General features: G+C 52.2%; 82 protein-coding genes, 2 tRNA genes and 3 rRNA genes. 31 read left to right on the top strand and 56 right to left on the bottom strand.

Annotated elements, in window-relative coordinates; genetic code table 11:
* Nucleotides 1–1191 precede the first annotated feature (1191 nt).
* The 6 genes from FE839_RS22335 to FE839_RS22310 form a co-directional block, all read right to left on the bottom strand.
* The gene (locus tag FE839_RS22335) at nucleotides 1192–2649 is read right to left on the bottom strand and encodes a metal-dependent hydrolase family protein (RefSeq protein WP_138362950.1); all 1458 of its coding nucleotides are present in this window, start codon (nucleotides 2647–2649) and stop codon (nucleotides 1192–1194) included.
* Between the two features lie 411 nt (nucleotides 2650–3060).
* A complete protein-coding gene (locus FE839_RS22330; RefSeq protein WP_138362949.1) occupies nucleotides 3061–4350 on the bottom strand; it encodes an anaerobic C4-dicarboxylate transporter family protein in 1290 nt (429 codons plus the stop codon).
* 51 nt (nucleotides 4351–4401) lie between these two features.
* On the bottom strand, nucleotides 4402–5283 hold the full coding sequence (locus FE839_RS22325; RefSeq protein WP_138362948.1) for a fumarylacetoacetate hydrolase family protein: 882 nt from the start codon (nucleotides 5281–5283) through the stop codon (nucleotides 4402–4404).
* Nucleotides 5284–5377: 94 nt separating this feature from the next.
* Nucleotides 5378–6772: an MFS transporter gene (locus FE839_RS22320; protein WP_138362947.1), complete on the bottom strand. Its 1395-nt coding sequence runs from the start codon at nucleotides 6770–6772 to the stop codon at nucleotides 5378–5380.
* 240 nt (nucleotides 6773–7012) lie between these two features.
* On the bottom strand, nucleotides 7013–7945 hold the full coding sequence (locus tag FE839_RS22315) for a dihydrodipicolinate synthase family protein (RefSeq protein WP_206665981.1): 933 nt from the start codon (nucleotides 7943–7945) through the stop codon (nucleotides 7013–7015).
* 241 nt (nucleotides 7946–8186) lie between these two features.
* Entirely contained in the window at nucleotides 8187–9215 is a 1029-nt protein-coding gene (locus FE839_RS22310) for a LacI family DNA-binding transcriptional regulator (RefSeq protein ID WP_138362946.1), read from the bottom strand.
* Nucleotides 9216–9685: 470 nt separating this feature from the next.
* Here FE839_RS22310 and FE839_RS22305 point away from each other — a divergent pair, with 470 nt between their 5' ends.
* Both FE839_RS22305 and FE839_RS22300 read left to right on the top strand, forming a co-directional pair.
* Nucleotides 9686–11083, top strand: a complete 1398-nt coding sequence (locus FE839_RS22305; RefSeq protein ID WP_138362955.1) for an MFS transporter — start codon at nucleotides 9686–9688, stop codon at nucleotides 11081–11083.
* Nucleotides 11084–11291: 208 nt separating this feature from the next.
* Entirely contained in the window at nucleotides 11292–12599 is a 1308-nt protein-coding gene (locus FE839_RS22300) for a carbohydrate porin (protein WP_138362954.1), read from the top strand.
* A gap of 499 nt (nucleotides 12600–13098) precedes the next feature.
* Here FE839_RS22300 and FE839_RS22295 read toward each other — a convergent pair.
* The 6 genes from FE839_RS22295 to rlmE all read right to left on the bottom strand — a co-directional run bounded on the left by FE839_RS22295 (nucleotide 13099) and on the right by rlmE (nucleotide 18699).
* A tRNA-Leu gene (locus FE839_RS22295) sits at nucleotides 13099–13185 on the bottom strand.
* Between the two features lie 14 nt (nucleotides 13186–13199).
* On the bottom strand, nucleotides 13200–13529 hold the full coding sequence (gene secG, locus FE839_RS22290; RefSeq protein WP_004106103.1) for a preprotein translocase subunit SecG: 330 nt from the start codon (nucleotides 13527–13529) through the stop codon (nucleotides 13200–13202).
* Nucleotides 13530–13758: 229 nt separating this feature from the next.
* Nucleotides 13759–15096, bottom strand: coding sequence for a phosphoglucosamine mutase (glmM, locus tag FE839_RS22285; protein ID WP_138362945.1), 1338 nt, complete (start codon nucleotides 15094–15096; stop codon nucleotides 13759–13761).
* The gene (gene folP / locus FE839_RS22280) at nucleotides 15089–15937 is read right to left on the bottom strand and encodes a dihydropteroate synthase (RefSeq protein ID WP_138362944.1); all 849 of its coding nucleotides are present in this window, start codon (nucleotides 15935–15937) and stop codon (nucleotides 15089–15091) included. The genes glmM and folP overlap by 8 nt, the downstream gene beginning before the upstream one ends.
* A gap of 98 nt (nucleotides 15938–16035) precedes the next feature.
* Nucleotides 16036–17970, bottom strand: a complete 1935-nt coding sequence (ftsH, locus tag FE839_RS22275; protein ID WP_138362943.1) for an ATP-dependent zinc metalloprotease FtsH — start codon at nucleotides 17968–17970, stop codon at nucleotides 16036–16038.
* Between the two features lie 99 nt (nucleotides 17971–18069).
* Nucleotides 18070–18699 carry a 23S rRNA (uridine(2552)-2'-O)-methyltransferase RlmE gene (rlmE, locus tag FE839_RS22270; protein ID WP_138362942.1) on the bottom strand — a complete coding sequence of 210 codons (630 nt, stop codon included), beginning with the start codon at nucleotides 18697–18699 and terminating at the stop codon, nucleotides 18070–18072.
* Between the two features lie 123 nt (nucleotides 18700–18822).
* Between rlmE and yhbY the strand changes: the two genes are divergently transcribed.
* A complete protein-coding gene (gene yhbY / locus FE839_RS22265; protein ID WP_138362941.1) occupies nucleotides 18823–19116 on the top strand; it encodes a ribosome assembly RNA-binding protein YhbY in 294 nt (97 codons plus the stop codon).
* A 152-nt stretch (nucleotides 19117–19268) separates the two neighbouring features.
* Here yhbY and greA read toward each other — a convergent pair whose 3' ends face one another.
* Nucleotides 19269–19745, bottom strand: coding sequence for a transcription elongation factor GreA (gene greA, locus FE839_RS22260; RefSeq protein WP_138362940.1), 477 nt, complete (start codon nucleotides 19743–19745; stop codon nucleotides 19269–19271).
* Nucleotides 19746–19979: 234 nt separating this feature from the next.
* On the opposite strand from greA, the gene dacB reads away from it, so the two are divergent.
* Nucleotides 19980–21413: a serine-type D-Ala-D-Ala carboxypeptidase gene (dacB, locus tag FE839_RS22255; RefSeq protein ID WP_138362939.1), complete on the top strand. Its 1434-nt coding sequence runs from the start codon at nucleotides 19980–19982 to the stop codon at nucleotides 21411–21413.
* A gap of 44 nt (nucleotides 21414–21457) precedes the next feature.
* On the opposite strand, the gene cgtA is transcribed toward dacB, so the two are convergent.
* The 4 genes from cgtA to rplU all read right to left on the bottom strand — a co-directional run bounded on the left by cgtA (nucleotide 21458) and on the right by rplU (nucleotide 24299).
* Nucleotides 21458–22636, bottom strand: coding sequence for an Obg family GTPase CgtA (gene cgtA, locus FE839_RS22250; RefSeq protein WP_138362938.1), 1179 nt, complete (start codon nucleotides 22634–22636; stop codon nucleotides 21458–21460).
* 15 nt (nucleotides 22637–22651) lie between these two features.
* Nucleotides 22652–23617, bottom strand: coding sequence for a DMT family transporter (locus FE839_RS22245; protein ID WP_138362937.1), 966 nt, complete (start codon nucleotides 23615–23617; stop codon nucleotides 22652–22654).
* Nucleotides 23618–23710: 93 nt separating this feature from the next.
* Entirely contained in the window at nucleotides 23711–23968 is a 258-nt protein-coding gene (gene rpmA, locus FE839_RS22240) for a 50S ribosomal protein L27 (protein ID WP_138362936.1), read from the bottom strand.
* A 19-nt stretch (nucleotides 23969–23987) separates the two neighbouring features.
* The gene (rplU, locus tag FE839_RS22235) at nucleotides 23988–24299 is read right to left on the bottom strand and encodes a 50S ribosomal protein L21 (RefSeq protein ID WP_004106123.1); all 312 of its coding nucleotides are present in this window, start codon (nucleotides 24297–24299) and stop codon (nucleotides 23988–23990) included.
* A 259-nt stretch (nucleotides 24300–24558) separates the two neighbouring features.
* On the opposite strand from rplU, the gene ispB reads away from it, so the two are divergent.
* The gene (ispB, locus tag FE839_RS22230) at nucleotides 24559–25530 is read left to right on the top strand and encodes an octaprenyl diphosphate synthase (RefSeq protein WP_138362935.1); all 972 of its coding nucleotides are present in this window, start codon (nucleotides 24559–24561) and stop codon (nucleotides 25528–25530) included.
* A 197-nt stretch (nucleotides 25531–25727) separates the two neighbouring features.
* Complete coding sequence (gene sfsB / locus FE839_RS22225) at nucleotides 25728–26000, top strand: DNA-binding transcriptional regulator SfsB (protein WP_138362934.1); 273 nt, start codon at nucleotides 25728–25730, stop codon at nucleotides 25998–26000.
* 59 nt (nucleotides 26001–26059) lie between these two features.
* On the opposite strand, the gene murA is transcribed toward sfsB, so the two are convergent.
* From murA to mlaF, 7 genes are all read right to left on the bottom strand, one after another.
* Nucleotides 26060–27319 carry a UDP-N-acetylglucosamine 1-carboxyvinyltransferase gene (gene murA, locus FE839_RS22220; RefSeq protein WP_138362933.1) on the bottom strand — a complete coding sequence of 420 codons (1260 nt, stop codon included), beginning with the start codon at nucleotides 27317–27319 and terminating at the stop codon, nucleotides 26060–26062.
* 54 nt (nucleotides 27320–27373) lie between these two features.
* On the bottom strand, nucleotides 27374–27628 hold the full coding sequence (gene ibaG, locus FE839_RS22215) for a BolA family iron metabolism protein IbaG (protein ID WP_138362932.1): 255 nt from the start codon (nucleotides 27626–27628) through the stop codon (nucleotides 27374–27376).
* Nucleotides 27629–27764: 136 nt separating this feature from the next.
* Nucleotides 27765–28055, bottom strand: coding sequence for a lipid asymmetry maintenance protein MlaB (gene mlaB / locus FE839_RS22210; protein ID WP_138362931.1), 291 nt, complete (start codon nucleotides 28053–28055; stop codon nucleotides 27765–27767).
* The gene (gene mlaC, locus FE839_RS22205; RefSeq protein ID WP_138362930.1) at nucleotides 28055–28690 is read right to left on the bottom strand and encodes a phospholipid-binding protein MlaC; all 636 of its coding nucleotides are present in this window, start codon (nucleotides 28688–28690) and stop codon (nucleotides 28055–28057) included. Before mlaC ends, mlaB begins: the two co-directional genes overlap by 1 nt.
* A gap of 18 nt (nucleotides 28691–28708) precedes the next feature.
* Nucleotides 28709–29260: an outer membrane lipid asymmetry maintenance protein MlaD gene (gene mlaD, locus FE839_RS22200; protein ID WP_138362929.1), complete on the bottom strand. Its 552-nt coding sequence runs from the start codon at nucleotides 29258–29260 to the stop codon at nucleotides 28709–28711.
* Nucleotides 29261–29264: 4 nt separating this feature from the next.
* Entirely contained in the window at nucleotides 29265–30047 is a 783-nt protein-coding gene (gene mlaE / locus FE839_RS22195) for a lipid asymmetry maintenance ABC transporter permease subunit MlaE (RefSeq protein WP_138362928.1), read from the bottom strand.
* 7 nt (nucleotides 30048–30054) lie between these two features.
* Nucleotides 30055–30867 (bottom strand): phospholipid ABC transporter ATP-binding protein MlaF, encoded by an 813-nt coding sequence (gene mlaF / locus FE839_RS22190; protein ID WP_138362927.1) that lies wholly within the window; start codon nucleotides 30865–30867, stop codon nucleotides 30055–30057.
* A 318-nt stretch (nucleotides 30868–31185) separates the two neighbouring features.
* Between mlaF and FE839_RS22185 the strand changes: the two genes are divergently transcribed.
* From FE839_RS22185 to npr, 11 genes are all read left to right on the top strand, one after another.
* Nucleotides 31186–32163: a calcium/sodium antiporter gene (locus FE839_RS22185; RefSeq protein WP_138362926.1), complete on the top strand. Its 978-nt coding sequence runs from the start codon at nucleotides 31186–31188 to the stop codon at nucleotides 32161–32163.
* Nucleotides 32160–33164: an arabinose-5-phosphate isomerase KdsD gene (kdsD, locus tag FE839_RS22180; RefSeq protein ID WP_171034945.1), complete on the top strand. Its 1005-nt coding sequence runs from the start codon at nucleotides 32160–32162 to the stop codon at nucleotides 33162–33164. The genes FE839_RS22185 and kdsD overlap by 4 nt, the downstream gene beginning before the upstream one ends.
* Before the next feature lie 14 nt (nucleotides 33165–33178).
* On the top strand, nucleotides 33179–33745 hold the full coding sequence (gene kdsC, locus FE839_RS22175; RefSeq protein WP_138362924.1) for a 3-deoxy-manno-octulosonate-8-phosphatase KdsC: 567 nt from the start codon (nucleotides 33179–33181) through the stop codon (nucleotides 33743–33745).
* Nucleotides 33742–34317: an LPS export ABC transporter periplasmic protein LptC gene (gene lptC / locus FE839_RS22170; RefSeq protein ID WP_138362923.1), complete on the top strand. Its 576-nt coding sequence runs from the start codon at nucleotides 33742–33744 to the stop codon at nucleotides 34315–34317. The genes kdsC and lptC overlap by 4 nt, the downstream gene beginning before the upstream one ends.
* A complete protein-coding gene (gene lptA / locus FE839_RS22165; RefSeq protein WP_138362922.1) occupies nucleotides 34286–34831 on the top strand; it encodes a lipopolysaccharide ABC transporter substrate-binding protein LptA in 546 nt (181 codons plus the stop codon). Before lptC ends, lptA begins: the two co-directional genes overlap by 32 nt.
* A gap of 6 nt (nucleotides 34832–34837) precedes the next feature.
* Nucleotides 34838–35563 carry an LPS export ABC transporter ATP-binding protein gene (lptB, locus tag FE839_RS22160; RefSeq protein WP_138362921.1) on the top strand — a complete coding sequence of 242 codons (726 nt, stop codon included), beginning with the start codon at nucleotides 34838–34840 and terminating at the stop codon, nucleotides 35561–35563.
* A gap of 47 nt (nucleotides 35564–35610) precedes the next feature.
* Nucleotides 35611–37044 (top strand): RNA polymerase factor sigma-54, encoded by a 1434-nt coding sequence (gene rpoN, locus FE839_RS22155; RefSeq protein WP_138362920.1) that lies wholly within the window; start codon nucleotides 35611–35613, stop codon nucleotides 37042–37044.
* A gap of 22 nt (nucleotides 37045–37066) precedes the next feature.
* Nucleotides 37067–37354 carry a ribosome hibernation promoting factor gene (gene hpf / locus FE839_RS22150; RefSeq protein WP_138362919.1) on the top strand — a complete coding sequence of 96 codons (288 nt, stop codon included), beginning with the start codon at nucleotides 37067–37069 and terminating at the stop codon, nucleotides 37352–37354.
* A 66-nt stretch (nucleotides 37355–37420) separates the two neighbouring features.
* On the top strand, nucleotides 37421–37909 hold the full coding sequence (gene ptsN, locus FE839_RS22145) for a PTS IIA-like nitrogen regulatory protein PtsN (RefSeq protein WP_138362918.1): 489 nt from the start codon (nucleotides 37421–37423) through the stop codon (nucleotides 37907–37909).
* Between the two features lie 45 nt (nucleotides 37910–37954).
* Nucleotides 37955–38809, top strand: a complete 855-nt coding sequence (rapZ, locus tag FE839_RS22140) for an RNase adapter RapZ (protein WP_138362917.1) — start codon at nucleotides 37955–37957, stop codon at nucleotides 38807–38809.
* Nucleotides 38806–39078: a PTS phosphocarrier protein NPr gene (gene npr, locus FE839_RS22135; protein ID WP_138362916.1), complete on the top strand. Its 273-nt coding sequence runs from the start codon at nucleotides 38806–38808 to the stop codon at nucleotides 39076–39078. The genes rapZ and npr overlap by 4 nt, the downstream gene beginning before the upstream one ends.
* Nucleotides 39079–39137: 59 nt before the next feature.
* On the opposite strand, the gene mtgA is transcribed toward npr, so the two are convergent.
* From mtgA to mnmL, 4 genes are all read right to left on the bottom strand, one after another.
* Entirely contained in the window at nucleotides 39138–39863 is a 726-nt protein-coding gene (gene mtgA, locus FE839_RS22130; RefSeq protein WP_138362915.1) for a monofunctional biosynthetic peptidoglycan transglycosylase, read from the bottom strand.
* On the bottom strand, nucleotides 39860–40513 hold the full coding sequence (gene elbB, locus FE839_RS22125) for an isoprenoid biosynthesis glyoxalase ElbB (RefSeq protein WP_138362953.1): 654 nt from the start codon (nucleotides 40511–40513) through the stop codon (nucleotides 39860–39862). The genes mtgA and elbB overlap by 4 nt, the downstream gene beginning before the upstream one ends.
* Before the next feature lie 233 nt (nucleotides 40514–40746).
* Nucleotides 40747–43086 (bottom strand): aerobic respiration two-component sensor histidine kinase ArcB, encoded by a 2340-nt coding sequence (arcB, locus tag FE839_RS22120; RefSeq protein ID WP_138362914.1) that lies wholly within the window; start codon nucleotides 43084–43086, stop codon nucleotides 40747–40749.
* 92 nt (nucleotides 43087–43178) lie between these two features.
* Nucleotides 43179–44108 (bottom strand): tRNA modification radical SAM protein MnmL/YtqA, encoded by a 930-nt coding sequence (mnmL, locus tag FE839_RS22115; RefSeq protein ID WP_138362913.1) that lies wholly within the window; start codon nucleotides 44106–44108, stop codon nucleotides 43179–43181.
* Between the two features lie 673 nt (nucleotides 44109–44781).
* Here mnmL and gltB point away from each other — a divergent pair.
* Both gltB and gltD read left to right on the top strand, forming a co-directional pair.
* Nucleotides 44782–49242: a glutamate synthase large subunit gene (gene gltB, locus FE839_RS22110; RefSeq protein ID WP_138362912.1), complete on the top strand. Its 4461-nt coding sequence runs from the start codon at nucleotides 44782–44784 to the stop codon at nucleotides 49240–49242.
* Between the two features lie 9 nt (nucleotides 49243–49251).
* Entirely contained in the window at nucleotides 49252–50670 is a 1419-nt protein-coding gene (gene gltD / locus FE839_RS22105) for a glutamate synthase subunit GltD (protein ID WP_138362911.1), read from the top strand.
* 181 nt (nucleotides 50671–50851) lie between these two features.
* On the opposite strand, the gene FE839_RS22100 is transcribed toward gltD, so the two are convergent.
* The 6 genes from FE839_RS22100 to zapE all read right to left on the bottom strand — a co-directional run bounded on the left by FE839_RS22100 (nucleotide 50852) and on the right by zapE (nucleotide 55429).
* Nucleotides 50852–51535: an N-acetylmannosamine-6-phosphate 2-epimerase gene (locus FE839_RS22100; protein WP_138362910.1), complete on the bottom strand. Its 684-nt coding sequence runs from the start codon at nucleotides 51533–51535 to the stop codon at nucleotides 50852–50854.
* 261 nt (nucleotides 51536–51796) lie between these two features.
* A complete protein-coding gene (gene sspB, locus FE839_RS22095) occupies nucleotides 51797–52285 on the bottom strand; it encodes a ClpXP protease specificity-enhancing factor (protein ID WP_138362952.1) in 489 nt (162 codons plus the stop codon).
* A 3-nt stretch (nucleotides 52286–52288) separates the two neighbouring features.
* The gene (sspA, locus tag FE839_RS22090) at nucleotides 52289–52927 is read right to left on the bottom strand and encodes a stringent starvation protein SspA (protein ID WP_138362909.1); all 639 of its coding nucleotides are present in this window, start codon (nucleotides 52925–52927) and stop codon (nucleotides 52289–52291) included.
* Nucleotides 52928–53239: 312 nt separating this feature from the next.
* Nucleotides 53240–53632 carry a 30S ribosomal protein S9 gene (rpsI, locus tag FE839_RS22085; protein ID WP_000829815.1) on the bottom strand — a complete coding sequence of 131 codons (393 nt, stop codon included), beginning with the start codon at nucleotides 53630–53632 and terminating at the stop codon, nucleotides 53240–53242.
* 15 nt (nucleotides 53633–53647) lie between these two features.
* The gene (gene rplM / locus FE839_RS22080) at nucleotides 53648–54076 is read right to left on the bottom strand and encodes a 50S ribosomal protein L13 (protein ID WP_138362908.1); all 429 of its coding nucleotides are present in this window, start codon (nucleotides 54074–54076) and stop codon (nucleotides 53648–53650) included.
* Nucleotides 54077–54295: 219 nt separating this feature from the next.
* Nucleotides 54296–55429, bottom strand: coding sequence for a cell division protein ZapE (zapE, locus tag FE839_RS22075; protein ID WP_138362907.1), 1134 nt, complete (start codon nucleotides 55427–55429; stop codon nucleotides 54296–54298).
* Nucleotides 55430–55619: 190 nt separating this feature from the next.
* Here zapE and zapG point away from each other — a divergent pair, with 190 nt between their 5' ends.
* From zapG to degS, 3 genes are all read left to right on the top strand, one after another.
* Nucleotides 55620–56018, top strand: a complete 399-nt coding sequence (zapG, locus tag FE839_RS22070) for a Z-ring associated protein ZapG (RefSeq protein WP_138362906.1) — start codon at nucleotides 55620–55622, stop codon at nucleotides 56016–56018.
* Between the two features lie 172 nt (nucleotides 56019–56190).
* A complete protein-coding gene (gene degQ / locus FE839_RS22065; RefSeq protein ID WP_138362905.1) occupies nucleotides 56191–57558 on the top strand; it encodes a serine endoprotease DegQ in 1368 nt (455 codons plus the stop codon).
* 85 nt (nucleotides 57559–57643) lie between these two features.
* The gene (gene degS / locus FE839_RS22060) at nucleotides 57644–58705 is read left to right on the top strand and encodes an outer membrane-stress sensor serine endopeptidase DegS (RefSeq protein WP_138362904.1); all 1062 of its coding nucleotides are present in this window, start codon (nucleotides 57644–57646) and stop codon (nucleotides 58703–58705) included.
* 273 nt (nucleotides 58706–58978) lie between these two features.
* Here the strand turns inward: degS and mdh are convergent, their stop codons facing one another.
* Nucleotides 58979–59917 (bottom strand): malate dehydrogenase, encoded by a 939-nt coding sequence (mdh, locus tag FE839_RS22055; RefSeq protein WP_138362903.1) that lies wholly within the window; start codon nucleotides 59915–59917, stop codon nucleotides 58979–58981.
* A 411-nt stretch (nucleotides 59918–60328) separates the two neighbouring features.
* Here mdh and argR point away from each other — a divergent pair, with 411 nt between their 5' ends.
* From argR to yhcN-B, 3 genes are all read left to right on the top strand, one after another.
* A complete protein-coding gene (gene argR, locus FE839_RS22050; RefSeq protein ID WP_138362902.1) occupies nucleotides 60329–60799 on the top strand; it encodes a transcriptional regulator ArgR in 471 nt (156 codons plus the stop codon).
* A gap of 354 nt (nucleotides 60800–61153) precedes the next feature.
* Complete coding sequence (gene yhcN, locus FE839_RS22045) at nucleotides 61154–61417, top strand: peroxide/acid stress response protein YhcN (protein WP_138362901.1); 264 nt, start codon at nucleotides 61154–61156, stop codon at nucleotides 61415–61417.
* Nucleotides 61418–61519: 102 nt separating this feature from the next.
* Nucleotides 61520–61786 (top strand): DUF1471 family stress response protein YhcN-B, encoded by a 267-nt coding sequence (gene yhcN-B / locus FE839_RS22040; RefSeq protein WP_138362900.1) that lies wholly within the window; start codon nucleotides 61520–61522, stop codon nucleotides 61784–61786.
* A gap of 50 nt (nucleotides 61787–61836) precedes the next feature.
* Here yhcN-B and FE839_RS22035 read toward each other — a convergent pair whose 3' ends face one another.
* From FE839_RS22035 to aaeX, 4 genes are all read right to left on the bottom strand, one after another.
* The gene (locus FE839_RS22035) at nucleotides 61837–62112 is read right to left on the bottom strand and encodes a barstar family protein (RefSeq protein WP_138362899.1); all 276 of its coding nucleotides are present in this window, start codon (nucleotides 62110–62112) and stop codon (nucleotides 61837–61839) included.
* A gap of 122 nt (nucleotides 62113–62234) precedes the next feature.
* Complete coding sequence (gene aaeB, locus FE839_RS22030; protein ID WP_138362898.1) at nucleotides 62235–64202, bottom strand: p-hydroxybenzoic acid efflux pump subunit AaeB; 1968 nt, start codon at nucleotides 64200–64202, stop codon at nucleotides 62235–62237.
* A gap of 5 nt (nucleotides 64203–64207) precedes the next feature.
* Nucleotides 64208–65140 (bottom strand): p-hydroxybenzoic acid efflux pump subunit AaeA, encoded by a 933-nt coding sequence (gene aaeA / locus FE839_RS22025; protein ID WP_138362897.1) that lies wholly within the window; start codon nucleotides 65138–65140, stop codon nucleotides 64208–64210.
* A 7-nt stretch (nucleotides 65141–65147) separates the two neighbouring features.
* Nucleotides 65148–65351, bottom strand: coding sequence for a p-hydroxybenzoic acid efflux pump operon protein AaeX (gene aaeX, locus FE839_RS22020; RefSeq protein WP_002918640.1), 204 nt, complete (start codon nucleotides 65349–65351; stop codon nucleotides 65148–65150).
* A gap of 131 nt (nucleotides 65352–65482) precedes the next feature.
* Here aaeX and aaeR point away from each other — a divergent pair, with 131 nt between their 5' ends.
* On the top strand, nucleotides 65483–66409 hold the full coding sequence (gene aaeR / locus FE839_RS22015) for an HTH-type transcriptional activator AaeR (RefSeq protein ID WP_138362896.1): 927 nt from the start codon (nucleotides 65483–65485) through the stop codon (nucleotides 66407–66409).
* Nucleotides 66410–66549: 140 nt separating this feature from the next.
* Here the strand turns inward: aaeR and tldD are convergent, their stop codons facing one another.
* From tldD to csrD, 8 genes are all read right to left on the bottom strand, one after another.
* Complete coding sequence (gene tldD / locus FE839_RS22010; RefSeq protein WP_138362895.1) at nucleotides 66550–67995, bottom strand: metalloprotease TldD; 1446 nt, start codon at nucleotides 67993–67995, stop codon at nucleotides 66550–66552.
* 223 nt (nucleotides 67996–68218) lie between these two features.
* Entirely contained in the window at nucleotides 68219–72016 is a 3798-nt protein-coding gene (gene yhdP, locus FE839_RS22005) for an AsmA2 domain-containing protein YhdP (protein WP_138362894.1), read from the bottom strand.
* An 84-nt stretch (nucleotides 72017–72100) separates the two neighbouring features.
* Nucleotides 72101–73570: a ribonuclease G gene (gene rng, locus FE839_RS22000; RefSeq protein WP_138362893.1), complete on the bottom strand. Its 1470-nt coding sequence runs from the start codon at nucleotides 73568–73570 to the stop codon at nucleotides 72101–72103.
* Between the two features lie 2 nt (nucleotides 73571–73572).
* Nucleotides 73573–74154: a Maf family protein gene (locus FE839_RS21995; protein ID WP_138362892.1), complete on the bottom strand. Its 582-nt coding sequence runs from the start codon at nucleotides 74152–74154 to the stop codon at nucleotides 73573–73575.
* Nucleotides 74155–74161: 7 nt separating this feature from the next.
* The gene (mreD, locus tag FE839_RS21990; RefSeq protein ID WP_138362891.1) at nucleotides 74162–74650 is read right to left on the bottom strand and encodes a rod shape-determining protein MreD; all 489 of its coding nucleotides are present in this window, start codon (nucleotides 74648–74650) and stop codon (nucleotides 74162–74164) included.
* Nucleotides 74650–75633 carry a rod shape-determining protein MreC gene (gene mreC, locus FE839_RS21985; RefSeq protein ID WP_138362890.1) on the bottom strand — a complete coding sequence of 328 codons (984 nt, stop codon included), beginning with the start codon at nucleotides 75631–75633 and terminating at the stop codon, nucleotides 74650–74652. The genes mreD and mreC overlap by 1 nt, the downstream gene beginning before the upstream one ends.
* Before the next feature lie 70 nt (nucleotides 75634–75703).
* The gene (gene mreB, locus FE839_RS21980) at nucleotides 75704–76747 is read right to left on the bottom strand and encodes a rod shape-determining protein MreB (RefSeq protein ID WP_002918653.1); all 1044 of its coding nucleotides are present in this window, start codon (nucleotides 76745–76747) and stop codon (nucleotides 75704–75706) included.
* A gap of 306 nt (nucleotides 76748–77053) precedes the next feature.
* Nucleotides 77054–78994, bottom strand: coding sequence for an RNase E specificity factor CsrD (gene csrD, locus FE839_RS21975; protein ID WP_138362889.1), 1941 nt, complete (start codon nucleotides 78992–78994; stop codon nucleotides 77054–77056).
* 217 nt (nucleotides 78995–79211) lie between these two features.
* Here csrD and acuI point away from each other — a divergent pair, with 217 nt between their 5' ends.
* The 5 genes from acuI (at nucleotide 79212) to accC (ending at nucleotide 84095) form a co-directional block, all read left to right on the top strand.
* The gene (gene acuI / locus FE839_RS21970) at nucleotides 79212–80186 is read left to right on the top strand and encodes an acrylyl-CoA reductase (NADPH) (RefSeq protein ID WP_138362888.1); all 975 of its coding nucleotides are present in this window, start codon (nucleotides 79212–79214) and stop codon (nucleotides 80184–80186) included.
* A gap of 77 nt (nucleotides 80187–80263) precedes the next feature.
* Nucleotides 80264–81265 (top strand): protein-methionine-sulfoxide reductase catalytic subunit MsrP, encoded by a 1002-nt coding sequence (gene msrP / locus FE839_RS21965; RefSeq protein WP_138362887.1) that lies wholly within the window; start codon nucleotides 80264–80266, stop codon nucleotides 81263–81265.
* The gene (msrQ, locus tag FE839_RS21960) at nucleotides 81265–81864 is read left to right on the top strand and encodes a protein-methionine-sulfoxide reductase heme-binding subunit MsrQ (protein WP_138362886.1); all 600 of its coding nucleotides are present in this window, start codon (nucleotides 81265–81267) and stop codon (nucleotides 81862–81864) included. The genes msrP and msrQ overlap by 1 nt, the downstream gene beginning before the upstream one ends.
* 397 nt (nucleotides 81865–82261) lie before the next feature.
* Nucleotides 82262–82735: an acetyl-CoA carboxylase biotin carboxyl carrier protein gene (gene accB, locus FE839_RS21955; RefSeq protein ID WP_138362885.1), complete on the top strand. Its 474-nt coding sequence runs from the start codon at nucleotides 82262–82264 to the stop codon at nucleotides 82733–82735.
* Between the two features lie 10 nt (nucleotides 82736–82745).
* Complete coding sequence (gene accC, locus FE839_RS21950; protein WP_138362884.1) at nucleotides 82746–84095, top strand: acetyl-CoA carboxylase biotin carboxylase subunit; 1350 nt, start codon at nucleotides 82746–82748, stop codon at nucleotides 84093–84095.
* 322 nt (nucleotides 84096–84417) lie between these two features.
* On the opposite strand, the gene fis is transcribed toward accC, so the two are convergent.
* The 9 genes from fis to FE839_RS21905 all read right to left on the bottom strand — a co-directional run.
* Complete coding sequence (gene fis / locus FE839_RS21945; RefSeq protein ID WP_000462905.1) at nucleotides 84418–84714, bottom strand: DNA-binding transcriptional regulator Fis; 297 nt, start codon at nucleotides 84712–84714, stop codon at nucleotides 84418–84420.
* 24 nt (nucleotides 84715–84738) lie between these two features.
* Nucleotides 84739–85704, bottom strand: a complete 966-nt coding sequence (gene dusB / locus FE839_RS21940; RefSeq protein ID WP_138362883.1) for a tRNA dihydrouridine synthase DusB — start codon at nucleotides 85702–85704, stop codon at nucleotides 84739–84741.
* Nucleotides 85705–86062: 358 nt separating this feature from the next.
* Complete coding sequence (gene prmA / locus FE839_RS21935; protein WP_138362882.1) at nucleotides 86063–86944, bottom strand: 50S ribosomal protein L11 methyltransferase; 882 nt, start codon at nucleotides 86942–86944, stop codon at nucleotides 86063–86065.
* A gap of 11 nt (nucleotides 86945–86955) precedes the next feature.
* Nucleotides 86956–88407: a sodium/pantothenate symporter gene (panF, locus tag FE839_RS21930; RefSeq protein ID WP_138362951.1), complete on the bottom strand. Its 1452-nt coding sequence runs from the start codon at nucleotides 88405–88407 to the stop codon at nucleotides 86956–86958.
* Entirely contained in the window at nucleotides 88397–88639 is a 243-nt protein-coding gene (locus FE839_RS21925; protein WP_138362881.1) for a YhdT family protein, read from the bottom strand. Before FE839_RS21925 ends, panF begins: the two co-directional genes overlap by 11 nt.
* A 230-nt stretch (nucleotides 88640–88869) precedes the next feature.
* Nucleotides 88870–88985: ribosomal RNA gene (rrf, locus tag FE839_RS21920) — 5S ribosomal RNA — on the bottom strand.
* 40 nt (nucleotides 88986–89025) lie between these two features.
* A tRNA-Thr gene (locus tag FE839_RS21915) sits at nucleotides 89026–89101 on the bottom strand.
* A gap of 151 nt (nucleotides 89102–89252) precedes the next feature.
* Nucleotides 89253–89368, bottom strand: a 5S ribosomal RNA gene (gene rrf, locus FE839_RS21910).
* A gap of 195 nt (nucleotides 89369–89563) precedes the next feature.
* Nucleotides 89564–89931, bottom strand: a 23S ribosomal RNA gene (locus FE839_RS21905); the annotation flags it as partial.

Genomic DNA, 89931 nt, shown 5'->3' with positions numbered 1-89931 from the left:
CGCTTACTGAGCTGATACGGGCTGAATGAAATATAAAGGATATAACTTTTTTATGACTTTCAGCCTCTGAAAAGCCACTGACGAATAACGGACTCACCGCATGGGGGTTGGGCGCATCAAGGAAACCTGGCGAGAACGCAGGCGCGCATCCAGGACTGGCCGCCAGGACGGCGGCCAGAGGGCGGGTCGAGACAGGGACAAAATTGCCGGGAGCAATTTTGAACAGCGCTTGCGCTGGCCCTGGAAGGGCGAGTCCCAGGGATGGGACGAGTAGCGTCGAGTCCCGCCCGGTCCGCCAGATGAAGCCGGAGTGGAGCGGACCGCGCAGCGGCAGGTTTCCAGCGCCATGCCGGGGGTGCAGGGGGACGGGCGAAACGTCCCCCTGCCCGTTCACACGTAACGAACAGAAAAAATGACCGCGTACTGACAGTGAACGGAACAGCCCACTGAACCAGAATATGAGGCCCCAGAGCAGCGCCACCGGAGGATAACAGGCCGGGTTTCGCTACCATGCCCGCATTTTGCCTGGTGGCGGCTGACGCCTTACCTGACCTGGAAAACCATAAATACAGGCCCTGCGCCACGGGTTCCGTTCACCGTAATCCCGCAGAAAATTAACTACCGTCGCCCGTGAACGCTGTGGATTTTGTGGTTTCAGCAGCGTATTCGTCGCTGCTTAAAGAAACAGTTTTTTATCACCTTCAGCGGTCAGGCCGTTGCAGGTTTACTGCGGGCTCACCGCCGGGGGGGGCTGGGCGCATCAGGGAAACCTGGCGGGAACGCAGGCGCGCATCCAGGACTGGCCGCCAGGACGGCGGCCAGAGGGCGGGTCGAGACAGGGACGTCGAGTCCCGCCCGGTCCGGCAGATGAAGCCGGAGTGGAGCGGACCGCGCAGCGGCAGGTTTTCAGCGCCATGCCGGGGGTGCAGGGGGACGGGCGAAACGTCCCCCTGCCCGTTCACACGCTGTGGATATAACGAATATCCGCGTATTTATAGTGAACGGAACAGGCCACGGAATCTGAATGGGCGAAAATGAAAAATGCGCCATTTTCGCCAGAACCACCGATTAACGGAACCGCGCAGCCAGCCATAAACACGGCTGACCGCCCTCTGACTGACCAGCATCAGGATCATTGCCTGATTTTAAGCTATTCAATCCAGTATCAAAAACAGGTTAATTTTGAGACTGTTATTCCAGCGTATTCTTATAGATGACCCCATCCTTCACTATCAGCTTAAAAGCCTGTTCAGGTTGTGCAATCAGTTGAATATCGTTCAAAGGATCGCCATCAACAAGGAGCAGATCCGCCAGCGCACCCGCTTCTACCACTCCCAGTTTTCCCGGATACGGGTTGCGAGGGCCAGACATGGCACACAGTTCAGCATTGACGCTAGTGGCCATTTTCAAAATTTCCAGAGGGGTATACCAGCGGATAAGCTTAGCCAACTGTGCCCCCTGCCGCGTCGCCAGACGAGCATCAAACAACGTGTCCGTGCCCCAGGCCGTTTTAATGTTATGCTTCTTCGCCAGTTGATAAGCCGTATCGGTGCCAGCCGACATCAACAATTGCTTGGCCCGCGAGGCGGGGGTAGCCATAGGAACGGCATCCGCATCATCAAGGAAAGGTTGCAGGCACCACCATAGCTTTTTCTCAGCCATGAGCCGCACAGTTTCCTCGTCAACCAGTTGCCCATGTTCGATACACTTCACGCCTCCTTCAATCGCCATCGTGACAGCACGCGCGGTATAGGCATGAACGGTAACATAGGTTCCCCAGTTTTCAGCTGCCGTTACCGCCGCCTGGATTTCGGGCACAGAGCCCTCGGTAACATCAATACCGTCATACATCGACGCCACGCCGCCGCCCACCATAAATTTGACCTGCGATGCGCCACGCATCAGTTGTTCCCTGGCGCGTAACAACACCTGATCCGGACCATCTGCAATCGCGGTAATGCCGACGCGTTCGATATAACTTAAATTATCAGCAGGCGCGCGAGGAATGTCACTCAGCATACGAAAGTCGCCATGACCGCCAGTTTGCGAGATAAAAGCGCCCGATGGATAAATACGTGGACCGCTGGTGATTTGCTCATCAATGGCGCGTTTAAGGCCGAATACCGGGCCGCCCATATCACGTACTGTCGTAAAACCACGCAGCAATGTCGCCTGTGCCTCGGCAATTGCCAGCGCCTGTATATAATTAAAATCAGACGTCATGGCTGTCATCATCGACGGTCGCGCCATGATCGCGTGCCAATGGGCGTCAATCAACCCCGGCATCAGTACGCCGCCCTTCCCGTCGATAATCACGGCTTCGTCAGGAAAAGCCTGACCTTCCGCCTCAATCGCCTTAATGAGATGTCCTTCGACAATCACCTGCAGGCCATCACGCAGATGATCCGATATACCGTCAAAAATACGGACATTGGTAAATACTTTTACATGAGACGCATTCGCCGTTGCGGTGCCATGCGGTGAGTTCTTTCCAGGAAGCGCTGAAGCCACGGTTGCAGGCGTGATCGGCGGCGCTTTTGCCGCTTCCCGGGTTAACACCGTATTTATCCGAACAAAGGCGGGACTATGGCAGAGACAGGCTTCGGCATGCTCAGGGGGATTCTCACGGATTTGAATTTTATGCTGCATAGAATAAGACTCCATACTTTGCCGGGACATAAACTGTATACCCGGAAAAATTTATGAACTTTATAATTTTTATATTAAATACATTCAGCCCAAAGATATCTTTATGCCCTAAATAATTCGGGTCGCTGGACGAAACGGCTACTCGCTTTTCACTGCGCTTGCGCCGACTCCGAAGAAGTGAGGCCAAAGGCCAAATCACATGGCAAGAGAGTAAATCCCAGGAGTATCAATAGCGAGGTGACTGGGGTGAACACAAATCTGTCAGTCACCGATTTAAACACCGTAAGGCGGCAGCCCGCCGGGGGCGTCCTATGGATGAATCGAACACGCCACGGCCAACGTCCCCGTCACTTGACGTATGAAGAAAACAGATAATCTTACACAACGTATTTAAATCGCGGATAAATACATTTAAAAAATATACACCAGCCCTGTCGAAAATAATATTGAAAGTATCGTAGCAATTAACCCAGGAATAACAAATGGATGATCGATAATCCGATGCCCTATGCGAGTACATCCCGTGTCATCCATAGCGACGGCAGCCAATAACGTTGGATAATTTGGTAGAATAAAAAGCGAGGCAGTAGCCGGAAAACAAGCAATTAATGTAGTTGGCGCAATGCCTATGCTTAATGCCATCGGAAATAAAATTTTCGTTGATGCCGCCTGAGAATAAAGAAAGCAGGATACCAACATAATAATTATTGCCAGTGTCAGCGGCGAGTCTGACAGATACTCGAACACCATATTTTGCAACCAAACTTTATTGCTATCCATAAATGTAGATCCTAACCAGGCAACGCCCAGTATACAGATACAGGAAGTCATTCCCGTTTTAAATACCGTCGTCGAAGGAATATTATGGACATTCACACGACAAAATAAGACAATTAAAAGTGCGACCGCCATCATAACGGAAATACGTACCTGCCCGCTGTTGAGTACAGGATGTTGTATAAAACCAATTCTTGGGCTACTCATGATGGCGTACAAAAGCACTGCAATCAGACCAATAATAAAGAACAGTACGGAACGTTTCGCCTCTGGCGGGACAGTAATTTTATTATCTGTCGATTGAGAATATACTGCAGTGAGGGGTAACTTGTCTGTTTGCCGGGCACGATCCCAGAACAAATAAAATACAGATGTACACATCAATGCCAGAAATGTTGAGGGTATCGTCACTGAAATAAGCTCCAGATACCCCCAGCCTTGGTTATTTTTCTCCAGTATTCCTGAGAAAAAAATGACTGCTGCGGAGATTGGCGAGGCGACAATCCCCAAAAGAGAAGCGGCTACCGAAATAGCCAGGGCTCTTGTTGGGCGAAGTTGATTATCTTTAGCCACACCCACAATCACCGGCATGCATGCAAATGAAACCTGGCCGGTACTCGCCATCATTGTCAACAACCACGTGGACAAAGGTGCAGTAATGACAAGCAAACGAGGATAACTACGTAACATCCTTTCGGTTAACCTGACCAGATAGTCTATGCCTCCGGCCTCCTGCATGGCAGAAATGGCGATAATGACCACCATGATAAAAACAATGACCAGCATCGGTAGATCGCCCGGTGTTGCGCCCATCATGCACAATACGATGACACCGGCACCACCGGAAAATCCCACCCCAATTCCGCCTACCCGCATGCCAAGGAAAATAAATAACAGAACGACGCAAAATTGCAGCAATATCATGTGTGTATCCTCCACTGGTGGGATGTTTCCTTTTGCTGTAGCCGGGTTATATCAGGAACCTCCCGATATTGCCGCGACGGAGGTCGCTATGTTCTCGCTATCCTCGCTTATTACCGGATTCATCAAACAACCTATCTGCGATATTTCGACCTCAACCATATCGCCAGGCCACAGGTAAAGTGGTGGATGTCGTTTTTTCCCAACCCCGCCAGGAGAACCAGTCAGAATGACATCACCGGGAGAAAGTGCACTGAATGTACTGATATAAGAGATTAATTTAGCAATTTTATGGATCATGTTATAAGTATTATCACGCTGAACTTCCCGACCATTAAGGCGTGTAACAATTTCCAGGTTTTGCGGATCGGATATTTCATCAGTCGTAACCAGCCACGGTCCAAATCCCCCCGTTGAAGGCCAGTTTTTCCCGGCGGTAAACCAGGTGTGCTGCCAGTCCCTGACGGAGCCATCCATATAACAACTGTATCCGGCAATATACTGAAGCGCCTGTTCCTCCGGAATATGTGAGCCGTAACGGCCTATCACCAACGCCAGCTCTCCTTCATAGTCGAACTCGTTACTATCCGAAGGTTTAACTAAACCGCACAAATGCCCTGTTTGCGTATCGGCAAAACGAATAAACAGCGTAGGATCCGGATCCTGCTCGTTAAATTCAACTCTTTTTTCCTGATAATTCATACCAGCACAAATAATTTTATTAGGCCGGGTTATAACAGGTAAAAAGGTGACCTGATTAATCTGATAGTCCGCCTTCTTACCCAATAAAATATTATTTTTTAGCTTATTAACATTGGGAAGAAAAGCGCGAAGATCGGGACACTCCGGGAAGAATGACTGTAGATCTATTATCCCATCGGGTGCGACCAGACCATATTTTTCATTTCCGTCAACAGAAAAACTCAGTAGTTTCATTATTCACCTTCAATCTTCAGTCAGAAATATCACTCCTGAACTGTTGAGACAAAGAGTCTTGTGACTCCTGATTTGTACACGTGGATACGCGCGTTTATGGCGAAAGTTCTTCCAGAATTGCCCCACGGGTTTCAATACCAAAACTCATCGTAATGAGTCCGCCAATCAGTGCCATCGCGGCAAACAAAAAGAAGACATATTCAACCCCTGCGCCTGCGACAATCAACCCAACCAGCAGCGTTCCCAGAGACGATCCCGCTCTCAGCCAGGCGCTACCAAAACCCGTTCCTATCGCCCGTAGTCGTGTCGGGTAAAGTTCAGCAGAATAGAGATAAAGAGAGAAGGTGACGGTTTGCATCACGGCATAAGCGATACTGGCAAAAATAAGCACCATCACCGCACTGGATGCCCCACTTTCCCCCAGAATCAGTAACGCCAGGGATGACAGAATAAAAGCGGTTCCGTACCAGCGTTTTCTGCCCGTTTTGTCAATAAGCAGCGCACAGGCCAGGGATGCGGCGACCCCCGCAGCGGATGTTATCCAGCCATATGCAAGGCTGAGTGGGACTGAAAGATGGAATGCGCTACGATAAAGCGTTGGCAGCCAGGTTATCATGCCGTTATTGACCATATAAGCGCTTATCCATAGCCCCCAGAGCATCAGCGTACGCTTGAGATAAATACCTGAAAACAGTTCACGCCATCCATTTGCCGTCTGGGGAGGTGCCTTAAACGTCTTCACTACGGGCTCTTCAAGGCTACCGCCCCGGCGGATAACCTCATTTTCCAGACTGGAGACGATACGGTTCGCATCTTCCAGGCGTCCTTTGCTAATCAACCAGCGGGGAGATTCCGGCATCAACCAGCGCAGAGGGGCGGCAATCATTGGCGGGATAAGCCCCACCCAGAACATCGCTTTCCAGCCATACTCCGGAACCAGAAAATAACCAATAATACCGGCGAACATCAGTCCCACCGGGAAAATGACTTCGTATAACAGAAAGAAACGACCGCGTTTACGGGAACCAATAAACTCGTTGATATAAGCGCTGGCAACGGGAACCTCCGCACCAATACCGATGCCCTGTAAAAAGCGGATGAGCAATAACGACCATCCATTCCAGGCAAACAGACACGCTGCGCTCATGGTGACAAATATGATTATGGTTATTTTCAGGACCGTCAGACGTCCCTTTTTCTCTGCCAGTGAACCGAAGAATACCGCACCAAAAAGTTGGCCGACATAACTCGCCGCGATAATAAGCCCGACAAACAGCGGCGTCAGGCTCCATTCACTGATTAGTTCTGGCATAGCAAAAGCAATAGCCAGAACGGTGTAGGAATCAAAAAAAGTGGAAATACCTGTTACCAGGCGGATAAATATTAATTTTCGGGTAACAGGAATACGTTCTATACGTGCAACCAGTTCAGCTGAGTTTGTTGTTATACTGGTTGCAGCGTTACTGGCATTCAGAACTAATGTAGTCATGGTATACCATTCCTGAATGGACGGGAGCGGCAGGAGCATTGCTCTCCCGGTTATACAGTAATATTGTCTGAAAATTATTTATTGTTTGTCTGCGGAACCTGGCAATCAAAAATAACACTGCCACCTTAATCGGAAAATAGTGACAGTCACAGGCAAGTGATATTTGAGAACAGAATAACTATCTTAAGAAAGCAGCATCTATCCGCGATGCAGAGATGCTGCCCTTCTTAATAAGTCTTGTTATTTAGTTACGCGGCCCAGTTCAGCAGCACGAATAGCTGCATGAATTTCTTCTTCTGCACCGTGTTCAAGCGGTAACAGAGGAGAACGTACTGTCGCATGTTCCAGAATACCACGGGCAACCAACGCGTGTTTCAGAGCCACGGTACCTTCCATATGGGAACCACGGTGGTAAACGCTTTTGGTTACAGGCATCAGGCGGTCATGTACTTCGCGAGCTTTTTTGTAATCCCCGGCTTTACCCGCATTAATCATTTCAAGCAGTTCTACCGGCGCAATGTTGCCATAACCGACCAGGAAACCGTCTACGTCAAATGCAGTGTGCAACAGGTATTCATCGTGGCAGCTCAGGATCTGCAGGTCAGGACGTTCACGACGGATAACAGGAATCTCAGTGTCCCAACGGCGCATATTACGCACACCATTCTTCATCGCGAAGACACCTGGCTGTGCTGAAATATCCAGCATGGTTTTCAGGTTGTAGGTGGCTTTGGTGACATCCGGATACTGGAACAGGATAAGCGGCAGGCCACTTTCTTCATAGACCACACGATAACGGTCCTGCGGGGCACCGTCCTGATAGCCGAAGCGTAACCAGCCGTGGGACGGATAGAGCAGACCAGCGGAAGCGCCCGCGGCAACGGCCCGTTTGGCTTCAAGGGCTGCAACCTCAGTGCCTTCACCGGTGATACCAGCAATAATAGGCAGTTTGCCGTCTACCGATTTTACAAAAGCGCGGATAACTGCAGCCTGTTCGTCCTGCGTGAGGAAGGTACCTTCACCGGCATGGCCAAGCACAACCAGACCTTTAACACCGTCAATACTGCCCAGCCAGCTTCCCAGACGCTGAATCGCGTCAAAATCAATGCTGCCATCACGGTTAAATGGGGTAACCGGTGCCGGGGTCAAACCTCTCAGGTCGATATTAATCATGACTGTCTCCTTGGTGGACAATAGTCGCTTTCAGCGATGGGTTTTGAAATGATATGAAATCGTTTCTGCAATCGTTTTCACGTGATTAAATTTGGACCTGGCTGGTGAGCAAGTCAACAGGGGTATAATGAGAAATGAAATTGAGGTCACAAAAACAAAGGGGTTATGCCGTATTTATGAGACATATATCGCAAATTACTCGCCGTCATGTCGACCGGGACACCAGTACGGCGAGCAAGGATTAGCGAGGAGAAGACGTGGACTTACGAGGAATGAGGGTTGGACTAACAGTTCGAATCAGGCGGTTTTCATCTGCATTAAGAAGCATGTCAACGGCGTTTGCAGCAATATGTTCAAGCGGCGTACGGACCGACGTCAGGGCGACCGGTAGCCGACTGACCAGTGGAATATCGTTGTATCCTACGAGGGACAAATCCTGCCCGATGACCATTCCCCGGTGGTGCGCTGCAGCCACAATCCCGATAGCCAATTCATCATTGACAGCAAAAATAGCCGTTGGCGGCGTAGAGGAGTTCAATATCTTCATACCGGCCTCCTCTCCGGAACGAATATCAAAGTCTGATGAAGAGCACCAGGAAGGATTAATTTCTAACCCGGCTTCGCTCATTGCCCGTTCAAACCCTTTTCTTCGGTTAAGAGCATTCGATGCAAAATCAGGCCCACCGACCAGACCAATATTTTTGTGCCCCAAATCAATAAGATGACGTGTTGCAAGATACCCCCCCAGTTCATCGTCACTGACTGAAGACAAACTGATTCCGTCAGTTCTTAATACCAGGACGTGCGGTACATCTCTTTTACGCAATTCCCTGGGAAGCGGATCATCAAGCCGGCACGTGGACATAATTAACCCATCCACTCTTCTGTCAAGTAGTGACTCAACTGACTTGCGTTCTTCCAGAGGATCGTCTCCACATGTTGCGACGATCGCAAAATATCCTCGGCGCGCGGCCGCTCTGGCGATTTCCTCAAACAGCATGGCGGTTACCGCATCGGTCAGACGTGGCACAAGCACCCCGAGGGTACCGGTTCCCCCCCGGCGAAGACTGGATGCGACATAGTCGCGTCGATATCCAAGCTCTCGTGCTACCTGACGAACTTTCTCTGCGGATGCGCTTTTTGAGGGAGGGAGCCTTTCATCCAGAATGCGGGAAACCGTCGACACACTCACTCCGGCCGCATTCGCTACGTCACGCATGGTTATCAGTCTTTTTTCCATCTGATCATTTTCTGTATTTTCCTGACCCATGTCTGACTCCGGATATTAAAAATTGATAAAAGTTTCGTTCGCCACAGCTCAAGGGGCACATGGCATCATAGCGGAATGGTACGGTAAATTTCCGTATCCCAAAAGAAAAGGGTTTGTTTTATGTCATCTTACCTGTCTTTAACAGCATGCTTGTCATTACTGGCCTCAGAAGAAAACATTTAATTAACATTTTTATATTCACTGTCAGACTTTCTGATTAGTGTCACATTTTTCCATTTGATTATGCTTGTTATGTGAGCAGGTTAACAATTGTACACCAGCCAGAATTGACTGCACCTGGAATTATGCCAACCATTATCGCGAAGTGAAAACGATTGCAGAAACGTTATCACATTATTTTGTTGAAGCCGATTTGTACCCAGTACCGCAAGTGATCGCCTGCCAGTCTGCTGGTCCGCGGTCAGTAATCTTGCATGTATACCCAAAAACTCAATCAACAGGGTGTCAATATGTCAACTCAGGTTATTACTTCTGGTAATGTCATGACCAGTAACACCGGGATGAAGTCGTCGGAGTTACTGGCAAGGCTCGAAAGGTTGCCCATCACACGTCGACTTCTTGCTATCCGTGTGGTGGTGGGATTGTCTACGTTCTTTGATGCATACACCATCATTGCTATTGCCTTTGCGCTCCCTCAACTCACTCAGGAATGGGGACTCACGCCAACATTCGTTGGTCTCATCATTGCGGCCAGTTATGTGGGTCAACTTTGTGGCGCCTTATTCTTCGGTTCACTGGCGGAAAAGATAGGCCGTATTGGTGTATTACGTATCACTATTATTATGTTTGTCGTCATGGATGCAGCTTGCTTATTTGCATGGAACGGGTGGTCTATTCTTGTCATTCGTTTCCTGCAGGGGCTGGGAATCGGGGCGGAGGTCCCTGTCGCCAGCGCTTATATCAACGAATTTGTTGGTGCAAAAAAACGCGGCCGCTTTTTCTTGTTGTACGAAGTTATCTTCCCAATAGGAATGATGTTTGCTGGTCTCATAGGGTTTTTCCTTGTCCCGATTTATGGCTGGAAGGTGATGTTTTTAATCGGGTTGGTTCCGTCTGCACTGACGGTCCCTCTGCGCTGGTTAATGCCGGAATCGCCCCGCTGGCTGGAATCTAAAGGTCGCCGACAGGAGGCGGAGAAAGTCGTCGCCAAATTTGAAGCTGAAGCTATTCGTCGTGGTATGGAATTGCCTGAGCCAATAATTAAGCCTGTTATTGTGCAACAAACATCAACTAGCGGAGTAAAAGAACTCTTCTCAGGTATGTATAAATCCCGGACATTTATGCTGTGGGGACTTTGGTTGACCGTTTATACCGTGAATAACGGGATGATCACCTGGTTTCCGACAATGTATAAAACCTGGTTTCACCTGCCTCTGGGGACGAGCCTGGCATATGGATGGATTACGTCCTCCTGCGGGGTTGTTGCTTCCATAATTTGTGCTCTTCTGATTGATAAAGTAGGCCGCAAACGTTGGTATTCCTGGGCATTTTTACTGGCTATCGTGCCGCTCATCACGTTGTGCACATTGGGCGCCAAATCTGCGACTGAAGTCTTGATTTTCGGCAGTATGACATACGCTATCCTGCAAACAATTGCATTTTCTCTGTATCTCTACTCAGCGGAACTCTACCCAACCCGACTGCGTGCGATAGGAACAGCATTCTCCAGCGCCTGGCTACGAGCCGGTTCTTCTATCGGACCATTGCTCGTTGGTTTCATTGTCTCTGGATTTGGTGTTCGCTTTGTCTTTATTGTGTTTGCCGTTATCGCCCTGATTGGCGGGCTCATAACACTTCTTTTTGCCATTGAGACAAAAGGGAAATCACTGGAGGAACTGTCGCCTTAGTTAAAACAGGTCTGTCAAACAGACCTTATTTTTAATAATTAAAAGTTTATTTCCAGGCCCTCTCCATAATTTATATTCAGGTTTTTCATAAACCAGCTCATAAATTAATTCTGGAGAGGATGATTTTGTCCAATCTATAAGCACCCTGAAATTCTCAGGCCGGGACAATAAAATGAAATATACAAGGCAAGGTTTGTGTTATTTACTGATGACGGCATGTGTGTCTATCCCTTTACACGCTGCCGAACAACCATTTTCAGCTAACGGGAAATATATGTCAGGCGACTGGGGAGGGCTCAGAAGCGATCTCAAGAAAAAAGGGTACAACTTTACATTAGAATACGGTTCAATAGTCGCGACTAATGTCGCCGGTGGCTATAACAGAAATAAGACAGCCCGCTATAGCGATCAATATACTATTGGCTTCGATTTAGATCTGGAAAAGATCGCCGGTATTACCGATGGTGAATTTAAAGCATCGGTAGTCGATCGTAATGGACGCGATTTGACGAAAGACAGGATTCAGGATCCCCGAGCTCCCATTATTGGTTCAACCGTTAACAGTAACTACGGACGGGGACAAACATGGCATGCTGCCCAATTTTGGTATCGCCAGTCATGGCTGGATAAAATGTTTGATCTCAAAATCGGGCTGATGCCAGTCGGTGAAGATTTTGACAATATTGGTTGTAACTTCCAGAACCTGGCGTTGTGTGGTTCCCTTGCAGGACATGGCGCCGGAGTCTGGTATAACACCCCGATTGGGCAATGGGGAACTCGCATTCGTTATAATATAACACCACAGGTTTATTTTCAGGTTGGTGCATTTATGTATAACCCCAATTATGCGACGCGCAGTGGCAGTTTCAAGTTAGATAATACGGGGCGTACAGGGAATATGTATCTGGCTGAAATGGGGGGCACGCCGACTTTTGGCCAGAATAAACTCCCGGGAAGCTGGAAAATAGGCGCATGGTATAATACCGCAGATGCTAAAGATGTACTCAATGACAGCGATGGTAACGCCTATGTTCTGAGTAAACACACCGCTGAGGTTCACGACGGCCGTTATGGTGGATGGATCTATTTACAGCAACAGATTACTGCCGCAGCAGATAATCCAAAACGTGGATTAGCGCTATTCGGGCATCTGGCTATGAACGACCGCGACACCGCGACAATGGATTACCAAACCCAGATTGGTGCCATTTATAAAGGCCCCTTTGCCAGCCGTGCCCAGGATTCTATAGGACTGGGGTTCAGTAAAATGCATGTAAACAGTAAAGTTGCCGAGCGAGCCCGGTTATCAAATCAGCTTAAAGGTATCGACGATTATGATAATCCATCGTGGACTCCTGTTCGCGGTTCGGAATATGTTGCAGAATTGAATTATAACTATGTTGTAACTCCATGGCTTAAACTTCGCCCCAATGTCCAGCTATTGATTCATCCGGGTGGAGTCAGTGAAATAAAAAATGCGTGGGTTTTCGGTAGTCAGATTAGTATTAGCCTGTAATTAAATATTCAAACTGAAAAGTTATTATGACTCTTCACAAAAGCAGCAACCATCACAGAGCTATTTAAGATCATCTGCACATCACTGCGCGATGTTTCCATCCGGGGACGGTCTGTGTAACGCCTTATTGACCGTCCCTTCACTCAACGGCTTTAATCAGTAAATCAGCCTCTGGTTGTGAGAGCGGCTAAACAGCACTTATCTCAAATAGCGAAAAGATATTCTTCAAGCCTATTCAGAATACGTTCGCGGTGCAACGCTGCATATTTCTTTCTTCCCGCGAGCCTGTCTCTGACGGCTGCTTCAAATGCTTTCTCTGCATCTCGCTCCTGGGATTTTACCATCTCGTTATGCTCTTTTAGCCCTTTGCAGAAATCAGCTTTTGTTCGCTTAAGTTCATCACAGCATTCTGGGGAGAGTGTAAATCGGGGAGCAAGGCGCAGTTACGTGAATTTCAGATACAAAAATGGACGTCAGTTGACGTCCATTTTTTAAATATTGGTACCGAGGACGGGACTTGAACCCGTAAGCCCAATCGGGCACTACCACCTCAAGGTAGCGTGTCTACCAATTCCACCACCTCGGCACGGATACGACTTATTAGTGCGGGATATCGCTGCTCGGCTGCGCCGGCGCTGTCGGCTGAGTTTGCTCGGTTTTCGGCGCGCTCAGGTTATCCCACTCACTTCCTTTATTGGTTTTATTGCTGTTGATATTGCCCAGCGCCAGACTGATGATGAAGAACAGCGCAGCCAGGATACCTGTCATACGGGTCATAAAATTACCCGAACCACTGGAACCAAATAATGTGCCAGAAGCGCCTGCTCCGAAGGAGGCTCCCATATCAGCGCCTTTACCTTGCTGCAGCATAATCAGACCAACAAGGCCTATCGCCACAATAAGGAAAACAACTAAAAGAGCTTCGTACATAATCAACCTGTTCCTTGCGGATTCGCCGCATGCCAAGTGCTTCAACCAATAAAGCGGGACGTTTTAACGTTTCCCACTGAAGCGGGTGTGAATACTAACCAAAGCGAATGACCTTCGCAAGGGCAATTTCAGTCCATTGTATCAAGTGCGGAAAAAAACAGCAAAAATCGATTATTTGTCGATTAAAAAGGCGACAAGCATCGCCTTTTTAATCACTTAGCGGGATGAATTAAACGCTTTTCACGGCATCGGCGATGCGATGGGCGAATTCATGGACCTGTTCTTCATGCTCGCCTTCCACCATAACGCGAATCAGCGGCTCAGTTCCTGATTTACGCAGTAACACTCGCCCCCGATTCCCCAACGCAGTTTCAACTTCCGCCGTGACGGCCTTCACATGTTCATGTTCCAGCGGATCGCCGCTTCCCTCGGTAAAGCGAACGTTGACCAGAATCTGCGGAAACATTTTCATCCCACTGCATAAATCCTGCAGGTTCATATGATTCCGCGCCATCGCGGCCACCACCTGCAGGCTGGCGACAATCCCATCGCCAGTGGTGGTTTTGTCCAGTAAGATCACATGACCGGAATTTTCTGCGCCGATCCGCCAGCCTTTCTCCTGGAGCTTCTCCAGAACATAACGGTCACCAACTTTGGCACGGACAAAAGGAATACCCAATTGTTTGAGCGCCAGCTCCAGACCCATGTTGCTCATCAGTGTGCCAACGGCCCCACCGCGCAACTGTCCCTGGCGTAGCCCCTCACGGGCAATAATATAGAGGATCTGGTCGCCATCAACTTTGTTGCCCTCATGGTCAACCATAATAACCCGATCGCCATCGCCGTCGTAGGCGATCCCCAGGTCAGCTTTTTCCGCCAGTACCCGGGCCTGCAGAGCACGAACGTCGGTCGCACCAACTTCTTCATTAATGTTGAGACCATCGGGCTCGCAGCCCATCGTAATAACCTGCGCCCCCAGTTCGCGGAAAACGCTTGGCGCAATATGATAAGTTGCCCCATGAGCACAATCGACCACGACTTTCAGCGCATTGAGGCTCAGTTCATTCGGGAAAGTGCCTTTGCAAAACTCAATATAGCGACCTGCCGCATCCACAATGCGGCTGGCTTTACCCAGTTCCGCGGAATCAACGCAGGTAAGCGCTTTTTCCATTTCGGCTTCAATGGCCTCTTCAACTTCATCCGGCAATTTAGTGCCTTCAATAGAGAAGAATTTAATGCCATTGTCATAAAAGGGATTATGGGAAGCAGAAATCACAATCCCGGCTTCAGCGCGGAACGTACGAGTCAGATAAGCGATTGCCGGAGTCGGCATTGGCCCGGTAAAAGAGGCTGATAACCCCGCGGCAGCAAGACCGGCCTCAAGCGCGGACTCCAGCATATAGCCAGAAATACGCGTATCTTTACCAATAATAATTTTACGCGACCCATGGCGCGCCAGGACCTTACCAGCCGCCCAACCCAGCTTCAATACAAATTCTGGCGTAATGGGCGCATCACCCACCCGACCACGAATACCATCAGTCCCAAAATATTTGCGGTTACTCATAACGTTTATTTTCCTTAGCGGCCAGAGTCGCTTCCACCACGCGCAGCGCTTCTACCGTTTCTTTAACATCATGGACGCGAATAATCTGCGCGCCCTGCATTGCAGCAATGACTGCGCAAGCCAGGCTGCCATTCAGACGCTCCGTCGGCCCGACGTTAAGCAACTGACCCACCATCGACTTGCGCGACATACCGACCAGCAACGGAAGACCGAAATGGTGAAATTTGCCAAGCTGTGCAAGCAATTCATAATTATGGGAAAGATTTTTACCGAAACCGAACCCCGGGTCGAGCAACAATTTCTCTTTTGCGATGCCTGCCCGTTCGCATCGCGCAATATGGTCGACAAAAAACCTCTCGACATCCGCAACCACATCGGTATACCTCGGTGCCTCCTGCATCGTTTTCGGCTGCCCTTGCATATGCATCAGGCATACAGGTAAGTCGGTTTCAGCCGCGGCTTCCAGCGCGCCCGGCTCAGTAAGCGAACGGATATCATTGATAATATGCGCTCCGACCCGCGCTGATTCGCGGATGACCTCTGGTTTTGAGGTATCTACGGAAATCCACACTTCAAAACGCTGCGCAATCGCTTCTACCGTCGGGATCACCCGCGCCAGTTCCTCCTCAACGCTAACATCCTCTGCCCCCGGGCGCGTCGATTCCCCGCCGATATCGATGATAGTCGCCCCGGCATTGATCATCAGGTTGGCATGTTTAACGGCGTCTACCAGCGTATTGTGAGCCCCGCCGTCAGAAAACGAATCCGGCGTAACGTTAAGAATACCCATCACATGTGGGTGAGAGAGATCGAGGGTTGAGCCCTGGGCTACGAGTTTCATCACTAAATCCCTGAGTCAGAGAAAGATTGAAAAAGAAAAACCCCGGAGCAAGCGCCCTGGGGTTTTAGAAAAATACAACAGCATCAACAACGGCTAACTTATTTGTCGCCCAGTTGTTCTGACATAGTATTACCCGGGTTTGGCGTACGCGGTTCATCGACCGGACGCGGCGCACTCGGCGTACCATTATTGCCAGAATTATTGGTCGAGCCCGGTTCTTCCCAGCCAGCAGGCGGGCGAACGTCGCGTCGTGCCATCAGGTCATCAATCTGCGGCGCATCAATGGTCTCATACTTCATGAGCGCATCTTTCATCGCGTGCAGGATGTCCATGTTGTCGTTCAGCAACTGACGCGCACGATTGTAGTTACGCTCAATCAGGGATTTTACTTCCTGGTCGATAATACGCGCCGTTTCATCAGACATATGCTTCGCTTTCGCGACGCTGCGGCCCAGGAACACTTCCCCCTCTTCCTCTGCATACAGCAGCGGACCGAGTTTGTCGGAGAAGCCCCACTGAGTGACCATGTTACGCGCCAGGTTAGTCGCGACTTTAATGTCGTTCGACGCACCGGTAGAAACATGCTCTACGCCGTAAATGATCTCTTCCGCCAGACGACCGCCGTACAGCGTGGAGATCTGGCTTTCCAGTTTCTGACGGCTGGCGCTGATTGCGTCGCCTTCAGGCAAGAAGAAGGTCACACCCAATGCCCGACCACGCGGAATAATCGTTACTTTGTGTACCGGATCGTGTTCCGGTACCAGGCGGCCAATAATCGCATGGCCTGCTTCGTGGTAAGCGGTAGATTCTTTCTGCGCTTCGGTCATCACCATGGAGCGACGTTCCGCGCCCATCATGATTTTGTCTTTCGCCTTCTCGAACTCGACCATCGAAACGACACGCTTGTTGCCACGGGCGGCAAACAGCGCCGCTTCGTTCACCAGGTTCGCCAGGTCGGCGCCTGAAAAGCCTGGCGTACCGCGCGCAATAATTGCCGCATCAATATCCGGCGCCAGCGGTACGCGACGCATATGCACTTTCAGGATCTGCTCGCGACCGCGAACATCCGGCAGCCCAACCACGACCTGACGGTCGAAACGGCCAGGACGCAGCAGCGCCGGGTCAAGTACGTCCGGACGGTTAGTCGCCGCGATAACGATGATACCTTCGTTACCTTCGAAGCCGTCCATTTCAACCAGCATCTGGTTCAGCGTCTGTTCGCGTTCATCATGACCGCCGCCGAGACCCGCGCCACGCTGACGGCCGACAGCATCAATTTCATCGATGAAGATAATGCACGGTGCCGCTTTCTTGGCCTGCTCGAACATGTCACGCACACGAGATGCGCCCACACCGACGAACATTTCCACGAAGTCAGAACCGGAAATAGTAAAGAACGGGACTTTCGCTTCGCCTGCGATAGCTTTCGCCAGCAGGGTTTTACCGGTACCCGGAGGACCGACCATCAGGACGCCTTTCGGTATTTTTCCGCCCAGCTTCTGGAAACGGCTCGGTTCGCGCAGGTATTCAACCAGCTCCCCCACTTCTTCTTTCGCTTCATCGCAACCCGCGACATCAGCAAAAGTGGTTTTAATCTGATCTTCCGTCAGCATGCGCGCTTTGCTCTTACCGAACGACATGGCGCCTTTGCCACCGCCGCCCTGCATCTGGCGCATAAAGAAGATCCAGACCCCGATTAGCAACAGCATCGGGAACCAGGAAATGAAGATAGAAGCCAGCAGGCTCGGTTCTTCCGGCGGCTCGCCAACCACTTTGACGTTTTTCGTCAACAGGTTATCAAGCAGCTTCGGATCATTAACCGGAATGTAAGTCGTGTAACGGTTACTATCTTTCTTGGTAACGTTGATCTCACGTCCGTTGATACGCGCTTCGCGAACCTGGTCCTGATTGACCTCTTGCAGGAAGGTTGAATAATCTACCTTTCGGCCATTAGACTCGCTGGGCCCAAAGCTCTGGAATACTGACATCAGCACAACGGCTATGACCAGCCAGAGTATTAGGTTTTTCGCCATGTCACTCAAGGGATTAACCTCTTATTACAACTGTGTTAAAAACAGCGTCAGGATACTCTATATCCAGCGTCTTTCAAACTTTCGTCTGAAATCTACCGGTTATGGTTTACGCCCGGTCGCTACAATATACACTTCACGCGAACGGGCGCGGGAAGAGTCCGGCTTACGAACTTTGACCTTCGTAAACAGGGAGCGAATCTCTCTTAGATACTCATCGAAACCTTCGCCCTGGAACACCTTCACTACAAAACTACCACCTGGCGCTAATACATCACGAGCCATTTCAAGCGCCAGTTCCACCAGATACATGGCCCGGGGAATATCCACCGCCGGTGTTCCACACATATTTGGCGCCATATCGGACATGACCACTTGTACTTTACTGTCACCGACACGTTCAAGTAACGCTTTCAGGACTAATTCATCACGAAAATCGCCCTGAAGAAAGTCCACTCCAACGATTGGATCCATAGGTAAAAGATCGCAAGCAATAATGCGACCGCTGTTACCGATTTGAGTCACCGCGTATTGCGACCACCCCCCCGGTGCAGCGCCGAGGTCAACAATCGTCATCCCCGGTTTAAAAATTTTGTCACTTTGCTGTATTTCATCAAGTTTAAACCAGGCTCGGGAACGTAGCCCCTTTTTCTGCGCCTGTTGAACATATTTATCGCTAAAGTGTTCCTGAAGCCAGCGACTCGAGCTGGCAGAACGCTTTTTACCTGTCATTTAACATTCCCATTTCGGGTTCATCATACTTTGCGGTGTAAAAATCGGCGCAGTAGTTTGGCGATATATGGGAGATGGCGGTAGAATGACCCGTTTTCAATCCCAACGTAAGCAAAAAATACGATGAATCTGAGTACTAAACAAAAACAGCACCTGAAAGGTCTGGCACATCCGCTCAAGCCGGTAGTTATGCTTGGCAACAATGGTTTGACCGAAGGGGTACTGGCCGAGATTGAACAAGCGTTAGAGCACCATGAACTTATCAAGGTGAAGATCGCCTCGGAAGATCGCGAAACTAAAATCTTGATCGTGGATGCTATCGTGCGTGAAACCGGTGCCTGTAATGTACAGGTCATCGGTAAAACGCTGGTTCTGTATCGCCCGACTAAAGAGCGTAAAATCCCGCTGCCACGCTAAGAATATCCTGGTTATCAACACAATGCTGTGTAAATCGAGGGTTTTCTGCGGGTAGACGAGCAAAATGCCATGCTCCGGACGTTGATAAAAGGCCGCTAAGCGGCCTTTTTCCTTTCTTTACAATCCATCAACATCGTAGCGTTGAATTCGGATTACAGGTATTCAACCTTAATAATTTCGAATTCTACGTCGCCGCCAGGCGTACGGATGACGACGACATCATCCTGCTCTTTACCGATCAAACCACGTGCTATCGGCGAATTCACAGAAATCAGATTTTGCTTAAAATCGGCCTCATCATCACCAACGATACGATAGGTTTGCTCTTCCTCGGTATCGAGATTCAACACGCTCACCGTCGCCCCAAAAATGACTCGCCCGTTGTTTGGCATTTTGGTGATATCAATGACCTGAGCATTCGACAGCTTCGCTTCAATATCCTTAATGCGCCCCTCGCAGAAGCCTTGCTGTTCACGAGCGGCATGATACTCGGCATTCTCTTTCAGGTCGCCGTGTTCGCGTGCTTCAGCAATAGCGGCAATAATTTCAGGACGACGCACGGACTTGAGGAAATCCAGTTCTTCGCGCAGTTTTTCAGCGCCACGTAAGGTCATCGGAATAGCTTGCATTTTTATACCTCTTTATCATTCAGCCACAGAGCAAACTTCACTACGCTATGACCGGTCAAGACTTATGCAGAACTTGAGCAAAAAGAAAACCGACCCGGAAAGGACTCTCCAGATCAGCAGCAATTTTCAATTTGATACGTATTTTACCCTGAAGTTCACTATGGGTCATCGTTTACTTTACAGGGCGTTGCGCCGTAGTATGACGTCCTGGTTTCAGGTTGTTAGCGCGAGATTATGCGATTTCCCAGATTTATCATCGGATTGACTGCCGGTATAGCGATTAGCGCTCAGGCAGCGAATATTGACGAATACATTACTCAGCTGCCTGCTGGGGCAAACCTGGCCTTTATGGCACAGAAAGTAGGTTCTCCAACGCCAGTGATAGACTATCACAGCCAGCAAATGGCGCTACCAGCCAGCACCCAAAAAGTCATCACCGCCCTGGCCGCCCTACTGCAACTGGGGCCGAACTTCCGCTTTACCACGACGCTGGAAACGAAAGGCAGCATTGATGGCGGTACAATAAAAGGCGATCTCATTGCGCGCTTCGGCGGCGACCCTACGCTTACCCGCCAGGATATCCGCAATATGGTTGCTACGCTGAAAAAAGCGGGCGTCCAGCGTATTGAGGGCAATGTGCTGATCGATACCTCCATATTCGCCAGCCATGACAAAGCACCAGGCTGGCCGTGGAATGATCTGACCCAGTGCTTTAGCGCCCCACCGGCGGCGGCGATTGTTGACCGTAACTGCTTCTCCATCTCGCTCTATAGTGCGCAAAAGCCAGGCGATCTGGCGTTTATTCGCGTGGCATCTTACTACCCGGTGACCATGTTTAGCCAGGTGCGCACTCTGGCTCCCGGCGCCTCTGAAGCACAATATTGTGAACTGGACGTCGTTCCCGGCGATCTCAACCGCTACACCCTGACCGGCTGTCTACCGCAACGTAGCGAGCCGCTGCCACTGGCTTTCGCCATTCAGGATGGCGCCAGCTATGCCGGTGCGATTCTGAAAGCCGAGCTGACTGATGCCGGCATCACCTGGAGCGGCACGCTGCTGCGGCAAACGCTGGCGAACGCAGCGGGTACCGTTCTGGCAAGCACACAATCTGCGCCGCTGCATGACCTGTTACGAATTATGTTGAAAAAATCAGACAACATGATTGCCGATACGGTATTCCGCACCATTGGCCATGCGCGTTTCGGTGTGCCGGGTACCTGGCGAGCCGGTTCCGATGCGGTGCGGCAAATTCTACGCCAGCAGGCCGGTATTGACCTGGGAAACACCATTATCGTTGATGGTTCGGGCCTGTCGCGCCATGACCTCATCGCCCCGACCACAATGATGAAAGTGCTTCAGTACATTGCCCAACACGATAATGAGCTCAACTTCATCTCAATGCTGCCTCTGGCTGGCCATGATGGTTCGCTGCAGTACCGGGCTGGGCTTCATGAGGCGGGCGTTGATGGCAAAGTTTCGGCCAAAACGGGTTCACTGCAAGGGGTGTATAACCTGGCCGGTTTCATCACCACCGCCAGCGGGCAGAAGCTTGCTTTTGTCCAGTATTTGTCAGGATATGCCGTAGAACCCGCCGATCAGCGTAACCGCCGTATTCCACTGGTACGGTTCGAAAGCCGGTTGTACAAAGACTTATATCAGAATTACTAAAGCAAAAGGGCCGCATCATATGCGGCCCTTGAGATTTTAGGGGATTAACGCTTGTAGATGAATTCAACGCCTTCTTCGTCGTCTTCATCCCAGTCATCGTCCCAGTCTTCATCATCTTCCGCCGCGAGCTCTGCTTCTTCAAGCTGCTGACGGTGGTAGTCATCCCACATAAACTCGACTTTTTCCGCAGCTTTCTCTTCTTCCACAGCCACAATCGGGTTTTCTATGATAAAGGTCATCACGTCCCAGCACAGCTCTTTCACGCCCTGCTGACTGGCGGCCGAAATCAGATAGAACTTCTCTTCCCAGCCCAGTGCTTCAGCGATGGCTTTTGCTTTGGCTTCCGCCTCAGCTTTATCCATCAGGTCAATCTTATTAAAGACCAGCCAGCGTGGCTTAGAAGCCAGTTTTTCACTGTATTTCTCCAGCTCGCCGATAATAATCCGCGCGTTTTCAACCGGATCGGAACCGTCAATCGGCTCAATATCAATAAGGTGCAGTAATACCCGGCAACGCTCAAGATGCTTCAGGAAGCGAATACCAAGGCCTGCGCCTTCCGCTGCGCCTTCAATCAGCCCGGGAATATCGGCAACGACAAAGCTCTTCTCACTATCCATACGCACCACACCGAGGCTCGGTACCAGCGTCGTAAACGGATAGTCAGCGACTTTTGGCTTCGCAGCCGAAACCGCGCGAATAAACGTGGATTTACCGGCATTTGGCATCCCCAGCATGCCGACATCTGCCAGCAGCATCAGCTCCAGCAACAGATCGCGCTTATCGCCAGGCGTCCCCATCGTCTTCTGACGCGGCGTACGGTTAACGGAGGATTTAAACCGAGTATTACCCAGACCATGCCAGCCGCCTTTAGCCACCATCAGCCGCTGACCATGCCTGGTCATATCGCCCAGGGTCTCGCCGGTTCCCTGATCGATAACACGGGTCCCCACCGGCACCTTCACCGTCACGTCTTTACCACGTTTCCCGGTACAATCGCGGCTCTGACCGTTCTGCCCGCGCTCCGCGCGGAAGGACTTCTCAAAACGGTAGTCAATCAGCGTATTCAGGTTTTCATCCGCTTCCAGCCAGACATCACCGCCATCGCCGCCATCGCCGCCGTCCGGGCCGCCTTTGGGAATATATTTTTCGCGGCGGAAGCTAACGCAGCCATTGCCGCCATCGCCTGCTACGACCAGGATCGTTGCTTCATCAACAAACTTCATTTTACTCTCCGTAAATCATTCGCCTGAGCGGGGCAGCGGCACAGCCGCTTCTCGCTTGCGCCATCGTCCCCAAAGACGATGACCTATGGCGGAATACATCGCGCCCGCAACCACGACAAACGCACCGAGATAACCTAACAGGTTCAACAACGGTCTGGCGAAAACGTCGGGCCAGGCCAGTGATAATAAATCTGAAAACAGCAGCGTAAATAGCGGCGTTAAGGTAATCAACGCGCTCACCTGCGCCGACTGCCAGCGCGCCATCGCTTCTGCCAGCGCGCCGTAACCCACCAGGGTGTTCAGCCCGCAAAAAATCAGGCAGGCCAGTTGCCAGTTGCTTAGCGCCAACACACGAGATGGCGTCGCTAACGGCAGTAGCGCTATCGTACATAAAGTGTACAGCAAAAAAAGGATCTGCTGTGATGCCAGGCGACGTAATAACACCTTTTGTGCAACACCGTAGCTAACCCATACTGCCGCCGCCCCTACGCCGAAAATAACCCCCCACGTGTAATCCGTCAGGCGGGTAAAAATCTCAAGCAGGCTGGTGTTAAAGAACATAACCAGACCGCTAATTAGCATTATCGCGCCTATAATCTGGGTGCCGCGCATTTTCTCTTTAAGGACCAAAACGCTGGCGACCATCATACCGACCGGGGACAACTGACCGATGACCTGGGAGGCGGTGGGGCTGAGATATTGCAGGGAAGAACTAAACAGAATGAAGTTACCGAACAAGCCACCTGTCGCAATGGCCAGCAGTATCAACCAACGCGGCTTGCGAAAAATTCGCATTGGTGGCAGCTTTTTTTTAACGGTCAGGATGACCCCGAGGCCAAAACTTGCCATCAAAAAGCGATAAAAAACCACCGTCGGCGGGTCCATCACTGCCAGAACCTGCTTCATTGCGATCGGCAAAGCGCCCCAACACATCGCCGTGGTGAGCGCTAAGAGAATGCCGATGCCGGCCTGCTGTTTCATACCCGTTTTCCCTGCAGAAAAATATCCGGGATTCTAATGTAAAAAGCCCCGCAACGTGTGCGGGGCTTCAATCCGTTACCGGACCACGAAAACTTACTCAGCAACGATGCTGATGTATTTACGGTTGTTCGGGCCTTTAACTTCAAATTTCACTTTACCGTCTGCTTTTGCAAACAGCGTGTGGTCACGACCGCAACCTACGTTAGCACCAGCGTGGAACTTGGTACCACGCTGACGAACGATAATGCTACCCGCCAGAACGGATTCGCCACCGAAACGCTTAACGCCCAGACGTTTAGCTTCTGAATCGCGACCGTTACGAGTTGAGCCGCCAGCCTTTTTATGTGCCATTTAAATCTCTCCTCAGGTCTTAGGCGCTGATGCCAGTAATTTTCACATCAGTGAACCACTGACGATGGCCCTGCTGCTTACGGTAGTGTTTACGACGACGAAACTTAACAATTTTAACTTTCTCGCCACGACCATGCGCAACAACTTCAGCTTTGATCACGCCGCCCTCAACGAAAGGAACGCCGATCTTAATTTCTTCACCGTTTGCGATCATCAGCACTTCAGCGAACTCAACAGCTTCGCCAGTTGCGATGTCCAGCTTTTCCAGGCGAATGGTTTGACCTTCGCTTACTCGGTGTTGTTTACCACCACTTTGGAAAACCGCGTACATATAGAACTCCGCTTCCGCGCACCTCTTCGTATGATTCAGAGTGCGCTATAAATATTCACAATAGGGCGCGAATATTACGCAAAACGCGAGCCTTTGACAAGAGCGATTAGCAAATCAACGCTGAAAAAAACACAACTTTCACGCCAACGTTTATCTACGGCAAATTTTCAGTACAATCACGTATTCTTGTAATTTTATCTTCTCCTTCTGTGATCCCATTCGGATACGCGGTAACAGGACATTTGGCCCGGCTTTTGCGATGAATTTAGAAAAAATCAATGAGTTAACCGCGCAGGATATGGCGGGCGTTAATGCGGCAATCCTTGAGCAACTCAACTCAAATGTTCAGCTTATCAATCAGTTAGGCTATTACATCGTCAGTGGAGGCGGCAAGCGTATTCGCCCGATGATTGCCGTGCTGGCCGCGCGAGCTGTCGGTTACCACGGGAACGCGCATGTCGCTATAGCGGCACTGATCGAATTTATCCACACCGCCACTCTGCTACATGATGATGTCGTGGATGAATCAGACATGCGCAGAGGAAAAGCCACAGCAAACGCCGCCTTTGGCAACGCAGCCAGCGTGTTGGTGGGGGATTTTATCTATACGCGGGCCTTTCAAATGATGACCCGTCTTGGCTCATTGAGAGTTCTGGAGGTGATGTCAGAAGCCGTTAACGTCATTGCAGAAGGTGAAGTTCTGCAGTTAATGAACGTCAATGACCCCGATATCACTGAAGAAAACTACATGCGGGTGATTTACAGCAAAACCGCGCGCTTGTTTGAGGCCGCCGCCCAGTGTTCAGGCATCCTGGCCAACTGCACCGCTGACCAAGAAAAGGCGCTCCAGGATTACGGTCGCTATCTGGGCACCGCCTTCCAGCTGATCGATGATTTACTCGACTATAGCTCAGATGGCGCGCGTCTCGGCAAAAACGTCGGTGATGATCTGAACGAAGGTAAACCCACGCTTCCGCTGCTGCACGCAATGCGACACGGTACGGCAGAACAGGCCGCCATGATCCGCGAGGCGATAGAGCAAGGTAATGGCCGCCACCTGCTGGAAGCCGTACTGGAAACCATGGCGACCTGTGGCTCACTCGAATGGACCCAAAAACGCGCGGAAGAAGAGGCCGATAAAGCGATTAACGCACTGCAGGTTCTTCCTGACTCCCAGTGGCGTGAAGCGCTGATTGGTCTCGCCCATATCGCGGTACAACGCGATCATTAACCCTCCCCACTTTCCCGTGCAAAATCGCGGGAAAGTTCCAATAAAATCCAACAAACTCCTTAAAACCCTGGCACATTGATATATTCCTAAATATAAGACCCATTTAAAAGAACTTGTTAGAACAATACTGGAACTCAAGGTATGATTGACTCGTCGTCCAGTAAGGACGAAAAGTTTTTTCTTACCAGGAGGAATTTATGGATAAGTTCACCGACTGGCACCCAGCGGATATTATTGCCGGATTACACAAAAGAGGGACATCTCTGGCGGCTGAATCGCGGCGTAATGGTTTAAGTTCTTCAACCCTGGCAAATGCATTAACCCGACCATGGCCTAAAGGCGAGCTGATCATTGCCAATGCGCTGGAAACCGTTCCCTGGGTGATATGGCCGTCGCGCTATCACGACCCTGATACCCATCAGTTCATCGACAGGACGCAGATGATGCGTCAGAGAAAGAAGAGTAAGTAACGTACGGTTATAAACAGCAGCCCTTGCACCTACGCCAGAGGGCTGCTGCCGCTACCGATTTATTCGCCTTTGACGCGCTCAATATTCGCGCCCAGCGCCTGCAGTTTGTCTTCAATACGTTCATAACCGCGGTCAATATGATAGATACGATCGACAATCGTCGTACCTTCCGCGATACAGCCCGCCAGCACCAGGCTGGCAGACGCACGTAAATCCGTCGCCATCACCTGCGCCCCAGAAAGCTGTTTCACGCCATGGCAAATGGCGGTATTGCTTTCAATTTCAGCATGAGCGCCCATGCGGATCAGTTCCGGTATGTGCATAAAACGGTTTTCAAAGATGGTCTCGGTAATCACGCCGGTGCCTTCTGCCACCAGATTCAGCAACGTGAACTGGGCCTGCATATCCGTCGGGAAGCCAGGATGTGGTGCGGTACGCACGTTCACGGCTTTTGGACGGTTACCATGCATATCCAGGCTAATCCAGTCCTCGCCCGTTTCGATATCCGCGCCGGCGTCACGAAGCTTCGCCAGCACGGCATCCAGCGTGTCAGGCTGGGCATTGCGGCAGAGGATCTTACCGCCAGAAATCGCCGCTGCCACCAGGAACGTACCGGTTTCGATACGATCCGGCAGCACGCGGTATACACCGCCGCCGAGGCGTGCGACGCCTTCGATGGTGATACGATCGGTTCCCTGACCTGTAATTTTCGCGCCCAGCGTATTGAGGAAGTTGGCGGTATCGACAATTTCCGGCTCGCGCGCGGCATTTTCAATAACAGTCGTCCCTTCCGCCAGCGTCGCTGCGCTCATAATGGTCACGGTCGCGCCAACGCTAACCTTATCCATCACGATATTCGCACCCTTCAGACGTCCATTAACCGACGCCTTAACATAGCCCTCTTCCAGTTTAATTTCCGCGCCCAGTTGCTCAAGGCCGGAAATGTGCAAATCAACCGGACGCGCACCGATAGCACAGCCGCCAGGAAGTGACACCTGACCCTGGCCGAAACGGGCAACCAGCGGTCCCAGCGCCCAAATAGAAGCACGCATGGTTTTGACAAGATCATATGGAGCACAGAAAACGTCAACCGGGCCAGCATCAATCCATACGGAGCCATTGCGCTTAACATTCGCGCCCAGTTGGCTCAGTAGCTTCATGGTGGTATCAATATCTTTCAGCTTCGGTACGTTTTGGATCTCAATCGGCTCTTCAGCCAGTAACGCAGCAAAGAGGATTGGCAGGGCGGCGTTTTTGGCGCCGGAAATGGTGACCTCGCCCTGAAGACGAGTGGGCCCCTGAACACGGAATTTATCCATTGATTCTGTTCTCTGTTAAGAATTCACATACGCTGCGGGGAACATCCCCACAGCTTAAAAGCCATTAAGTTTGCGGTCTCGCGCCCACTCCTGCGGGGTAAACGCTTTAATTGACAGAGCATGAATGCGATTATCGGCAATATATTCCATCAGCGGGGCGTAGATCGTCTGCTGCTTCTTGACCCGGCTCATGCCGTCGAACATCTCACCCACAGCAATAACCTGAAAATGGCTACCATCTCCAGAGACGTGGACTTCCTGAAGGGAGAGTGCGTTCATCAGCACAGTCTGAATTTCATGATTTTCCATGGGCTAACATTTATCTGATAGTGAAAACAGCCCAACATCTTAGAGGAAAGTGGCGCTGTCTTAAACAAGCAAAAAGCCCCATCAAAAAGTTTGACGGGGCTTTCAGAATAGCTTCAGCAATAACTCATTGAAAAAATTATGGGATCATATCGGCAGGAAGGTTATATAACCGGACCAGCGTCTGCAGATTTTCACTCTGGCCGATCACGTTCGCTTCCCGGCCCTGCCGGCGAACCAGCGCGATAAAATGCACTAATAGCGCCAGTCCGGCAGTATCCACACGTGTCACTGCACTGAGGTCAATTGCCGATACGCCAACCGTTGCCTGAGCGCGCGCCTGCCAGAGCGGGAGCAGGAAATCCTGATCCAGTTCCCCGCGTAGCGTCAGCGTCTCGCCGTCACGGTCCCAGCTCAGTTGCCCGGCCATTATTTTTTCTGTTCCAGAGTAATTGGCTGTGCGGAAATTAACTTCAGTTGCGCCGTCAGGCCATCAATCCCTTTAGTACGCAGCAGATCGCTCCACTCGTTCTGCTTGGTGGTGATCATGCTTACCCCTTCCGCAATCATATCGTAAGCCTGCCAGTTACCGGTTTGGGTATTTTTACGCCACTGAAAATCAAGACGAACCGGTGGGCGACCATTCGGATCAAGAATGGTTACGCGGATAGGAATAATGGTCGCATCGCCCAACGGCCTCTCCGGCTCAATCTGATAGGTCTGACCATGATACATCGCCAGGGCCTGACCATAGGCCTGTTTCAGGTATTCGCGGAAGGCGGCGAAATAGGCTTCACGTTGCGCCGGCGTGGCCTCCTTGTAGTAACGTCCCAACACCAGTGCGCCGGCATATTTAACCTGAACATACGGCAACAGTTCCTGATCGACGATATCGCGCAGGTAGTTCGGGTTGGCCTGAATTTTCGGCTGTTCGTTCTTCAGGCGATCAAAGGTTTTCTGCGCCGCTTCGTTCATCAGCTTATATGGATTAGATTGATCCGCAGCGGCGGCCGCGGTCAAAGGAGCAATCACCAGCATGGCGACCATTAGTAAGCGTTTAAACATGTCTCATCTCTCCTGAAATTAATGCGTCGTGCCGGCTGGCTGCGTGGCATCAGTATGCCCCTCGCTCGCAGCCCGATCATCGCCAGAATTCTTATTGTCACCGCCTTTACTGTTGTAAAGGAACTGACCGATCAGATCTTCCAGCACCATTGCAGATTTGGTGTCCTGGATAGTGCCGCCATCTTTAAGGATAGAGGTTCCCAGGTCAGGATCTTCAAAACCAATATTCATCGCCAGATACTGTTCCCCTAGCAGGCCGGAAGTTCTGATTGCCAGCGAGCTGGTGTCCGGAATGTGGTTATAGCGTTTATCAATATCGAGAGTCACCCGCGGCAGATAAGTTTGCGGGTCAAGCGAAATATCCTCAACGCGTCCCACCACGACACCGCCGATACGCACCGGAGAACGCACTTTCAGGCCGCCGATATTGTCAAAGGTGGCATAGAGCCGATAGGTCGGTTCCGTACGCAAGGAAGTCACGTTCGCCGCTTTCAGGCAGACAAACAACGCGGCCAGCAGCGCGACCAGCAAGAACACACCGACCCAAATTTCATTTTTTCTCGTTTGCATGAACTCAATTCCCAAACATCAGCGCAGTCAGCACAAAATCCAGCCCCAGAACCGCCAGCGACGCATGCACCACGGTACGCGTCGTCGCCCGGCTAATCCCGGCGGAAGTGGGGATAGCGTCATAACCATTAAATAACGCAATCCATGTCACCGTAATGGCAAAAACCAGGCTCTTGATCAGGCAGTTAACCAGATCCATCCGCCAGTCGACGGCATTTTGCATCGCAGTCCAGAAGAATCCACTGTCGATACCCTTCCAGCTAACACCAACCAGCGCCCCTCCCCAGATGCCCACCGCCACAAAAATAATGGTTAACAGTGGGAGTGAGATCACCCCCGCCCAGAAACGCGGAGAAATAACGCGGCGCAGTGGGTCAACAGCCATCATCTCCATGCTGGAGATTTGTTCAGTCGCCCGCATCAGGCCGATTTCAGCGGTCAACGCGGAACCCGCGCGCCCGGCGAACAGCAGCGCGGCGACCACTGGCCCCAACTCACGCAACAGCGATAACGCCACCAGCATGCCGAGGCTGGTTTCTGCGCTGTAAGTGGTCAATACCAGATAGCCCTGCAGGCCCAGCACCATACCGATAAACAGCCCCGATACAATAATGATCAGCATTGACAGCACACCAACGTTATACAGCTGACGCACCAGCAGCGGCGCATGCTTACGCAATTCGGGCTTGCCCACAACGGCGTTGAAGAGCATTAATCCAGCACGTCCGAACGTCGCGATAGTTTTTATACCCCGATGTCCGAGCGCGCCTAGCGCATTTAACAACATGAGTCGCTTAACTCCCTTTGGCCAATAAATCATGATGATAATCGCCCGCCGGATAGCGGAACGGCACCGGGCCGTCGGCAATACCATCAATGAACTGACGAACCCGAGGATCGGTATTTTCACGCAGCGACTGCGCGCTGCCATACGCCACAACTTTTTTGTCCGCCACGATATACGCAAAGTCCGCAATGCTGAGCACTTCCGGTACATCATGGGAAACCACAATACACGTGACACCGAGGGAACTGTTGAGTTCAGAAATCAACTTCACCAGCACCCCCATAGTGATGGGATCCTGACCGACAAAGGGCTCATCAAACATGATTAAATCAGGTTCCAGCGCAATAGCCCTCGCCAGTGCGGCGCGGCGCGCCATACCACCGGAGAGTTCAGAAGGCATCAGTTTCGCGGCTCCGCGTAGGCCGACGGCTTCCAGTTTCATCATCACCGTGGTGTGCAACAGCGCCTCCGGCAAACGCGTATGCTCACGTAACGGATATGCGACGTTATCAAACACATTCATATCAGTGAACAGCGCGCCGGACTGAAATAGCATGCTCATACGCTTGCGGACGGTATACAAGCGCGAACGCGACATTTGCGGTACGTTTTCACCATCAAACAGGATCTCGCCCTTATCGGGTGGGATCTGGCCGCCTATCAGGCGCAACAGGGTAGTTTTGCCGATCCCTGATGGGCCCATGATCGCAGTGATCTTACCGCGAGGGACCGACAGCGAGATATCATCAAAGATCACACGTTCGCCCCGCGAGAAGCGAATACCGCGCACTTCGACTAAATTCGCCAAACTCTGGCTCATAAAATCATCCTTACTAGACACCCATCGGGATAAGCATGGCGCTTTCTTTCACCACAAACCCAACATTTTTACAGAAACTTACCCGCCCCGGTTAACCAAAACTGGCATTTGTTTTACTTTTTCCGCACATATTCCCTAAATAACGCGCACCGCAGAGTCACCGCCCATAAGGATAAATCCCATGAATAAAACGAGTCACTCAGCGTCAATGCACATGCAACTTGAAGTATGACGGGTATAAAGTCAAAATTAAGAATTCGTTACGCTGCCTACGGACGGCCAGCGAGGCGACGATTATACCTGAAGAAAGGACGTTAGATGCTCTTAGCGACGGCTCTGTTAATTATTGGTTTATTGCTGGTTGTCTACAGCGCCGATCGTCTGGTCTACGCCGCTTCAATACTTTGCCGTCTCCTGGGGATCCCCCCGCTTATTATTGGCATGACGGTGGTCAGCATCGGTACCAGTTTACCGGAAATCATCGTCTCCACCGCCGCCTCCCTCCACGGGCAAACCGAGCTGGCGATTGGCACCGCGCTCGGATCGAATATCACCAATATTCTGTTGATTCTCGGTATCACTGCGCTGTTTCAGCCTTTTACCGTGCATTCTGATATCCTGCGTCGTGAATTACCGCTAATGTTGCTGGTCAGTTTACTGGCGGGGGTTGTGCTATATGACGGGCAGCTCACGAGGATGGATGGCTTTTTTTTACTGACGCTGGCCGTACTCTGGCTACTGTTCACCCTTAAAATCGCCCGTCTCGCGGAACGTCAGGGTAGCGATAGCCTGACCCGCGAACAGCTGGCGGAGCTGCCACGTGAAGGGTCGCTTCCCGTCGCCTTGCTTTGGCTGGGCGTTGCGTTGATTGTGATGCCAATGGCCGCGCGAATGGTCGTTGATAACGCCACGGTACTGGCAAACTTTTTTGCCATCAGCGAGCTGAGCGTTGGCTTAACGGTGGTGGCCATAGGCACCAGCTTACCGGAACTGGCAACCGCTATCGCCGGGGCGCGAAAAGGTGAAAATGATATTGCTATCGGGAATATCATTGGCGCGAATATTCTTAACATTGTGCTCGTCCTCGGCCTCCCCGCGCTAATTGCCCCTGGCGCCTTCACCGCAGAGGCCTTCACCCGCGACTATGGCGTCATGCTGCTGGTCAGCCTGGTGTTTGCCCTACTGTGCTGGCGTCGTAAACAGCAGCCAGGCAGGCTTGTCGGTGCCCTGTTAGTTTGCGGTTTTGTGCTTTGGTTGGCGATGCTGTACTGGACAGCGCCGCTCTTCGTTGAATGATTCGGGATAACATTATGTCGCAAACAGATTTGCCAGCGGATTTTGACTTTCAACGGGCAGGCCGTGAGGTTCTGGAAATTGAACGTGAAGGTCTGACGCAGCTCGATCAATACATTAATGAAGATTTTACCCGCGCCTGTGAGACCATTTTTCGCTGTAGCGGAAAAGTGGTGGTGATGGGGATGGGCAAATCCGGCCACATCGGACGTAAAATGGCGGCCACCTTTGCCAGCACCGGCACACCGTCATTTTTTGTTCATCCAGGCGAAGCCGCGCACGGTGATTTAGGCATGGTCACCTCACATGACGTGGTTATCGCACTGTCTAACTCCGGTGAATCCAATGAAATTCTCGCCCTGATCCCTGTCCTCAAGCGTCAGCAGGTTTCATTAATTTGCATGACCAGTCGCCCTGAAAGCAGCATGGCGCGCGCAGCGGATATTCATTTATGCGTCAAGGTCCCTAAAGAGGCGTGTCCACTGGGGCTGGCGCCAACAACAAGCACGACCGCCGCGCTGGTTATGGGCGATGCGCTCGCGGTGGCACTGCTGGAAGCACGCGGTTTTACCGCTGAAGATTTTGCGTTGTCGCATCCCGGCGGCGCGCTGGGACGTAAACTGCTCCTGCGAGTTAATGATATTATGCACACCGGCGATGAGATTCCGCACGTTAGCCTGCGCGCCACGCTGCGCGATGCGTTACTGGAGATCACACGTAAAAATCTGGGCATGACCGCGATCTGCGATGATGAAATGAACATCATCGGCATTTTCACCGATGGCGATCTACGCCGGGTATTTGATACTGGCATCGATATGCGCAATGCCAGTATTGCCGAGGTAATGACGCGAGGCGGTATCCGCATCCGTCCCGGCACGCTGGCCGTCGATGCGCTGAACCTGATGCAATCTCGTCACATCACCTGCGTACTGGTTGCTGATGGCGACCGTCTACTGGGTGTGGTACATATGCACGATCTCCTGCGCGCAGGTGTAGTGTAAGTAAGGAAAAAATAATGAATAATACTGATGCCCTGTTGACGACCTGCTATGGGCCAGTAAGCCAGGAGTTTATCGACCGGGCGGCGAAGATCCGTTTATTGATCCTGGATGTGGACGGCGTCCTGTCTGATGGCCTTATCTACATGGGCAACAATGGCGAAGAGCTGAAAGCGTTTAATGTCCGTGATGGCTACGGGCTCCGCTGTGTCCTGACCTCAGGTATTGAAGTGGCGATAATTACCGGGCGAAAAGCTAAACTGGTGGAAGACCGTTGTCAGACGCTGGGCATCACGCATCTGTACCAGGGGCAATCTGATAAGCTTTTGGCGTTTCATGAATTACTCAACAAGCTGGCTGTTCATGCAGATGAAGCGGCCTATATTGGTGACGATCTTATTGACTGGCCGGTTATGGCTGAAGTCGGTTTAAGCGTCGCGGTAGCCGATGCTCACCCCCTGCTGATCCCACGTGCGGATTACGTCACGCGTATCAACGGTGGTCGCGGAGCGGTACGGGAAGTGTGCGATTTGCTACTATTGGCGCAAGGCAAGCTGGATGAGGCCAAAGGGCAATCGATATGAGTAAAACCAGACGTTGGGTTATCATTTTACTGTCGCTGGCCGCGCTGATCCTGATTGGTCTTAACCTGGCGAGTACGGACGATACCTCCCAACAGGCGGTCAATCCTGATGAGCCAACGTATACCAGCGAGCATACCGATACTGTAGTTTATAGCCCGGAAGGCGCGCTTAGCTACCGGTTGACCGCTGAACATGTGGCGTATTTTTCCGCGCAGCAAATCTCGTGGTTTACTAAACCCGTGATGACCACCTTTGATACGAACAAAGTACCGACCTGGTCCGTCACGGCTGATAAAGCGAAGTTAACGAACGACCGCATGCTGTATCTTTACGGGCACGTTGAAGTCAATGCGCTAACAGCGGATGCTCAACTGCGCAAAATTACGACGGATAACGCCCAGATAAACCTGGTGACACAGGATGTTACCTCCGATGACATGGTGACATTGTACGGGACAACATTTAATTCCAGCGGCCTGAAAATGCGCGGGAACCTACGCAGCAAAAATGCCGAGCTGATTGAAAAGGTTAGAACCTCTTATGAAATTCAGAACAAACAAACTCAGCCTTAAGATTGCGCTCGCCAGCGCCTTACTGGCCGCCAGCTTGCCGGCACTGGCAAAAACGGGTGATACCGATCAGCCGATTCATATTGAATCCGATCAGCAGTCGCTGGATATGCAGGGCAACGTCGTGACCTTTACTGGTAATGTTGTCGTCACGCAGGGAACGATCAAAATCAATGCTGATAAAGTTGTCGTCACCCGTCCCGGCGGAGAGAAAGGCAAAGAAGTGATCGACGGTTACGGTAACCCGGCAACCTTCTACCAGATGCAGGACAATGGCAAACCAGTAAAAGGCCGCGCATCAAAGATGCATTATGAACTGCAAAATGACTTTGTCGTTCTGACCGGTAATGCCCATCTGGAACAGCTTGATAGCAATATTCAGGGTGACAAAATCACCTATCTGGTGAAAGAGCAAAAAATGCAGGCGTTCAGCAATAAAGGTGGACGTGTAACCACGGTACTGGTTCCTTCGCAGTTGCAGGACAAAGGCAACGATCAGTCAAAGAAGGGTAAGTAATTCGTTATGGCAACATTAACTGCAAAGAATCTCGCCAAAGCCTATAAAGGCCGCCGGGTGGTGGAAGATGTCAGTCTGACCGTCAACTCCGGGGAGATTGTCGGCCTGCTGGGCCCGAACGGCGCCGGTAAGACAACCACTTTCTATATGGTGGTCGGTATTGTACCGCGCGACGCGGGCAACATTATTATTGATGATGAAGACATCAGCTTGCTGCCTCTGCATGCCCGCGCCCGCCGCGGTATCGGCTACCTGCCGCAGGAAGCGTCTATTTTCCGTCGCCTGAGCGTTTACGATAACCTGATGGCCGTATTGCAGATTCGCGACGATCTCAGCAATGAGCAGCGTGAAGACCGGGCAAAAGAGCTTATGGAAGAGTTTCATATTGAGCACCTGCGCGATAACATCGGCCAGGCGCTCTCCGGCGGTGAACGTCGCCGGGTAGAAATCGCCCGCGCGCTGGCCGCTAACCCGAAGTTTATCCTGCTGGATGAACCTTTCGCCGGCGTTGACCCGATTTCCGTTATCGATATCAAACGCATTATTGAACACCTGCGCGACAGCGGACTTGGCGTACTGATCACCGACCATAACGTCAGAGAGACGCTGGCCGTTTGTGAGCGCGCCTATATCGTCAGCCAGGGGCACCTGATTGCCCACGGTACGCCGCAACAAATCCTTGAAGACGAGCAGGTTAAGCGCGTGTATCTTGGGGAAGACTTCAGACTCTGATAGGGTAGAGGTTACAGACGTTTTAGCCGGAGATATTAGCTCTGAATATGAAGCAAGGTTTGCAATTAAGGTTAAGCCAACAGCTTGCCATGACGCCACAACTACAGCAGGCAATTCGCCTGTTGCAGTTGTCCACGTTAGAACTCCAGCAAGAACTCCAGCAGGCGCTGGAGAGTAACCCGTTGCTCGAGCAAACCGATCTTCACGATGAGGTAGAAACCAAAGAGACAGAGGATCGCGAATCTCTGGATAGCGTTGACGCTCTTGAGCAGAAAGATATGCCGGAAGAGTTACCGCTTGACGCCAGCTGGGATGAGATTTACACCGCAGGTACCCCGTCAGGCAACGGGGTGGATTATCAGGATGATGAACTGCCGATTTATCAGGGGGAAACCACCCAGAGCCTGCAGGATTATCTGATGTGGCAGGTGGAACTCACCCCTTTCACTGACACCGATCGCGCTATCGCCACATCGATCGTCGATGCCGTTGATGATACTGGCTACCTGACCGTTTCTGTTGAAGAGATCGTGGAAAGCATCGGCGATGATGAAATCGGGCTTGAAGAGGTCGAAGCCGTTCTCAAACGTGTTCAGCGTTTCGATCCCGTCGGCGTAGCGGCAAAAGATCTGCGCGACTGCCTGCTGGTCCAGCTTTCTCAGTTTGCCAAAGAGACGCCATGGATTGATGAAGCGCGACAGATCATTAGCGATCATCTCGATCTGCTGGCCAATCATGATTTCCGCACATTGATGCGCGTCACCCGTCTCAAAGAAGACGTCCTCAAAGAAGCAGTAAATCTGATCCAGTCGCTGGATCCGCGCCCTGGCCAGTCCATTCAGACCGGTGAACCCGAATATGTTATTCCTGATGTTCTGGTGCGCAAAGTGAACGGTCGCTGGGTGGTCGAACTCAATTCAGACAGCCTTCCGCGCCTGAAGATCAATCAGCACTATGCAGCCATGGGTAACAGCGCACGCAACGATGCGGATGGTCAGTTTATCCGCAGTAATCTGCAGGAAGCCCGCTGGCTTATCAAAAGTCTGGAAAGCCGTAACGATACACTGTTACGCGTCAGTCGCTGTATCGTTGAACAGCAGCAGGCCTTCTTTGAACAGGGTGAAGAGTTTATGAAGCCGATGGTTCTGGCAGATATTGCCCAGGCCGTCGAAATGCATGAATCCACTATCTCACGCGTTACCACGCAAAAATACCTGCACAGTCCACGCGGTATTTTTGAGCTGAAGTATTTCTTCTCCAGCCATGTCAACACCGAAGGCGGCGGCGAAGCATCGTCGACAGCCATTCGTGCGCTGGTGAAGAAGTTAATCGCCGCGGAGAACCCCGCGAAGCCATTGAGCGACAGTAAACTCACCACCATGTTATCCGAGCAGGGTATTATGGTGGCGCGCCGTACCGTCGCTAAGTACCGAGAATCTTTATCTATTCCGCCGTCAAACCAGCGTAAACAGTTAGTTTGACCCAACCGATAAGGAAGACACTATGCAGCTCAACATTACAGGGCAAAACGTCGAAATAACCCCCGCAATGCGTGATTTCGTGAATGCGAAATTTAGCAAACTGGAGCAGTTTTTCGACAGGATCAACCAGGTCTATATAGTGTTAAAAGTAGAGAAGGTGACGCAAATTGCGGATGCCAATCTGCATGTCAATGGTGGTGAAATCCATGCCAGTGCGGAAGGGCAGGATATGTACGCCGCCATCGATGGTCTTATTGATAAGCTGGCGAGACAGTTAACAAAACATAAAGATAAACTGAAACAACACTAATTGTCCGGGCAATAGCCTGTGCCAACCGCTTACCGGCGGTTGGCAAGGAAGAGCTCAGGTGAAATTATGACAAATAACGATTCGGCTCTACAACTGAGCAACGTCCTTAACCAGGAATGTACCCGTAGCCAGGTTCACTGCCAAAGCAAAAAACGCGCGCTGGAAATCATCAGCGAGCTGGCGGCAAAACAGCTAAGCTTACCGCCCCAGGTGGTGTTCGAAGCCATTCTCACCCGTGAAAAAATGGGCAGTACCGGGATTGGTAACGGTATTGCGATTCCACATGGCAAACTTGAAGAGGATACGCTACGGGCTGTGGGCGTTTTTGTTCAGTTGGAAACCCCCATCGCATTCGATGCTATCGACAATCAACCCGTCGATCTCCTGTTTGCTCTTCTCGTTCCCGCCGATCAAACAAAAACGCATCTGCATACGCTGTCGCTGGTCGCAAAACGTCTGGCGGATAAAACCATTTGCCGTCGCCTGCGCGCCGCACAAAGTGATGAAGAGCTATATGACATCATCACCGGTTCAGGAAGCAATGATGAAGCATAACAGGAATCGCACCTTACTCTTTATCGTACTGAGGAGAAACGGTACATGGTACTGATGATCGTCAGCGGCCGTTCAGGGTCGGGGAAATCCGTCGCCCTGCGAGCGCTGGAAGATATGGGCTTTTACTGCGTGGATAACCTGCCAGTTGTACTGCTGCCCGAACTGGCGCGCACCCTTGCGGACAGAAATATTTCGGCGGCCGTCAGCATTGATGTGCGTAATATGCCCGAGTCGCCGGAAGTCTTTGAGCAGGCGATGAAAAACCTGCCCGCCGAATTTTCGCCTCAGTTGTTGTTCCTTGATGCCGATCGTAACACCTTAATTCGCCGCTATAGCGATACGCGGCGCCTGCACCCGCTCTCGAGTAAAAACCTGTCGCTGGAAAGCGCTATTGATGAAGAGAGCGATCTGCTGGAGCCTTTGCGTTCCCGCGCCGACCTGATTGTCGATACTTCCGAAATGTCAGTGCATGAGCTGGCTGAAATGCTGCGCACGCGTTTGTTAGGTAAACGCGAACGCGAACTGACAATGGTCTTCGAATCCTTTGGCTTTAAGCACGGCATCCCCATCGACGCTGACTACGTCTTTGATGTGCGCTTCCTGCCAAACCCGCACTGGGATCCAAAGCTGCGTCCAATGACTGGCCTCGATAAACCGGTCGCCGCCTTCCTCGATCGACACACAGAAGTTCACAATTTTATCTACCAGACCCGCAGCTATCTTGAGCTATGGTTACCCATGCTGGAGACCAATAACCGCAGCTATCTGACGGTGGCGATTGGTTGTACCGGGGGTAAACACCGTTCAGTTTACGTCGCCGAACAGCTGGCGGACTACTTCCGCTCGCGCGGTAAAAACGTGCAGTCTCGTCACCGGACGCTGGAAAAACGTAAATCATGACCGTGAAGCAAACCGTTGAGATCACCAATAAGCTGGGCATGCACGCTCGTCCGGCAATGAAATTATTCGAATTAATGCAGAACTATGATGCTGAGGTGCTGTTGCGCAATGACGAAGGGATTGAAGCTGAAGCCAATAGCGTGATAGCCCTGCTGATGCTCGACTCGGCCAAAGGGCGTCAGATTGAGATTGAAGCCAACGGTCCGCAAGAAGCTGAGGCGCTGGCGGCGGTTATCGCGCTCTTCAATGCCGGATTTGATGAAGACTAAACCCTTCGCGGTCGTTCTATGCTTACCGGGGCTGAAAGAAAATGAGAACACGGCAAGCATCAATGTAGCTTATGCTCCCGCATAAACCCCTCCCCGCCTAACTGGCGCATCTGCCGCAAAATCCACGCCTGACGGCTGCGGACGTACCCTGACGGCGCATCGACGCGAAAACGAATCGGATTTGGCAAAACCGCAGCCAACAGCGCCGCTTCAGATGCCGTCAACTTACTCGCCGGCTTATGAAAATAGCGCTGCGACGCGGCCTCCACGCCAAACGTTCCATGACCAAACTCAGCGATATTCAAATAAACGGTAAGAATGCGTTTTTTGCTCCACACCATCTCAATACCGACGGTCAGCCCCGCTTCCAGACCTTTTCTTAGCCAACTGCGCCCTTCCCACAGGAACAGGTTTTTCGCCGTCTGCTGTGACAGGGTCGATGCGCCGCGAATCCGGTTCTCATGACGCTCATTATGGGCTAACGCCTTCTCAATCGCCGGGATATCAAATCCCCAATGTTCCGGGAATTTCTGATCTTCTGCGGCAATAACCGCCAGCCCCATCCAGGGCGAAATCTGATCCATTCCCACCCAGTCGGAATGGGCAACGTACTGAAAATCGCCGGAGAGCCAGGCGCCAGCTTGCCGCTCCAGCATCACCGCAGAAAAAGGCACCGGCAGAATGCTAAACAACGCAATTCCTCCGCACCATACCGCTACACACACCAACAACAGCCGCAGCAAAAAGCGCTTAATCATCGGCAGTGGTGAAAAGCGGTATTTCATGCAGCCAGAACCAGCACGCGCGCAACCAGTTTTTCAATACCGCTTGCCGCTTCGGCAATATTCTGCGCCAGCATATACGCCGGAGTCGTCACGACTTTGTTATCTTCATCAACCACAATATCATCGACCGGGCAAGGTACATGTTCAGCTCCCATCTCTTCTATCGCATCGGCGGTATCAAGATCGGTACCGATAGTCACGCGCAGCGGGATGGTGAAAATTTTAGCTAACAGAGCCGGAGCGATACAAATAAAGCCCAGTGGTTTACCGGCCTGATGCATTGCCAGCGCCAGCGCTTTCAGATCGCTATCAACCTCACAATGACTGCCCTGTGAGGCGAAATTGCTGAGATTCTTCGCCGCGCCAAAACCGCCTGGCACGATCAGCGCATCCAGCTCATCCGCCCTGGCAGCCGCCAGAGGCCGAATCTGTCCACGCGCAATACGCGCTGCTTCCACGAGCACATTGCGGCTTTCAGACTGCACTTCACCGGTCAAATGATTGATGACATCGGTTTGTACTTTATCAGGCGCGAAACAGATGGCCTCGGCACCGTTGCGGACGATAGCCAGTATGGTGATGACCGCTTCATGAATTTCGCTTCCGTCATAAACACCGCAACCGCTCAACACGACACCAATTCTCTTCATCACATCAGCCCCTTAGTACAAGTCTATGAAACCAGTAAAAAATTTTGATTTACTCGCTATGCTTCACATATTTTACCGATTCACGTAACAAATTATTTAAGGTTTGCTATCTTAATGAGCGAGCAAACCAAATTCTCAGGTTGCGCCGCGTAAAAAATCACTCAAATGATTCTGGCCCAACAACCCGTTCCCTGGTGTTGGCGCAGTATTCGCGCACCCCGGTTTATCCGGGGTCATTTTTTCTCCGCCGCCGCGACCCATGCTTTTAGCACGGCTACATCGCTTTGCCACTCGGATTTCATCTCTTCAACCCATTCAGCAACATTATCTGACCATGCGGGCAGATCCGGTGTTTGAATCTGCTGACCAAGCTGCTGAATGTGACGTAAGCCGATTGAGCCCGCAGCCCCCTTTATCTTATGTCCTTCATCGACAATCCCTTTTTGGTCACGCGCGGTCAGATTTGATTCGAGTACAGCCAGATAACCCGGCATCATCCTCTCAAAAACCGCCAGACCATCATTAATCAACTTTGGTCCCACCAGCGAGATGTATTGCTCAAGCATGGGAATATCCAGCACAAAAGTCGATTTATCGACATCTATAGAGGGCATCTCGTTCTCTTCCTCTTCCGGTGAATCCCAGTATTTCTTGATAATCGCGGTTAACGCCGGAACAGAGAGTGGCTTACTGAGCACATCGTCCATCCCTGCCTCCAGATACTCTTTTTTATCCTTCAGTACGTTAGCCGTGAGCGCCACCAACGGCGGAAGTTGATCAGCAGTGAAACGTTGCTTCAACTGACGAGAGATATCCAGGCCCGTCATATCCGGCAATTGAATATCCAGCAGCACCAGATCATATTCACCGGGGGTAAACATCTCCAGCGCGGCTTTCCCGGTCATCGCCACATCCACGCTGTTACCCAGTTTCTCCAGCACCGAGCGCGCGACAACCACGTTTAATTCGATATCCTCCACCAGCAGCACATTCAGTGCGGGTAATGGCATATCATCTTGCGCCAGAGTATCTTCCACTTCTTCCGCAACGGCAGGCGCATGTACGGTGAGAGTGAAGATCGCTCCCTTACCTGGCTGACTGGAAACGCAAATATCGCCCCCCATATTCCGCGCCAGGCGACGTGATACGGCGAGGCCGATGCCGGTACCGGTTGCCGGTTTGCCGCCATGGCTATCTTTGACCTGATAATACATCGCGAAAATCTTATCCTGCTCCGCTTCAGGAATGCCGATCCCCGAATCTTCCACTTCAAAGTGCAGGATATCGCCTGCATCATAGCGCACGCGAACGTTCACACACCCGCCTTGCGGGGTAAACTTCACGGCATTACTGATAAGATTCCACAAAATTTGACGCAGACGCGTACCATCGGTGATCACTTTATGCGGCAGCGGCAAGGTAGGTTCCAGCACAAATTGCAGACCTTTCTGCTGCGTCTGAAGGCCAGAGAGGTTTTCCAGATCGGCGAGGAAACCGGTGAAATCAACCGGCTGGTTGTCCAACTGAACTTTACGCCGTTCCATCTTATCCATCTCAATAATATCGTTGAAGATATTACCCAGCGTTACTGCAGAGACATGGATAGTTTTCAGGTATTTTTCCTGTTCGTCAGTCAGTTCGGTATCCAGCAGGATCCGGCTAAGCCCCACGATGCCATTAAGCGGTGTACGCAGCTCGTGACTGATTGTTGAGATGAAGGTGGTCTTATCCCGGCTGGCCCGCTCCAGCGCATCCTGGTAGCGCTTACGTTCGGTAATATCGCGACCAAACCCCATCAGCCCACGCCGTTTACCAACACGGTCATAGTACGGCACTTTACGGATTTCAAAGCAGGCTTTCCGCCCGTCCGGGTAATCCAGCCACTGTTCATAGGTCAACGAAATGTTATGGCGGAAGACTTTCTCATCCGTCTCCAGCACCTTATCCGCCGCCTCTTCGCTGTATACATCCTGTGGCTTCAGGTGAATAAGCTGTTTTTCACTTTTGCCCGTCAATAGCTCCACGGCGCGGTTACAGCCGGAAAACTCTTTATCTTCATTGCGATAGAAGACCAAATCCGGTGATGCATCAAGGAAAGAACGCAGAAAGGAGGACTGCTGTTCAAGCTGAATTTGCGTCTCTTCACGCTCCTTCATTTCTATTTTCAGTTGCTCAAGCGTCGTTTCACGCTCCGCCTCGGCTTTTTCACGCTCACCGATTTCCTGATTCAGTTGAGCGATGTTGTCTTTAAGCTTGACGTTAAGATTGAGATCGCGCTCGCGCATCTCCTCCAGTTTCTCCACCAACCGCGAGAGACGCTGTCTGGACTCTTCCAGTTGCTCAACCACCACCGAGAGGAAATAGACCGCCCACGGGGTGATCAGCAGGCCAAAGAAAATGGAGCGGATAACATCAATACTTTCCACCTGGCCATGCAGCACCATCGTAACGGCCATCTGCACAACAATCGCCAGTACCACCAGCGCCAGAGCTAGTAGCATTGAAAAACGCACCAGACCCAGCTTCATCATCAGGTCAACATAATACTGCGCCAGCATACGAATTTGCTTCATAAGGAATTCCTTAGCGACAACTCCGCACAATAATACTCAATTCTGAGCAAGACGCTGTAAGTTGTGCAAAAAATGCAGAGACCCTTCATACTTCACGCGACAGGCTGGCGCCACGGCAATCCCAGCGCCGCCCCCTGAACGCCATGTTCGCGGAGATATTTATCCAGCTCAACCATTCCGGTCCAGCGATTCTCACACCATAAAGGGGCCAACAGCGTCGGACGACGGGCGCTGGCGGAAATACGGTGATAAATCACCTCAGGTGGAGTATGGCGGATCATCTCTCCAGCGATGGTCGTATAGTCGTCCAGCTCAATCCCCTTCAACCGTCCGGCCTGCCACGCCTTCGCCATGATGCTTCCCTTCACAATATGAAGCGGGTGCAGCTTAATGCCATCCACACCGGTTTCCACCACCTGTTCTAACGTCTCCAGGCATTCTGCCTGCCCTTCCCCCGGCAGGCCGACGATAAGGTGGCAGCATACCTTCAGCCCTCGCTCACGCGCCAGACGCGCAGTACGCTGGTAGCAGGCAAAATCATGGCCGCGATTAATTCGATGCAGCGTCTTATCGTGGGCGGTTTGCAGCCCCAGCTCAAGCCATACCTCGTAACCCTGTTGCCGATATTCGCAAAGCAGATCCACGACGGCGCCTGGGACACAATCCGGGCGCGTACCGACACACAATCCGACGATACTGGCCTGGCTGACCGCCTGTTGATACAGGGCGCGCAGCACCTGTACCTCAGCAAAGGTGCTGGTGTAAGCCTGAAAATAGGCCAGATAGCGCTTAGCCCGATTCACCAACTGCGCCTGATGCGCCAGTTGTTCGACAATAGAGCGATGCTGCTGTTCTTCGTCGGCAAAGGAGGCGACATTGCAGAAAGTACAGCCGCCGCGGCCAATGGTGCCATCACGATTCGGGCAGCTAAAGCCGCCATGCAGCGTCAGTTTATGGACCTTTTCGCCATAGCGACGCGCAAGATCCCCGCCAAACATATTGACTAATTTTTGTAACTGCATAATCTGGTAGACCGGCCTTAAGAAAGGGGCCAAGCCTGCCATTTTTAGCCGCTGACGACGATGACCTGGATCAATCGTCAACGTGGCCGTTTATCCCGTTGCATAAAAAATCAAGATAACTGCAATTAAATTCACCTTTAAGGTAATGAGTTTTCCTTATATATAGCCGCAAATTTACCATTATCTTTATCAGGGCACAAAACAGTGTTAAAAACCAAAAAACAGAAAAAAACAAGAAAAAAAATCCAAAAATAAAAAATAATTAAGCATATAAATACAATATCATGCCATTGATATAGTGAGACAGATCACACTCGATTATGCCCCCCGATACGTTTCAATGGCATTTAAAATGCGATTATTTTAATAAAAATCATCACGTTAAATGTTGTATAGTACATTTTTGTATAAATAAGATTGCCATTTGACGTATGTGTGGATTCCCGATAAGTTGGGAATCCGCTGGAAGCTTTCTGGATGAGCGTTCTGCTCATCATATTTATGCAGTAATTGAGATTCCCTCTTAATAGCAAGTCCTCAAACTTGTGTTCCGATGCGAAAAGGATTTAAAGAGGGCGAATGCGAGGTGTAAACCCCGTCGCCATGCTCTTTCTGTGCCCGTGCGCAATCGGTATCGGAGGGCGTCCCGTAGAGCCTGGGGAGGTTCACTGATATGTTGTACGATAAATCCCTTGAGAGGGATAACTGTGGTTTCGGCCTGATCGCCCACATAGAAGGCGAACCTAGCCACAAGGTGGTGCGAACCGCTATACACGCACTGGCCCGAATGCAGCACCGCGGTGCGATCCTTGCCGATGGAAAAACCGGCGACGGTTGTGGCCTGTTGCTACAAAAACCCGATCGCTTTTTCCGGATTGTTGCGGAAGAGCGCGGCTGGCGTTTAGCCAAGAATTATGCCGTTGGGATGTTATTCCTTAATAAAGATCCTGAACTGGCCAAAGCGGCGCGCCGTATCGTCGAAGAAGAACTTCAGCGTGAAACGCTGTCTATTGTCGGCTGGCGCGAAGTGCCTACCAACGATGGCGTTCTCGGTGAAATCGCCCTCTCCTCGCTGCCACGTATTGAGCAAATCTTTGTTAACGCCCCGGCAGGCTGGCGTCCGCGCGACATGGAGCGCCGTTTATTCATCGCCCGTCGCCGTATCGAAAAACGTCTGCAGGATGATAAAGATTTTTACGTTTGCAGCCTGTCGAATCTGGTCAATATTTATAAAGGTCTGTGTATGCCGGCGGATCTGCCGCGCTTCTACCTGGATCTCGCGGATCTGCGCCTGGAATCAGCCATTTGCCTGTTCCATCAGCGCTTTTCCACTAACACCGTGCCACGCTGGCCGCTGGCGCAGCCGTTCCGCTATCTGGCGCACAACGGCGAAATCAATACCATCACCGGTAACCGCCAGTGGGCTCGCGCCCGTACCTATAAATTCCAGACGCCGCTGATCCCGGATCTCCACGATGCCGCGCCATTTGTCAATGAAACCGGCTCCGACTCCAGCTCCATGGATAATATGCTGGAGCTGCTGCTGGCGGGCGGGATGGACATTATCCGCGCCATGCGCCTGCTGGTTCCGCCAGCCTGGCAGAACAACCCGGATATGGACCCAGAGCTGCGCGCGTTCTTTGACTTTAACTCCATGCACATGGAGCCGTGGGACGGCCCGGCGGGCATCGTGATGTCCGATGGTCGTTTCGCCGCCTGTAATCTTGACCGTAACGGCCTGCGCCCGGCGCGCTACGTGATCACTAGCGACAAACTCATCACCTGCGCCTCCGAAGTCGGTATCTGGGATTACCAGCCGGATGAAGTGGTGGAAAAAGGCCGCGTCGGCCCCGGCGAGCTGATGGTTATCGATACCCGTGAGGGGCGCATCCTGCACTCTGCGGAAACCGACAACGATCTGCAAAGCCGCCATCCGTATAAAGAGTGGATGGAGAAAAACGTCCGTCGCCTGGTGCCATTCGAAGAGCTGCCCGATGAAGAGGTCGGTAATCGTCAGTTGGATGATGATACCCTCGCCAGCTACCAGAAACAGTTCAACTACAGCGCTGAAGAGCTGGACTCCGTCCTGCGGGTATTGGGTGAAAACGGCCAGGAGGCAGTCGGTTCAATGGGTGACGATACCCCATTCGCCGTTCTTTCCAGCCAGCCGCGTATCATTTACGACTATTTCCGCCAGCAATTTGCGCAGGTGACCAACCCGCCGATCGATCCGCTGCGTGAAGCGCACGTCATGTCGCTGGCCACCAGCATTGGCCGTGAAATGAACGTCTTCTGCGAAGCGGAAGGCCAGGCTCACCGCCTGAGCTTCAAGTCGCCGATTCTGCTGTACTCTGATTTTAAACAGCTGACCACCATGGAAGAAGAGCACTATCGTGCCGACATCCTGGATATCACCTTTGATGCCAGCGAAACCACGCTGGCTGAAACGGTCAAAGTGCTGTGCGATAAAGCCGAACAGATGGTGCGTAATGGTACCGTCCTGCTGGTGCTGTCCGATCGCAACATCGGTAAAAACCGCCTGCCGGTACCGGCCCCAATGGCCGTGGGAGCGATTCAGACCCGTCTGGTGGATAAGAGCCTGCGTTGCGACGCTAACATTATTGTTGAAACGGCCAGCGCCCGCGATCCGCACCACTTTGCTGTGCTGCTGGGCTTCGGCGCGACGGCTATCTACCCGTTCCTCGCCTATGAAAGCCTGGCGAAACTGGTGGATAACAACACGATTGACAAAGCGTACCGTACGGTGATGCTGAACTACCGTAACGGTATCAACAAAGGTCTGTATAAGATCATGTCGAAGATGGGTATTTCGACCGTCGCATCCTATCGCTGCTCGAAGTTGTTCGAAGCTGTGGGCCTGCATCGCGAAGTATCCGACCTGTGCTTCCAGGGCGTGGTCAGCCGTATCGGCGGTGCCGGTTTCGACGACTTCCAGCAAGACCTGCTGAACCTGTCGAAACGCGCCTGGCTGATGCGTAAGCCGCTGGCCCAGGGCGGACTGTTGAAATATGTCCATGGCGGCGAATATCACGCCTATAACCCGGATGTGGTGCGTACCCTGCAGCAAGCGGTACAAAGCGGCGAATACAGTGATTATCAGCAGTACGCCAGGCTGGTCAATGAGCGCCCGGCGGCAACGCTGCGCGATTTGTTAGCGGTGACCCCTGACGGGGCCACCGTCAGCCTGGACGACGTTGAACCGGCAAGCGAGTTGTTTAAACGTTTCGACACGGCGGCGATGTCTATCGGCGCGCTAAGCCCGGAAGCGCACGAAGCTCTGGCAGAAGCGATGAACGGCATCGGCGGTAACTCTAACTCCGGCGAAGGGGGTGAAGATCCGGCACGCTATGGCACCAATAAAGTGTCGCGTATCAAGCAGGTAGCCTCCGGTCGTTTCGGTGTCACCCCTGCTTACCTGGTCAACGCTGATGTGATCCAGATTAAAGTTGCTCAGGGCGCGAAGCCTGGCGAAGGCGGTCAGTTGCCGGGCGATAAAGTTACGCCATATATCGCCAGACTGCGTTATTCCGTACCTGGCGTGACGCTGATCTCTCCGCCGCCGCACCACGATATCTACTCTATCGAGGATCTGGCGCAGCTGATTTTCGACCTGAAACAGGTCAACCCGAAAGCGATGATCTCCGTGAAGCTGGTTTCTGAACCGGGCGTCGGCACCATCGCGACCGGCGTGGCGAAAGCCTATGCTGATCTGATCACCATCGCCGGTTACGACGGCGGTACTGGCGCCAGCCCGCTATCTTCAGTGAAATACGCGGGTTGTCCGTGGGAACTGGGGCTGGTGGAAACCCAGCAGGCGCTGGTGGCCAACGGCCTGCGTCACAAGATTCGTCTGCAGGTGGATGGCGGTCTGAAAACCGGCCTCGATATCATCAAAGCGGCAATTCTTGGTGCGGAAAGCTTCGGCTTCGGCACCGGCCCGATGGTAGCGCTGGGCTGTAAATATCTGCGTATTTGCCATCTGAACAACTGCGCAACCGGCGTCGCAACCCAGGATGATAAGCTGCGGAAAAACCACTACCACGGCTTACCGTTCAAAGTGACCAACTACTTTGAATTTATCGCCCGTGAAACTCGCGAGCTGATGGCATCGCTTGGCGTGAAGCGTCTGGTGGATCTGATTGGTCGTACCGACTTGCTGAAAGAACTGGAAGGGTTTACGGCTAAGCAGCAGAAGCTGGAACTGTCCCGACTGCTGGAAACCGCGGAACCGCATCCAGGTAAGGCGCTGTATTGCACCGAGAACAACCCGCCGTTCGACAACGGCGTGCTCAATGCGCAACTGCTGCAACAGGCAAAACCCTTTGTTGACAGCAAGCAGAGTAAAACGTTCTGGTTCGATATCCGTAACACCGACCGCTCCGTTGGGGCCTCGCTGTCCGGTTATATCGCCCAGACCCACGGAGACCAGGGGCTCGCTGCTGACCCGATTATCGCCCACTTCAGCGGGACGGCCGGCCAAAGCTTCGGTGTCTGGAACGCGGGCGGCGTTGAACTGCATCTTACCGGCGACGCTAACGATTATGTGGGTAAAGGTATGGCTGGCGGCCTGATCGCCATTCGCCCTCCGGTTGGTTCAGCCTTCCGGAGCCACGAAGCCAGCATCATCGGCAACACCTGCCTGTACGGCGCAACTGGCGGTCGTCTGTATGCGGCTGGCCGCACAGGCGAGCGCTTCGCGGTGCGTAACTCCGGCGCGATCACCATCGTCGAAGGCATTGGCGACAACGGCTGTGAATATATGACCGGCGGCATCGTCTGCGTGCTGGGCAAAACCGGTGTTAACTTCGGCGCGGGAATGACCGGCGGCTTTGCTTATGTTCTGGATGAAGACGGCGATTTCCGCAAACGCGTGAACCCGGAGCTGGTGGAAGTGCTGGACGTTGAGTCTCTGGCTATCCACGAAGAGCACTTGCGCGGTTTGATTACCGAGCACGTGCAGCTTACCGGTTCGCAGCGCGGCGAAGAGATCCTGGCCAACTGGCCGGCCTTCTCGGCGAAGTTCGCACTGGTTAAACCGAAGTCCAGCGATGTTAAAGCACTGTTGGGTCACCGTAGTCGTTCCGCAGCGGAGCTGCGGGTGCAGGCGCAGTAAGGGGTTAAGATGAGTCAGAATGTTTATCAATTTATCGACTTACAGCGCGTTGATCCGCCGAAAAAAGCGCTGAAGATCCGTAAAATTGAGTTTGTGGAAATTTATGAGCCGTTTTCAGAAGGCCAGGCTAAGGCACAGGCAGATCGCTGCCTGTCCTGCGGCAACCCGTACTGCGAATGGAAGTGCCCGGTGCACAACTACATCCCGAACTGGCTGAAGCTGGCGAATGAAGGGCGTATCTTCGAAGCGGCGGAACTGTCGCATCAGACCAACACGCTGCCGGAAGTCTGCGGGCGCGTTTGCCCGCAGGACCGCCTGTGCGAAGGTTCCTGTACCCTGAACGATGAGTTCGGCGCGGTAACCATCGGCAATATCGAGCGCTATATCAATGATAAAGCATTTGAAATGGGCTGGCGTCCAGACCTGTCTGGCGTAAAGCAAACCGGCAAAACCGTCGCGATTATTGGCGCCGGCCCGGCTGGCCTGGCCTGTGCGGATGTGCTGACCCGTAACGGCGTGAAAGCGGTGGTCTTTGATCGTCATCCGGAAATCGGCGGCCTGCTGACCTTCGGTATTCCGGCCTTTAAGCTGGAAAAAGAGGTGATGACTCGTCGTCGCGAGATCTTCACCGGCATGGGTATTGAATTCAGGCTCAACACCGAAGTGGGCCGTGATGTGCAGCTCGACGACCTGCTGAAAGATTACGATGCCGTATTCCTTGGCGTCGGCACCTATCAGTCAATGCGCGGTGGGCTGGAAAATGAAGACGCCTCTGGCGTGTTCGACGCGCTACCGTTCCTGATCGCCAATACCAGGCAGATTATGGGCTTTGGCGAAACGACTGAGCAACCATTCGTCAGCATGGAAGGTAAACGCGTGGTGGTCCTCGGCGGTGGCGATACCGCAATGGACTGTGTACGTACGTCTATTCGTCAAAACGCCTCTCACGTCATTTGCGCCTATCGCCGTGACGAAGAGAATATGCCGGGCTCTAAACGCGAAGTGAAAAACGCGCGTGAAGAGGGTGTCGAGTTCCAGTTCAACGTCCAGCCGTTAGGCATTGAAGTGAATGCTAACGGTAAAGTCTGCGGCGTGAAGATGGCGCGTACCGAAATGGGCCAGCCAGACGCGAAAGGCCGTCGGCGCGCGGAAATCGTCGCCGGTTCTGAACACGTCGTACCTGCTGATGCGGTTATTATGGCATTTGGTTTCCGTCCGCACAGCATGGAATGGCTGGCGAAACACAGCGTGGAGCTGGATTCCCAGGGGCGCGTCATTGCGCCGGAAGGCAGCGATAATGCCTTCCAGACCAGTAACCCAAAAATCTTCGCCGGTGGCGATATCGTGCGCGGTTCCGATCTGGTGGTGACGGCGATTGCCGAAGGCCGTAAGGCGGCGGATGGGATTCTGAACTACCTGGAAGTGTAATGCGAAAGCCTGGATAGTCGTCTTATCCGGGTAATCCATCATCGCCCGACGGGATTCAGCGTCGGGCTTTTTTTATGAGCTTAACAAATCGGTGCGGATTTTTTCGACTGGCTTTGATCTGTGCCTGCCGCATTCACGATAAACAGAGTGGATATGATCCATATCCATAGCGTGCTTATGGTCATGCCTCTTTTAATGCCGCGTTATACCACTGGCATATATGTTCCAGACGGGTAATCGCTGAACCAACAGTCACCGCCCATGCGCCTTGCCGCCTGGCTTCGGCCGCCTGAGCGGGCGTGTTATAGCGCCCCTCAGCATTCACCCGACATCCCGCTTCAGTCAGCGCTTTCACCAGTACCAGATCAGGTTCATTCGGGATATGTGCCGTGGTATAGCCCGACAGTGTGGTGCCAATAATCTCAGCGCCGAGCGCCTGACAAGACAGTCCATCTTCCAGAGAAGAACAGTCGGCCATCGCCACCAGCTTGTGCTGGTGAATCCGTGTCAGCAGCGCGGCCACAGGAACAGGGCGTTCACGGTCGGTACCATCAATAGCAATAATATCGGCTTTGGCCTGCGCCAGTGCATCAATATCTTCCAGATATGGCGTGATCCGCACCGGGGAACCGTCCAGATCGCGTTTAATAATGCCAATCACAGGTACCATCACTAACGCGCGGACAGCGCGCAGATTTTCTACGCCTTCGATTCGCAATGCCACAGCGCCAGCCTGTTCTGCAGCCTGCGCCATCGCAGCAACGATATCCGGTTTATCCAAAGGGCTGCCGGGGACTGGCTGGCAAGAAACAATCAAACCACCGTTCGCGCTAATATGTGCATCCAGTCTCTCAAGTAAAGACATAATAGCTCCCTGATTAATAACCCCGAATTCAGGCTGTGCAAGGTATTGAGGAACCAGAATCCGCTGAAGCGTTAACGCACGTCAGGATGCGGACAGGCTATTGAGGTGGCGCGTTCAACTTGACCAGACGCGTGGCGATGAATGGCATCAATCATCATTGAACATGGCACCTTCGGCAAACTCCCGGCGGATTGGCGGTTTCAGCTTAACACAAGAATTCGGGAGTGATCAGAAAACAGGCCCCAAAGGGCCTGGAAAGGATTATTTCACAACACGTAGCGACGGACGCCCGCCACGAGGAGGCGGCGTGTCATCAGGATCGTCATCGTGATTATCCGGCTTATCGCCATCAATCACCGACATGACCGTTTCGCTGTCAGACTGCTCTTCGTCATCGTTCAGGCTGCTAACGTCCGCGTCATAGGCTGCTTCCGGTTCGAACATGGTTCCGGCGCCATTCTCTCTCGCATAAACCGCCAGCACAGCAGCCATCGGAACAGAGACATTGCGCGGCACGCCGCCAAAACGCGCGTTGAAACGCACTTCGTCGTTGGCCAGTTCCAGATTACCGACAGCGCGTGGGGCAATATTAAGCACAATTTGCCCATCGCGAGCGTACTCCATCGGGACAATTACTCCCGGCAGCGTCACGTCAACAACCAGATGCGGAGTCAACTGGTTATCCAGCAGCCATTCATAAAACGCCCGTAACAGATACGGGCGACGCGGCGTCAGCTGTAATACGTCCATCATTTAGCCTCGACCAAGGCGCATTTCACGCTCGGCTTCAGTTAAAGATGCGAGGAAGGAGTCACGTTCAAATACGCGAGTCATATAGCCTTTGAGCTCTTTCGCCCCTGCGCCAACCAGCTCGACACCGAGCACCGGCAAACGCCACAGCAGCGGAGCCAGGTAACAATCAACCAGGCTGAACTCATCGCTCAGGAAGTATGGCTTCTGCGTGAACACCGGCGCAATCGCCAGCAGCTCTTCACGCAACTGCTTACGCGCTGCATCAGCCTGCGCGGCAGTACCCGTCTGAATGGTATTCATCAGCGAATACCAGTCTTTTTCGATACGATGCATGTACAGACGGCTTTCCCCACGGGCCACCGGATAAACCGGCATTAACGGCGGATGCGGGAAACGCTCATCCAGGTATTCCATAATGATGCGAGATTCCCACAGAGTGAGCTCACGATCCACAAGCGTCGGTACGCTTTGATTCGGGTTGAGGTCAATCAGATCCTGAGGCGGGTTGTCCTTCTCCACGTGCTCTATCTCAAAACTAACACCTTTTTCGGCCAGCACAATGCGGACCTGATGGCTATAGATGTCAGTAGGACCAGAAAACAGCGTCATTACCGAACGTTTGTTGGCAGCGACAGCCATGAAAACCTCCAGGTATATTCAGAATTTTTGTACTGCTGCCGACCACATATGGCCAGCCAGATGTAAAAACCCCATTTGCGTGACATCATTTCCGCCCATCATCCAGACAAAAAATGAACAATCACCTGCATTTGGGCAGAAAATTGGATGATAGTTTACCAGATTTTGCAGACGTTGTGGTGAGGGGATTCTGGAAATGCTGAAAAAGTAGTAATAACGGGGCGATTATAGAGAGAAAGTGGCTGATTAATTCATAAAAAAACCCGCCGAAGCGGGTTTTTTCGCAAATTGTTCTGCACAAGCAGAAAACAATTAACGTTTGGAGAACTGCGGACGACGACGCGCTTTACGCAGGCCGACTTTCTTACGTTCAACCTGACGAGCATCACGGGTAACGAAGCCTGCTTTACGCAGTTCGCCACGCAGAGACTCATCATACTCCATCAGAGCGCGGGTGATACCGTGACGGATCGCACCAGCCTGACCAGAGATACCACCACCTTTAACAGTGATGTACAGATCCAGTTTCTCAACCATGTCGACCAGTTCCAGCGGCTGACGAACTACCATACGGGCAGTTTCACGGCCAAAGTACTGTTCCAGAGAACGTTGGTTGATAACGATTTTACCGTTGCCCGGTTTGATGAACACGCGAGCTGCGGAACTTTTGCGGCGACCAGTGCCGTAGTATTGATTTTCAGCCATTGCCTATAATCCCGATTAGATGTCAAGAACTTGCGGTTGCTGTGCCGCGTGGTTGTGCTCGTTGCCCGCGTAAACTTTCAGTTTACGGAACATAGCACGACCCAGCGGGCCTTTTGGCAGCATGCCTTTAACCGCGATTTCAATCACACGCTCAGGACGGCGGGCAATCATCTCTTCAAAGGTCGCTTGTTTGATACCACCGATGTGGCCAGTGTGGTGGTAATACATTTTGTCTTCACGCTTGTTGCCGGTTACAGCAACTTTTTCTGCGTTCAGAACGATAATGTAATCACCGGTATCAACGTGCGGAGTATATTCCGCTTTATGCTTACCGCGCAGGCGACGAGCCAGTTCAGTAGCCAGACGGCCCAGAGTTTTACCGGTCGCGTCAACAACATACCAGTCACGTTGTACGGTTTCTGGTTTAGCTGTAAAAGTTTTCATTAAAAGCTTACCCAAATAAATAAGTTACACGTTGGCGAACACCCAAACGTTTGGTCAGTTGAGGTTCACACGACAAAGTCCGGCAAACCTACCCCTTCGAATAGCCTATGCCGGCGCATAGAAAGTTTTGGGAAAAAAACCTTCTCGTAACGTGGGGTCGCAAGATTATAGAGAAGTCGAGGTCAAAGATCGACCCCTTTATGTGATTTGTCCCCGTTTTTAGCCCGGTAAATGCTCCCGCTTCAGATACTCTTCGCTCTGCATCTCTTGCAAACGCGATAAACAGCGCTGGAATTCGAATTTCAGCCGTTCGCCCTGGTAAATGTCATACAGCGGCACCGCCGCACTGACCACCAGCTTGACGTGACGTTCGTAAAACTCATCCACCAGCGCGATAAATCGCCGCGCTTCGCTCTCAAGCTGCGCCGTCATAACCGGAACATCAAAGAGCATCACGGTGTGAAACAGGCGAGAAAGCGCAATATAGTCATGCTGGCTACGCGCATCCATACACAGCGTCGTAAAAGAAGCGGCCAGCGTCTGGTTTTCTACGCCCAGCGTCGGCAGAGGACGATGGTTTATCTCCAGCGTAGGCGTTTGCTCACGCTTCGCCCCCGCCAGAACCAGCCAAAGCTTATCCATCTGTTGCTGCGTCTCTGCGTTCAGCGGCGACAGCCACAGATGCGCCTGGGTCAGCGTGCGCAAACGGTAATCAATACCGGCATCCACGTTCATTACATCGCAATGCTGCTTGATCGCGTCAATGGCGGGCAGGAAACGGGCACGCTGAAGACCGTTTCGGTACAACTCGTCCGGCGGGATGTTCGACGTCGCCACCAGAGTAATGCCGCGCGCGAACAGCGCTTTCATCAGGCCGCCAAGCAGCATCGCGTCGGTGATGTCAGAAACAAAAAACTCATCAAAACAGAGCACATCCGTTTCAGCTTTAAAGCGGTCGGCAACGATCTCCAGCGGGTCGCTGTGCCCCTGCAGAGTGGTTAACGCTTCGTGGACGCGCAGCATAAAACGGTGAAAATGCAGACGCTGTTTACGCTCGCCAGGCAAACTTTGATAGAACATATCCATCAGCCAGGTTTTCCCCCGCCCCACCCCGCCCCACATATAGAGGCCACGCACCGCGACTGGCTCAGCGGCAGACTGACGTCTACCCAGCAGCTTACCGAGTTTTGCCCGCAGACCGCCCTCATTTTGCGGCACGGCGGCGGGCTTATTCTGTAATTCCTGGTAAATGGTATCAAGACGACTAACCGCTTCTTGCTGAACGTCGTCAGGTTGGTAATGACCCTCTTTGAGGGCAGAAAGGTAACGCGATGTTGGGGACAGGCTTTGCATGATCTACTTGTTATTCCTTGAAAACCGTCGTGCCGTAGCTCACGATTGACGAAAAAAAGGCCGTTCTACACTACGCGATGATACGCCAGGATTCCACTTCTGTAGAATTAGCGGTTATAGTGGCATTATCGGGCGCAGGCGGAGAGCCTCAAAACCACCCTACGGAACCACAAAACAACGGGAGATGTTCATGACCTGGGAATATGCGCTAATTGGGCTAGTTGTCGGTATTATCATTGGCGCCGTCGCTATGCGTTTTGGCAACCGCAAATTACGCCAACAACAGGCTCTGCAATTCGAACTGGAAAAGAATAAAGCAGAGCTGGAAGAGTACCGTGAAGAACTGGTGAGCCATTTCGCCCAGAGCGCCGAGCTTCTGGATAACATGGCACGTGACTATCGCCAGCTGTACCAGCATATGGCGAAAAGCTCCAGTACCCTTTTGCCGGACAGCATGGCTGACGCCAATCCTTTCCGTAACCGACTGGCGGAGTCAGAAGCGGGCAACGATCAAGCGCCGGTGCAAATGCCGCGTGATTATTCTGAAGGCGCGTCCGGCCTGCTGCGCGGCGGTGTCAAACACGACTAATGCGCCCTCAGTAATAAAAATATTTTCCGGGCGTATCTCCTGCGCCCGTCTCCCCCTTTCATCCCAGCTACAATTTAAACATCGATCACATTGTTACCTGATCGAAAATTCAATAACATCAGGCTATTCGGGACGTTTTCCATACACCTCAGGTTATGAGAGCCAGCATCTAATGAAGAAACAGACTTTGCTGTTGAGTGCGTTAGCGTTAAGCATTGGGTTATCGTTGTCCGCCTTACCTCCGGCTGCGGCATCATTACCGACACAGGTTCCCGGTCAGGGCGCATTGCCAAGCCTTGCGCCGATGCTGGAAAAAGTGTTACCGGCGGTGGTCAGCATACAGGTCGAAGGCTCGGCCTCGCCGACCCAGAATATGCCGGAAGAGTTGAAAAAGTATTTTGGCGACAACGTGCCGCAAGAGCAGGCTCAGCCTTTTGAAGGCCTTGGGTCCGGCGTCATTATTAATGCGGCGAAAGGCTACGTGTTAACCAATAATCACGTCATCGCCCACGCGCAGAAAATCAGCGTCCAGCTCAATGATGGCCGCGAATTTGACGCAAAGCTGGTCGGCAGCGATGAACAGAGTGATATCGCCCTGCTGCAGATACAAAAACCCAGTAATCTGACCCAAATCGCAATTGCCGATTCTGACAAACTGCGGGTGGGGGATTTCGCCGTCGCCGTTGGCAACCCGTTCGGTCTCGGACAAACCGCCACTTCCGGGATTATTTCCGCCCTCGGGCGTAGCGGGCTGAACCTTGAGGGGCTGGAAAACTTCATTCAGACCGATGCTTCCATCAACCGCGGCAACTCTGGCGGTGCGCTATTAAATCTCAACGGTGAGCTGATCGGTATCAACACCGCTATTCTGGCCCCGAGCGGCGGCAGCATCGGCATTGGTTTTGCGATCCCAAGCAATATGGCCAGAACCCTTGCCCAGCAGCTGATCCAATTTGGTGAAATCAAACGCGGTCTGCTGGGGATTAAAGGCATGGAGATGAGCGCGGATATCGCCAAAGCGATGAACCTTAACGTTCAGCGCGGCGCATTTGTCAGCGAAGTTCTGCCAGGCTCCGGCGCCGCGAAGGCAGGGGTCAAATCCGGTGACGTTATCGTCAGCCTGAACGGCAAACCGCTCAGTAGCTTCGCCGAACTGCGTTCCCGCATCGCGACCACAGAACCCGGAACCAAAGTGAAGTTAGGGCTGCTGCGTGACGGTAAAAATATTGATGTCGATGTCACGCTGGATAAGAGCACCTCATCAACCGCCAGCGCGGAGCTCATTACTCCCGCCTTACAGGGTGCATCATTAAGCGACGGTAAGATGAAAGATGGAACTCAGGGCGTGCTCATTGATAGCGTCGATAAAGGCAGTCCTGCGGCGCAGGCAGGGCTACATAAAGACGATATGATTATCGGCCTCAACCGAGAGCGTATTCATTCCATTGCGGAACTGCGAAAAATGCTGGAAAACAAACCAACGGTCATCGCGCTGAACGTTATCCGCGGTAATGAAAGCATTTATCTGCTCCTGCATTAACTCGCTTCCGGACATCGCATACCGTGCGATGTCCGGATAAGTCGTGTTATGCTGCGACTGTCCATTCACCAACGATATCTGCATCATGCCTGGAAAGCTTTTACGTTCGATAATCATCGGTCTGATCGTCGGGGGAGTATTATTGGCCGTTATGCCTTCGCTACGCCAATGGCACCTTTCGCCGACCACAGAGTACGATAGCGCGGATGAATCCCCCGCCAGCTATAATTCTGCCGTTCGTCGCGCCGCCCCTGCGGTGGTCAACGTCTATAATCGCGCCCTTAATAGCAGCAGCCATAATCAGTTGACTCTCGGGTCCGGTGTCATAATGGACCAACGTGGTTATATTCTGACGAATAAGCACGTTATTAACGATGCGGACCAGATTATCGTCGCATTGCAGGATGGTCGGGTTTTTGAAGCGCTCCTGGTCGGTTCCGACTCCCTTACCGATCTGGCGGTGTTAAAAATCAACGCCAGCGGTGGCCTGCCTGTCATCCCGATTAACCCAAAACGTGTGCCGCATATTGGTGACGTCGTGCTGGCGATTGGTAACCCGTACAACCTCGGGCAGACCATTACCCAGGGAATTATCAGCGCCACCGGTCGTATCGGCCTCAACCCCACCGGACGGCAGAACTTCCTGCAGACCGACGCGTCAATCAACCACGGTAACTCCGGCGGCGCGCTGGTGAATTCGCTGGGCGAACTGATGGGGATCAACACCCTTTCATTTGATAAAAGTAACGATGGCGAAACGCCGGAGGGGATCGGTTTTGCCATTCCTTTTCAACTGGCAACCAAGATTATGGATAAGCTGATCCGTGATGGTCGCGTCATCCGTGGCTACATAGGTATCAGTGGTCGAGAGATTGCGCCACTGCATACGCAAGGTGGCGGCAGTCTCGATCAGATCCAGGGGATCGTGGTGAACAGCGTCGCACCGGATGGGCCAGCCGCCCTGGCGGGGATCCGCGCCAACGACGTGATTATCTCGGTTAACAATAAGCCAGCCGTTTCGGCGCTGGAAACCATGGATCAGGTGGCGGAGATTCGCCCGGGATCGGAAATTCCGGTGGTCATTATGCGTGACGATAAAAAAATCACCCTGCATGTCATCGTACAGGAATATCCGGCAACAAATTAACAAGCTCGCCCGGACAAGGGAACGCTTTTAGTCAGCAAATTTAGCCCTGACCGGGGATCTGACCAGAAACCCGGTTACGGTCATCAGCGACCACCACACAGGCCACGCGATCTGATGTTCCCGCGGCATCATTCATGCAAACATCCCGGAGCGACTTTTGCCATAGCTCTCGCTGGCACCTGCCAGTCAAAAGACAGATTTGCAGTCATTAAGGAGCCAGAGAAGCGCGTAAAAAGCCGGAGCGCAGGCCCCGGCTTCCCTTTTCGTTAAACGCTATTTGTTCACGAAATCCTCGCCGAGGGCGATATCTTTCTTCAGCGTGTCCAACATACCTTCCAGAGCATGTTGTTCAAACGCGCTGAGTTTACCGATGGGCCGCCGCTCTTCTACACCATTTTTACCTAACAGCAGCGGCTGTGAGAAAAAGCGGGCATATTGACCATCGCCCTCAACGTAAGCGCATTCCACCACCCCTTGTTCGCCCTGCAGGGCCCGCACCAAAGAGAGGCCAAATCGCGCGGCGGCCTGGCCCATAGACAGCGTTGCTGAACCGCCGCCAGCTTTTGCCTCAACAACTTCAGTGCCTGCATTCTGAATGCGTTTGGTTAAATCCACCACTTCCTGCTCGCTAAAGCTCACGCCCGCAATTTGTGACAATAAAGGCAGAATCGTCACCCCTGAGTGGCCGCCAATAACCGGTACGTCTATCGCCGTTGAAGATTTATCTTTCAGTTCGGCAACAAAAGTATTAGAACGAATAATATCCAGCGTGGTGACGCCAAACAGCTTGTTCTTGTCATAAATACCGGCTTTCTTTAGCACTTCCGCCGCGATCGCCACGGTTGTATTGACTGGATTGGTAATAACGCCAATGCAGGCTTGTGGGCAGGTTTTGGCAATCTGTAGCACCAGATTCTTCACAATACCGGCATTGACATTAAATAAATCTGAACGATCCATGCCGGGCTTACGCGCCACGCCTGCGGATATCAGCACCACATCGGCGCCTTCCAGCGCTGGCGTCGCGTCTTCACCGGAAAAACCTTTGATTTTTACATCGGTAGGGATATGACTAAGATCCACCGCCACGCCCGGCGTGACCGGAGCGATGTCGTACAACGAGAGTTTTGAACCTGAAGGCAGTTGGGTCTTAAGTAGTAGGGCAAGCGCCTGGCCAATTCCACCAGCTGCGCCGAGGACTGCAACTTTCATCCTAAACTCCTTATTATGGTTAATATCGTCTTTCGTTACTCCGTGGCCGGGACCTTAATTCACGAGATGAATAATTACAATAATTATGGTTGAAGAATGCGTCGTTGCGCGTAGCAATGCAGCAACATTGCGTTTCTCCCTGGGGCCGATCATCCAGCAAAGCGTAGTACCGGAACGACTACTGGTTACAATACACCCAGCGTGTTCAACAGAACAATATCATTTAATAACATTTTATTTACTTTTCCCGCAATTTGCGCACCGTGACGAAGGCATGTTCCTGATTAGTTTTTTTTGCTAAAATATGCCCCCTTCATAATATTTTTTACGCTTCTCCTCTGCGGATTATTTGCATAAAAATGCATTCTTATGCATAATAAGACGGTTTTTACCACCATAATTGGGTGACTTATGCGAATTTCGGCAAAACAAGAAGAACTGGTTAAAGCGTTTAAAGCGCTGCTAAAAGAAGAAAAATTCAGCTCTCAAGGTGAAATCGTACAAGCATTACAAGAAGAAGGTTTCGATAATATCAACCAATCGAAAGTCTCACGTATGCTGACGAAATTTGGCGCGGTACGTACGCGTAATGCAAAAATGGAAATGGTTTATTGCCTGCCTGCCGAGCTTGGTGTGCCGACCACCTCCAGCCCGTTGAAAAATCTGGTGCTGGACATCGACTATAACGATTCAGTCGTGGTCATCCGTACCAGCCCTGGCGCGGCACAGCTGATCGCCCGCCTTCTGGACTCCCTTGGCAAGGCTGAAGGCATCCTTGGCAGTATCGCCGGAGATGACACCATCTTTACCACACCGGCCAGGGGTTTTTCCGTTAAAGAGCTGCATGACGCCATTCTCGTCCTGTTTGAGCAGGAACTCTAAACGACGTCCCTCTGGTTAGCGCCAGGGGGATGCCTTTCAAAAAATTATCATTTCTTTAACATTTTGTGTGTTTTTTCGCCTCTATACATTCCTTTACCTAATGGTTCAGTCTAAAACGCACAAAAGATCAAATCCATCTATCATAATGATTTAATTGAATATATCAGGTAATAACGGCCAAACGATGATATTTGTAATTCTTATACGTTATAAGAAAGATACTTCTTTGTAATCATTATTGATAGAAATAATTAGCACGGTATTAATATTTTCAGTTATTAGTGTATACTTGATTTTGTGATAGGGGTCACGAAACAAAAGCCCCTGACAAAAAGATTCGACGAGGTCAATATCATGAAAATCAAAACCACTGTAGCAATACTGAGCATCCTCTCTGTCCTCTCTTTTGGTGCTTTCGCCGCTGATGTTATCAACGGCGAACAGGCTCAAGGCCGGCAGGCCATCGGTACCGTTTCCGTTAGCGCAGTCAGTTCCTCCCCGATGGACATGCGCGAAATGCTGAACCAGAAAGCGCAAGAAAAAGGAGCTTCTTCTTATCGCATTATCGAAGCGCACGCTGGTGACCAGTGGCACGCCACGGCTGAACTTTATCAATAAGATTTAATGAGAGTTGATAATTAACTGAATACAGAATCTCTTCAGCGGCCAGGTTGATCGCAACCTCCTGCCGCTGCAATGACTAAGGTTGGAGAAAAGATCATGAAAAGCGCAATGATTATCGCATCCCTGGGACTGGCATCCGTTCTCTCTTTCGGCGCGAATGCGGCAGTCAACCAAGTGAACGCAGAGCAGGCACAAAATCTGCAGTCCATGGGTACCGTCTCTATTTCTCAGGTAGGCAGCGCCCCGATGGATATGCGTCAACAACTGGCGGCTAAGGCCGAGAAAGAAGGCGCCAGCAGCTACCGTATTATTGAAGCCCGTACTGGCGATAGCTGGCACGCAACGGCTGAGTTGTACAAATAAACCCTCGTCGTCTTATCCGACGACTTGCCCCTGCTCTGTCAGGGGCCTTTTTATGCCTGACGCAGATTAAAACGCAGCGCGCCTTCCAGCTCTTCTTCCGCTTCATCAAACAGCAAAATTAATGCGCCAAATCGCCGACGCTGATTATCGTTTAAATGAATAAACTGAATCTCCAGCGGTACTGGCAGCAACCCGCCGGTCACCGCGTCCCACAGCGAATCAAGGTTATTCACTTTCTCACGTTCTAAAGCAAAGGTACGCGAAAACTGGCGATAAAAATCCTGCTGCTCGATTATGCCATCAAAGTCAAAGGTATAAGTCATCATCACACGCATCCTGTCCACACCTGCAACCCGAATTATTTTGGGTATATCTCCCCTGATCCGGCGTCTCTCTGCACGCTGGTGGTAGAGTCGTTACTCTGATGATTAAGTATAGTGATTCGCTGCTAACTGCTGGTGAGAACATGCTGATATTTATGGAGTACCTCCACCAGCCTGCGTACAGGTTCGGTCACCTGCCCAGACGCGTCCCATTGCTGCAATTTTTGCTGATAAATATCCAGCTCATTAAGCAGACGGGTAAAATAGTAGCGCCGCTTATCATCATTACTGGCGGAAATAACGCGATCCGCCGTACGACGTAGCTGCCGATGAAACGCCGACAAATCATCGTTTATGGGAACCGGCGCATCACGCAAACGCTGATGTGCGATGATCAGGGTCAGCGCCAGACGAAAACGGGCGATATCGCCCGGAAACTTATTCAGCAATAGAAAAAGCTGGCGATAGAGTGCCGGTAAATGGTTCTCTTTACGCCGTGTCATATTGGTCGTCAGCGACGACACTGCCGCGGAGACAAACTGGTTGAGCAGGACCCTCCCGGTGCGGGCCCGCGAATTATCGCGCACCAGCAATATGACCATCAGCGCGAGGAAACATCCCACGATCTGCCCTAATGCGCTATCGAGGAACTGGTTAAACTCAAACTGCATCGGATTATCGAGCACCAGAATATTGATCGTGCTGGCCAGCGCCCCCAGCGATCCCAGCCGCCGTTTTTGTACCTCAATGCCGATAAAAAACGCCATCGCCGCAAGGCTGATGCATAATAACAGCATACTTTGCTGGGTCGCAGGCATGATCACAAGGAAAAACAGTGCGCCCAACGGCAAAGCGGCCAGCGTGCCATAAAGGAAATCAATCGCCACCATCCGCGGATTGGGCAGACGCATCGCCAGCGAGGTGACGACAGCAATCATCACCATTGCCCCACTCCCCGAAGTCCAGCCGGTCCACAGCCAGAACAGCGTACCAAGGATACAAGAGATCGAAGTACGCCAGAAGTTGACCATCGCATGATGACGCTCAGCAGACTCAGCTTTAACAACCACCTCGCCCTGTAGCACCTCATCCTCAATACGGCTGATTTTAGTATTACCGACAACGCCTCGTTTTAATAACAAATAACGCGTCGCAGCACCAACCCAACTGTAAATCGTCACCGGCGTATTATGCTCCCCTTTCCAGGTAAGAAAACGGCGCATGCGCTTGAGTTGTCGGTGCACATCCTGAACGGTTTCAACCGGCTCGGCAAACAGTTCACGGTAATCACTGGTAACCATCTCAGGCCGTGTATTCTGAATTAAATAGGTTTCACAGGCCTGGGTAATTAAAGTCAACGAAAGGGTATTGATTGCCTTCAGGCGCTGATTGGCCTTTGCCCAGCGTGAAGACTCCATGATCAAATTACTGCGCATGCCTTCCATTGCATTTGTTCGGCGAACCAGCGCGCCCCAGGCGCTGTCGGTTTCCTCTTTGTCGCCGTGGGCCACGCAAAGCTGCATCAGACGATATTGCGCAATCAGCAGATTATCCAGCTCAAGGTCGATCTCTTTTTTTATCGAACGCGGTGAAAACACCAGGTCGGCCATGATTGCACTGACGATACCAACCACAATTTCGCTGCAGCGTTCGACGGCAAATTGTGGCGCCAGCATCGGCTCTTCATGGATAGTGATGATAATGATAAGCGCGGTATAACCCGCCAGCCCCCAGGCATAAGAGTTTTCTACTCGTACCAGTGATGAAATCCAGGTGCAGAATCCCGCCCACAGGCAGCAAACCAGCAACATAAGCAGCGGTGCGCGGATCATCAACATTGTAATCGCCAGCGCGGCAAAGCAACCGATAAAAGTGCCGATGATACGCAGCATCCCGCGATAGCGAATCGCCCCAGAGTAAGGCTCTCCCCCGGCGGCAAATGCTGGCCCTGCGGCGACAATCGCCGCGGTCAGTACTGCCCAGCGCGGCGTTTCCAGTTGGAAGTGGAAACCGACGAATAATGCCAGCACCACCGCGCAGGCTAACTTAACGGCAAACCGGAGATGCCGAGGGTCAATCGTGAAGATCCCCATAACGATTAACCGAACTCACGCAGGCGCATCGCCAGTTTCTGGAAGATGTTCGCCTTGCGGATATCACGATCTTTTTTCCCCGTAATCACTACCGTCGCGGTGGTTCCCGCAGGCCAGAGATTACCCTGCTGATGATCAAGATGAATGCGCACCGGTACGCGCTGTGCAAGGCGTACCCATTCAAGATTAGAATCAATCGAAGCCAGCCCTTTTGCATCACTACTGCTGCTGGTATTAGTAACCCCTGCCGCGATGCTATCTACAGTACCTTTAAGAATATGCCCGCTTCCCAATGGCGTGATTTCGGCCCGGTAACCGGGACGCACGCCCTCAAGCTTGGTCTCTTCAAGATAGGCCATGACATAAAAAGTATTCTGCTTCACCAGCGCAACGGCCGTTGAGCCGCGCGTGATGAACTCGCCGCTGTAAACGTTCAGGTTGGTCACCCACCCATCAGCAGGCGCACGAATCACCGTACGGGCGAGATCCAGCTTTGCCAGATCGCGGCTTGCTATTGCTTTGGCCAGTTGCTGCTCAACGGTTTGCAGAGCGTTATTTGCCTGATCGATCTCCTCCCGGGACATCGCCTGTACGCCAAGACGATTACGGCGGCTGGCTTCCGCGCGCTTCTCTCGCGCCTCGGTCTGGTAATAGGAGACATCAGCTTCCGCTTCGGCTAACGCTTTCTGATATCGCGGCTGGTCAATGACGAACAAGATCTGGTCTTTCTTAACCAGTTGGTTATCCTTTACATTCACCTGTGAAATCAGGCCGGACACATCCGGGGCGATGGCCACAATATCCGCACTAAAACGCGCGTCGCGTGTCCAGGGTGAAGTGGTGTAATACACCCATGCGCGGAAAATAGCGAAAAATGCAAAGATAACCAGTATCACTGTGATTGCGGTACGGAGGGTATTTCTTGTTAGTGTTTTCACATCAACCTCAAACGAACAAACGCGATATCAGATAAAACAGGCAGCAATACAGCGCGGTATTAAACAACGCCGGGTGCCAGACAAAATCATAGATGCCGGTCGGAACCAGCAAGCGATGCACCAGCCAGAAGATAGCCAGCGACAATAGCAATTCAAAGAAGATCGGCGGAAATGACAAGCCGAAAATCACAATGACAGGAAACAGACTCATGATGACCTTGATAAGAAGCGTACAGGTGGTATATGCGATGCGTTTATTATTTAGCTAACAATATAGTAACGTAATAATTGCAGCCTTATCTATATTGTGTGATCTAAATCACTTTTAACCCAGAGTGAATAATGGAACGACTAAAACGTATGTCCATTTTTGCCAGAGTGGTCGAACTCGGTTCGTTTACCGCCGCGGCGCGCCAGCTCCAGATGAGCGTTTCATCCATCAGCCAGACAGTTGCCAAACTGGAAGATGAACTACAGGTGAAGCTACTTAATCGCAGTACCCGTAGCCTTGGCTTAACAGAAGCAGGAAAAATCTATTATCAAGGCTGTCGGCGAATGTTGTTCGAAGTTCAGGATGTCCATGAACAGCTGTATGCATTTAACAATACACCTATCGGTACGCTTCGTATCGGCTGCTCTTCAACGATGGCACAGAATGTCCTGGCCAGCATAACGGCGGAAATGCTCAAAGAGTACCCGGGATTATCGATAAACCTGGTCACCGGCATCCCTGCGCCAGACCTGATTGCCGATGGCCTGGATGTGGTGATTCGCGTTGGCGCGCTACAGGACTCCAGCCTCTTTTCCCGCCGCCTGGGCTCTATGCCGATGGTACTCTGCGCGGCGAAAAACTATCTTCAGCACGCCGGGTATCCGGAAAAGCCGACAGATCTCGCCAGCCACTCCTGGCTTGAATACAGTGTACGGCCTGATAATGAATTCGAAATCATCGCCCCGGAAGGGATCTCAACCAAACTGATCCCTCAGGGGCGTTTTGTCACTAATGATCCCATGACGCTGGTCCGCTGGCTGACAGCGGGCGTCGGGGTGGCATATGTCCCGATAATGTGGGCGATCGACGAGATAAACCGTGGTGAAATCGAGATCCTGCTACCGAGCTATCAGTCAGATCCGCGCCCGGTTTACGCATTGTATACCGAGAAAGATAAACTGCCGCTGAAAGTACAGGTGTGCATTAACTACCTGACTGAGTATTTCGTCGGCGTAGCAAAAATTTATCAGGGGATGCATGGCCGCGGAGGCGCCTGATCTCCCGGAAAGAAGGTAGCGATAGTTAACGCGCTGTGCTGAATGAGTCACTCGACTGTCTGCCGCTGACGTGCGGCTTTCATCGCAACGCCGCAGAGTTGATTTGCGCTTTCGCAGGGGCGAAAGCGCACTGGGACAGGTCAGGCAGTACCGCCGACGGTAAGATTATCGACTTTAAGCGTTGGCTGACCGACGCCTACCGGCACGCTCTGCCCCTCTTTACCGCAGACGCCGACGCCGCTGTCCAGCTTCAGATCGTTACCCACCATCGAAATCTGCTGCATCGTTTCAATCCCGGAACCGATAAGCGTGGCGCCTTTCACCGCTTTTGTCACTTTTCCCTTTTCAATCAGGTAAGCTTCCGAGGTCGAAAAGACAAACTTACCGGAGGTGATATCCACCTGGCCGCCACCGAAGTTCGGCGCATAGATACCGTAATCAACCGATTCGATAATCTCCTGCGGTGTCGATTTCCCCGCCAGCATGTAGGTGTTGGTCATCCGCGGCATCGGCAAATGCGCGTAGGACTCGCGACGTCCGTTGCCGGTTGGTGCGACGCCCATCAGCCTGGCGTTGAGCTTGTCCTGCATGTAGCCTTTAAGAATACCGTTTTCGATCAGTACGTTATACTGACCCGGCGTACCTTCGTCATCAATAGCGACGGAGCCGCGGCGATCGGCAATCGTGCCATCATCCACCACAGTACACAGCTCAGAGGCCACCCGTTCCCCCATATGACCGCTGAAAACCGACGTCCCGCGACGGTTAAAATCGCCTTCCAGACCATGTCCGACCGCTTCGTGCAACAATACGCCAGGCCAACCTGCGCCTAATACGACTGGCAACATCCCGGCAGGCGCCGCGACGGCGCCCAAATTGACCAGCGCCATACGCACGGCTTCTCTCGCCCAGACATCGGCGCGCACTTCGCCATCTTGTACCGCGAGGAAATAGTCATAACCAAAACGGCCGCCGCCGCCGCTGGCGCCGCGTTCGCGTCTGCCATCCTCTTCCACCAGCACGCTGACGGAGAGACGCACCAGCGGACGCACATCGGCCGCCAGCGTACCGTCGGTGGCGGCAACAAGAATTAATTCGTAAACGCCGCTCAGGCTGGCGGAAACTTCCTGCACCCGCTTGTCGGCGGCACGAGCGGTTTTATCCACCCGGCGCAGAATATCCAGCTTCTCTTCACGACTCATGCTTTGCAGCGGATCGATACGGGTATAGAGCGAGCGGTATCCTACTTCGCCGAGAGTATGAACTTCCCCGTCGCCGTGGTCGCGCACGATGGTGCGAGCCGCCTGTGCGCTCTGTTCCAGCGCCAGCAGGCTGATTTGGTCGGCGTAAGCAAAACCGGTTTTTTCCCCGCTTACCGCACGCACGCCGACGCCCTGATCGATATTGTACGAACCATCTTTAATGATGCCGTCTTCCAGAACCCAGGACTCGTGATAGCTCGACTGAAAATAGAGATCGCCATAATCAAGACGGCGCTCGGCCAGTTGACCAAGAATGGCAAACAGATCCTGATGATTCAGGCCATTTGCCGACAGTAATTGTTCACTTACCAGGTTCAGACTCATCGTTATGCTACTCGTTTGTTGCCGCCTTTCAGGCGGAAAAAAGTACCCTAAATAGTGCAGACTGCCGGGCAGGAATGCCAAAAAAGGCTCCTGAACGGCGCTTGTGCCGCCCCCTACGGGACAGGTCGGGCCATTTCTGACCTGCGCGCGTATAACCACCTGAAGTATGACGGGTACAGAATGCTATCTATTGAGAGTGCGATAATTCCCCACAATCGTCAAATCATTGCTTTTTGTCGCTCCGTGCCTGGCGCAGGACTTCATTAATTTGCGGCTGATCGATAGGACCGGTAATGCGATAGCGCAAAATAGAGACCTTGTTCCACAGCGGCCCCAGCACCTTACTGGCGGCAAAGACCGCAGCGCCGATGATGGGGTTAACAGTAAAGGCCGCCGCGACACCCACAGTGGCCGAAATTTCCGGCGCCACCACCGCCTGCATATCCAGCTGGCGGCGGACGAGATCCACAGACCCTTTCATGGCGATATCGGCCTCCAGGCCATCGACCAGCGTATCGTCGGTATTCAGCACGCCGTCTTTAATCCACGCCGTACTGTGAATCGAATCGAAGTAGAACCCTTCGCTAAATGTATCGCTAAAATCAAAGCGCAGCTTGCGCAGCAGAGCGTCAACGCTGAGCAAACGCAAAAGCTGGCCTGCATGACCGGTGCTCAGATCGGTAAATTCACCTTTTCCAAGATGGCTTTTGAGGATCCCATTAAGTGACGCAACGTCAGGCTGCCACGGGGGCGCACGCCAGTGCAGATCATAATCCACATCGAACGACGATCCTTTTACCGGTGAAGAGATACCAAAGAAATTCACAAAATCATCGCTTTTATTACCGTGCAACTTACCCTTCAGCGACGTACGTACGCCGCCCGGGGCGTTAACCCAGGCACCATCAGTCGTCAGGCGGCCAAAACCGGTATCCACCAGTCCGTTCGTCAGCGTCAGGGTATCACCGCGGATAGTGAAATCGCCCTCAATACGGCCATATTTTTGCCCCCATAGCCAGCACTCCGCGCAACGGAGCTGAAGGTCAGGCCAGCCGTGGAAATCCCAATGAGCATCGGCCAAAGGAACGCGAGTTTCCGCCGCAGCGGAATTTTTTGCTGACGTCGGGTTGTAATAGAGGTAGCGGATCGTCGCCAGCCACGGCGCATTATTACTCATCGTCAGCGTCGCATTGATTTCACGACCCTGAGCGTCGATCTTCGTCCCCCCCATATCGGGCCGGGCAACAAGACTCACATTATTCCAGCGCTGACCCGCCATCACTAACGCAGGCGTACGCAATGTCACTCGCTCCGGCAAGCTCAGGTTACTGCTGACATCATTTGCTACGCCGCCCTGGAATAACGCCAGCCACTGTGCGCCATCCATCGGCGGCAAATTTAGCTCCACACCGGACTGCTCAGGAAGCGGTGAAACAGTCTTACTGTCAGAGGTCAAAATAGCGCGATCCAACGTCAGCTTATGACCCAGCAGCCAGCGACTATTAATATGGTTTTTAGCCCCTACGGCGCCGGTAAGATTGAAACTGCGCAACCCGCCATCGACCTTAATTTTTACTGGCAGGGACTCACCGGCTTTCTTATCCATCGGTGCGGGTAAGTGACTACTTACATTCTTCAGGTCACCGTTAATATCGACTTTGTAATTGACGCCGCCGCGGTAGGGCAATTCTATTGCCACCTTGCCATCCCAGGGCACGCTGCCGCTCAAAGCGCCATCCAACGCGTTTGGCAGTAAGCCGGTACGCGCAGGCTGCCAGTTAGCATTCATCCCAACGTTAATCAGGAACGCTTTTTCACCCTCAGCAGTCGAAAAATCAACATTCAGCGGCTGGTTAAACCACCTGGCATTCATTGGTTCGCTTTTCAGATCGCCGTTTACAAAGCTGAATTTACCGCTCAAATTGTGCAGCGTGGCATCAATAGGCTTGATAAACAACGTGTTATTTTTTAGCTGAACGTCACCTTCCGCGGTGGTCATCTCGCCATCCAGGGGAATATCAAGATGTAAGCGAGCGCTCACATCTCCATCCAGTTGCAGATCGGACAACGCCGCACCCAGAGATGCTTTCAACGGCGTCGCGTTAAAGTAAGGCCCCACATCTTTACCCAGCCCCTTAACATCGGCGTCAATCAGCAGCTTTTCTCGCGAATAGTCAGGGATCGCCGCCTCCAGGTTACTGGCGGTGACTTTACCCAGCATGACTTTATCGGCCTTCATCCACAAGCCGTCATTGATAAAGTTAAGGTCGATATTCAGCCCGGTCAGTGCGGGCCAGTCGGGTTGAAAAGCAAAGGTGGCGTTCTTGAGCGGCACCGAGACCTGAAACTGGCCTTCGTTATGCTTATAAGGGAACAGATGTGGATTACCGCCGTACACCAGCGTGGCATCGGTTGCCTGGCCACCTTTAATCGCCCCGCTAAGGTAATCCACCAGCGCTTTACCCATTAAATTTTCCGGGAAGTAGCGCCATGCCTGACTGCCATCGCTGGTACTGATACCGGCCAGAATACCGAGCCAGGGTTGCTCGCCCTGCGGTTGCAGATAGCGGAACCCGCCGCGAGCGCGAACGCCAGTAGCCTGCACATCAATGTCACGGCCATCAAGCTCAAAGCCTTTATCATTCTTCAACCAACTGAGTGTCGCATCACCTTGAGCGATTTCCAGCGGCGCACGAAAGACCGTCTCATAAGGCATTTTTGCCTGAGTCATTGAGGCATGAAGAACGCCGTTTTCCACGCTTCCGGCAACGCTTCCGGAGAAATGCTCAGCCCCCGGCAATAGCATCCATTGTTTCCATGACATGTTGCTCCAGTCGGCCTGGAAGCGCGTTTTATCCACAGCCTGTAGCGGAATATCCAGCGCCAGCAGATTGATTTTCCCGTCAGGCTGCGTCGTTCGCCAGATTTTACTCAACGCAGGGGCCAGTTTGTCCGCCATCGGCTGTAGCCCGCTCAGGCCGCTGAGATTAAGATTACTGGCGCGAATACGCAGTTCGTCGCTGTGCTGGGGGGTATTTTCGCCGACGCGCTGAGCCGGGATCCACGCCATCGCCAGCGCGCCACTCGGCCAGGGTTTATCATCAATAGAGATTCGCGTATCCGGGATCCGAAATCCCCAGATTTGATTATCGCGATAGATGTGCGCCGTCAGGTTATCCACCGACAGATGATGTTCATCTTTGTCGCCCTGCCAGCTGGCCCCGCCTTTTTTCAGCCATACATCGCCGCTGGCCACATCACCTTTGTCGATGGTCATCCAGCCTTCAAGGCTGAAACGCGCACTCTGCAAGGCAATGTTGTCCTGCATCCAGCGCCCAAGCCACGGCTTAACGTCGATATCATCAGCCTGAAGCCAGACGCGTCCTTGGTTAAGCAGGCCGTCTTCATCGCGCAGATCCATACGTACCTGCATCACGCCATGCTGACCAGTCAGACTGCTGAGACTTAACTCCCCTTCGGCGCGATGGCGGTTTTTACCATTCAGCCAGGTAAGCTGCGGAATGGACAGATCTGCCCGCTGACCCGAAATGGTCAGAAAGCTGAGGTGGCTGTCACGCAGAATAAAGTGATCGAACTGGCGGAGAAAAAGATCTCTGATACGGTCGGGTTTCAGACCTTCGCCATTATTATTCGCCTGGATAGGCGTATTGGTATGAATCTGTAACTGCCAGAAAGTCAGGTCGCGAAATTGCCAGCGCATGTGCAGCAAGCTCTGCCAGACATCAAGCGCCAGAGTAACGCGTTTAACAGAGAGTTTGCCGCCGTCATTAAGGTCAGCCTTAACATCACGAACATCAAGCGTCGGGCCAAAATTTTGCCAGCTGGCGCTCAGTTGCGAGGCATCAACCGGCACGCCCGTCATCGCGGAAACTTTTTCCAGCACCAGCGGACGCCAGTTGTTCAACTGCGGCAATACGAGACGCAGACCACTCACCAGCAGTGCGACGATAACAATCAATGTTGCCACGGTGAGCAGTAATATCCCGGGCAGTCGCCTCACGCATCTCTCCTTGTCAGCTTTTTACACGTCACCCTTACGCCCCTTATTCAGGAATAATGGCCTGAACAGAGGCCAGGAGGATGATTACATCATTACCACATCAAACTGCTCCTGATTATAGAGCGGCTCAATTTGTACTTTGACCTGTTTGCCGACAAAGATTTCCACTTCCGCCAGCGCGTGCGATTCTTCCCCTTTCAGCGTTTCCGCTACCGCAGGAGAAGCATAGACCAGAAAACGGTCAGAATCGTAGGCATGGTGCACACGCACGATTTCGCGCATGATTTCATAGCACACCGTTTCCACCGTTTTCACCGTGCCGCGACCATGACAAGTCGGACATTCGTTGCACAGCACGTGCTCGATGCTTTCGCGGGTACGTTTGCGGGTCATCTCTACCAGCCCAAGCTGGGAGAAACCGTTAATGCTGGTTTTGACCCGGTCTTTGCTCAATGCTTGCTCAAGCGAATGCAACACCCGGCGACGATGATCCTCATTGTTCATATCAATGAAATCAATGATGATGATCCCACCAAGGTTGCGCAGCCGTAGCTGGCGGGCAATCGCCTGAGTCGCCTCAATGTTGGTATTAAAGATGGTGTCGTCCAGATTGCGGTGACCAACGAATGCGCCGGTATTGATATCAACGGTCGTCATCGCTTCCGTTTGATCGATGATCAGATACCCGCCTGATTTCAGCTCAACTTTACGCTCCAGCGCGCGCTGAATTTCATTTTCGACATCAAAAAGATCGAAGATCGGCTGACGACCACTATAGTGCTCCAGCTTGTCGGTCATCTCCGGAATATATTCGGCAGTAAACTCAAGCAACGATTCGTAGGTCAGACGGGAGTCCACGCGAATGCGGTCAAGCTGAGCATCGGCGAAATCACGCAGCACGCGCTGCGCCAGCGCCAGTTCGCCGTACATCTGGTAGCGTGTCTGCTGGCGCTTTTTGCGCTCCATCACTTTCGTCCAGACGCGCTTGAGATAAGCGGCATCAGCGGCCATCTCCTGTTCATGTACGCCTTCCGCGGCGGTACGGATAATAAATCCCCCCTGCTCATCACAGTATTCTGACACCACTTTTTTCAGGCGCTCGCGTTCCGCTTCGCTTTCAATACGCTGAGAGACGCCGACGTGTGAGGCGCCGGGCATAAAGACCAGATAGCGAGAAGGAATGGTGATATCGGTGGTCAGGCGGGCGCCTTTGGTTCCGAGCGGATCTTTCACCACCTGCACCATTAAATCCTGACCCTGGCGGACAAGTTCAGAGATGTCGCGAACGGTAAACTGTTTTTGCTCCTCGCCCGCCACGCACTCGGTATGGGGCATAATGTCGGAAGCGTGCAGAAATGCGGCCTTTTCCAGACCAATATCTACAAAAGCCGCCTGCATTCCCGGCAGCACGCGACTGACACGACCTTTGTAGATATTGCCTACGATCCCACGTCGCGCCTCACGCTCAATATGAATTTCCTGGAGGATGCCACCATCAATGTATGCGACGCGAGTTTCCGACGGCGTTACGTTAACCAATAATTCAGCTGTCATCTTTATCCCTTTTCTTCACGCAGTGAGTTAAAATGACTCAGCAACTCATACGTTTCCACCAGCGGTAAGCCGACTACGGCGTGATAACTGCCATTTATCGTCCTGACGAAACAGCCACCCAGCCCCTGAATTCCGTATGCACCTGCTTTGTCTAAAGGCTCGCCACTGGCGACATAGCCGGCGATATCCTGTTCTGAGAGCACGCGGAAAGTCACCTCTGTCACAACCAGGCAATCCAACGTTTGCCGCTTATCGGCCAGGGCTACAGCCGTCATGACCTGATGGGTTTTCCCGGAAAGCATACGCAGCATCTCTGCGGCATGCCCGGCATCGTGCGGCTTTTCCAGCACCTTACCGTTAAGAATAACGATGGTATCCGCCCCCAAAACGGGGAGATCAAGCGGCGCTAACGCCACACCAGCCTGCGCCTTTTCGCGCGCCAGCCGGGTAACATACTGCTGCGCGCTCTCCTGTGGGCGACGTTGCTCCTCAATACCGGGAACCACACGTTCAAAGGAGAGACCAAGCTGAGTCAGCAGTTCCTGCCGACGCGGAGAACCTGAAGCGAGATACAGCGTTGTCATATCAATCTTATTGCACCGCAAACTGCTGACGCACTTTACGCATCAGCAGGAATAGCCATGGCCAGAGCACACCGTTTACTACACTACTCCAGAACACTTCCGGACGGAAAGAGACATTGATCACTAAAAACTCTGCCCAGAAAACAATGATATCCACGGTGAGGGATAGCACGACCACCACCAGCGCCTGTTGCCAGAGCGCCAGATTGCGGAACAACTGATATTTTAGTGCGACCAGATAAGCCACAATACTTAATGATAGCGCGCGAACGCCCAGCGTTGAGCCGCTGATGAGATCGAGAACCGCTCCCATCACAAACCCCGTACCGACGTTTACCCGATGAGGTAACGCGAGGATCCAGTATAACAGGATCAGTAATACCCAATTTGGCCGGTAGACGCTAATGTCTTCCGGCCAGGGCATAATCTGCAGCAATAGTGCGATAAGAAACGAGAGCCAGATAACCCAGCGTCCCTGGCTACGGTAACTTGCCACTATTGCCCTCCTGCTGGCAGAGGCTGCGTTGTCCCCGTTGCCGGATCCGGCATTGGCGGCCCTATCGCATCTGGCGGAGGCAGAACCTGCGGCATCATCTGCATCAGACGTTCATTCGCCACACGATGGACTTCTTCCGGCGTCATCGGATTCGCGCCGTTGCGATCGGCGGCCCACAGCAGCAGCAGATAACGCAAACGCTGCAAACCTGCGGTCGGACGCGCCTGAATCACCGTATACGCGCGCTGAGTATCCAGCTTCACGGACGACACCACACCAACCGGATACCCTTCAGGAAAACGACCGCCGAGACCCGAGGTCACCAGCACATCACCAACGCGAATATCCGTATTAGCGGGCAGATGCTCCAGTTGCAGATCGTCAGTACACCCATTCCCGGCAGCAATAACGCGAATGTCGTTACGCAGCACCTGAATCGGCAGCGCATGCGTGGCATCGCAAATCAGCAGCACGCGGCTGGTCAGTTTCGCTACCGCAACCACCTGCCCGACCACGCCTTTATCACTGATTACCGGCTGGCCCTCATAAACGCCGTTAACACTGCCTTTATCAATAACGACCTGATCGCTATAGGGATCGTTAACCGTTGAGATGACCTGGGTCACCATTTTTTGCTCATCCTGGCGCAGCGGAGACCCCAGCAGCTCGCGCAGGCGCGCGTTCTCCTGTTTGTACTGACCCAGCATCAGTAAATCACTGTTCTTCAGCAACAGTTCCTGGCGCAGCGCGCGATTTTCCAGTTCGAGTTGGTCACGGGTAGCCAGCGTTTGCGATATGCTATCCAGCAGTTCTCTGGGCCCATTAGAAATAAAGTAGAAAGGGCTGACGGCAGTATCCATGTACGTTCGTATCTGGCTGAACGTACCCAGGCGGCTGTCGGCAATTATCACGCCAAGCGCCACCAAAACCGCCAGAATAAGGCGAATCTGTAGCGATGGGCCACGGCTAAAAATTGGCTTCATAGGCTATGCGTATTCTCGTGTCAGTCAAGACCAGGGCCGCCCAATACGGACCGCCCGGATCTCAGGCTGACTACTCTTCGCTGAACAAATCGCCGCCGTGCATATCGATCATTTCCAGTGCCTTACCGCCGCCACGCGCGACGCAGGTCAGTGGATCTTCTGCAACTACGACAGGAATTCCTGTCTCTTCCATTAACAGACGGTCAAGGTTGCGCAACAGAGCGCCGCCGCCGGTCAGAACCATCCCGCGTTCGGAAATATCGGAAGCCAGTTCCGGAGGGCACTGCTCCAGCGCAACCATCACCGCGCTGACGATACCGGTCAACGGCTCCTGCAGCGCTTCAAGGATTTCATTTGAATTTAGCGTAAAGCCACGCGGCACACCTTCCGCCAGGTTACGCCCACGGACTTCGATTTCGCGAACTTCATCCCCAGGATAAGCGGAACCAATCTCGTGCTTGATACGTTCTGCAGTAGCTTCGCCGATCAACGAACCATAGTTACGGCGCACATAATTAATCACAGCCTCGTCAAAACGGTCACCACCGATACGCACAGAAGAGGAGTAAACGACGCCATTCAGGGAGATCACCGCCACTTCAGTCGTACCGCCGCCAATATCCACAACCATAGAACCGGTCGCTTCAGAGACCGGCAGGCCCGCGCCAATCGCGGCGGCCATCGGCTCTTCAATGAGGAAAACTTCACGAGCGCCGGCACCCTGCGCGGATTCACGAATAGCGCGGCGTTCAACCTGGGTCGCGCCAACGGGCACGCAGACCAGCACACGCGGACTTGGACGCATAAAACTATTGCTGTGCACCTGTTTGATAAAGTGCTGAAGCATTTTTTCAGTCACGAAGAAGTCGGCGATAACGCCGTCCTTCATTGGACGAATAGCTGCAATGTTGCCTGGCGTACGCCCAAGCATCTGCTTCGCTTCATGACCCACAGCGGCGACGCTTTTCGGCGATCCGGCACGATCCTGACGAATGGCCACAACGGAAGGCTCATTCAATACGATGCCTTGTCCTTTTACATAAATAAGGGTATTCGCGGTACCCAGGTCAATGGACAGGTCATTGGAAAACATGCCACGAAATTTTTTTAACATACTAAGGGATAATCCTGAAAGCTGGGGCGGAAAACAAAATCCGCTTACTTTACCAACCACGCGCAGCAGCGACAAGGCGCAAAAATCATCTGCTGCGGTGAAAATTAGTGCAGTTTGTTACCTTTGTTACAAATTTGCCTGAGTCAGTCCGCCGATGAAATCTCCAGCAGCGATCCGCGCTTTAATCTGCAACCTGTCAAAGGTCATTCACTGGCATTTTACATTGCGACAATCCGGCAGGTAGACAAGCACACCCCCATCACTATGGCGCGCATTATTCTACGTGAAATAACGCTAAACGGCAGATCAAACAGAGTATCTTTGCGAATATTTTTTCACATTAGTGTCAAGTGGCTGTGAGGCGGCAAAAAATTCCCCCTGACCGCCGGTGACACCGCATTGAGACAACACCTGCCACTCGCTACGGTTGAGCACGCCTGTCGCGAAAACCTGAACCGGCATTCCTTTACAGGCTTCCACCAGGCTTTGGATCAATAGCTGATTCTCACTGCGTTTTTCTATATTTCGCGATAACCCCGAATGCAGCTTTATCACTTCCACATCAAGCTGCTTGATCCAACTGGTCCCGACCAACGTAAGACCCGCCTGAATAACGGCGATCCGAATACCCAAAGCGTTAATCAACCGCATCACCGGCTGCAATCGGCCGATATATTGACAAACATCCGCCTCTGCAAGTTCAAAAATAATACGTTGCCGTTGCGATTTTTCACATTGCATCAAGGTATCGCGCAACCAACGCTGAAAGCGCGGGCGAATTAACGACTCTACCGTCACCTGCAACGCAAGATTCTCTTCCGGCCAGAAACCGAGAAATGGCAACAGCCGGGTAATCTGCAAACGGTCATACTCCTCCGATAAACCAAACTGCAGCACCATAGGCATATATTCCGCCGCGATCACCTCTTCTTTACCATCATAAAGACGGGACATGAGCTCCCGATGATGTACGCGACCATCACGGAACACTGCGGGATTCTGGTAGAGTCGCGGCCCACCGCGGCTTAGCATCTGTTCAATCAAGGTGCGCCAACGCACGTTACCACGCCCTTTCTCCGGCAAGGAGTCGTCGTAGACCGCCCAGCTATTACTTCCTTGCAGGACCGCGTTGCGCGCTGCCGCTTCAGCATGTTCCATCACCTGAGCCGTCGTTTGCCCACTACGAAAGGCACAGATGCCGATATGCATCATATCGTCTCGATCGAGAATGCGCGTCGGCGGCAGGGCATCCATCGCCTTTAAAAGCAACCCGGCAATGCTGTCCGCCTCTTTTAACGTACGATGCGGAAGCAGAACGGCAAAATCACTCCGGTGATAACGCGCCAACAGTGCGCCAGGATAGCGCATAATAAAAGTAGAGAGCATGTTGATCAGCGTAAAGTAGTGTTCTTCAGTCGCCCGGCGTCCCCAGTTATCGCGCAAAAGGTCAAAATCAGGCAAGCGGATCATCATAACAATGCCATATGATCCCACTTTCTCCTGATCTTCCAGCAGCGTCGTCAGTTGATTATCAAAAAACAACCGGTTATTTAGCCCTGTTTTTGAGTCCTGGGCCACATAAGAACGAATCAGGGTATCCATGCGGCTTCGCTGATCGCTAACGAACTGAAGTTCTGATAGCAGCGTGTCCAGTGCGCTACTGATATTGGCGGGCCACTCATATACGGAGCCCTGAACCTGCGGCCCACGCTCACCTTTAAGAATACGTGCGGCGCGGAGTTCCAGTAACTCCTGCCCCGCCAACTGGCGACGGATCCAGCGCACCGAAAAAAAGATCATCAGCACCATAAAGCCAATCGCAATGGAGAGTGGCGCGGTGATAAGTATTGAACGAAAGTAATTGGCCATTGGGTCCAGATAGACCAGATGGATATCCATGCCGGGATACTTAAGCGATGGCACGGTGATATCGCGGAGCTGGTGGCTGCTACCAGGCGGACGATAGCTGTCACTGCGCGAACGGCTGTAGACCAACCTGCCGTGGATCCTAAAATCAACGCGCACCACTTCTACCGGCGCCATCAACTCATCCATTTGCGGTTCGAGTTGCTCAAAAGACGAAGAAACCAGGCGATTATCCAACATCGTCGCGACCGCCTGAACCCGGTTCGCCACTTTTAGCTGAATACCGTTATAAAAACTCAGCGAAGCGCCAATCAGCGTGACAAAGATAGCCAGGCTGATAAGTAGCGTGAAAAATGCTGAGAATTTCGTCGTTAATCGCATCCCTGTGTTAACTCCGCATGTGAATGACTGCCCGATGGGCATTCGGGCCCTCTGCCGCGCTTACATTAAAGTAAGCACTAACTTGCTAAAGATCGACGCATACTATCAAAGCTGACGCTTCTGGCAATTTATTGCGTTATGTCGGTGTAATAATGTCGTTAGCGAGTATAGTCTGCAGAAAAAATTTTCCAATCATCCAACCTACGAGGACCGGCGCATGCAGGCTTTAATCTTAGATCAGCAGGATGGCAAAACAATCTCTTCGGTGCAAACCCTTGATGCCAGCCAACTGCCGCAGGGCGATGTGACAGTGGATATCGAGTGGTCCAGCCTTAACTATAAAGACGCGCTGGCGATTACCGGCAAAGGGAAAATCATTCGCCACTTTCCGATGATTCCTGGCATCGATTTTGCCGGTTCCGTACACAGCAGCGAGGATCCTCGTTTTCATGCCGGACAACAGGTGCTCCTGACCGGCTGGGGCGTCGGTGAAAATCACTGGGGCGGGCTCGCCGAACGGGCGCGCGTCAAGGCCGACTGGCTGGTTGCGATGCCTCAAGGCCTGGATGGCCGTAAAGCAATGACCATTGGCACTGCGGGTTTCACTGCCATGTTGTGTGTGATGGCGCTGGAAGATGCCGGTGTTCGTCCTGAAGATGGCGAAATCGTTGTGACCGGTGCCAGCGGTGGCGTTGGCAGTACCGCTGTCGCCCTGTTACATCATCTGGGATACAACGTGGCGGCAGTAACCGGCCGTGAAAGTACCCACGCATACCTGAAAAACCTGGGAGCCCAGCGTATTCTGAATCGGGATGAGTTCGCCGAAACCCGCCCGCTGGAAAAACAGCTGTGGGCCGGCGCCGTGGACACCGTTGGCGACAAAGTGCTGGCAAAAGTGCTGGCGCAGATGAACTACGGCGGCTGCGTCGCGGCCTGCGGCCTGGCGGGGGGTTTTGCCCTGCCGACCACGGTAATGCCGTTTATTCTGCGTAATGTTCGCCTGCAGGGGGTTGATTCCGTGATGACCCCACCTGCACGTCGCGCACTGGCCTGGCAGCGTCTGGTTAGCGATCTGCCAGAATCATTCTATACGCAAAGCGCAACTGAAATCTCTCTCGCTGACGCCCCGGCATTTGCCGATAAGATAATGGCAAACCAGGTTCAGGGCCGTACGCTGGTCAAGATTGCCTAATCTGCAATTTTTCGTGACATATTCGCGATAACTCGCCGCCTCCGTCATGCTTAGAAAAACCTATGACGGAGGATGCCATGAAACTGAAAAAACTAACGGAAGCCGATGTAACAGTAGAGTCCGTTTTTATGCTTCAACGTCGCCAGATCCTGAAACTGTTGGGTATCAGCGCGACCGCGCTTTCCCTCTCGCCCTCCGCGCGGGCCGATCTGCTGGATTGGTTTAAAGGTCATGATCGCCCTCCGGCCCCTCCCGGTAAAGCGCTGACTTTCGATAAACCGGCAAAATGGCAAAACAGTCTGCCGCTGACGCCCGAAGATAAGGTCTCCGGCTATAATAACTTCTATGAATTCGGCCTGGATAAAGCCGACCCTGCCGCTAATGCCGGCAGTTTGCGTACCGATCCCTGGACGCTGACGATTGCCGGAGAAGTGGCAAAACCACTCACCCTCGATCATGACGATCTGATCAAACGGTTCCCGCTGGAAGAGCGAATTTACCGGATGCGCTGCGTGGAGGCATGGTCAATGGTCGTCCCCTGGGTCGGGTTCCCGCTACATAAATTACTGTCGCAGGTTGAACCCACCAGCAATGCACGCTACGTAGCGTTTAAAACGCTTTATGCCCCCGAGCAAATGCCCGGACAAAAGGACCGGTTTATCGGCGGCGGTCTGGCGTATCCGTATGTTGAAGGATTGCGCCTTGATGAAGCGATGCACCCTCTGACTCTGCTCACCGTCGGCGTATATGGCAAAGCCCTGCCCCCGCAGAACGGTGCGCCGATACGGCTTACCGTCCCATGGAAGTACGGCTTTAAGGGGATCAAATCCATCGTCAGTATTGAATTGACCCGTGACCGCCCGCCCACCACCTGGAACCTGGCCGCTCCTGATGAATACGGGTTTTACGCCAATGTTAATCCGCATGTCGATCATCCTCGCTGGTCCCAGGCCACCGAGCGCTTTATCGGCGCAGGCGGCATCCTGGACGTTAAACGTCAGCCAACCTTATTATTCAATGGCTACGCGGATGAAGTGGCATCGCTCTACCGGGGTCTGAATTTACGGGAGAACTATTAGTGCGCCTTAATGTACAACAGATAACCTGGCTGAAAGTGCTTCTCCACCTGGCCGGTTTTTTGCCCTTTCTCTGGCTATTCTGGGCAGGATATCAGGGGTATTTCAGCGCCGATCCGGCAAAAGATATTCAGCACTTTACCGGTAGGATGGCACTTAAATTCCTGCTTGCCACCTTGCTTGTCTCCCCCCTGGCACGCTACGCTAAACAGCCCTTGTTGATACGGACAAGGCGATTATTAGGATTGTGGTGTTTTACCTGGGCAACGCTGCACCTGACCAGCTATATACTGCTTGAACTCGGCATCAACAACCTGACGTTACTGGGGGAAGAGGTGGTCACCAGACCTTATCTGACGCTGGGCTTGATCAGTTGGTTGATTCTGCTGGCTCTGACCGCGACATCAACACAAGCGATGCAGCGAAAATTGGGCCGTCGCTGGACAAGATTGCATAACTTCGTCTATATCGTCGCCATCCTCGCCCCGATTCACTACCTGTGGTCGGTGAAGATCTTATCTCCGCAGCCGATAATTTATGCGCTGCTGGCCATCTTACTTTTAGCATGGCGATACAAGAAGTTCCGCCAGTGGTGGCGCTAATCTCCGGATATGCGCCTTCCCCCGCAAATCTCTTATCAGGCGTAACGCTTTGCATGATAGCGGTTGATTATCTTCCCTGATAAGACCAGTATTTAGCTGCGAAATGCTACGAAATAGTTATAATGTGCGACTTTGGCTTTCCTGACGGGGTTTTTAACCCCTGAAAAGGTGACAATCGCGCATCGAAGGTATATTTTGTTTTTTGCCCGAGAATAGCAGAAGATAGCCGCATAATGGCTGATAAGTTCCACATTTTGCTTCTCAGCTATTGGCACTGGCCATATCAGCATAAAACAGAAGCGCCAGGATCTTGCGCGCAGTCGTAATACATATGCTTTACAGACGGTGCTAACACACCTGTCACAATCACACTAAACAAAGAGTACGGAACCCACTCATGGATATTCGTAAGATTAAAAAACTGATCGAGCTGGTTGAAGAATCAGGCATCTCCGAACTGGAAATTTCTGAAGGCGAAGAGTCTGTACGCATCAGCCGCGCCGCGCCGAGCGCAAGTTTCCCGGTGATGCAGCAGGCTTACGCCGCACCGATGATGCAGCAGCAGCCAGCGCTGTCCAGCGCTGTTGCGCCTACGGCAACGCCAGCAGTGGATGCCCCTGCAGCAGCGGAAATCAGTGGTCACATCGTACGTTCCCCAATGGTTGGTACTTTCTACCGCACCCCAAGCCCGGACGCGAAAGCGTTCATCGAAGTCGGTCAGAAAGTTAACGTGGGCGATACCCTGTGCATCGTTGAAGCCATGAAAATGATGAACCAGATCGAAGCCGATAAATCCGGCGTAGTGAAAGCGATTCTGGTCGAAAGTGGTCAACCGGTAGAATTTGACGAGCCACTGGTCGTCATCGAATAACGAGGCGAACATGCTGGATAAAATTGTTATCGCCAACCGCGGCGAGATTGCATTGCGTATCCTGCGTGCAAGTAAAGAACTGGGCATCAAGACCGTTGCTGTTCACTCAACCGCGGATCGCGATTTAAAACACGTATTGTTAGCGGATGAGACGGTCTGTATCGGCCCGGCCCCGTCCGTAAAAAGCTATCTGAATATCCCGGCGATTATTAGCGCCGCGGAGATCACCGGTGCGGTCGCTATTCACCCGGGTTATGGCTTCCTGTCCGAAAACGCAAACTTTGCCGAGCAGGTTGAGCGTTCCGGCTTTATCTTTATTGGCCCGAAAGCTGAGACTATCCGCCTGATGGGCGATAAAGTATCAGCCATCACCGCCATGAAGAAGGCAGGTGTACCAACCGTACCGGGCTCTGACGGCCCGTTGGGCGATGATATGGATGTTAACCGCGCCCACGCCAAACGCATCGGTTACCCGGTGATTATCAAAGCCTCCGGCGGCGGCGGCGGGCGTGGTATGCGCGTGGTGCGCAGCGACGCTGAACTGGCGCAATCCATCGCCATGACCAAAGCTGAAGCGAAAGCGGCTTTCAACAATGACATGGTGTATATGGAAAAATACCTGGAAAATCCTCGTCATATCGAGATCCAGGTACTGGCTGACGGCCAGGGAAATGCGATCTATCTGGCGGAACGCGACTGTTCCATGCAGCGTCGTCACCAGAAAGTGGTCGAAGAAGCGCCAGCGCCGGGTATTACGCCAGAACTGCGCCGCTACATCGGCGAACGTTGCGCAAAAGCGTGCGTTGATATCGGTTATCGTGGCGCGGGTACGTTTGAGTTCCTGTTCGAAAACGGCGAGTTCTATTTTATCGAAATGAACACCCGTATTCAGGTTGAACACCCGGTGACAGAAATGATCACCGGCGTTGACCTGATCAAAGAGCAGTTGCGTATCGCAGCTGGCCAGCCACTGTCTATCAAACAGGAAGAAGTCGTGGTAAAAGGCCACGCGGTAGAATGCCGTATCAACGCCGAAGACCCGAATACCTTCCTGCCGAGCCCGGGGAAAATCACCCGTTTCCACGCGCCGGGCGGGTTTGGCGTTCGCTGGGAATCTCATATCTACGCGGGTTATACTGTACCGCCATACTATGACTCCATGATCGGCAAGCTGATCTGCTACGGTGAAAACCGTGATGTAGCAATTGCCCGTATGAAAAATGCGCTGCAGGAACTGATCATTGATGGCATCAAAACCAACATTGACCTGCAAACCCGCATCATGAACGATGAGCACTTCCAGCATGGTGGCACCAACATCCACTATCTGGAGAAAAAACTCGGATTGCAGGAAAAATAATGCGTCCGTCCACCAACGATATGGCAAATTTATTTCTGCTCTGAGGTGGTAAATCGCAAGGGAGGCTCAAAGCCTCCCTTTCACTATCTCACTACTGTCAGCTGTTTCTGCGGGCAGTACCGCAACCTCTCTCCCTTCAACGCGCCCGGGCCCGCAAGCAATACCGTGTGCGAGTCTCACCTCTCAGGCAGAACAGCAGGCCACCCTGGCCCGTCGTAGCCCTCAGACAAAGGGTGTATCGTCAGGAATCTCACTCCCAATAAAAAAGGCGCTTCCCCATGCCGAAGAGCGCCTTTTATATCAAGCAATTAACTGATTAATATCAGTTCATGCCGTATTTTTTCAGTTTTTTACGCAGCGTACCACGGTTGATCCCCATCATCAGGGCAGCACGGGTCTGGTTACCGCGGGTGTATTGCATCACCATGTCCAACAGGGGCTGTTCTACTTCAGCCAGTACCAGCTCATACAGGTCATTGACATCCTGACCGTTCAGTTGAGCAAAATAGTTCTTCAGTGCCTGTTTAACCGAGTCACGCAGGGGTTTTTGAGTTACCTGATCCTGAGAGTTAACGGTAGAAACGGTCAGTACGTCAGAATTTACGCGTTGTTCGAACATAGTTCTGTCAGCTCTTTATTTCTATTACGCAAAATTTTCGAAGTATGCCTCCAACGCCTCCAGCTGTTCGCTGGTATCTTCTATGGCGTTGAATGTGCGCCGAAACTGGTCATCTGGAGCGTGTTCCTGGAGATACCAGGATACGTGTTTACGCGCGATTCGGTACCCTTTTGCCTGGCCATAAAAACCATGCAATTCCCGAACATGCGCACAAAGCAAGCGCTTAACCTCTACCAACGGCAGCGGCGGCAGCAGCTCTCCAGTGTCCAGATAGTGCTGGATTTCCCGAAAGATCCAGGGTCTTCCCTGAGCCGCCCGGCCTATCATAAGGGCATCAGCCCCCGTATAGTCGAGCACAGCTCTGGCTTTAAGCGGGTCAGTAATGTCGCCATTCGCGATAACCGGAATGGAAACTGTCTGCTTAACTGCCCGAATACTGTCGTACTCAGCATCCCCATTAAACAAGCAGGCACGTGTGCGCCCGTGAATAGTCAGAGCCTGAATACCACATTCTTCAGCCAGTTGGGCAATCTCTACACAGTTACGGTGTTCCGGTTCCCAGCCGGTGCGAATCTTGAGAGTCACAGGAACATCTACCGCCTTGACGACCGCCATCAGAATGGATTTCACCTGATCGGGGTACTGCAAGAGGGCTGAACCTGCAAGCTTACGATTCACCTTTTTAGCCGGGCACCCCATATTGATATCAATAATTTGGGCACCGCTTTCCACATTAATACGGGCGGCCGCGGCCATCTCTTCCGGTACGCTACCGGCGATTTGCACGGTACGAATACCGGGTTCATCCACATGCACCATCCGTAACCGGGACTTGTCGCTCTCCCAAACCTGTGGGTTGGAGGACATCATCTCGGATACGGTCAATCCCGCTCCCATCTCGTAACACAACGTCCGGAATGGTCTGTCTGTTATGCCAGCCATAGGCGCTGCGATCAGTCGATTTCTGAGCTGGTAATGTCCGATGCGCATGAGTTAAGAAATGACCATACTGTGACTGCAAGGCGGCGTATATTACGCATTTTTTGCACGAGATGAAAGGCCAAACTTTGAGCAATCCGCTGTTGCAGATCAATGAATTCAGCACTTGCATCAGGATGAGCAATAAATTTACATATTAATCATTATGTTAGATGTTATTGAATAATTTGTGTCCATTTATAAAATCGTAAAACTTCTCGATTTTTCTCAGATAAAGATTGCGTTTCGGAGCCCAGAGCGCTGTTTTTGCAATCAAAGAGAACGCCATAATGCGATCTAAATCGCATTTCCTGACGTCATTAAGCAGCAACTGGAAACAACAATACGGCCCGCAGGCCGTATCCGATGCTTACTTTTTATAACCAGTAATTCGGCACCACTCGTCTTTTTCGACCACAGGGTCAAGTACAAAGAGATCGGTATAGGCTTCACAGACGCTCTCCGACTGACTGGCAAGAATGCCGGAAAGGCCCAGTAAACCGCCTGTAACGGGCAGTACGCTGATGAGCGGGGCCAACTCGCGCAAAGGGCCAGCCAGAATGTTTGCGACCACCACATCGGCTTTCATGGCTTCTGGCTGATCCTGAGGCAGATAAAGTTCCAGTCGGCCGGAAACCCCATTGCGCTCGGCATTATCACGACTGGCCTGAATAGCCTGTGGATCGATATCAATGCCAATCGCTTTCGCTGCACCAAGTTTTAATGCCGCGATGGCCAGAATGCCGGAGCCGCAACCAAAATCAATAATCGTTTTGCCTTTAAGATCGAGTCCGTCGAGCCACTGTAAACACATCGCAGTCGTGGGATGCGTACCGGTACCAAATGCCAGACCTGGGTCCAGCATCACATTAACGGCGTTTTCATCCGGAACCTCACGCCAGCTCGGGCAAATCCACAGACGTTTACCGAAGCACATCGGATGGAAGTTATCCATCCACTCGCGCTCCCAGTCTTTATCTTCCAGTTGTTCTATTTTATGCACAAAACCGCGCCCCAATAGCCGGTGCTGTTCGAGAATGGCAACCACCTCTTTCATGTCGGTTTCAGCATCAAACAAACCAATAACGTCAGTATCCCCCCACAAACGGGTTTCGCCGGGCAAAGGTTCAAATACTGGCGTATCGTGAGTATCCTGGAAAGTAATAGAAACGGAGCCCGCGTCCATCAGAGCATCACTCAGCTCTTCCGCATTAGCACCAGTCGTATTCAGTTTCAGTTGGATCCATGGCATGACAGAACTCTTTATTTATTGGTAGTCAATGTAGCAGCTTGCGGCGCGGAGGAACCAAAACGGTTTCCGGCCAGAAAAGCCAGCAAACTCAGCAGTAACGAGGGCACAATTGGATGGAAACCCAGGTACTGAATATTAAAAGTAGCGAGCAGGGCATACAGCACGCCGCCAACAATCATGGCGCTCAATGCGCCTTGCGCATTCGCTTGTTCCCAGTACAGGCCAAACACCAGCGGCCAAAGGAACACCGCTTCAAGTCCACCGAATGCCAGAAGATTGAGCCAGATAATCATTTCTGGCGGACGCCAGGCAGCCAGCATCATCAGGATCCCCAGCACTAACGTAGCGATCGTTGAGATCCGCTTGAGTTTTTGCTCATTATGTCTTTTCGTCGGCTGAGCGCTGAGCCAAAGATCTTTAATGATCGTAGCTGACGCCTGTAATAAATGGGCATTTACATTCGACATAATCGCCGCTATCGGCGCCGCCAGGAATAACCCCGCAGCCCACGGCGGCAAAACGCGTACCATCAGCGTTGGAATCACCTGATCCGGAATGGTCAGGTCGGGTAGTACTGCTCTTCCCAGCGCACCAGCCAGATGCATACCAAACATCAAAATAGCGACAACGATAGTACCGATTACGATCCCGCGGTGGACAGCCTTGCTATCTTTATAAGAGATACAGCGCACGGCTGTGTGCGGCAGGCCAATAACGCCGAAACACACCAGGACCCAGAAGGATGTCATAAAAGCCGGAGTAAGGATATCATTCGCGCCATGTGGCGAAATTAGCTGCGGATCGATGTGTTGTAATGTATCTACAGCATTATGCAGGCCACCTGCCGCATGAACGACGCCAACCAGTAGCACGATTGTACCGATCAGCATCACCATACCTTGCATGGTGTCGTTGAGGACGCTGGCGCGAAAACCGCCGAAAGCCGTGTACAACACGATAGTGATACCAAAAATAAGCAGGCCCGTTTCATACTTGATGCCGGCGGCGGTCTCCAGCAGTCGGGCGCCGCCGATAAATTGCACGGCAATAGCACCGACAAAAGCAACCAGCAGGCTTACGCTGGCTATCCATACGACCGCCCGGCTTTGATAGCGCGCCAATAACATGTCATTCAGCGTTATCGCATTGTAGCGACGCGCCAGGATAGCGAATTTCTTGCCGAGAATACCCAGTGACAGCCAAATTGTCGGTACCTGAATCATGGCCAGGAGCACCCAGCCAAGCCCATATTTATAGGCTGCTCCCGGCCCGCCAATAAATGAACTGGCGCTAATGTAAGTGGCAGTTAACGTCATCGCGAGGACGAAGCCACCCATTGAACGACTGCCAAGAAAATATTCGCTAAGAAAACTGCCGTTGCTGCGCTTGCACATTGCGTAAAACGATAGACCGAATACCACCAGCAGGTAAACGAGCAGCACAATGATGATTTCAAACTTCATCATTATCCTCCAGAGAGATATCGCGGAAAATGAAATGCACCATGGCCCAGCACAGCAGGATAAATAGCAGCGGTACCAACAGGCAGGCTAATTCGAACCAGTACGGCAGACCCGTAATGCCAATACCGCCTTCTGGCAGATAAGCGGTAGCCAGCCAGGCAGCAAGATAGAGAAGGGTAAGCCACAGCGCCCAGCGCGCTTCTTTATGGGCCTGAACAAACCGTTTGTCCATGGAAGGTATCTTCCTTAATGGTGGTGATACATGAAACGGGCAATTCTACGGCAATCGCCGGGATGGGGAAAACTATCTGGCAGGAAATTTCGCCATTAGCGCTGACATTAGCCTAATGCTGGCGTATTTGAAAAGTGTCACGGGCAGCCGTTGCTACGCAATGTTCAACGATAAACAGTAAATAAAACAAAAGGCCCAGTCGCAAGACTGGGCCTTTTGTTTTATTTGATGTCTGGCAGTTCCCTACTCTCGCATGGGGAGACCCCACACTACCATCGGCGCTACGGCGTTTCACTTCTGAGTTCGGCATGGGGTCAGGTGGGACCACCGCGCTACAGCCGCCAGACAAATTCTTTTCTAAAGTGCCGAACGTTAACCATATTAAGTGGTGCTGATACCCAGAGTCGAACTGGGGACCTCACCCTTACCAAGGGTGCGCTCTACCAACTGAGCCATATCAGCACGCTAAATTTGATGCCTGGCAGTTTATGAATCACTTCATGATTCACCTTTCGGGCCGTTGCTTCACAACGTTCAAAAGCTTTCGCTTTTGTCCTGCTCTCTGTCGAGTAGTGAACTGCCTCGAAAGTCTGTGCCATACTTCTAATTTGATGCCTGGCAGTTCCCTACTCTCGCATGGGGAGACCCCACACTACCATCGGCGCTACGGCGTTTCACTTCTGAGTTCGGCATGGGGTCAGGTGGGACCACCGCGCTACGGCCGCCAGGCAAATTCTTTGTGCTCTGTACGCAATACTTTATCGCATCCGCTGCGTTGGCTGCGCTTGTAAAGTCAGTCACATACTCTTGTATGCTCCTTCCTTTACTTCTCTTGCCGCCTTGCCGCTGCGCAAACTATTGCGTACTCAACTCTGAATCTAAGCTGAATATTGTCTCTCACCGCCAAAACATCTTCGGCGTTGTAAGGTTAAGCCTCACGGTTCATTAGTACCGGTTAGCTCAACGCATCGCTGCGCTTACACACCCGGCCTATCAACGTCATCGTCTTTAACGTTCCTTCAGGAGACTCTAAGTCTCAGGGAGAACTCATCTCGGGGCAAGTTTCGTGCTTAGATGCTTTCAGCACTTATCTCTTCCGCATTTAGCTACCGGGCAGTGCCATTGGCATGACAACCCGAACACCAGTGATGCGTCCACTCCGGTCCTCTCGTACTAGGAGCAGCCCCCCTCAGTTCTCCAGCGCCCACGGCAGATAGGGACCGAACTGTCTCACGACGTTCTAAACCCAGCTCGCGTACCACTTTAAATGGCGAACAGCCATACCCTTGGGA

Source organism: Klebsiella indica, from assembly GCF_005860775.1.
Lineage (GTDB): Bacteria > Pseudomonadota > Gammaproteobacteria > Enterobacterales > Enterobacteriaceae > Klebsiella > Klebsiella indica.
The sequence above is the reverse complement of the archived record's forward strand: the minus strand, read 5'-3'. Positions and strand labels throughout refer to the sequence as shown.

Bases quoted from the DNA above. Each gene is read 5' to 3' on its own strand.
- FE839_RS22335 (WP_138362950.1), bottom strand. From the start codon at position 2,649: ATGCAGCATAAAATTCAAATCCGTGAGAATCCCCCTGAGCATGCCGAA.
- FE839_RS22330 (WP_138362949.1), bottom strand. From the start codon at position 4,350: ATGATATTGCTGCAATTTTGCGTCGTTCTGTTATTTATTTTCCTTGGC.
- FE839_RS22325 (WP_138362948.1), bottom strand. From the start codon at position 5,283: ATGAAACTACTGAGTTTTTCTGTTGACGGAAATGAAAAATATGGTCTG.
- FE839_RS22320 (WP_138362947.1), bottom strand. From the start codon at position 6,772: ATGACTACATTAGTTCTGAATGCCAGTAACGCTGCAACCAGTATAACA.
- FE839_RS22315 (WP_206665981.1), bottom strand. From the start codon at position 7,945: ATGATTAATATCGACCTGAGAGGTTTGACCCCGGCACCGGTTACCCCA.
- FE839_RS22310 (WP_138362946.1), bottom strand. From the start codon at position 9,215: ATGGGTCAGGAAAATACAGAAAATGATCAGATGGAAAAAAGACTGATA.
- FE839_RS22305 (WP_138362955.1), top strand. From the start codon at position 9,686: ATGTCAACTCAGGTTATTACTTCTGGTAATGTCATGACCAGTAACACC.
- FE839_RS22300 (WP_138362954.1), top strand. From the start codon at position 11,292: ATGACGGCATGTGTGTCTATCCCTTTACACGCTGCCGAACAACCATTT.
- secG (WP_004106103.1), bottom strand. From the start codon at position 13,529: ATGTACGAAGCTCTTTTAGTTGTTTTCCTTATTGTGGCGATAGGCCTT.
- glmM (WP_138362945.1), bottom strand. From the start codon at position 15,096: ATGAGTAACCGCAAATATTTTGGGACTGATGGTATTCGTGGTCGGGTG.
- folP (WP_138362944.1), bottom strand. From the start codon at position 15,937: ATGAAACTCGTAGCCCAGGGCTCAACCCTCGATCTCTCTCACCCACAT.
- ftsH (WP_138362943.1), bottom strand. From the start codon at position 17,970: ATGGCGAAAAACCTAATACTCTGGCTGGTCATAGCCGTTGTGCTGATG.
- rlmE (WP_138362942.1), bottom strand. From the start codon at position 18,699: ATGACAGGTAAAAAGCGTTCTGCCAGCTCGAGTCGCTGGCTTCAGGAA.
- yhbY (WP_138362941.1), top strand. From the start codon at position 18,823: ATGAATCTGAGTACTAAACAAAAACAGCACCTGAAAGGTCTGGCACAT.
- greA (WP_138362940.1), bottom strand. From the start codon at position 19,745: ATGCAAGCTATTCCGATGACCTTACGTGGCGCTGAAAAACTGCGCGAA.
- dacB (WP_138362939.1), top strand. From the start codon at position 19,980: ATGCGATTTCCCAGATTTATCATCGGATTGACTGCCGGTATAGCGATT.
- cgtA (WP_138362938.1), bottom strand. From the start codon at position 22,636: ATGAAGTTTGTTGATGAAGCAACGATCCTGGTCGTAGCAGGCGATGGC.
- FE839_RS22245 (WP_138362937.1), bottom strand. From the start codon at position 23,617: ATGAAACAGCAGGCCGGCATCGGCATTCTCTTAGCGCTCACCACGGCG.
- rpmA (WP_138362936.1), bottom strand. From the start codon at position 23,968: ATGGCACATAAAAAGGCTGGCGGCTCAACTCGTAACGGTCGCGATTCA.
- rplU (WP_004106123.1), bottom strand. From the start codon at position 24,299: ATGTACGCGGTTTTCCAAAGTGGTGGTAAACAACACCGAGTAAGCGAA.
- ispB (WP_138362935.1), top strand. From the start codon at position 24,559: ATGAATTTAGAAAAAATCAATGAGTTAACCGCGCAGGATATGGCGGGC.
- sfsB (WP_138362934.1), top strand. From the start codon at position 25,728: ATGGATAAGTTCACCGACTGGCACCCAGCGGATATTATTGCCGGATTA.
- murA (WP_138362933.1), bottom strand. From the start codon at position 27,319: ATGGATAAATTCCGTGTTCAGGGGCCCACTCGTCTTCAGGGCGAGGTC.
- ibaG (WP_138362932.1), bottom strand. From the start codon at position 27,628: ATGGAAAATCATGAAATTCAGACTGTGCTGATGAACGCACTCTCCCTT.
- mlaB (WP_138362931.1), bottom strand. From the start codon at position 28,055: ATGGCCGGGCAACTGAGCTGGGACCGTGACGGCGAGACGCTGACGCTA.
- mlaC (WP_138362930.1), bottom strand. From the start codon at position 28,690: ATGTTTAAACGCTTACTAATGGTCGCCATGCTGGTGATTGCTCCTTTG.
- mlaD (WP_138362929.1), bottom strand. From the start codon at position 29,260: ATGCAAACGAGAAAAAATGAAATTTGGGTCGGTGTGTTCTTGCTGGTC.
- mlaE (WP_138362928.1), bottom strand. From the start codon at position 30,047: ATGTTGTTAAATGCGCTAGGCGCGCTCGGACATCGGGGTATAAAAACT.
- mlaF (WP_138362927.1), bottom strand. From the start codon at position 30,867: ATGAGCCAGAGTTTGGCGAATTTAGTCGAAGTGCGCGGTATTCGCTTC.
- FE839_RS22185 (WP_138362926.1), top strand. From the start codon at position 31,186: ATGCTCTTAGCGACGGCTCTGTTAATTATTGGTTTATTGCTGGTTGTC.
- kdsD (WP_171034945.1), top strand. From the start codon at position 32,160: ATGATTCGGGATAACATTATGTCGCAAACAGATTTGCCAGCGGATTTT.
- kdsC (WP_138362924.1), top strand. From the start codon at position 33,179: ATGAATAATACTGATGCCCTGTTGACGACCTGCTATGGGCCAGTAAGC.
- lptC (WP_138362923.1), top strand. From the start codon at position 33,742: ATGAGTAAAACCAGACGTTGGGTTATCATTTTACTGTCGCTGGCCGCG.
- lptA (WP_138362922.1), top strand. From the start codon at position 34,286: ATGAAATTCAGAACAAACAAACTCAGCCTTAAGATTGCGCTCGCCAGC.
- lptB (WP_138362921.1), top strand. From the start codon at position 34,838: ATGGCAACATTAACTGCAAAGAATCTCGCCAAAGCCTATAAAGGCCGC.
- rpoN (WP_138362920.1), top strand. From the start codon at position 35,611: ATGAAGCAAGGTTTGCAATTAAGGTTAAGCCAACAGCTTGCCATGACG.
- hpf (WP_138362919.1), top strand. From the start codon at position 37,067: ATGCAGCTCAACATTACAGGGCAAAACGTCGAAATAACCCCCGCAATG.
- ptsN (WP_138362918.1), top strand. From the start codon at position 37,421: ATGACAAATAACGATTCGGCTCTACAACTGAGCAACGTCCTTAACCAG.
- rapZ (WP_138362917.1), top strand. From the start codon at position 37,955: ATGGTACTGATGATCGTCAGCGGCCGTTCAGGGTCGGGGAAATCCGTC.
- npr (WP_138362916.1), top strand. From the start codon at position 38,806: ATGACCGTGAAGCAAACCGTTGAGATCACCAATAAGCTGGGCATGCAC.
- mtgA (WP_138362915.1), bottom strand. From the start codon at position 39,863: ATGAAATACCGCTTTTCACCACTGCCGATGATTAAGCGCTTTTTGCTG.
- elbB (WP_138362953.1), bottom strand. From the start codon at position 40,513: ATGAAGAGAATTGGTGTCGTGTTGAGCGGTTGCGGTGTTTATGACGGA.
- arcB (WP_138362914.1), bottom strand. From the start codon at position 43,086: ATGAAGCAAATTCGTATGCTGGCGCAGTATTATGTTGACCTGATGATG.
- mnmL (WP_138362913.1), bottom strand. From the start codon at position 44,108: ATGCAGTTACAAAAATTAGTCAATATGTTTGGCGGGGATCTTGCGCGT.
- gltB (WP_138362912.1), top strand. From the start codon at position 44,782: ATGTTGTACGATAAATCCCTTGAGAGGGATAACTGTGGTTTCGGCCTG.
- gltD (WP_138362911.1), top strand. From the start codon at position 49,252: ATGAGTCAGAATGTTTATCAATTTATCGACTTACAGCGCGTTGATCCG.
- FE839_RS22100 (WP_138362910.1), bottom strand. From the start codon at position 51,535: ATGTCTTTACTTGAGAGACTGGATGCACATATTAGCGCGAACGGTGGT.
- sspB (WP_138362952.1), bottom strand. From the start codon at position 52,285: ATGGACGTATTACAGCTGACGCCGCGTCGCCCGTATCTGTTACGGGCG.
- sspA (WP_138362909.1), bottom strand. From the start codon at position 52,927: ATGGCTGTCGCTGCCAACAAACGTTCGGTAATGACGCTGTTTTCTGGT.
- rpsI (WP_000829815.1), bottom strand. From the start codon at position 53,632: ATGGCTGAAAATCAATACTACGGCACTGGTCGCCGCAAAAGTTCCGCA.
- rplM (WP_138362908.1), bottom strand. From the start codon at position 54,076: ATGAAAACTTTTACAGCTAAACCAGAAACCGTACAACGTGACTGGTAT.
- zapE (WP_138362907.1), bottom strand. From the start codon at position 55,429: ATGCAAAGCCTGTCCCCAACATCGCGTTACCTTTCTGCCCTCAAAGAG.
- zapG (WP_138362906.1), top strand. From the start codon at position 55,620: ATGACCTGGGAATATGCGCTAATTGGGCTAGTTGTCGGTATTATCATT.
- degQ (WP_138362905.1), top strand. From the start codon at position 56,191: ATGAAGAAACAGACTTTGCTGTTGAGTGCGTTAGCGTTAAGCATTGGG.
- degS (WP_138362904.1), top strand. From the start codon at position 57,644: ATGCCTGGAAAGCTTTTACGTTCGATAATCATCGGTCTGATCGTCGGG.
- mdh (WP_138362903.1), bottom strand. From the start codon at position 59,917: ATGAAAGTTGCAGTCCTCGGCGCAGCTGGTGGAATTGGCCAGGCGCTT.
- argR (WP_138362902.1), top strand. From the start codon at position 60,329: ATGCGAATTTCGGCAAAACAAGAAGAACTGGTTAAAGCGTTTAAAGCG.
- yhcN (WP_138362901.1), top strand. From the start codon at position 61,154: ATGAAAATCAAAACCACTGTAGCAATACTGAGCATCCTCTCTGTCCTC.
- yhcN-B (WP_138362900.1), top strand. From the start codon at position 61,520: ATGAAAAGCGCAATGATTATCGCATCCCTGGGACTGGCATCCGTTCTC.
- FE839_RS22035 (WP_138362899.1), bottom strand. From the start codon at position 62,112: ATGATGACTTATACCTTTGACTTTGATGGCATAATCGAGCAGCAGGAT.
- aaeB (WP_138362898.1), bottom strand. From the start codon at position 64,202: ATGGGGATCTTCACGATTGACCCTCGGCATCTCCGGTTTGCCGTTAAG.
- aaeX (WP_002918640.1), bottom strand. From the start codon at position 65,351: ATGAGTCTGTTTCCTGTCATTGTGATTTTCGGCTTGTCATTTCCGCCG.
- aaeR (WP_138362896.1), top strand. From the start codon at position 65,483: ATGGAACGACTAAAACGTATGTCCATTTTTGCCAGAGTGGTCGAACTC.
- tldD (WP_138362895.1), bottom strand. From the start codon at position 67,995: ATGAGTCTGAACCTGGTAAGTGAACAATTACTGTCGGCAAATGGCCTG.
- rng (WP_138362893.1), bottom strand. From the start codon at position 73,570: ATGACAGCTGAATTATTGGTTAACGTAACGCCGTCGGAAACTCGCGTC.
- FE839_RS21995 (WP_138362892.1), bottom strand. From the start codon at position 74,154: ATGACAACGCTGTATCTCGCTTCAGGTTCTCCGCGTCGGCAGGAACTG.
- mreC (WP_138362890.1), bottom strand. From the start codon at position 75,633: ATGAAGCCAATTTTTAGCCGTGGCCCATCGCTACAGATTCGCCTTATT.
- mreB (WP_002918653.1), bottom strand. From the start codon at position 76,747: ATGTTAAAAAAATTTCGTGGCATGTTTTCCAATGACCTGTCCATTGAC.
- csrD (WP_138362889.1), bottom strand. From the start codon at position 78,994: ATGCGATTAACGACGAAATTCTCAGCATTTTTCACGCTACTTATCAGC.
- acuI (WP_138362888.1), top strand. From the start codon at position 79,212: ATGCAGGCTTTAATCTTAGATCAGCAGGATGGCAAAACAATCTCTTCG.
- msrP (WP_138362887.1), top strand. From the start codon at position 80,264: ATGAAACTGAAAAAACTAACGGAAGCCGATGTAACAGTAGAGTCCGTT.
- accB (WP_138362885.1), top strand. From the start codon at position 82,262: ATGGATATTCGTAAGATTAAAAAACTGATCGAGCTGGTTGAAGAATCA.
- accC (WP_138362884.1), top strand. From the start codon at position 82,746: ATGCTGGATAAAATTGTTATCGCCAACCGCGGCGAGATTGCATTGCGT.
- fis (WP_000462905.1), bottom strand. From the start codon at position 84,714: ATGTTCGAACAACGCGTAAATTCTGACGTACTGACCGTTTCTACCGTT.
- dusB (WP_138362883.1), bottom strand. From the start codon at position 85,704: ATGCGCATCGGACATTACCAGCTCAGAAATCGACTGATCGCAGCGCCT.
- prmA (WP_138362882.1), bottom strand. From the start codon at position 86,944: ATGCCATGGATCCAACTGAAACTGAATACGACTGGTGCTAATGCGGAA.
- panF (WP_138362951.1), bottom strand. From the start codon at position 88,407: ATGAAGTTTGAAATCATCATTGTGCTGCTCGTTTACCTGCTGGTGGTA.
- FE839_RS21925 (WP_138362881.1), bottom strand. From the start codon at position 88,639: ATGGACAAACGGTTTGTTCAGGCCCATAAAGAAGCGCGCTGGGCGCTG.